At 59.9% G+C, this 112,515-nt stretch carries 107 protein-coding genes, 1 tRNA gene, 2 rRNA genes, 12 pseudogenes and 1 other annotated feature (2 of these 123 only partly in view); of the genes and pseudogenes, 46 read left to right on the top strand and 76 right to left on the bottom strand.

Features of this window, described 5'->3' with window-relative positions:
• From FGD77_RS06610 to FGD77_RS06595, 4 genes are all read left to right on the top strand, one after another.
• Nucleotides 1–986, top strand: a 23S ribosomal RNA gene (locus FGD77_RS06610); it begins 2,462 nt to the left of the window's first position.
• 112 nt (nt 987–1,098) lie between these two features.
• Nucleotides 1,099–1,213, top strand: a 5S ribosomal RNA gene (rrf, locus tag FGD77_RS06605).
• 81 nt (nt 1,214–1,294) lie between these two features.
• A tRNA-Met gene (locus FGD77_RS06600) sits at nt 1,295–1,371 on the top strand.
• Nucleotides 1,372–1,531: 160 nt separating this feature from the next.
• Nucleotides 1,532–2,254, top strand: coding sequence for a hypothetical protein (locus tag FGD77_RS06595; RefSeq protein ID WP_255007635.1), 723 nt, complete (start codon nt 1,532–1,534; stop codon nt 2,252–2,254).
• A gap of 176 nt (nt 2,255–2,430) precedes the next feature.
• Here FGD77_RS06595 and FGD77_RS06590 read toward each other — a convergent pair whose 3' ends face one another.
• The 15 genes and pseudogenes from FGD77_RS06590 to FGD77_RS06520 all read right to left on the bottom strand — a co-directional run bounded on the left by FGD77_RS06590 (nt 2,431) and on the right by FGD77_RS06520 (nt 17,923).
• On the bottom strand, nt 2,431–3,027 hold the full coding sequence (locus FGD77_RS06590; protein ID WP_255007633.1) for an SDR family oxidoreductase: 597 nt from the start codon (nt 3,025–3,027) through the stop codon (nt 2,431–2,433).
• A gap of 116 nt (nt 3,028–3,143) precedes the next feature.
• Nucleotides 3,144–3,821 carry a type 1 glutamine amidotransferase domain-containing protein gene (locus tag FGD77_RS06585; RefSeq protein WP_255007630.1) on the bottom strand — a complete coding sequence of 226 codons (678 nt, stop codon included), beginning with the start codon at nt 3,819–3,821 and terminating at the stop codon, nt 3,144–3,146.
• A gap of 11 nt (nt 3,822–3,832) precedes the next feature.
• Nucleotides 3,833–4,574, bottom strand: a pseudogene (locus tag FGD77_RS06580) (hypothetical protein).
• A gap of 14 nt (nt 4,575–4,588) precedes the next feature.
• A complete protein-coding gene (locus FGD77_RS06575; RefSeq protein WP_255007628.1) occupies nt 4,589–5,743 on the bottom strand; it encodes an iron-containing alcohol dehydrogenase in 1,155 nt (384 codons plus the stop codon).
• 3 nt (nt 5,744–5,746) lie between these two features.
• Entirely contained in the window at nt 5,747–6,163 is a 417-nt protein-coding gene (locus FGD77_RS06570) for an organic hydroperoxide resistance protein (RefSeq protein ID WP_255007626.1), read from the bottom strand.
• A gap of 48 nt (nt 6,164–6,211) precedes the next feature.
• Nucleotides 6,212–6,802, bottom strand: coding sequence for a TetR/AcrR family transcriptional regulator (locus tag FGD77_RS06565; RefSeq protein WP_255007624.1), 591 nt, complete (start codon nt 6,800–6,802; stop codon nt 6,212–6,214).
• Between the two features lie 507 nt (nt 6,803–7,309).
• Nucleotides 7,310–7,564 (bottom strand): hypothetical protein, encoded by a 255-nt coding sequence (locus FGD77_RS06560; RefSeq protein WP_255007621.1) that lies wholly within the window; start codon nt 7,562–7,564, stop codon nt 7,310–7,312.
• Nucleotides 7,561–8,235: a D-Ala-D-Ala carboxypeptidase family metallohydrolase gene (locus FGD77_RS06555; protein ID WP_255007619.1), complete on the bottom strand. Its 675-nt coding sequence runs from the start codon at nt 8,233–8,235 to the stop codon at nt 7,561–7,563. Before FGD77_RS06555 ends, FGD77_RS06560 begins: the two co-directional genes overlap by 4 nt.
• A 160-nt stretch (nt 8,236–8,395) precedes the next feature.
• Nucleotides 8,396–8,704, bottom strand: a complete 309-nt coding sequence (locus tag FGD77_RS06550) for a hypothetical protein (RefSeq protein WP_255007616.1) — start codon at nt 8,702–8,704, stop codon at nt 8,396–8,398.
• A 35-nt stretch (nt 8,705–8,739) separates the two neighbouring features.
• Nucleotides 8,740–9,816 carry a DUF2793 domain-containing protein gene (locus FGD77_RS06545; RefSeq protein WP_255007614.1) on the bottom strand — a complete coding sequence of 359 codons (1,077 nt, stop codon included), beginning with the start codon at nt 9,814–9,816 and terminating at the stop codon, nt 8,740–8,742.
• 10 nt (nt 9,817–9,826) lie between these two features.
• On the bottom strand, nt 9,827–13,792 hold the full coding sequence (locus tag FGD77_RS06540) for a glycoside hydrolase TIM-barrel-like domain-containing protein (protein WP_255007611.1): 3,966 nt from the start codon (nt 13,790–13,792) through the stop codon (nt 9,827–9,829).
• 9 nt (nt 13,793–13,801) lie between these two features.
• Complete coding sequence (locus FGD77_RS06535; protein ID WP_255007609.1) at nt 13,802–14,248, bottom strand: NlpC/P60 family protein; 447 nt, start codon at nt 14,246–14,248, stop codon at nt 13,802–13,804.
• Nucleotides 14,245–15,129: a DUF2163 domain-containing protein gene (locus FGD77_RS06530; RefSeq protein WP_255007607.1), complete on the bottom strand. Its 885-nt coding sequence runs from the start codon at nt 15,127–15,129 to the stop codon at nt 14,245–14,247. Before FGD77_RS06530 ends, FGD77_RS06535 begins: the two co-directional genes overlap by 4 nt.
• The gene (locus tag FGD77_RS06525) at nt 15,126–15,752 is read right to left on the bottom strand and encodes a DUF2460 domain-containing protein (RefSeq protein WP_255007604.1); all 627 of its coding nucleotides are present in this window, start codon (nt 15,750–15,752) and stop codon (nt 15,126–15,128) included. The genes FGD77_RS06530 and FGD77_RS06525 overlap by 4 nt, the downstream gene beginning before the upstream one ends.
• Nucleotides 15,749–17,923 carry a phage tail tape measure C-terminal domain-containing protein gene (locus tag FGD77_RS06520; RefSeq protein WP_255007602.1) on the bottom strand — a complete coding sequence of 725 codons (2,175 nt, stop codon included), beginning with the start codon at nt 17,921–17,923 and terminating at the stop codon, nt 15,749–15,751. Before FGD77_RS06520 ends, FGD77_RS06525 begins: the two co-directional genes overlap by 4 nt.
• Before the next feature lie 86 nt (nt 17,924–18,009).
• Between FGD77_RS06520 and FGD77_RS06515 the strand changes: the two genes are divergently transcribed.
• Both FGD77_RS06515 and FGD77_RS06510 read left to right on the top strand, forming a co-directional pair.
• On the top strand, nt 18,010–18,291 hold the full coding sequence (locus tag FGD77_RS06515; RefSeq protein ID WP_255007600.1) for a type II toxin-antitoxin system RelE/ParE family toxin: 282 nt from the start codon (nt 18,010–18,012) through the stop codon (nt 18,289–18,291).
• Nucleotides 18,292–18,302: 11 nt separating this feature from the next.
• Nucleotides 18,303–18,593 carry a HigA family addiction module antitoxin gene (locus FGD77_RS06510; RefSeq protein WP_255007598.1) on the top strand — a complete coding sequence of 97 codons (291 nt, stop codon included), beginning with the start codon at nt 18,303–18,305 and terminating at the stop codon, nt 18,591–18,593.
• A gap of 165 nt (nt 18,594–18,758) precedes the next feature.
• On the opposite strand, the gene FGD77_RS06505 is transcribed toward FGD77_RS06510, so the two are convergent.
• From FGD77_RS06505 to FGD77_RS06470, 8 genes are all read right to left on the bottom strand, one after another.
• Nucleotides 18,759–19,646, bottom strand: a complete 888-nt coding sequence (locus FGD77_RS06505; protein ID WP_255007596.1) for a cation diffusion facilitator family transporter — start codon at nt 19,644–19,646, stop codon at nt 18,759–18,761.
• A gap of 211 nt (nt 19,647–19,857) precedes the next feature.
• Nucleotides 19,858–20,016 carry a hypothetical protein gene (locus FGD77_RS06500; protein ID WP_255007593.1) on the bottom strand — a complete coding sequence of 53 codons (159 nt, stop codon included), beginning with the start codon at nt 20,014–20,016 and terminating at the stop codon, nt 19,858–19,860.
• Nucleotides 20,017–20,100: 84 nt separating this feature from the next.
• Nucleotides 20,101–20,538 carry a hypothetical protein gene (locus FGD77_RS06495; protein ID WP_255014118.1) on the bottom strand — a complete coding sequence of 146 codons (438 nt, stop codon included), beginning with the start codon at nt 20,536–20,538 and terminating at the stop codon, nt 20,101–20,103.
• Nucleotides 20,539–20,663: 125 nt separating this feature from the next.
• A complete protein-coding gene (locus FGD77_RS06490; protein WP_255007591.1) occupies nt 20,664–22,010 on the bottom strand; it encodes a S49 family peptidase in 1,347 nt (448 codons plus the stop codon).
• Nucleotides 22,010–23,506 (bottom strand): phage portal protein, encoded by a 1,497-nt coding sequence (locus FGD77_RS06485; protein ID WP_255007589.1) that lies wholly within the window; start codon nt 23,504–23,506, stop codon nt 22,010–22,012. The genes FGD77_RS06490 and FGD77_RS06485 overlap by 1 nt, the downstream gene beginning before the upstream one ends.
• A gap of 3 nt (nt 23,507–23,509) precedes the next feature.
• A complete protein-coding gene (locus FGD77_RS06480) occupies nt 23,510–23,725 on the bottom strand; it encodes a phage head-tail joining protein (RefSeq protein WP_255007587.1) in 216 nt (71 codons plus the stop codon).
• Nucleotide 23,726: 1 nt separating this feature from the next.
• Nucleotides 23,727–25,793: a phage terminase large subunit family protein gene (locus FGD77_RS06475; RefSeq protein ID WP_255007585.1), complete on the bottom strand. Its 2,067-nt coding sequence runs from the start codon at nt 25,791–25,793 to the stop codon at nt 23,727–23,729.
• A complete protein-coding gene (locus FGD77_RS06470) occupies nt 25,741–26,295 on the bottom strand; it encodes a hypothetical protein (RefSeq protein ID WP_255007583.1) in 555 nt (184 codons plus the stop codon). The genes FGD77_RS06475 and FGD77_RS06470 overlap by 53 nt, the downstream gene beginning before the upstream one ends.
• Nucleotides 26,296–26,412: 117 nt before the next feature.
• Here FGD77_RS06470 and FGD77_RS06465 point away from each other — a divergent pair, with 117 nt between their 5' ends.
• Both FGD77_RS06465 and FGD77_RS06460 read left to right on the top strand, forming a co-directional pair.
• Nucleotides 26,413–26,643, top strand: coding sequence for a hypothetical protein (locus FGD77_RS06465; RefSeq protein WP_255007581.1), 231 nt, complete (start codon nt 26,413–26,415; stop codon nt 26,641–26,643).
• Nucleotides 26,644–26,731: 88 nt separating this feature from the next.
• Entirely contained in the window at nt 26,732–27,265 is a 534-nt protein-coding gene (locus FGD77_RS06460; protein ID WP_255007580.1) for a DUF3489 domain-containing protein, read from the top strand.
• Between the two features lie 300 nt (nt 27,266–27,565).
• Here the strand turns inward: FGD77_RS06460 and FGD77_RS06455 are convergent.
• The 12 genes and pseudogenes from FGD77_RS06455 to FGD77_RS06400 all read right to left on the bottom strand — a co-directional run.
• Nucleotides 27,566–27,802, bottom strand: a pseudogene (locus tag FGD77_RS06455) (ParB/Srx family N-terminal domain-containing protein); the annotation flags it as partial.
• Nucleotides 27,803–27,849: 47 nt separating this feature from the next.
• Nucleotides 27,850–29,112: a site-specific DNA-methyltransferase gene (locus FGD77_RS06450; protein ID WP_255007579.1), complete on the bottom strand. Its 1,263-nt coding sequence runs from the start codon at nt 29,110–29,112 to the stop codon at nt 27,850–27,852.
• A gap of 576 nt (nt 29,113–29,688) precedes the next feature.
• Entirely contained in the window at nt 29,689–30,624 is a 936-nt protein-coding gene (locus FGD77_RS06445; RefSeq protein ID WP_255007578.1) for a hypothetical protein, read from the bottom strand.
• A gap of 40 nt (nt 30,625–30,664) precedes the next feature.
• On the bottom strand, nt 30,665–31,378 hold the full coding sequence (locus FGD77_RS06440) for a type I restriction-modification system subunit M (RefSeq protein WP_255007577.1): 714 nt from the start codon (nt 31,376–31,378) through the stop codon (nt 30,665–30,667).
• Complete coding sequence (locus FGD77_RS06435) at nt 31,375–31,569, bottom strand: helix-turn-helix domain-containing protein (RefSeq protein WP_255007576.1); 195 nt, start codon at nt 31,567–31,569, stop codon at nt 31,375–31,377. Before FGD77_RS06435 ends, FGD77_RS06440 begins: the two co-directional genes overlap by 4 nt.
• Nucleotides 31,570–31,706: 137 nt before the next feature.
• Nucleotides 31,707–32,378 carry a hypothetical protein gene (locus FGD77_RS06430; RefSeq protein WP_255007575.1) on the bottom strand — a complete coding sequence of 224 codons (672 nt, stop codon included), beginning with the start codon at nt 32,376–32,378 and terminating at the stop codon, nt 31,707–31,709.
• The gene (locus tag FGD77_RS06425; protein WP_255007573.1) at nt 32,375–33,121 is read right to left on the bottom strand and encodes a DNA methyltransferase; all 747 of its coding nucleotides are present in this window, start codon (nt 33,119–33,121) and stop codon (nt 32,375–32,377) included. Before FGD77_RS06425 ends, FGD77_RS06430 begins: the two co-directional genes overlap by 4 nt.
• Nucleotides 33,122–33,170: 49 nt before the next feature.
• Nucleotides 33,171–33,566: pseudogene (locus FGD77_RS22400) on the bottom strand (DNA cytosine methyltransferase); the annotation flags it as partial.
• 71 nt (nt 33,567–33,637) lie between these two features.
• On the bottom strand, nt 33,638–34,690 hold the full coding sequence (locus FGD77_RS06415; protein ID WP_255007568.1) for a helix-turn-helix domain-containing protein: 1,053 nt from the start codon (nt 34,688–34,690) through the stop codon (nt 33,638–33,640).
• Nucleotides 34,687–35,082: a VRR-NUC domain-containing protein gene (locus FGD77_RS06410; protein ID WP_255007565.1), complete on the bottom strand. Its 396-nt coding sequence runs from the start codon at nt 35,080–35,082 to the stop codon at nt 34,687–34,689. Before FGD77_RS06410 ends, FGD77_RS06415 begins: the two co-directional genes overlap by 4 nt.
• Entirely contained in the window at nt 35,082–35,351 is a 270-nt protein-coding gene (locus FGD77_RS06405; RefSeq protein ID WP_255007563.1) for a hypothetical protein, read from the bottom strand. Before FGD77_RS06405 ends, FGD77_RS06410 begins: the two co-directional genes overlap by 1 nt.
• The gene (locus FGD77_RS06400) at nt 35,348–35,593 is read right to left on the bottom strand and encodes an AlpA family transcriptional regulator (protein ID WP_255007560.1); all 246 of its coding nucleotides are present in this window, start codon (nt 35,591–35,593) and stop codon (nt 35,348–35,350) included. The genes FGD77_RS06405 and FGD77_RS06400 overlap by 4 nt, the downstream gene beginning before the upstream one ends.
• 442 nt (nt 35,594–36,035) lie before the next feature.
• Between FGD77_RS06400 and FGD77_RS06395 the strand changes: the two genes are divergently transcribed.
• A complete protein-coding gene (locus FGD77_RS06395) occupies nt 36,036–36,632 on the top strand; it encodes a hypothetical protein (protein ID WP_255007557.1) in 597 nt (198 codons plus the stop codon).
• A 26-nt stretch (nt 36,633–36,658) separates the two neighbouring features.
• Here FGD77_RS06395 and FGD77_RS06390 read toward each other — a convergent pair whose 3' ends face one another.
• A complete protein-coding gene (locus FGD77_RS06390) occupies nt 36,659–37,918 on the bottom strand; it encodes a site-specific integrase (RefSeq protein WP_255007555.1) in 1,260 nt (419 codons plus the stop codon).
• Between the two features lie 355 nt (nt 37,919–38,273).
• On the opposite strand from FGD77_RS06390, the gene FGD77_RS06385 reads away from it, so the two are divergent.
• From FGD77_RS06385 to FGD77_RS06365, 5 genes are all read left to right on the top strand, one after another.
• Nucleotides 38,274–39,716, top strand: a complete 1,443-nt coding sequence (locus tag FGD77_RS06385) for a cyclic GMP-AMP synthase DncV-like nucleotidyltransferase (RefSeq protein WP_255007552.1) — start codon at nt 38,274–38,276, stop codon at nt 39,714–39,716.
• Between the two features lie 18 nt (nt 39,717–39,734).
• A complete protein-coding gene (locus FGD77_RS06380; protein ID WP_255007550.1) occupies nt 39,735–40,532 on the top strand; it encodes a hypothetical protein in 798 nt (265 codons plus the stop codon).
• Between the two features lie 668 nt (nt 40,533–41,200).
• Entirely contained in the window at nt 41,201–41,878 is a 678-nt protein-coding gene (locus FGD77_RS06375; RefSeq protein ID WP_255007548.1) for an SOS response-associated peptidase, read from the top strand.
• Between the two features lie 84 nt (nt 41,879–41,962).
• Nucleotides 41,963–42,397, top strand: coding sequence for a LexA family transcriptional regulator (locus tag FGD77_RS06370; RefSeq protein WP_255007547.1), 435 nt, complete (start codon nt 41,963–41,965; stop codon nt 42,395–42,397).
• The gene (locus FGD77_RS06365; RefSeq protein ID WP_255007546.1) at nt 42,394–43,665 is read left to right on the top strand and encodes a Y-family DNA polymerase; all 1,272 of its coding nucleotides are present in this window, start codon (nt 42,394–42,396) and stop codon (nt 43,663–43,665) included. Before FGD77_RS06370 ends, FGD77_RS06365 begins: the two co-directional genes overlap by 4 nt.
• Before the next feature lie 203 nt (nt 43,666–43,868).
• Here the strand turns inward: FGD77_RS06365 and FGD77_RS06360 are convergent, their stop codons facing one another.
• The gene (locus tag FGD77_RS06360) at nt 43,869–44,657 is read right to left on the bottom strand and encodes a class II aldolase/adducin family protein (protein WP_255007545.1); all 789 of its coding nucleotides are present in this window, start codon (nt 44,655–44,657) and stop codon (nt 43,869–43,871) included.
• Nucleotides 44,658–44,730: 73 nt separating this feature from the next.
• Between FGD77_RS06360 and FGD77_RS06355 the strand changes: the two genes are divergently transcribed.
• Nucleotides 44,731–45,690: a helix-turn-helix domain-containing protein gene (locus FGD77_RS06355; protein ID WP_255014115.1), complete on the top strand. Its 960-nt coding sequence runs from the start codon at nt 44,731–44,733 to the stop codon at nt 45,688–45,690.
• Between the two features lie 438 nt (nt 45,691–46,128).
• On the opposite strand, the gene FGD77_RS06345 is transcribed toward FGD77_RS06355, so the two are convergent.
• The 8 genes and pseudogenes from FGD77_RS06345 to FGD77_RS06310 all read right to left on the bottom strand — a co-directional run.
• On the bottom strand, nt 46,129–46,380 hold the full coding sequence (locus tag FGD77_RS06345; protein WP_255007543.1) for a hypothetical protein: 252 nt from the start codon (nt 46,378–46,380) through the stop codon (nt 46,129–46,131).
• Nucleotides 46,380–47,054, bottom strand: coding sequence for a D-Ala-D-Ala carboxypeptidase family metallohydrolase (locus tag FGD77_RS06340; protein WP_255007542.1), 675 nt, complete (start codon nt 47,052–47,054; stop codon nt 46,380–46,382). The genes FGD77_RS06345 and FGD77_RS06340 overlap by 1 nt, the downstream gene beginning before the upstream one ends.
• A 70-nt stretch (nt 47,055–47,124) precedes the next feature.
• Nucleotides 47,125–47,433, bottom strand: coding sequence for a hypothetical protein (locus tag FGD77_RS06335; RefSeq protein ID WP_255007541.1), 309 nt, complete (start codon nt 47,431–47,433; stop codon nt 47,125–47,127).
• A gap of 58 nt (nt 47,434–47,491) precedes the next feature.
• The gene (locus FGD77_RS06330) at nt 47,492–48,568 is read right to left on the bottom strand and encodes a DUF2793 domain-containing protein (RefSeq protein WP_255007540.1); all 1,077 of its coding nucleotides are present in this window, start codon (nt 48,566–48,568) and stop codon (nt 47,492–47,494) included.
• Between the two features lie 10 nt (nt 48,569–48,578).
• Nucleotides 48,579–50,012 carry a phage tail protein gene (locus tag FGD77_RS06325; RefSeq protein WP_369682760.1) on the bottom strand — a complete coding sequence of 478 codons (1,434 nt, stop codon included), beginning with the start codon at nt 50,010–50,012 and terminating at the stop codon, nt 48,579–48,581.
• 173 nt (nt 50,013–50,185) lie between these two features.
• A complete protein-coding gene (locus FGD77_RS06320; protein WP_255007539.1) occupies nt 50,186–50,416 on the bottom strand; it encodes a hypothetical protein in 231 nt (76 codons plus the stop codon).
• An 8-nt stretch (nt 50,417–50,424) separates the two neighbouring features.
• Complete coding sequence (locus tag FGD77_RS06315; RefSeq protein WP_255007535.1) at nt 50,425–50,862, bottom strand: hypothetical protein; 438 nt, start codon at nt 50,860–50,862, stop codon at nt 50,425–50,427.
• Nucleotides 50,863–51,375 (bottom strand): annotated as a pseudogene (locus tag FGD77_RS06310) (phage tail tube protein); the annotation flags it as partial. It abuts the gene before it with no gap.
• A 40-nt stretch (nt 51,376–51,415) separates the two neighbouring features.
• On the opposite strand from FGD77_RS06310, the gene FGD77_RS06305 reads away from it, so the two are divergent.
• Entirely contained in the window at nt 51,416–51,736 is a 321-nt protein-coding gene (locus tag FGD77_RS06305) for a hypothetical protein (protein ID WP_255007534.1), read from the top strand.
• 788 nt (nt 51,737–52,524) lie between these two features.
• Here FGD77_RS06305 and FGD77_RS06300 read toward each other — a convergent pair.
• Nucleotides 52,525–52,899, bottom strand: coding sequence for a hypothetical protein (locus FGD77_RS06300; protein ID WP_255007533.1), 375 nt, complete (start codon nt 52,897–52,899; stop codon nt 52,525–52,527).
• A 33-nt stretch (nt 52,900–52,932) separates the two neighbouring features.
• Between FGD77_RS06300 and FGD77_RS06295 the strand changes: the two genes are divergently transcribed.
• Nucleotides 52,933–54,126 carry a S8/S53 family peptidase gene (locus FGD77_RS06295; RefSeq protein WP_255007532.1) on the top strand — a complete coding sequence of 398 codons (1,194 nt, stop codon included), beginning with the start codon at nt 52,933–52,935 and terminating at the stop codon, nt 54,124–54,126.
• An 86-nt stretch (nt 54,127–54,212) separates the two neighbouring features.
• Nucleotides 54,213–54,398: a hypothetical protein gene (locus FGD77_RS06290; protein ID WP_255007531.1), complete on the top strand. Its 186-nt coding sequence runs from the start codon at nt 54,213–54,215 to the stop codon at nt 54,396–54,398.
• A 607-nt stretch (nt 54,399–55,005) separates the two neighbouring features.
• Here the strand turns inward: FGD77_RS06290 and FGD77_RS06285 are convergent.
• From FGD77_RS06285 to FGD77_RS06275, 3 genes are read right to left on the bottom strand one after another with little or no spacing between them, the layout of a single operon-like run.
• Entirely contained in the window at nt 55,006–55,152 is a 147-nt protein-coding gene (locus FGD77_RS06285) for a hypothetical protein (protein ID WP_255007530.1), read from the bottom strand.
• Between the two features lie 7 nt (nt 55,153–55,159).
• The gene (locus FGD77_RS06280; RefSeq protein ID WP_255007529.1) at nt 55,160–55,411 is read right to left on the bottom strand and encodes a hypothetical protein; all 252 of its coding nucleotides are present in this window, start codon (nt 55,409–55,411) and stop codon (nt 55,160–55,162) included.
• The gene (locus FGD77_RS06275) at nt 55,411–56,085 is read right to left on the bottom strand and encodes a D-Ala-D-Ala carboxypeptidase family metallohydrolase (RefSeq protein WP_255007526.1); all 675 of its coding nucleotides are present in this window, start codon (nt 56,083–56,085) and stop codon (nt 55,411–55,413) included. The genes FGD77_RS06280 and FGD77_RS06275 overlap by 1 nt, the downstream gene beginning before the upstream one ends.
• Nucleotides 56,086–56,280: 195 nt before the next feature.
• On the opposite strand from FGD77_RS06275, the gene FGD77_RS06270 reads away from it, so the two are divergent.
• The 6 genes from FGD77_RS06270 to FGD77_RS06245 all read left to right on the top strand — a co-directional run bounded on the left by FGD77_RS06270 (nt 56,281) and on the right by FGD77_RS06245 (nt 61,424).
• Nucleotides 56,281–57,018 (top strand): Crp/Fnr family transcriptional regulator, encoded by a 738-nt coding sequence (locus FGD77_RS06270; RefSeq protein WP_255007515.1) that lies wholly within the window; start codon nt 56,281–56,283, stop codon nt 57,016–57,018.
• Nucleotides 57,019–57,428: 410 nt separating this feature from the next.
• Complete coding sequence (locus tag FGD77_RS06265; protein ID WP_255007513.1) at nt 57,429–57,917, top strand: ferritin-like domain-containing protein; 489 nt, start codon at nt 57,429–57,431, stop codon at nt 57,915–57,917.
• Between the two features lie 330 nt (nt 57,918–58,247).
• Nucleotides 58,248–58,811, top strand: a complete 564-nt coding sequence (locus tag FGD77_RS06260) for a hypothetical protein (RefSeq protein WP_255007511.1) — start codon at nt 58,248–58,250, stop codon at nt 58,809–58,811.
• Nucleotides 58,808–59,206 (top strand): phage holin family protein, encoded by a 399-nt coding sequence (locus tag FGD77_RS06255; RefSeq protein WP_255007509.1) that lies wholly within the window; start codon nt 58,808–58,810, stop codon nt 59,204–59,206. The genes FGD77_RS06260 and FGD77_RS06255 overlap by 4 nt, the downstream gene beginning before the upstream one ends.
• Entirely contained in the window at nt 59,196–60,404 is a 1,209-nt protein-coding gene (locus FGD77_RS06250; RefSeq protein ID WP_255007507.1) for a DUF3618 domain-containing protein, read from the top strand. Before FGD77_RS06255 ends, FGD77_RS06250 begins: the two co-directional genes overlap by 11 nt.
• 69 nt (nt 60,405–60,473) lie before the next feature.
• Entirely contained in the window at nt 60,474–61,424 is a 951-nt protein-coding gene (locus FGD77_RS06245) for a YihY/virulence factor BrkB family protein (protein ID WP_255007505.1), read from the top strand.
• A gap of 72 nt (nt 61,425–61,496) precedes the next feature.
• Here the strand turns inward: FGD77_RS06245 and pdeM are convergent, their stop codons facing one another.
• From pdeM to FGD77_RS06230, 3 genes are all read right to left on the bottom strand, one after another.
• Nucleotides 61,497–62,132 carry a ligase-associated DNA damage response endonuclease PdeM gene (pdeM, locus tag FGD77_RS06240; protein ID WP_255007503.1) on the bottom strand — a complete coding sequence of 212 codons (636 nt, stop codon included), beginning with the start codon at nt 62,130–62,132 and terminating at the stop codon, nt 61,497–61,499.
• Nucleotides 62,129–64,504, bottom strand: a complete 2,376-nt coding sequence (locus FGD77_RS06235) for a ligase-associated DNA damage response DEXH box helicase (protein WP_255014113.1) — start codon at nt 64,502–64,504, stop codon at nt 62,129–62,131. The genes pdeM and FGD77_RS06235 overlap by 4 nt, the downstream gene beginning before the upstream one ends.
• 128 nt (nt 64,505–64,632) lie before the next feature.
• Nucleotides 64,633–65,643, bottom strand: coding sequence for a ligase-associated DNA damage response exonuclease (locus FGD77_RS06230; RefSeq protein ID WP_255007501.1), 1,011 nt, complete (start codon nt 65,641–65,643; stop codon nt 64,633–64,635).
• A gap of 454 nt (nt 65,644–66,097) precedes the next feature.
• On the opposite strand from FGD77_RS06230, the gene FGD77_RS06225 reads away from it, so the two are divergent.
• From FGD77_RS06225 to FGD77_RS06210, 4 genes and pseudogenes are all read left to right on the top strand, one after another.
• Nucleotides 66,098–66,457, top strand: coding sequence for a pyridoxamine 5'-phosphate oxidase family protein (locus FGD77_RS06225; RefSeq protein ID WP_255007499.1), 360 nt, complete (start codon nt 66,098–66,100; stop codon nt 66,455–66,457).
• Nucleotides 66,458–67,098: 641 nt separating this feature from the next.
• Nucleotides 67,099–67,939, top strand: a pseudogene (locus FGD77_RS06220) (IS3 family transposase); the annotation flags it as partial.
• Nucleotides 67,940–68,192: 253 nt separating this feature from the next.
• Nucleotides 68,193–69,143 carry a class II glutamine amidotransferase gene (locus tag FGD77_RS06215; protein ID WP_255007497.1) on the top strand — a complete coding sequence of 317 codons (951 nt, stop codon included), beginning with the start codon at nt 68,193–68,195 and terminating at the stop codon, nt 69,141–69,143.
• 59 nt (nt 69,144–69,202) lie between these two features.
• Nucleotides 69,203–69,787, top strand: coding sequence for a poly-gamma-glutamate hydrolase family protein (locus FGD77_RS06210; RefSeq protein ID WP_255007496.1), 585 nt, complete (start codon nt 69,203–69,205; stop codon nt 69,785–69,787).
• Between the two features lie 125 nt (nt 69,788–69,912).
• On the opposite strand, the gene FGD77_RS06205 is transcribed toward FGD77_RS06210, so the two are convergent.
• On the bottom strand, nt 69,913–70,050 hold the full coding sequence (locus tag FGD77_RS06205) for a hypothetical protein (protein ID WP_255007494.1): 138 nt from the start codon (nt 70,048–70,050) through the stop codon (nt 69,913–69,915).
• Between the two features lie 28 nt (nt 70,051–70,078).
• Nucleotides 70,079–70,306, bottom strand: a complete 228-nt coding sequence (locus FGD77_RS06200; RefSeq protein ID WP_255007492.1) for a hypothetical protein — start codon at nt 70,304–70,306, stop codon at nt 70,079–70,081.
• Between FGD77_RS06200 and FGD77_RS06195 the strand changes: the two are divergent.
• Nucleotides 70,285–70,449, top strand: a pseudogene (locus FGD77_RS06195) (IS3 family transposase); the annotation flags it as partial. The gene FGD77_RS06200 and the pseudogene FGD77_RS06195 overlap by 22 nt on opposite strands.
• 14 nt (nt 70,450–70,463) lie before the next feature.
• Here the strand turns inward: FGD77_RS06195 and FGD77_RS22395 are convergent.
• Both FGD77_RS22395 and FGD77_RS06185 read right to left on the bottom strand, forming a co-directional pair.
• Entirely contained in the window at nt 70,464–71,951 is a 1,488-nt protein-coding gene (locus FGD77_RS22395; RefSeq protein ID WP_255007490.1) for a mechanosensitive ion channel domain-containing protein, read from the bottom strand.
• A 309-nt stretch (nt 71,952–72,260) separates the two neighbouring features.
• Nucleotides 72,261–72,392 (bottom strand): hypothetical protein, encoded by a 132-nt coding sequence (locus FGD77_RS06185; protein WP_255007489.1) that lies wholly within the window; start codon nt 72,390–72,392, stop codon nt 72,261–72,263.
• Between the two features lie 211 nt (nt 72,393–72,603).
• On the opposite strand from FGD77_RS06185, the gene FGD77_RS06180 reads away from it, so the two are divergent.
• The 3 genes and pseudogenes from FGD77_RS06180 to FGD77_RS06170 all read left to right on the top strand — a co-directional run bounded on the left by FGD77_RS06180 (nt 72,604) and on the right by FGD77_RS06170 (nt 76,261).
• Complete coding sequence (locus FGD77_RS06180) at nt 72,604–73,128, top strand: DDE-type integrase/transposase/recombinase (RefSeq protein ID WP_369682759.1); 525 nt, start codon at nt 72,604–72,606, stop codon at nt 73,126–73,128.
• A pseudogene (locus tag FGD77_RS06175) lies at nt 73,035–74,286 on the top strand (IS256 family transposase). The gene FGD77_RS06180 and the pseudogene FGD77_RS06175 overlap by 94 nt, the downstream one beginning before the upstream one ends.
• A gap of 601 nt (nt 74,287–74,887) precedes the next feature.
• Nucleotides 74,888–76,261: an APC family permease gene (locus tag FGD77_RS06170; protein ID WP_255007487.1), complete on the top strand. Its 1,374-nt coding sequence runs from the start codon at nt 74,888–74,890 to the stop codon at nt 76,259–76,261.
• A gap of 114 nt (nt 76,262–76,375) precedes the next feature.
• Here the strand turns inward: FGD77_RS06170 and FGD77_RS06165 are convergent, their stop codons facing one another.
• Complete coding sequence (locus FGD77_RS06165) at nt 76,376–76,699, bottom strand: hypothetical protein (protein ID WP_255014410.1); 324 nt, start codon at nt 76,697–76,699, stop codon at nt 76,376–76,378.
• Between FGD77_RS06165 and FGD77_RS06160 the strand changes: the two are divergent.
• Nucleotides 76,685–76,846 (top strand): annotated as a pseudogene (locus FGD77_RS06160) (DDE-type integrase/transposase/recombinase); the annotation flags it as partial. The gene FGD77_RS06165 and the pseudogene FGD77_RS06160 sit on opposite strands and share 15 nt — an antisense overlap.
• Here FGD77_RS06160 and FGD77_RS06155 read toward each other — a convergent pair.
• Complete coding sequence (locus FGD77_RS06155; RefSeq protein ID WP_255014408.1) at nt 76,807–77,004, bottom strand: hypothetical protein; 198 nt, start codon at nt 77,002–77,004, stop codon at nt 76,807–76,809. The pseudogene FGD77_RS06160 and the gene FGD77_RS06155 sit on opposite strands and share 40 nt — an antisense overlap.
• Nucleotides 77,005–77,434: 430 nt before the next feature.
• On the opposite strand from FGD77_RS06155, the gene FGD77_RS06150 reads away from it, so the two are divergent.
• The 4 genes from FGD77_RS06150 (at nt 77,435) to FGD77_RS06135 (ending at nt 83,701) form a co-directional block, all read left to right on the top strand.
• Nucleotides 77,435–78,157: an isochorismatase family protein gene (locus tag FGD77_RS06150; protein WP_255007485.1), complete on the top strand. Its 723-nt coding sequence runs from the start codon at nt 77,435–77,437 to the stop codon at nt 78,155–78,157.
• A gap of 107 nt (nt 78,158–78,264) precedes the next feature.
• Nucleotides 78,265–80,337, top strand: coding sequence for a hydantoinase/oxoprolinase family protein (locus tag FGD77_RS06145; RefSeq protein WP_255007482.1), 2,073 nt, complete (start codon nt 78,265–78,267; stop codon nt 80,335–80,337).
• A 14-nt stretch (nt 80,338–80,351) separates the two neighbouring features.
• Nucleotides 80,352–82,127: a hydantoinase B/oxoprolinase family protein gene (locus tag FGD77_RS06140; protein WP_255007479.1), complete on the top strand. Its 1,776-nt coding sequence runs from the start codon at nt 80,352–80,354 to the stop codon at nt 82,125–82,127.
• 68 nt (nt 82,128–82,195) lie between these two features.
• Nucleotides 82,196–83,701 (top strand): NCS1 family transporter, encoded by a 1,506-nt coding sequence (locus FGD77_RS06135; RefSeq protein WP_255007477.1) that lies wholly within the window; start codon nt 82,196–82,198, stop codon nt 83,699–83,701.
• A gap of 355 nt (nt 83,702–84,056) precedes the next feature.
• Here the strand turns inward: FGD77_RS06135 and FGD77_RS06130 are convergent, their stop codons facing one another.
• The 6 genes and pseudogenes from FGD77_RS06130 to FGD77_RS06105 all read right to left on the bottom strand — a co-directional run bounded on the left by FGD77_RS06130 (nt 84,057) and on the right by FGD77_RS06105 (nt 88,451).
• Nucleotides 84,057–84,317, bottom strand: coding sequence for a 2Fe-2S iron-sulfur cluster-binding protein (locus tag FGD77_RS06130; protein ID WP_255014109.1), 261 nt, complete (start codon nt 84,315–84,317; stop codon nt 84,057–84,059).
• Between the two features lie 11 nt (nt 84,318–84,328).
• A pseudogene (locus FGD77_RS06125) lies at nt 84,329–84,529 on the bottom strand (sarcosine oxidase subunit delta); the annotation flags it as partial.
• A gap of 140 nt (nt 84,530–84,669) precedes the next feature.
• Complete coding sequence (locus FGD77_RS06120) at nt 84,670–85,953, bottom strand: TRAP transporter large permease (RefSeq protein WP_255007475.1); 1,284 nt, start codon at nt 85,951–85,953, stop codon at nt 84,670–84,672.
• A gap of 1 nt (nt 85,954) precedes the next feature.
• Nucleotides 85,955–86,548: a TRAP transporter small permease subunit gene (locus tag FGD77_RS06115; protein WP_255007472.1), complete on the bottom strand. Its 594-nt coding sequence runs from the start codon at nt 86,546–86,548 to the stop codon at nt 85,955–85,957.
• A 52-nt stretch (nt 86,549–86,600) separates the two neighbouring features.
• Nucleotides 86,601–87,644, bottom strand: coding sequence for a TRAP transporter substrate-binding protein (locus tag FGD77_RS06110; RefSeq protein ID WP_255007470.1), 1,044 nt, complete (start codon nt 87,642–87,644; stop codon nt 86,601–86,603).
• An 84-nt stretch (nt 87,645–87,728) separates the two neighbouring features.
• Nucleotides 87,729–88,451: an isochorismatase family protein gene (locus FGD77_RS06105; protein WP_255007467.1), complete on the bottom strand. Its 723-nt coding sequence runs from the start codon at nt 88,449–88,451 to the stop codon at nt 87,729–87,731.
• Between the two features lie 200 nt (nt 88,452–88,651).
• Between FGD77_RS06105 and FGD77_RS06100 the strand changes: the two genes are divergently transcribed.
• Nucleotides 88,652–89,566 carry a LysR family transcriptional regulator gene (locus tag FGD77_RS06100; protein WP_255007465.1) on the top strand — a complete coding sequence of 305 codons (915 nt, stop codon included), beginning with the start codon at nt 88,652–88,654 and terminating at the stop codon, nt 89,564–89,566.
• 1,220 nt (nt 89,567–90,786) lie between these two features.
• Nucleotides 90,787–91,468: pseudogene (locus FGD77_RS06095) on the top strand (bifunctional allantoicase/(S)-ureidoglycine aminohydrolase); the annotation flags it as partial.
• 45 nt (nt 91,469–91,513) lie between these two features.
• On the opposite strand, the gene FGD77_RS06090 reads toward FGD77_RS06095, so the two are convergent.
• On the bottom strand, nt 91,514–92,533 hold the full coding sequence (locus FGD77_RS06090; protein ID WP_255007463.1) for an IS1595 family transposase: 1,020 nt from the start codon (nt 92,531–92,533) through the stop codon (nt 91,514–91,516).
• 91 nt (nt 92,534–92,624) lie between these two features.
• Here FGD77_RS06090 and FGD77_RS06085 point away from each other — a divergent pair.
• Nucleotides 92,625–92,801, top strand: a pseudogene (locus FGD77_RS06085) ((S)-ureidoglycine aminohydrolase); the annotation flags it as partial.
• 196 nt (nt 92,802–92,997) lie between these two features.
• On the opposite strand, the gene FGD77_RS06080 reads toward FGD77_RS06085, so the two are convergent.
• Genes FGD77_RS06080 through FGD77_RS06050 form a run of 7 tightly spaced genes read right to left on the bottom strand, consistent with a single transcriptional unit; the run spans nt 92,998 to nt 98,976 of the window.
• Entirely contained in the window at nt 92,998–93,345 is a 348-nt protein-coding gene (locus FGD77_RS06080; protein WP_255007460.1) for a RidA family protein, read from the bottom strand.
• The gene (locus tag FGD77_RS06075) at nt 93,342–94,739 is read right to left on the bottom strand and encodes an NAD(P)/FAD-dependent oxidoreductase (protein ID WP_255007458.1); all 1,398 of its coding nucleotides are present in this window, start codon (nt 94,737–94,739) and stop codon (nt 93,342–93,344) included. Before FGD77_RS06075 ends, FGD77_RS06080 begins: the two co-directional genes overlap by 4 nt.
• The gene (locus FGD77_RS06070) at nt 94,732–95,037 is read right to left on the bottom strand and encodes a (2Fe-2S)-binding protein (protein ID WP_255007456.1); all 306 of its coding nucleotides are present in this window, start codon (nt 95,035–95,037) and stop codon (nt 94,732–94,734) included. Before FGD77_RS06070 ends, FGD77_RS06075 begins: the two co-directional genes overlap by 8 nt.
• Nucleotides 95,012–96,112 carry an FAD-binding oxidoreductase gene (locus FGD77_RS06065; protein ID WP_255007454.1) on the bottom strand — a complete coding sequence of 367 codons (1,101 nt, stop codon included), beginning with the start codon at nt 96,110–96,112 and terminating at the stop codon, nt 95,012–95,014. Before FGD77_RS06065 ends, FGD77_RS06070 begins: the two co-directional genes overlap by 26 nt.
• Before the next feature lie 57 nt (nt 96,113–96,169).
• On the bottom strand, nt 96,170–97,165 hold the full coding sequence (gene dctP / locus FGD77_RS06060; protein ID WP_255007451.1) for a TRAP transporter substrate-binding protein DctP: 996 nt from the start codon (nt 97,163–97,165) through the stop codon (nt 96,170–96,172).
• Nucleotides 97,166–97,210: 45 nt separating this feature from the next.
• Nucleotides 97,211–98,509 (bottom strand): TRAP transporter large permease, encoded by a 1,299-nt coding sequence (locus FGD77_RS06055; RefSeq protein ID WP_255007449.1) that lies wholly within the window; start codon nt 98,507–98,509, stop codon nt 97,211–97,213.
• Nucleotides 98,506–98,976, bottom strand: a complete 471-nt coding sequence (locus tag FGD77_RS06050) for a TRAP transporter small permease (protein ID WP_255007447.1) — start codon at nt 98,974–98,976, stop codon at nt 98,506–98,508. Before FGD77_RS06050 ends, FGD77_RS06055 begins: the two co-directional genes overlap by 4 nt.
• A gap of 100 nt (nt 98,977–99,076) precedes the next feature.
• Here FGD77_RS06050 and FGD77_RS06045 point away from each other — a divergent pair, with 100 nt between their 5' ends.
• On the top strand, nt 99,077–99,994 hold the full coding sequence (locus FGD77_RS06045; RefSeq protein ID WP_255007445.1) for a LysR family transcriptional regulator: 918 nt from the start codon (nt 99,077–99,079) through the stop codon (nt 99,992–99,994).
• A 238-nt stretch (nt 99,995–100,232) separates the two neighbouring features.
• Here the strand turns inward: FGD77_RS06045 and FGD77_RS06040 are convergent, their stop codons facing one another.
• On the bottom strand, nt 100,233–100,940 hold the full coding sequence (locus FGD77_RS06040; RefSeq protein WP_255007443.1) for an outer membrane protein: 708 nt from the start codon (nt 100,938–100,940) through the stop codon (nt 100,233–100,235).
• A 552-nt stretch (nt 100,941–101,492) separates the two neighbouring features.
• Between FGD77_RS06040 and FGD77_RS06035 the strand changes: the two are divergent.
• The 3 genes and pseudogenes from FGD77_RS06035 to FGD77_RS06025 form a co-directional block, all read left to right on the top strand.
• Nucleotides 101,493–101,842: pseudogene (locus FGD77_RS06035) on the top strand (IS3 family transposase); the annotation flags it as partial.
• Nucleotides 101,720–101,836 (top strand) — a sequence feature (AL1L pseudoknot). Its footprint overlaps the pseudogene before it by 117 nt.
• A 228-nt stretch (nt 101,843–102,070) precedes the next feature.
• The gene (locus tag FGD77_RS06030) at nt 102,071–102,961 is read left to right on the top strand and encodes an alkaline phosphatase (protein ID WP_255007441.1); all 891 of its coding nucleotides are present in this window, start codon (nt 102,071–102,073) and stop codon (nt 102,959–102,961) included.
• Between the two features lie 303 nt (nt 102,962–103,264).
• Nucleotides 103,265–105,145 (top strand): PhoX family phosphatase, encoded by a 1,881-nt coding sequence (locus FGD77_RS06025; protein WP_255007440.1) that lies wholly within the window; start codon nt 103,265–103,267, stop codon nt 105,143–105,145.
• Nucleotides 105,146–105,516: 371 nt separating this feature from the next.
• Here FGD77_RS06025 and FGD77_RS06020 read toward each other — a convergent pair whose 3' ends face one another.
• The 3 genes from FGD77_RS06020 to FGD77_RS06010 are packed head-to-tail and all read right to left on the bottom strand — an operon-like array spanning nt 105,517 to nt 110,102.
• Complete coding sequence (locus tag FGD77_RS06020) at nt 105,517–106,536, bottom strand: GlxA family transcriptional regulator (RefSeq protein WP_369682758.1); 1,020 nt, start codon at nt 106,534–106,536, stop codon at nt 105,517–105,519.
• Nucleotides 106,508–108,541, bottom strand: a complete 2,034-nt coding sequence (locus tag FGD77_RS06015) for an FAD-dependent oxidoreductase (protein WP_255007434.1) — start codon at nt 108,539–108,541, stop codon at nt 106,508–106,510. Before FGD77_RS06015 ends, FGD77_RS06020 begins: the two co-directional genes overlap by 29 nt.
• Nucleotides 108,542–108,548: 7 nt before the next feature.
• Entirely contained in the window at nt 108,549–110,102 is a 1,554-nt protein-coding gene (locus FGD77_RS06010) for a trimethylamine methyltransferase family protein (RefSeq protein ID WP_255007432.1), read from the bottom strand.
• A 282-nt stretch (nt 110,103–110,384) separates the two neighbouring features.
• Between FGD77_RS06010 and FGD77_RS06005 the strand changes: the two genes are divergently transcribed.
• Together FGD77_RS06005 and FGD77_RS06000 are read left to right on the top strand one after the other, a co-directional pair.
• Nucleotides 110,385–111,998 carry a DUF1254 domain-containing protein gene (locus FGD77_RS06005; RefSeq protein WP_255007430.1) on the top strand — a complete coding sequence of 538 codons (1,614 nt, stop codon included), beginning with the start codon at nt 110,385–110,387 and terminating at the stop codon, nt 111,996–111,998.
• Between the two features lie 206 nt (nt 111,999–112,204).
• Nucleotides 112,205–112,515: the 5' portion of a hypothetical protein gene (locus FGD77_RS06000; protein ID WP_255007428.1), read on the top strand. It continues 241 nt past the right edge of the window; 311 of the gene's 552 nt are visible here — the first part of the coding sequence; the start codon lies at nt 112,205–112,207; the stop codon falls past the right edge of the window.

The raw sequence follows: 112,515 nt of genomic DNA, 5'->3' as shown, positions 1-112,515 counted from the left end.
AACGGCGGCCGTAACTATAACGGTCCTAAGGTAGCGAAATTCCTTGTCGGGTAAGTTCCGACCTGCACGAATGGCGTAACGACTTCCCCGCTGTCTCAAATGTGGACTCAGCGAAATTGAATTACCTGTCAAGATGCAGGTTTCCCGCGGTTAGACGGAAAGACCCCGTGCACCTTTACTACAGCTTCGCACTGGCATCAGGATTGTGATGTGCAGGATAGGTGGTAGACTTTGAAGCAGGATCGCCAGATTCTGTGGAGTCATCCTTGAGATACCACTCTTCGCACTCTTGATGTCTAACCGCGGTCCGTTATCCGGATCCGGGACCCTGCGTGGCGGGTAGTTTGACTGGGGCGGTCGCCTCCTAAATCGTAACGGAGGCGCGCGAAGGTTGGCTCAGACCGGTCGGAAATCGGTCGTTGAGTGCAATGGCAGAAGCCAGCCTGACTGCGAGACTGACAAGTCGAGCAGAGACGAAAGTCGGTCATAGTGATCCGGTGGTCCCAAGTGGGAGGGCCATCGCTCAACGGATAAAAGGTACGCCGGGGATAACAGGCTGATACTGCCCAAGAGTCCATATCGACGGCAGTGTTTGGCACCTCGATGTCGGCTCATCTCATCCTGGGGCTGGAGCAGGTCCCAAGGGTACGGCTGTTCGCCGTTTAAAGAGGTACGTGAGCTGGGTTTAGAACGTCGTGAGACAGTTCGGTCCCTATCTGCCGTGGGTGTAGGATACTTGAGAGGAGTTGCCCCTAGTACGAGAGGACCGGGGTGAACGTTCCACTGGTGGACCTGTTGTTGCGCCAGCAGCAGTGCAGGGTAGCTATGAACGGACAGGATAACCGCTGAAGGCATCTAAGCGGGAAGCCCCCTCAAAACAAGGTATCCCTGAGAGCCGTGGTAGACCACCACGTCGATAGGCCAGAGATGTAAGCGCTGTAAGGCGTTCAGTTGACTGGTACTAATTGCTCGATAGGCTTGATTTGATCCAGTAGAAGTCAGACTTCGCAGGAAACTGTGAACAAACCTCCGAAAACATCAGTCATACACACCAACTACACAGTATTCTTGACTTGGAACTCCGAGGGTTTTTCTCGGTTTGGTGATCATAGCGCGAGCAAAACACCCGGTCCCATCCCGAACCCGGCAGTTAAGTGCCGTAGCGCCCATGGTACTGCGTCTTAAGACGTGGGAGAGTAGGTCGTCGCCAAACCTAGTAAAACCCCCAGAGTTATGTATCTCTCTTCGATGTAGCCTCACCTGAACAACACCGGTCCTCGTGAGGCACAATTGGCGCGGGATGGAGCAGCCCGGTAGCTCGTCAGGCTCATAACCTGAAGGTCGTAGGTTCAAATCCTACTCCCGCAACCAAAATCCTACACAATATCAAATGCTTAAAGCCCGACCTAATCAGTCGGGCTTTTGCTTGTGCGGTTTACATCAACGCCACATCAACGTTTGACGAGGCCTCCAGAGAATCGAGAACGATCTGCTTCTGGAGTCGGCAGGAGCCTCGTGGCAAGGTCATGCCATGATCGAATTCAACATCATTTCCGATGACCATCCCGACCTTACGCATTCGCCGTTGCTACGCGCGGCGCTGCTGACACTTCAGTACACGCAGGACCATGGGGCGATCGGTTTGACCAAGACAAAGGCGTTCAAGCGCGTCTTTGTCCATTGGGCAGTGGAGAACTTTGACTGGCCCGGGAGAAGCGCGGAAGAAATGTTCCGCTACAGTAAGGTCATCAACGAATACGAATTTCCACCGCTCGAGCTTTTGCATTACCTCTTGATCAGCTCGCGCCTGGGGCGGCACTTCAAAGGTGAATTCCGGCTGACCAAGCGTGGCGTGGAGCTGGCGCAGACTCCGGGGAAGCTGTTTGCTGAACTCATCCCCTTCTTCGTTCTCGAGATTGACCACGCATCCTACGTGCGCCTCAACGAGCGTCCGTTCGGCAAGTGGGATGTCTGGATGAACGTGATCAACGTCGAGGCCGACCACGGCACAACTGAACGGGAGCTGTTCGCATCGTTCTATGGCGAGAACCATGACTGGGACACCGCCGGATGGCGAGAGATGGCTGCGTTCTCATCCTGCGTGTTGCGTCCGCTTGAGTGGGCGGGATTGCTTGTCCAGACCCGTGAAGAGCGCGGGGGGAAGCATGTACACCATGTCTTCAAGACGCCGCTGTGGCGCAGCGCCTTGACGTTGGACACCGACGACGTGCTGCAGCCGTTTTCAGTTCAGTGAGGAAACCGCGTGTACTGCTGAAAGCTGACCTCCGAGACCGATGCAGCGAAGGCCTTTGTCGAAGTCAGATTGTCGAATGCTGCACAGCAATTTTGCTGCGCACATTCGAGGTAGTCGCGCGATAGACACACTTCACGAAGTCCGGCGTTTGCTCCGCCGCCACTTGGGCGCGACTTTCAGAGCGACTGCATGAGCATCGCCTTGCCTGACCATTGGTCACTATCCAATGCTTCGGCCAGGACCGCGGCAACATCTCCCCTTGCGGCTTTGCCCCCGACATCGACGTCGTCGCCCAACACGATGTCACGCGTTCCGTCTTCGTCAGTCAGCCTGACGGGCCGCACGATGGCGTAGTCCAGACCGGAGGCCTTGAGGTGTTCATCGGCGTGATGTTTGGCCAGCAGATAATGAGCCAGCTCGCCTTCGGGGTCCGGATCGTCAGCGCCAACGCTGCTGAGCATGACGAAACGGGCGACCTTCGCCTTCGCGGCCAGATCGACAAGCCGCTTGGCGCCGTCCCGGTCGACCTTGTCGGTCATTTCGGGTCCGGTGTGGCCACCCGAACCTGCGGCAAAAACGACCGCATCGCAGCCATCGCATACCCCATCTTGCAGATTTGTCAGATCACCGTGACGCAGCTCAACATCAGACGGCAGAGCGCCCGTGTCGGAGCTTTCGCGCACCAGTGCTACGGGTTCGTGACCGCGGGATTTAAGCTCGCCCATCAGACGAAGGCCAGTTTTGCCAGTGGCTCCAGCGACTAGAATTTTCATTTTCTTCTCCTGCGTTTAGGCTTAAAATGTACGTCTGGCCGGATTTGGTGGTTCACTTGGGCGCGGCCTTGTGGCCGCGACCCAAGATCTCCATCAATCTCATCCGGCAGATGGCTTCACGCCAAGAGCGCGAGCATTTCGCGCGCAGCGTCAGCGGAGGAAGCCGGGTTTTGACCGGTGACCAGTTTGCCATCGCGCAGCACGAAGCTGGCCCAGTCGTCGCCCTTCTCGTAATTGCCGCCGTTGGCCTTGAGCATGTCCTCGACGAGGAAGGGCACGATGTCGGTCAGGCCAACGCCGTCTTCTTCGGTGTTGGCAAAGCCGGTCACGCGGCGGCCTGACACCAAGGGCTGGCCGTCCAGGCCTTGCGTGTGCCGAAACACCGCAGGCGCGTGGCAGACGGCCCCGACCGGGCGATCGGAGATAGCGAATGTCTCGATCAGGCGCTTGCTGTCCGCGTCCTCGGCCAGATCCCACAAGGGACCGTGGCCGCCCGGATAGAAGATCGCATCGAACCCATCCGCGGTAATGTCCGACAGCGTCTGCGTGTTCGCCAGCTCGGCCTGCGCGTCTGCATCGTCCTTGAAGCGGCGGGTGTCATCGGTCTGCGCGTCCTCGCTGTCGCTCGTGGGATCGATCGGCGGCTGGCCGCCCTTGGGCGACGCCAACGTGATCTCCGCACCCGCATCCTTGAAAACGTAATAGGGCGCGGCAAACTCTTCGAGCCAAAAGCCGGTCTTGTTGCCGGTATCGCCCATTTCATCGTGCGATGTCAGTACCATCAGGATTCTCATGTGCGTTCCTTTCATTGCTGGCCGACGCGGATGACGCGCTTGCCGAAATTCTCGCCTTTGAGAAGACCGATGAACGCGTCCGGTGCGTTCTCCAGACCATCGATGATCTCTTCGCGATATTTGATTTCACCACTTTCGACCCAGCCGCTCATCTCCTTGGCAAATTCGGGATAGAGATGGCCGAACGTGTCAAAGATGATGAAACCCTGCATCGTAAGTCTTTTGCTGAGGATCTGGCCCATCAGCCAGTTCATCCGGTCCGGTCGCCGCCGCCACGGCGATGGTCTCGCCTTTTTGGGGCGCGCCGATCTGCGTCAGGCCTGCCCAGGCGGTAAATCCGGGCATTCCCAGAATGCCAAGCGCCCAAGACAGATGGTCCGGCGACTGGTCGAGTTTGGTCACGCCTGAGCCATCCGACAGGGCGTAATCCTGCCAGCCATTGAAGCTGAGAACCCAATCGCCCTGCTTAAAGCCATCTACATTTGACTCGACGACCTGCGCTACTGTGCCGCCCACCATCACATCGCCGATCTCGACCGATGCGGCATATGACTTGGCATCGCTCATCCGGCCCCGCATATAGGGGTCGAGCGACAGATATTCGGTCCGCAGCAACATCTGATCGTTACCAGCAACTGGGATCTCGCTCTCGACCAAGTTCAGCGTGTCCTTGGTTGGCGCGCCTTTCGGGCGTTCCGCCAGCACATGCTGCCGATTGATTTTGTCCGTCTGTGTTTTAATTGGCTGTGTCATGTCAGTTTCTCCTTTTATGCTGCTTCAAGAATGCGGCGCGCGTCGTCCGGCGTTATGTCGCCATGTTCGCCAAGGGCGGTCATGCCGTGATCCTTCAGGGCGCCTACGATATGGTCGATACCGGACGCATCAACATCGTAATCGTTAAGGCGGGTTTTGATGCCCAATTCCTCAAAGAACCTGCGCGTCGCAGCGATCGCGGCATCGATCCGTTCGTCATCAGACCCATCACGAATATCCCAGACATTCGCTGCATATTGCAGCAGCTTTACACGCTTGGGCCCGCGCTGGTCATTCATCAACGATGGCAGGACAACTGCCAGCGTGCGCGCATGGTCGGTATCGTTGAGCGCCGTGATCTCATGGCCGATCATATGACTCGACCAATCTTGCGGCACACCGGCCCCGATAAGGCCATTTAGGGCAAGGGTTGCCGTCCACATCAGGTTAGCACGGATGTCGTAGTCTTTCGGTGATGCGAGTGCCTTGGGGCCCAGATCGATCAGCGTGCGCATGAGGGTTTCGGCGAAACCGTCCTGAATTGGCGCGTTGACCGGATAGGTCAGATATTGTTCGATAACGTGAACAAAGGGATCAGCTACACCATTGGCGATCTGGCGATCCGGCAGCGTGTAGGTGACCTCCGGGTCCAGCATCGAGAAAGCCGGGAAGCAATGCGGGCTGCCGAACGGAAGCTTGGCACCCTTCTCGGAGTTGGTGATGACCGCGCCAGAGTTCATCTCCGACGCGGTCGCAGGCAGGGTCAGCACGGTGCCGAACGGCAGCGCGTTGGTAACAACTGACCCTCGCGACGTCAGGATATCCCACGCGTCGCCATCATATTTCGAGGCTGCCGCGATGAATTTTGTGGCGTCGATGACCGACCCTCCGCCGACGGCCAGCAGGAAGGTGATACTCTTCTCGGCAACGAGGTCCACGGCTTTCAATGCTGTGGCAAAACGCGGGTTTGGCTCGATTCCACCGAACTCGATCAACGTGCGGCCCGCAAGTGCCTCGCGCACCTGTGCCAGAACACCAGTCCGTTCCGCGCTGCCGCCGCCGTATAGAACCAGAACCTTTGCGTCGGTCGGAATCTGATCGTTCAGGTCCGCAATACGGCCCTTGCCGAACAGGATTTTGGTCGGATTGTAAAAGTCGAAGTTGTTCATGTCTTAGTTTCCTTCAGTTTCGATATGCAGGCGCACATCGATGTTTCCGCGCGTGGCGTTCGAATAAGGGCAGAGCTGATGCGTGGCTTCGACCAGACGTTGAGCATCGTCACGGGCGATTCCGGGCAGATGCGCCGTAATGTCCAGATCGAGCCCGTATCCACCTTCGGCGCGCTGGCCGATTCCCACTTCGACGGAGGTTTTTGATCCAGCACTGTCAATTTTGAGCTGGTTGGCGGCTAGATCCATCGCGCTGTCAAAACAGGCGGCATAGCCGAGTGCGAATAGTTGTTCAGGGTTCACACCCTTCTCATCACTATCCGGGCGGACCATTTGCACCGAGAAACTGCCGTCGTTCAGTGACGACGTTCCTGACCGTCCACCGGTCGCGGTGGCGGCAGTTTTGTAGAAGATTTTCATGGGTTACCTTTCTGTCGTAGACCGGTCGACTAGTGATCGGTCAAATTGTTATGACGCAGGGACAAGTTTCTCAGTCGCCCGCATGGCAGATATCAGGGGCGCATCACTATGGGACAGGCTTGCGACAAGGCTGGCTCCCAACCATTGGTGATAGATCGCCTCTGCCATGACGTCGGGCTCATCAATCCGACCGATCGAACCTTCTGCGATGCCCTCCTCCAATGTACGCGCCAGGTGAGCGACAATGGCGTCAACGCCTTGCTGCAGGATGTTACTCATGTCTGCGGACAGGTCAGCGACTTCCGCTGACAACTTGACCACCAGACAACGGTCTTCCGGATTGGGGCTGACTTGTTTTTGCCCCCAGTCCTCGAAGTAAGCCAGAAACCGAGCGCGTGCATCCATCGTGGGGCTGTCAAGCGAAGTCCCGAGCCGATCTTTGTATTCCTCAACGAAGTCTTCCAGAAGGGCGCAGCCATAAGCCTCCTTCGACGGAAAATAGTGATAGAATGATCCTTTCGGTACGCCTGCCGTTTTAAGCAGTTCGCTGAGGCCCACTCCGGAATACCCCTGCCGCGCGGTGAGGCGCCGACCGATCGTCAGAATATGGCCTCGTGTATCATGCTCTCGCTTATTCATGACTGAGATATAGGAGCCACTAGACCGGTCGTCTAGTAGTCACAGATCATTTTTTTAGAATGGTCAGCTCAGCAGCATCGATCGGCTATAACCAGAGACATCCATATTCAGGCCTCAACCGACGACCACCTGCGCTGTCCGGAGCCGCCGTTCGTGCTTTGCGCAGCGAAGGTCGGGAGAGTCCCGCCCTGCAGTTGCTGATCGTAGCGATGAATGCCAGCTTCGTCTTGCCCGGTGCGACCGGTCGTACACGAGGCTGACCTGCCTTTTCTTGAACCGTGTGAAATAGGCCGTACGCGGGCTTTTGATCGATAGGTACCTCATGCCCGCAGGGCACTTGCCCGGCCCCTTTTTCACCCGCACGCTCGCGCCTGATCGCGCAGGACGGCATAGTCGCTGAGCATCCGCACAACGACCGCACCCTCCGGCAGCGCGGCCACCTCGGCTGCAGCGCGCGCCTGGTCATCGGCGCTGTAGGGAACCACGGGCGGACATGGCGCGCGCGCGTCAGAACTGACCGTCGCGCAGGCGCTGAGTGAGAGCATTGCGATCAGGGGGACGACGGCTGGCAGCGTCCAGCATCTGGCGTTGGATTTCACGGGCTTTCTCCGATGCTTGTAAACGTTCCGCCAGCCGCCCGGCACGCTCCCCCGCGCGGCGGAGGTTCAAAAGGAACAGGGCGATAGTGGTGGCGGCCAAAAGCAGGCCCAGCGCCTTGCGCGCCGCGCCGCTGGCGAGGATCGCGGCGATCCAGCCCTTCACCTCTTGCCTCGCTTCCAGTCATTGATCCGGGTGTGGATGGTGACGGCAATGCCAATTAGCGCGACGGTGATGAACACCCAGCGCAGGGTGTCGAGGTAGGGTACCAGCGGCAGGATGGCGGATTGGGTTTCAGCCAGGACGTCCTGTGCCACCTCGACCCCTGCTGCGCCGATGGTCGCTACCCCGGCCGCGCCGCCGCCTTTCAGGGTGCGGCTTTCGGCCAAAACCTCACGCGCGGGCGGTACTTCCGCTACGAAGGGCGTGGCGCGTGCGGGGAACGGTTCGCCCCAGGACCGCGCCGGGCCGAGATCGATGTGCATGAAGCCCGATCGGGGATAGGTGCCAAATCCAAGAAAGCCCACGGCGCGGGCTGCCTCGGCAAACGTGGCGGGATCATGGTTCGACATGGCGATATCAAACGCGGTGCCCAGCATGTGTCTGGAGGCTGGAGCCCCGCCCACGGCGCGATTGTGGGCGGGGCTGCGATAGGCCGAGCGCACGATCAGCGGTTTGCCGAGCCGGTTGCGCAGGGTCTGCAGCATCTCCATGGCTTCGGTGTTGATCTTAATCGCACCGGTGCCGCGGCAGGCGATCTCGGCGGGCGAAAAACTGGGCCAGCGCCAGGCGCTGTCGGGCACGTCGCGGAAATGGGCGTAGGTCGTGGTTGGCATGTCGGTCTCCAGAAATGAGTTTCCGGCCCCTCGCGGCGGCTCGGTGCGTTCGTCGCTCGGAAAGGTCCACTGGACCTTCCCGTCTGCCTGTCAGGCAGAGCACGGCTCACCCCGCCTCTGGGGCGGGTCGGTTGGGTTGGCGTCGTGGCGGGAATATCGGTCAGTCGCTGCGGCCGCGCTGAAACGCTTCGAACATCAGATCACGCATGGCACGGATGTCGGTCTCGATCCGCTCCAGTCGGTCGGCGTCGCCCTTACGGTCCTCGGCGCGCTGGCGATCGACACGGGTGCGCTCGGCCAGAAGCTCGCGGTCCAACCGGGACAGCATGGCGTCATTGGTGAACGCCCTGCGCGAGACGGCGGCCAGCAGGGCGATGGTCCCGCCGATCAGCGCGGTGATGGCGGCCGTGATGCCGTGGTCGCGCAAGGCCGCGCCAACCTCCTGCACGAGGGAGCTACGTTCTGTCATGGTGATGTCCTCGATGATCGATCCTCGTGCGTCCCTCAGCCGATCTTCGCGCCCCAGAAGGATGTGTGCTCGGCCGCGAAATACCCATCCTGCGCGCGGAAATATCCCTGCAGCTCGACGGTATCGCCTGCGCTCAGCGGCACCATGGTCTGGAGCCAGATGGCGGTGGCCAGTGAAACATGGGTGGCGGAACTCTCGCCTAAGGAGCCCCGGATTTCGGTCGCACCGCTCAGCACGAGTCGCCCGCGCATCCGGGCCGAGGTGCTGGAATTGACCTTGAAGAGCAGCGTTGCGCCGAACAGGTAAGTCCCATCGACGGGCGCGGTGAACAGGTTGGTCCCGGCGTCGAAACAGCCCTGATCGTTGTAATCGGTATTGTTGAGGCCGATCTTCGTCCAGGTCCCGACGCCGACATAGTTGTCATAGTCGGTATAGGCCTTGAAACGGGGTAGTCGCGGCTGCTCGATAATGCCGCTCGTATTGTCGACGATGAGCCCGTCGAAGAAGGTGCTGCCATCGGGCGAGACTGCGAGGCGGAATTTGTCAGACCCGAACAGCCCCAGCAGCGCCTTGGTCACGAAGCCGGTCTGCAGGGTCAGCCCGAGATCGTCGCCTGCCGCCTCCTTGTTCATGGTGTAGAACAGATCACCGGAGCCACCCTCTGCTGCGGTTTTTGCCGTCCAGAGCGCAGCGTTCAGCTTGGCGGAAAACGGGTTGGCGGCGTCAGCGGTGGTGCCCACGCCCAGCAGCGCGAGGTTCTGCAGGGACGCGGGCGTGGTGCCTACCCAGCCCGCGGCGCCGAAGACAAGCAGCACGCCCTCGTCTTCGACCCACGCCCGCCAGCCGGTGCGTGGCGGCAGGCGCAGCCAAGCCCCATCCGTGAACAGCGCGACGTTCTGATCCCAACCCGCCCAGTCGCCGGTGGCACCCGAGGCGACGATGTGGCGGTCACCATCGGCGGGAGAACCGGGCGGCGCGGTCAGATCCCGGTCGAGAACGGAAAGCTGGACGAGCCCGTCGAGCAGCCGCAGGGCCTCGTTGTGGGTAACGTGCTTCTGGGCCTGCGCCGCCAGGATGTAGGGCAGAGCCAGGTTGGTCGTAGCGTCGGACATGGTGGTCCTTTCAGAATGTCAGTGTGACGGTCTTGGCCGCGCCCCGCCCGATCAGGGCGGAGAGCTGAACGATGCGGATGGTCAGGGTGTCGCCCGGGCCCAGAAGCGCGCCCCAATCAGCCGTTTGGTCGGCGCCGGTATAGATGACGCTGGGTGTCGAGGTGGTCAGCGTGCGTTTGACAGCCGCCCCATCGGCGATCTCGACCTCATAGGCCTCGATCTCCTCGACGAGCGGCACTTCCACCGCGCCCCAGCTGTCGGCCGAAAGCGCGCGGGACCGCCGTGTCCAGTGGATCGTCAGATCACCGGACGTGCGCGGCCTGCGCCACGGCTGCTCGACATGAACGACAGAGAATGGTCGGAGCCCAGCGCCTTCGGGCGTGAATGGAATGGCGACATAGGTCTCGTCACTGACCGGGCGCGCCGCCGCGCCGATGCGCCAGTTCCACGGCAGCCCGAGATCGGCTTCGGCGATCGGCAGCGAGGCAAGGCTTGCGTCCAGCACCACGACCCGCGCGCCTGCGGGCACCGGATTGGCCATGGCCGATTCCGTGCCCCGCTGGCCACGCAGCAGGCGCGTCAGGCGATAGCGGCCCGGCGCAATCAGGTCTGCCGTGCCTGTTTGCACAATTTCCCACGTGCCAGGCGAACTCTCGATTGCCAGCGCATTTGCCCCACCGAACAAGGTGAGATCTGTGACGCTTTCGAGCGTGCCGGAAAGCAGATCGACCACCAATTCATTGCCGAGATCAAACCGTGATGTGGGACCGGAATAGAAGTCCGAAACCAACGCGCCGATCCGGGCGCGGCTGCCAAACGTGGTCAGCAGCTCGAACCCGTCCGTCGACGGGCTGCGGAACACCGCCATCTCCCCTGGCCAGGGAACCGCATGGGCCGCAATGAGCGGGCGGTGCGCAGGCTGGTCCTCGGTCAGCTGCGGCAAGTCCATCAATACCGCCTCGGGCGCGCCGAACACGACGGGGCTCAGGAGCGACGACGGGCGTGGCGATCCGGGCGGCATATCGTAGGCTGCCCGGTCCTGATGCACCGCCTCGATGCCTCGCGCCTCTGCGTCGGCAATGGAAACGAGCCGCAGGTCCATCTGCCGCCCGTCATGTTCCAGCGTCACGACATCCGCTGGATCAAGGCCCAGCCACGAGGGGGGCAGACGAAACGCCGCCGTCTCCCGCCCGGTCCAGGCTTCCATCAGTGCGCGGCGACAGCGGCGCTCGGCCTCCTCTGGCGGCACCGCCATGGGAAAACTCTCCGAGGCGATCCGGGTGGTGTCCACGGTGATGCGGCGCGCCTCGACAAGGGCGGCGTCATAATCCTCATCCGCACGCGCCACCTGCCATTTCAGGGCCTGTGGCAATTCCGTCTCCTGACCACGCGTCAGTTCCAGCACATCGCCTTCACCGGCGGCCACGAGATCATCGAGCGCGAGGGTGGCGACGGAGGCGCGGCCGCGCATGACAAACCGGATCATGCCCTCGGTCTCGACCGCGTCGCACCCGAAATGGCGCGACAGCGTGGTTATCGAAGCGCGCGGGCTTTCCAGCGCACCGATGGCATAGCCTTCGATCGCACCCCAGAGGCCGGAAACATCCACCCGGGCCTCGGGCATGCCTGCTCGCAGGCAGAGATGACGGACAAGTGCTGCCAGCGAGACCGCCCCTAGACGCCCTGTCATCCAATGTCCGAGCCGCCAGTTCGGCCCATCGGTCCAGACATCGGTGAGTTCAGGAAAGAATGGATAGGGCCGCGCATCCCAGGTCCAGGCAGCGCATTCCGGGACGTGCACCATCCGACCGCCATAGACGCCGGAGATCGGGTTGTTCGCGGCGTCGCCCCACCAGAGGTAGGTTGCCTCAAGATAAGCCCGCTGGATCGCGTCATCCCGCCAGCCCCGTGAGAAATACGGCGTGACACTCTCGGACGACTTCGGGTCGAAGAACACGTTCGGCTGGTTTGTGCCCCGGTCGATGGCGGGGCAGCCGAGTTCAGTGAACCAGATGGGCTTCGACTGTGGCACCCAAGCCGTCGGCGTGCTGCTTTCCACCCCACCCGGGCGGTTGTAATGTGCGTTCGACCACCAAGCGCGCAGATCCTTGGCGCGGAAGACCCACGGCTTTCCTGCCGCGCCATCGGTGATCGGCGTGCGGACCTGTGCCGCGCGGTCGGCTGTGCTGGCATAGAACCAGTCGAAACCCTCGCCGCCTGTGATGTTTGATTGCAGATAGGTCCGGTCGTAGATCGCCGGGGCCAGCGCCGCATCCGCGTGCTCGAACCCGTCGCGCCAATCTGACAGCGGCATGTAATTGTCGATGCCGATGAAATCGATTTCCGGATCGGCCCAGAGCGGATCGAGGTGAAAATACACGTCGCCGCTGCCATCGCCCGGCTGGTGGCCGAAGTATTCCGACCAGTCGGCCGCATAGCCGATCTTCGTCGAAGGCCCGAGAATCGCCCGCACATCCGCCGCCAGGTCGCGCAACGCCTGCACCGCGGGATAGGTGCTCGCCCCGGAACGGATCGTCGTGAGCCCGCGCATTTCCGAGCCGATCAGGAAGGCATCGACCCCGCCCGCGACCGCACAGAGATGGGCGTAGTGCAGCACCATACGGCGCAGGCCCCAGTCACTGGGCGATCCGGTCCAACTGACGCTTTCGTCCGAGATTGCAAAATCTGACGGGCTGGCGCTGCCAAAAAGCGCCGCGACCTGCGCGGCCGCCGTGGCGGTCTTGTCCACCGATCCGACATAGCCCGCCGCCGGAGAACAGGTGATCCGCCCTCGCCATGGGAAAGCAGGCTGGCCCGTCCCGGCCGCGTTGTCGGAATACGGGTTCGGCAGGGTATTGTCCTGCGGCACATCCATCATCAGGAACGGATAGAAGGTGACGCGCAGCCCTCGGGCTTTCATTTCCCGGATCGCCTGCACCACCGTGAAGTCCGCAGGCGTGCCACCAAAGTTTGGTCGATCCTGATCGTCGCGACTGACCAGAGATGCCGAGGCCCGGGTCACACCGTTGACCGACCAGACCAGCGGCGTTGTGTTTTTGGCAGCGAGTTCGACTTTGGGGCGGATCCGGCAATGCCCGGCGCGCAGATCATCGCCAAACCAGGACACCACCAGACTGACGCTTTCGACCTTTGGAACCATGGCTTGCAGCCGGTCCAGCGCCACCACCACGTCTGCGGTGTCAGTCAGTGCGTTCAGATTATCGGCGGTCTGCGACCCGCTGCTGCCTTTCCGGATGCCCTGCGTGGCATAGGCGAACTCGCCCGACGCCGGAATCATGGTGATCGCGCGGGTCAGCCCTTCCGCCGTGTCGGGATCGGCCAGCGGGCGGAACACCTCAAAACTCATCTGCGGGATGCGATTGCCATAGTTCCCCAGCGGCAAATTCTCGAAGACGACATAGGCGGTGCCACGATAGGCAGGTGTGTTTGCCGCCCCCATCTTCGCGGAAATGAACGGATCTGGGGACTGAGTTTCATCACCGGGGTACCAGCGCCAGGTCACACCGGACAAGTCCATCGGCTTGCCATCGGCCCAGACACGGCCGATGCCGGTGATCGGCCCCTCGCAGAGCGCGACTGCGAAGCTCGCATAGTACAGATACTCGGTCGTCTTGACCTTGCCACCACCCCCGCCTCCCTTGCCGCCGCCCTGCGTGGTGGTCTTGGTCTCTTCGCGGAAATCCGTCGCCCAGATGATGTTGCCGCCGATCCGCATCCGTCCGTAAAGGCGGGGTATCACGGCTCCTTCGGTGGCCGAGGTGATGCGCAGATTGTCCATCCGCGCACCTTCGATCCGCTGGGTCGGCGCGAGCGAGGAGATGATCCAGCTGTCGACAACCGAGCCGATGGTGGAGCCAATGAAGCCGCCGATGGTCGCGGCGCTGACGCCGAGGATCGCGCCGCCGATGCTGCCGCCAATGGCAGCGCCAGCAGCACCAAGAACAAGTGTGGCCATGTCGGGGTCTCAGCGTTGGGGAAACAGAAAGGCGAAGGCGATACGTCGCCGCCACGATGGCGTGAGCAGTTCCTCAATCACGCCGAGGCGCTCATAGGCGTGGATGAAGGTATCGGGCCCGGTCAGGATCCCGACATGCTTGGCGATGGCGCGCGGCGTCATGCGAAACAAGACCAGAACACCGGGAGCAACTGCCGCCGGGTCCACTTCGATCATCATCCGGCGTGCGCCATCCGCAAGAACCTCGCGCGGCCCGGTCTCGCCCCAATCTCGACTATAAGGCGGGATCGGGAACGGCTCTGAGCCTACTGTTGCGCGCCAGACGCCCCGCGCAAGCCCGAGGCAATCGCAGCCGACGCCACGAAGGCTGGCCTGATCGTGATACGGCGTCCCGAGCCAGGATCGCGCGATGGCGATGACACGCGTGGGGTTGGCGCTGGAAACGACGTTGGTCACAGCACACCACCCTCGTGCCCACCATCCTTGGTGGCATAGCGAAGCACGGCATCCTGGCCGGGGATGTGGGGAAAGCCCCGGAAGTTGGCGGCATTGGCGAACTTCGTTCCGCAGGTCTCCATGCGCTTGTCGCAGCCTGCGCGGATGCTGAACGTATCAGTCTCGGCGAAGGGCCGCACCGGCGCTTCGAGCAGTGTCAGCACCGCGATGCCGTCTGTGACGTCATGCGCGATGATTTCAGCCAGTCGCCCGGCATTCGCACCGCTGGTCCATTCGACCGTGCCGAATGTGAACCAGCCGGAGGCAAAGTCGCCGAGCCCTGAGGCGGTGAAGGCGCGGTCGCGCAGGAGATCGATGACGGCCCCGGTTCCCTTGAAGGCCGGTGCCTCCAGATCGACGCCGCAGCGCGCATCGCCCAGCGCGGCGTCGCAGGTCGCCTGAAACGTCCGCCCGACCGTCTGGCCCAGCACGTGGGCGAGCGAGCGCACCTCGGCCACGAAGGCCAGCCGTCCGCGCCGGATCTGGCCGATGGCCCCGCGCCGCATCAGCACGCGCTGACCCGTGTTGGCCCAGTTGACCCGCCAGACCTCGACCTCCGCATTGTCCCAGCGGCCGTCGAGGATGTCGGTCTCGGTGATCCGGTCGGACGTGAGCACGCCTTCTGCGTCCTGCGCATCCACCGACAGGTCGGAGCCCGAACGGACCTCGGAGGCCGTGAGCCCGCTCTCCGGCTCGAAAACGGTACCGTCGAAGCTCAGCGTCACGTCATGATCGGTAAAACCGAAGCTCACGCCGTCGGCGCGCGAAATCCGCCAGCACCAGGACAGCGTCGTTGTGCCCTCGTCGAGATGGGCCTGCAGATCAGGGGTCATATTTTTCATCGGCGCAGTTCCAGCAATGGGATTGAGGTGATCGAGCCCAGTCGCTCAATGTCGTGCGTCACATCGAGGGCGTCGCTGTCGAAGCGGACCGGCACGTCGAATTCGAACCCTGCGGTCATGACGACACCGGAGACCGGCGCTGTGTTGAAGGTGAGGAGGCCAGTGGTCGTATCGACCGACCAGCCGGAGGGCTGCTCCACCCCGCCAAGCGCAATCCGCACAGTTCCCACCACTGGCTTGGCGATGTCGCGCGTCCAGGATTGCGCGCCTGAGGCGTAGCGTTTCACAAGCTGGAACGCGGTCGTCGTTCCGTCGCCGGTCCCGATCCCCTGATCAGTCGGCGATGGCGTGCCCGAGGGCAGGCAGGACTTGTGGTCGCCCCAGTCCTTGAAGCGAAAGCCATGCAGCCGTCCGTTGCGCGCCTCGAAAAAGGCAACGACCGCCGCAAGATCATCAGCGCGGCGGATGCCATAGGCGACGTCATAGCGCCGCCGGGAGTTGGCCCAGCTGGCGTTTCGTTCCTCGTCGCCGGAGGCCAGTTCGACGATCTGCGTGCGGCGTTCCGGTCCGCCCCGCGCACCGCGGCTGATATTGTCGGGAAACCGGACCTCGTGGAACATCACATGCCCCTCCGCCCGAGCGATACGGCGCGGGCAATGTCCGCTGCGACTTGCGTGCGCGATTGTCGGAAGCTTTCGGCATCGCGCGCCATGATGGTGACGTTGACATTGCCGCCAGCGCCATAGTTTTGTGCCTCGCGACGTGAGAGTACGCGCTCGCCACGTTGCAGGATTGCAGGCACTTCGTCATGCCGCAGCCCTGCGACACCACCGGAATGCATCCGGGGTGCGGCCGCAAATGCCATTGCAGACACCAGCCGCGAGGGTCCAGTCGCTCCGACCATGCCGCCCGCATGCAGGACGTTGGCGAAGATTCCGCCAGCGCCGCCCACACCACCAAGCACTCCACCCAGCGCGTTGGCGATCGGCCCGAGGATGAACTTGCGCGCGCCGAGTTTGGCAAGATCGGCAATCAGCGAGGTCACCAGATCGCCAAACTTCAGCTTGCCGGTCTTCACGAACTCGCCGACGGCATTCTCCGCCGACTGGAAGGCGCTGACGAGGCTCTGGCCAATGTCCCCGCCGATATCGCGGGCCTTGCTGGCATAGTCGCTGAGCGCCGTGGTCACCGCCTGCCAGCTCGAAACAGCGGCTTCGGTATCGGGTTCGGCCGCAGCGGCCGCAGCCCCGGCTGCAGTTCCCGCATCCGTCGCCACCCGCCCGGCATCTCCAAGCGTCGCCTCAAACCGCTCTGCCGCCGCAGTGGCTTCATCCAGCGCATCACTGCCGGTATCGTCGCCGCCCGACATGGCATCACCTAATGCCTGCAAAGCTGGGCCGACCCCGTCAAACGCCCCGGCGCGCGTTGCGGCAGCGCGTTCGCGGTAGCGGTCAGCCTGGTGACCGGCGTTGCTGGCGGCATGTTCCAGCATCGAGGCATAGGACATGGCCCCGAACCAGTCGATCCGGCTATCAACCCCGATCTCCTCGGCCACGGCATTGAAGGTGGGGCCGATCTTCCCGAGAAACTCCGCCCATTTGGTCGACAGGAACGCCATCAGCCGGGTCCAGATGCGCTCGATATCCGCGCCCATTGCCCGGAAATCATCCGCGAAGGATCCGGCGGTGGCCTTGATGCCGTCCCAGACGGCCTTGGCAACATCGCCCATCAGCCCCATGGCCGCGCCAAATCCACCGGCGCCCGCAACGAGTTTCGTGAACTGATAGACCAACTCGCCCGCGCCAACGATCAGCGCCCCGATGCCGGTGCGGATCAGAGCACCCCGCAGCAGGACAAGCGCGGTGGCCAGACCACGCACCGACAGTGCAGCGACCGCCATCCCCGCCACCCAGCGCCCGGCGAGGAAACCCGCAAAGGTGACGGCATAGGTGGTGAGGCGGCCGATGTTATCGAACAGCCCTCGGATGGCGATGCCCAGCGGCCCGGTGCGGCTCGCGATTGCCGCCATGGCATTCGCGACGGCTTCCAGCGCAGGGGCCGCAGCGACCGCCAGCTGGTTTGAAAGCCCGCGCCAGATCAGGCCGAGGCGTGAGATTGCGTCGTTGGTGCGTTCGATCTGGTCGGCGTCCTGCTCGGACACGACGACACCGAAAGCCAGAACATCCTCGGTCGCCTGGCGCAGCGTCGCGGTGTCGATCCGGCTCATCGCGATGGAGCCTTCTTCGCCAAAAAGCTGGCCCGCAACCGCCGCGCGCTCAGCGGCAGGCACGAAATTCTCGATGGCGGCGTTGATCGCGCCAACACGCTGGTCCAGCGGCAGGGTGATCAGCTCGGTGGCAGAAAGCCCGAGTCGGTCAAGTGCATCGGCGGCGGGACCAGTCCCGGCGGCCGCCTGGCTGAGACGGCGGGTCAGATCCTTGGTCGCCTGTTCGATGCCGGAGATGGAGACCCCCGCCAGCTCGCCCGCCCGCTCCAGCGTCTGGATCGAGGCGACGGTCGTGTTCAGCGATTGCGCCAGCTTCGCCTGCGCGTCCACCGTTTGCAGCCCGGATCGAACCATCGCCACGCCAGCAGCAGCAGCGGCGACAACGGCGGCCGCAGCAGCGACCTTCACCCGGCGCGAGAACGCCGCCATCCGGGCATTCGCCGCCTCCATCTCCCGGCTGAGGCGGCCGAAGCCGCGCGATCCGGCCTCGCCAACGCCTTCCAGCTCGGCGCGCACCTGCCTTCCGCCGACCGCGGCAAGGCGGACGCTGACACGTTTCTCGGCCATGGTCACATATCCTGATTGTTGATTGGCGGTGCGAGCAAGGTCGTTCCACCCTTGCAAAACGTATCACGACCTGATACACATGCCCCATGATCGTCAACACGAAGGGCAAGCGCGCGGCGAATGCGGTCGAGGACCGGTTTGGCAAGGGCTTCCCGGCCGATCTGGTCAAGCGGACGCGGGTGATGTTGTCTGCGCTCGATGCGGCCATAGTCCTCGAGGATCTTCGGTTTCCGCCGGGAAACCACCTCGAGGGGCTCAAGGGCGACCGTGCCGGGCAGCATTCGGTGCGCATAAACGGCCAATGGCGCATCTGCTTCGTGTGGACCGAACAGGGACCGGCCGACGTCGAGATCACCGATTACCATTGAAAGGGCGCGACATGACATTGATGACAAATCCCTCGCATCCGGGCGAGGTCCTGAAGGAGCTTTACCTCGGGCCGCTCGATCTGAGCGCGATCGGGTTGGCCAGGCGCCTGCACGTGCCGCGCACCCGGATAGAACGGCTGGTGAAGGGCGAAACGGCACTGACCGCGGACACGGCCATGCGGCTCGCGACCTTCTTTGGTACGACACCGGAATACTGGATGAACCTGCAGCGGGCCTGGGACCTCGCGCGGGCGCGGGACACCGTCGATGTCTCAGACATCACGCCCCTCGCGGCCGCCTGACGCCATTTCCGCGTTCAGCAGAAAGTATGTGCGTGTCAGAAACCAAGTTACTTACAAGATGTGTTGATGATCGCATCCCGATGTGAGGGGCGATCATCAACAGAGCGTTTGGCCGTTCTGAGCCCTGAAGAGCCTCGCGTGGCACCGCCGTGAAGAGCGTCGTTTTCAGTCAAGAACTATGACGCCAGCCTGTTTTGATTTGTGTTCTGGTTCGACATGGATCGTGATCCGGGCATCCGCTAACTCGTTCTTCAAGGCCTTCTCGATATGGTCACAAATTTCATGCGCGTGGAACACCGTTGTCCCTCCCGGCACGACAAGATGAAAATCGATAAAGATTGCCGATCCTGCATGGCGTGTCCGAAGGTCGTGGGCCTCCATTGCACCGTCAGCTTCCGCAGCAATAATCTCCCGGATGTTGGTCAACGTTCTGTCAGACACAGCCTCATCCATGAGACCGCTCAAGGATTCTTTTATGATCTTTGAGCCTGACCAAAGGATGTTACCAGCCACGAGTACCGCCAGCGCCGGATCAAGGATCCACCATCCGGTCGCAACGGCGAGAATAACGCCAATGGCCACACCGACAGAGGTCAGAACATCCGTAAACAGGTGTTTTCCATCGGCCACCAACGCCGGAGATTTTTGTTTCCGTCCACGAGAGATCAGAACCCAGGCCCAAACACCATTGATTACGGTAGCCCCGAGATTCACAAGAAGGCCCTCAATAGGCGCATCAAGCGCGACTGGCTCCATGAAGCCTTGATAGGCTTCTCGCAAGATCAGAAGCGCGGCCACGATAATCATCACACCTTCAAGGACCGCACTGAAAAATTCTGCCTTATGATGGCCATACGGATGATTGGCATCGGCAGGTTTGGCCGCGATATGAATGGCAATGAGGGCAGCAAACGCAGTTGCGACATTGACCGTACTTTCAAGCGCGTCTGATAACAGCGCGACCGAACCTGTCATCCAGTATGCGAGGCATTTCAGGCCCAAGACAGCGAAGCCTACGAAAATATTGCCAATCGCGAGCTTTATGGTGGTCATCGTGGCAGTCCCTCTTTGGCGCTTCTCACATTAGATAGCCAAGTCGGCATAAAGGCACAAATAGTCGATTTTGAGATTGAAAATTATACACAAAACCAAGCGGGGGCTTCTTATTCGGGGCGATCTCAATCCGCTGGGTGGACTGGCAGCTTTGCCCACACAGTCGACATCCCAGAAGACAATGCCCCCGCAAGTTTTTGCATCGAGAAGATCAATGGCTGACACCCGGACCGCCATTTGCGACCATTTCCTCGTTCAGCTTGCGCACCATCACCGCCTCGATGAGGGGCAGCAGTTCGGCCATTGCGACGGGCGGGATGCCCAGCGCGTCGCCGAGCGCGAGCGCCGCGTTCAGATCCCAGCCGATCACCGCGCCGGGGGAGCACGCGCAGCTGACCGCCGAGGCGGCCAACCAAATCCCAGACCTGCCAGCCTTCAAAGGTGGTGGGCTGGTTCAGCCGCGCCGGGCAGGTTTCGCAGGTCGCTTCGCACGCTTGGCAGTAGCGCTCGCCCCCGCCGAAGGACCACTCGGCGAGGACGCGGAGACGTTTTTTTCCTGTTCCAGCAGCAGGCCCTTCGAGACGTAGGTCAATTGGAAGGCTTCGAAGATCGGCCAGATGTCGAGCAGCGCGTCGATGGCGTCCGGGCTGGGTTCGATGGGATTGTCGTCGGCGTCCCCAATGCCTTCCCAAGAGAGCACGGCCCGCCGCGCCAGCGCCTTGGCGAAGGCGACGGCGCGTTCTTCGTCGGACGCGTCCTCGGGGATCGCCTCTACGGCCGCATCGCTACGGGTCGCCACCATCAACGCGGTGGTCAGGGGGTGCAGCTGCACACGCACCCCGGGTGCGAGATCATGCCAGCGCGGCTGGTTCGTAAGGTCAAGCGTCAGCATCAATAGGTCTCCACATCGTTCAAAAGGGTTGACCTCATATTTGAGGACATCGCCCATGCTGGGCGGTTCCGTCAGGACGGGCATTGGTCAGTCTCCATGTTTGGGGGGGGGGCTTGGCAGGTAGTTCAGCGCGAGGCTGTGGCGGCCTTCTTTGCGGCGGCGATGATCGGGCTGTCTTTGGCGGCAGCGGCAGCCGGGGCAGTGGCAATGATGCCCGCCGCATCGCCGCGCGAGGCAAGATCGGCCAGCACGCGGGCGCGCAGGACTTCGGGTTTCAGCCCGCGCGCAACAGCGTCGGCGGCGTCTATGTCCACACCCAGTCGGGCGGCCTGCGCGCAGACCTGCGCCACCTCGGCTGCCTCGGCGCGGATGGCGTCGGCACTCATCACGGGGGCGTCGGGTGCAAGTGCCTCAGACGTGGGCGTGGGCAACGCGACGGGCGGTTCGGGCGTGCCCGGTGCGACGAATTCGGTGGACGGCGTGGCATCGGCAATCTGATCTGAATTCGGGGTGTCGGTGGAGTCGGTGTTCATCTGTGGACCCTTTCTGCTGGTGGGATTGATGCCGCCTGGAGCGGCGGCGAAGGCGCGGAAGGCGGTGACAGGATCAGCGAGCTCGTCGGCCAGACCGGCGGCAATGGCATTAGCGCCGCGGAACACGGCAGCCTCTGTTGCCAGCGCCGCGGCATGGCCGAGACGATCCCCGCGACCAGCGGCAACGGTTTCGGCAAAGAGGAAGCGCACGACCTCCAGCTCGCGCTGCATCTGGTCGTGCACCGTCTCGGGCAGCGGCTGGTAGGGATTGGCGTCGATCTTGTGGACCCCGGCATGGATCAGCGTGACCGCAATGCCTTTCTGGTCCAGCGCGCCGCTCATGTCGGTGTGCAGGGCCACCACCCCGATGCTGCCGACCGCCCCGGTGCGCGGCAGGATAATCCGGTCGGCCTGGGAGGCCAGAACGTAGCCAGCCGAGAGCGCATGTTCAGCGACAAAGGCCTGCACCGGCTTACGTGCTCGTGCCGCCCGAATGCGGTCGGCCAGATCGAAGGCCCCGGCCACTTCGCCACCAAAGCTATCGATATCCAGCGCAATGCCATGCACCGCAGGATTGGCCGATGCCGCGTCGATCTGGGCAGCAATGCCTTCATAAGAAGTGAGGCCCGAGGATTGCCCGATCCACGCCCCGCGATGCACCAGCGTTCCGGCAATTTCGATCACCGCGATGCCGTCCACCACTGCGTAGGGCTGGGCTCCGTTGCGTTCTTGGCGCTGGGCGAGATCATTGCCGAACAGCGAGGCGCGGGCAGGCAAGGCGGCGGTCGTCTGATCAGCGGCATTCGCCTCCACGCCCTGAAAGGTGATGTCCTGCCCGGTGATGCGCGGACCCAGCCCTGACAAGAAGGCCAGTGCCTTGGCAGGGTCCACCATCAGTGGCGTGTTGAAGGCCCGCTGGGCGATCTGGGCGTGGTGCATCACGTGTCATCCTTCGGGTCGGGTTTGCCGTCGGCGCTATCGTCCATCTCGTCGGCATCATTCGAAGCAGGATCGTCATCCTTCGTGACCCCATGGCCCGGCCCCTGCGCCGGAGATCCCGGGCGGCGAAAATCGAGGCCCAGCGCCAGTTCGCGTTTGCGCTCGGCGGCAATCTCGCGGTCGACTTGTTCGGCGTCATAGCCCCGCTCGGAAATTGCCTGCGTGCGGGATTTCAGCCCGGCTTCGATCTGCAGGATTTCCGCCGAGGCGTCCTTCATCGGATCGATCCAGTCCCATTTGGTCGGCAGCCAGGCGCAGGCTTGGTACTGGCGGCGCTGGCCGCCATAACCGGGCAGATCGATGGCTCCCGACAGAACGGCCACATCCATCCAGCGGGTCCAGACCGCGCGGCCCATCTGATAGACCATCACACTGTGCTGGAAGGCCGAGATGCGGCGCCGAAAGTCCACCAGCGATATTCGGGTGTTGGAGAAGTTGCCCTTCGCCGTGTCGCCGGTCAGATAGCCATAGGGGATGCCCAGCGCCGCCGCGATTTGCAGCAGGGTCCGGTACTGGAACGGCTCGTAGGTGCCGCCCGAGTCCGGTGTGGCAGGCGTCGAGACATCTTCACCGGGATCCAGCCGCACCACCTGGCCGGGCTCGACCTCCAGATCCTCGTCCGTCGGTTCCAGCGGTGTTTCCGGCGCGGGCGAGGTGATGAACATCGCGAACATCGCCGCGATCTTTTTGCGCTCCAACTCGGCGTCATCGTAGAGATCCAGCGTAAACAGCTTGACGACCGCAGCGGAAAATCGGGACACGCCGCGCAACTGGCCCGCCTCGACCGGGTCCAATACATGGATCACTTCGGATGCGGGCACCCGTGTCGTCTCGCCAGCAAGCCCCGGGTCTGTCATGTCACCTGGATGGCGGCGCAGGAAGTGATAGGCCACGCGGCGGCCGATGCCATCGAACTCGATGCCCTGACGGATCAGGCCAACGCCGGGCAACTCGCGGCTCATGTCCAGCGGCAGCATTTCCGCAGGCAGCATCTGCAATTGCAGTGGCACGGTCAGGCCATCCTCGGCCCGGCGCGGCCGGATCCGGATGAATACCTCACCGGATAGGAACACCTCGCGCGCGGCGCGGCGCTGCAGCCCGTAGAAATCGGTCAGCCCTTCGGCGTCGGCATCATCGGTCCAGGCCAGCCACAGCGCCTGCAACTCTTCCTTCTTTGCGGCATCGGCGATGGTGGATGAGGGTTTAATGCCATCGCCGACCACATTGCTGGCGAAGGATTCCACCGCATTTGCTGCGTAGCCATTGTTGCGCACCAGCCAGCGGGCGCGGGCGGTGATCGTGTCACCAGATGCTGCGATCAGCGTGTTTACGTGGGCGCGGGAGGCACGGAAGCCCCGCAACCGCCGGTGGGCCTGCGCCGCGTCAAACCCGCCGATGATGCTGCCGATGCGCTGGCGGAACGCTTCAAACGCCATGGGTCACAGGCCTTTTGAGGCGACGGTGCCCCAGCGCCGACGACGCGGGGTGCCCGAGGTGGCCGTGGCAATGCGGGTTTCGAGATCGGCAATGGCATTCGCCAGTTCAGCGTCCGAGCCATAGGCGATAGTCTTGCCATCATAGCTGACCGAGCGGACGCCTGCGTAGCGTGCCTCCTGCAGCGCGGCCAGAAGCGCGCGCATCCGTTCCAGATCCATCTCAGTCCCTCATGAAGTTCGGTGTGTAGACCCGGCGCTTGCGGCGCGGGGTGGTCGGTGTTCCGGCCTTGGCGGGTTGGGGTGCGTCTGGTTCCGGGGCCGCACTGTCGACGGCAGCCGGGGCGATATGGGGTCGCGTTTCCACACCGGCCTGCTTTTCAAGCCGCCGCCACGTCGCTTCGTCCCAACGATCCGCACCGAGGATCCACGCGGCCGCCCTTGCATAGACCCGGCAATCCAGCGCCTCGTTTCGCTCGCGCATCTTCTGCCATTCGGGGTGGGCATAGCCGCGCTTGTTGCGCACCGTGACCAGCTGTTCGGCCACCAGCTGCTTCAGCCATTCCGTGTCGATCCAATCTGGCAGATGCACGGTGCCGGGCGCATCGCAAACGCCCAAGGTCCGGTCTTCATCCGAAGGCCGCTCCAGGCGCAGGAAACGATAGGTCTCGGTCTTGAAGGTGGCGGTGGCGATTGACCACAGCCGTGCGCCGCGGCGCAGACGTTTGCCGCCGATGGTGGCATCGACAAAGGTTGGTCCCGATACTGGTGTCGCGCGGTTGAACCCTTCCAGGCCCTTGATGGGCGAGACCTGCTCAAAGCCCTGCGCCCGGGCCCAGGCATAGACCGCCGCTGCCTCATAGCCGGTGTCGATCGCCAGTTTGGCGATCACCATCACAGCGCCGTTGGCATGGGTCCAGGTGCGCCCCAAGAGCGCCGTCAGCTTGTCCCAGCAGGCCGGATCGTCAGGACCGCCCGCAATGACGATGTGATCGATCAGCCAGCTTTCCAGCCCGCGTCCCCAGGCCCAAACATCGACCTCGATCCGGTCCTTCTGCACATCGACGCCGGCGGTCAGGAACAGACCACCCTCGGGGATCTGCGCTTCGCTATAAGCTTCGCGACGTTCCGCCAGCCGCTGCCATTCCGGCGCATCGCCAGACTCGACCCATGTCTCGCCGAGCAGCGTGTTGCGCGCCGCGCGCAGCATCTCTTCCGAGCTCTGCGCCGCCAGCCAGTCCCGCGCGATCTGCGCCCAGCTTTTCCAGCCCAGCGGCGAATAGAGTGCCGAGAGGTGGAAGCCGATCGAATGCGGGTCGGCCGCCACGGCAGTGGCCCGCCATTCGCCCCGCTCCAGCATCTGCGTCTTGTGATGCTCGGCAATCGGCTGCTCACAGCCCTCGCAGTGATAGGCGGCCGTCTCAGGTTGCCCTTTGTCCCAGCGCAGGCGCTCGAACTGCAACCACTGCATCGCACCGCAATGCGGACAGGGCACAAAATACCGGCGCTGATCGCTGCACTCATATTCGCGTTCAATCCGCGATAACCCGCGAATGGTCGGGGTGGAGACCATGAACACCTTGCGCCGGTGCGAAAAGGTGGTGGTGCGCGCTTCGGCGAGCGTGATCGGATCACCTTCCTCGTCGGCGGAAGCCGGATAGGCGTCGACCTCATCGAGAAAGATATAGCGCGCGGGCATCGAGCGCAGCCCAGTGGCGGAGTTCGCACCGGTCAGCACCAGAATGCCGCCGGGAAATTCCTTGGACAGCATCGAGTTGCCCGCATCCCGCGACCGCGCCGGGTTCACCCGTTCCCGAAGGGCGGGACTCTCGGCGATCAGCGGGTCCAGTCGCCCGCGCGACGAGCGTTTCGCCATCTCCACCGTCGGCAGCACCGCCAGCATCGGTCCGGGCGCATGGTGGATCACGAAGCCGATCCAGTTATTGCCCGCCTCCGTCGCGCCCACCTGCGCTGCCTTCATGAAGCTGATCCGCTGCGCCGGATGGCGCGGCGATAGGGCATCCATGATCTCGCGCAAGTAAGGCGTGCGCGCGGTGCGGTACTGGCCCGGTTCCGCACTGGCGCGCGACGACAGCTTGCGGTGCTGGTCCGCCCATTCCGATACCGTCAGATCCGGATCGGGCCGTATCCCGCTGCGCCAGGACCGCAGGATGTCCTCAGCCCCGTCAAAGCCGAGATCGAGGTCTGCGGTCAGATCGTCGGTGGCCGTGTCGTCGTTATCCGAGGCTGACCCGGAGATCGGCAAGGGCGTCGAGTTGCGCTCTGACATGGGTTTCCAGCACCCTCTGCAGGATCGCGGCCTCGATAATCACCGGGCGCCCCGGTCGCTCCGGCTCGCCTGATTGTTTCTCCACCTCCGATGCCAGGTCCGCTGCCATCAGCGCCGCGACTCTGCTGGGCCAGGTTACCCAGACGTCGCGTTCCTGCCGCGCGAGGCGAAACACCAGCGTTTCCGCCCGCGCCCGATCCACCAGCGCGCCCTTCTTCTTCTGGATCGCCAGTTGGCGTTCCTGCGCCTGATAGACGGTCAGCGCCGTGCGGGCCTTCAGATAGGACGAGCTGTCGGCCGGGCCGGAAAACCCGGTATCGCTGCCGGTGCTGCGGCGCTGCTGGTCTGGATCGGTCATCTCGGCGCGGCGCACATCGGACGCGGCGGCGTTGATCGATCCGTCGCTGTAGACCGCCAGACGCCCGGCCTTGCGCGCCTTCTGGATCGCCCCGCGCGACAGACCGGAATGGGCCGAGTACTCCCGCTCGCTCATCCCCTCCATGGTGCCGTATGCCCCCGATTAAAGCAATGATGTTGCTTGGTATTCAGTTGATTAGACTTCGGGGAAGAGCGATTCTGATTGCACGAAAACGATGCAACTCACCCCGGAGACCACCCCATGACCACACGCCGCGCCACCGCCCAGACGGACAAGGCTTTGAACGCCTTCATCGCTGCCAAGGCCGAGATCGATACGATGCTGGAGCGCCTGAAAGCCCTCAGCGACGACCACTTCGAAACCAACCCGGACGAGATCAACTGGGGCGACGTCGGCACACTGACCCATTACGCAGGCCTGCTGCGCCAGATCACCGACAGCGCCTTCCACGAGGGCGAACACGCCGAGTGATATTGGCTCGTTCGAACCAGCCCCGCGATTGCGGGGCTTGGCCTCGTAGGAGGCGTCGCATTTCGCGCGCCCGCATCCGGAGCCTGAAATGACCAAACTCAGCGAAACTCAGACCATCATCCTCAGCGCCGGGGCCCAGCGCCCCGACAATATCGCCATGCCGTTGCCGAAAGGGCTGCATGGTGCCGCCGCAAAAAAGGTCGTCACCATGATGATCGGGCGCGGCTGGCTCGAGGAGGTCGACGCCAACCTGCGAAAGGGCGAACCGCTCTGGCGCGAAACCGGCGATGGTCACGGCACCACGCTGGTGGTCGCTGATGCTGGCTTGCTGGCCATCGGGATCGAGCCGGTCGTGGTGCGAACGATGGTGGCCGTCCGCAAGCGAGTTGCCGAAATCCCCGCGCCCAAGCTGCCGACTCCGCGCGCGGGGACCAAACAGGCGATGCTGATTGCCATGCTTCAAGCCCCCGAAGGGGCCACGATGGAGGAGATCATGGTCGCCACCGGCTGGCAGGCCCATACCGCGAGAGGTGCCATGTCGGGGGCCTTGGGCAAGAAACTGGGGCTGGTTGTGACCTCGGCGAAGGAAGATGATCGCGGGCGGGTGTATCGTATCAGCTGAACGTCGTACGCGGTGGAAGATGTCGGTGAGGACCGATCGAAGGCCTCACCGGCGCGATGTGTCATGATCCTGCAGTTCAGCAGACATCCTGAATGCTGCCCGCGCTGCGTCCGTCAACCCGAACCTCGCCACATAATCTGCCAGTGCACCTTCGAGTTGCGCGATGCAGGCCTGCAATCTGGCTCGGTCGTCGTCAGGGGAATTCCCGTCTGCGCCAGTCTTCATCTGCACCTCCCGACACGAGTGGACCCTCACCCTACCTTGCATGCCGTTCGTGGTAAACGGTCATGACAGGCTGGCGTTGGAGCTGATCCGATACGCCCGACGCTGGGCCTCGGTCAGATGATCCAGCACGATCACCGAAGCCTCGGACAACTCAAGATGGGCTGCGGCAAGCACCCGGCCATGGCCTGCGATCAACTCACCGCTCGCCGCCACCAGAGCCGGCACCGTCCATTCGAACTCGGCCATTCTGGCGGCGATCTTCGCCACCTGATTGGCGTCGTGGGTCTTGGCGTTGCGGGCGTAGTGTTTCAGCCTTGCGAGGAGTCAGTGTTCGATCCGCTTCGGTGTGAGAGGCGCGTTCATTCCGCCAGCCTCTCGGCCTTCAGGTCGGCAAAAGTCTCGCCCGTCTCGGCCAACATGGCATTTGCGCCGGTGAATTGTTGCCAGCGCTCTATGGCCACATCGACGTAGGCCGGGTTCAATTCAATCCCCAAGCAGACGCGGCGAGTGGTTTCGGCCGCGATCAACGTGGTGCCGGATCCCATGAAGGGTTCAAACACCGCCTGACCGGGGCTCGAATTGTTCAGGATCGGGCGGCGCATGCATTCGACCGGCTTCTGGGTGCCGTGCACGGTAGTGGTATCCTGATCCTTGCCGGAAATGTGCCAGAGCGTCGTTTGTTTCCGGTCGCCCGCCCAATGTCCCTTGCCGGTCTTCTTTACAGCATACCAGCAGGGTTCGTGCTGCCAGTGATAGTCGCCGCGGCTCAGCACCAGCCGGTCCTTGGCCCAAATGATCTGTGAACGCACGTTGAAGCCAGCCGCGACCAGGCTCTCGGCCACGGTCGCAGCGTGCAGCGCGCCGTGCCAGACATAGGCGACATCGCCGGGAAACAGCTCCCACGCATCGCGCCAGTCGGCCCGGTCGTCATTCAGCACCTTGCCGGTGCGTTTGGTCTTGGCCGCACCGACCTGGTTGCGCCAGCTTGGATCGTACTCCACGCCATAAGGCGGATCGGTCACCATCAGCAGCGGCGTCACGTCGCCGAGCAGCCGCCCGACCACATCGGCCGAGGTGCTGTCACCGCAGATCAGCCGGTGCGATCCAAGCTGCCACAGATCGCCCGGCACCGACACTGGCGTGACAGGCGGTTCGGGAATGTCATCCTCGCCCTCGATGGGCCCGTCGTCGCCCAGCGCGTCCGGATCCCGCAGCAGGGCATCCAGATCCTCGTCGGTGATCCCGAGAAGCGACAGGTCGAAATCCTCAGCCAGCAGCCCCGCGATCTCGTCGCGCAGCATTGCCTCGTCCCATTCGCCCAGTTCGGTCAATTTATTGTCCGCGATGCGGTAAGCCCGGCGTTCTGCCTCGTCGAGATGGCGAAGCCGGATCACCGGCACGTCGGTCACGCCGAGTATCGTGGCCGCCAGCACCCTGCCATGCCCGGCAATCAGTTCACCATCGTCGGCCACCATGCAGGGCACGGTCCAGCCGAACTTCGCCATGCTGGCGGCGATCTTCGCCACCTGGTCGTCGCTGTGCATCTTGGCATTGCGAGCGTAGGGCCGCAGCCGATCAATCGGCCACGTCTCGATCTCGCCTGGCGCGAAGACAAGGTCCATGGGGTGGTTCTCATTTTGGGCAGGGCGGACATGCCGGTGCGCGCGGCCAAGAGTGGCAGCGGCAGAATCGGGATCCGCGAAGTGGAGAATAACGAAAACGCCCAAGAGGAGTTTCCTCCGGGCGCTATTCTTCGATGATCAATAGGTAGGTCAAGGGGGGCAGCTTTGTCAAACGAAAAAGGGACGTGGATTCAACGGCTTCTCAATGGGTGGCTTCCGAAGCCTCGCTTTTGGTTCAGTTGGCTTCCCTGGATTCCACGGGGTGGATTTTACTATTTTTGTCAAGAATCCACCTTGAGAGGATGGTCTATCTCCGTAACTAGCTGTTATATATGCATTTAATCTCAAGCGTATTTCGGGGTGGCTTCCACGTGGATTCCCCGGTGAAGAAGCCAGGCGCTAGCGAAATGCCGCGCTGCGCCCCCCCGTATACGGATCGCGCCCGGGAGGAACCATTGGGAGGGGGACTGCAAGGAATGTGTCCGAGGGTGCAATTCGTTTCATGCAACTAATTTCAGGACTGCAGCAGCTGAATCGCCGGTGAAGACAGCCTTCGTGTTCTCATCGCTGTATTCGCTAAACTTGACCCCCAACTCCTTTGAATTTCTCAACGAAGGATGATATTTTCTCAAATACGGTCGCCTTCTTGGTCTGGAACTTTGGATTAAGGGGGCTCATTTTCGGAAGTATGGCATTTAAATCGGCACCGTTCTCACTCGCAAACTCACGTTTGATCGAAGCTGAAATATAACGTTTTGCAGCGGCAGAATTTAGTTCTTCTGACCTGATAAGCTCCTCCACTTCTTTGCGTTGCTCTGCCTGGGCAAATGAAAAAAATGCGTCGATCACACCGGCCTTGTCATCAATCTGATCGAGGTCAGTCCGGTTGATGAAGTCCACTATCAGACTCTCTTTTGCCCGATTACCGAGACTACCGCGAATGACACGGCGAGCATCTTCAATCAAATCCCCTTTGCTATTCATCTTCTTGTTCTTGTCGAAGATCAGCTCAAGAATGTAGTCGAGGTTGATCTCTTGCGATTTAAGAAGGTCGACCTCAAAAACGACGTCATCCCACTCGATAGTGTTCTGTTCTTGCTCAGCCGACGACCTTTCTCGACGTAGCCAATCGCGAATATCATTGTACGACGATCTATAATCTTGAACCGCTCTCTCTGAGGGTAAGTCTATTGCCTCCAAGCCACAAAGGTCATCATCGTGTAAGTAGTGCTTTTGCTTGAACTCCTGGACTGCATCCGCGTCTTTTTGATCTAGGCCTTGATAGTCCTTCAATGCTGAAAATTCATCGTAGTTACGAAGCACATTTTCTACCCTCAGATACTCACCAAAGAGCTTTGCAAACTCCTTCTTGTCTTCTTCTTTGACGATCTCGTCCGGATTGGGAAAGCGTTCGGTTAGCTCTTTCACAACATCAATGAACCCGCGTCGCGCCGCACCGGTTTCCTGATCAACGAAACCATTCATGTACTCGTCGTAGCTCTTTTCCAGCACAACGTTCTTTGTATTCTTGTCCCCGAACAACGTGATCGCATCAACTGTCGCTTGCCTGCAAAAGCAGGGACCCAGACCCTGCCGCCGGATCATAGATCTTGTTGACGCTGGTTTGGTTGTGCATGGCCAGTTTGGCGATGAGTTTTGATACATGGGTCGGTGTGAAGAACTCGCCGCCTGATTTGCCCGCGTTGGCGGCGTAGTTTGAGATCAGGAACTCATAGGCATCGCCGAAGAGGTCGCCCTCGTTTTTGTCGAATTTCAACGGCAGGCCTGCGACGCCTTTGAGGACTTCCGTCAGACGTTCGTTCTTTTGCTTAACCGTGTTGCCAAGGCGGTTGCTGGTGGTGTCGAAATCAGCAAAGAGGCCAATGATATCCTCTTCGGACGGGTAGCCGCTGGCCGAAGCCTCGATGGCCGAAAAGATCTCCGCTAGGTCGGTGTTCAGGCTGTCGTTCTTACTCGCGGTTTTCACCACGTTTTGAAAGAGTTGGCTGGGATAGATGAAGTACCCTTTGGTCTTGATCGCATCGACTTTGGCTTCATCGGGGATGTCTGCGTCGGCCATGCCTGCATAGTTGATGCTATCGTCACCACCTTCGATGTAGTTGGTGAAGTTCTCGCTGATGAAGCGATAGAATAACGCGCCCAGAACGAACTGCTTGAAGTCCCAGCCATCAACCGCGCCCCGAACTCTGTTGGCAATTTGCCAGATTTCTCTGCGCAGTGCCTCCGCCTGTTGCTGACCCGTCATTTCTGCTCCCCTTCTTGTTTTTGTTCCTGCTCAGCAATCCAGCGGTCGATCTCGCTTTTGCGAAATCGCCATGCGCTTCCCACTTTGAAGCCGGGAACCTTGCCCTCAGATGCAAACCGATATGCCGTCTTCTCAGCTATCTTGAGATATTCCGCGAGCTCTTTCACAGTCAGAATGTCTTGGTTGGGCATTCAGGAATGTCCTCTCTGAAGGATTTGGGTTGAAACTAGAGGACGCCAATTGAACGAGCAAGGGCGGATTTTGCTTCCCGTTCTACATGCGTGTAGCCTGTTGGTGGTAGCCGGAGCATTCACGGCGGTTCGACTGTTCATCTCGCCGTAGGCCGGGCCTGCCACGGCTTTTGCTTAGGCATTGCCGCCGTCACCTCGACCTCCCGCAACATCCCGCCCGCCACTAGCCCATCGCGCACCCAATCCAACGCCTGCCACCAATCCTCATAGCCGCGTCGGGCCGAGGCGATCTGTTCCGGATGCGGCCGCCAGGTCACCGGACAGGCCAGAACTTCGACCGTGCGCCATTTGCCTCGGGTCAGCACCCGTTCGGTGCACACAACCTCCGTCACGGCCCGAATGCCATGCTGATTTTGCCGCGTTTCCACTGGCACACAGCGTGGTACCACGCCAGGCATCCAGTCGGGGGTCAGCCCGGCGCGGGCCAGTTCCGCCATGCGGATGGCCATGCGGATGCCACCGAGGCTGTCGGGCAGCCCGGCAACTGTGGCAGCGATCACCTCGGCGTCGGCGTGGGTGTAGCTGCCCATCTTGTGCTGGCCGCCGTCCACCTTGCAGCCCAGCGCAGCACGCTGCATCAGGACGTATTCGAGCCCAAACCCAAGGCCTTCCTCGACCACATCCTTCGGCGGCGGAAGTTCCAACTGCGCCTTTTCCACCCGGAACGCCCATTCCAGTGCTGCCTGCACGCCCAGCGCGCGTTTCACCTTTGTCCCGCCAGCCCGGTCAATCCGTCCCTGCATGCTCATGGCTGCCATCTTTCAAAGAGAGTCATTTGCGCTGGGCCCTCGGGTCCCTCGCTCGGCCGCCAGATCCACGGGCCTGAGGCCATGGGCAGCTGCGAGAGAGCGCCACGCATGTGCCGCTGCCAGTGGGTGAACTCCGTTGCCGAGCAGGCGCAGAGCGCGTGCCCGATGGGCCAGCCCAACAGCCATCCGACGAAGAGCGGGTTCAGCCGCCGCCGTCCCCGGGCCTTCAGGATCCGCCGCGAGACGGCCCGCCCATGCGAGGCAATCAGAGAAGCCCAGAGCGGGCGCGAGATCGGGGCGTGTGGCGATAATTTCTGCCCATGCGCCGTGATCCCCGGGTCCGGGCGGGTGAAGCCCTGTTCGGCCCGGTAGTGCAGGATATCCATCCGGGATTTGCCATCCGCCCGCGTCACGCTGGTCGGGCTGCTGCCCTTCCAGTTCTGCGCGGCCGGGGTCGGCCATAGGAGTGCTTGGGCCGACAGCTTCGGCTCGCCCCGGCTGTTGATCTTGCCGCGCAGCCGGTCCACCTGATCGTCCGCCACCGGGGTCTGCCATTGCGCCGCCTGCGCTGGCAGGGGCGGGATCCCACCCGCACCGTAGCTCTGACCCGGCCCGCCCTTCGCACCGTCCGTCGCCTTCGGCGTCGACCAGTTGGTGATGCCCCGCGCCAACGCTTCCGCCTTGCGGGTGAAATCGCTGTTCCCCGCCGGATTGTAGCGGTTGGTGCCGGGATGCAGGCTCATCGGTGTGGGCCAGGATGAAGACGCGCAGCCGCTGGTGCGGCGCGCCAACTTCTGCCGCAGAGAACAGACCCGTCGCAGGCGAATAGCCCATGTCCCAAAGCTCTCGCAGTACGGTTTCAAGGCCGAGGGTGACGTGACCGGGGACGTTCTCGAGAAAGACCCATTCGGGACGGCATTCCCCGACAACCCGGGCGACGTCGGGCCAGAGGTGTCGGGGATCGTCGGCACCTCCGCGCTTTCCGGCGGCGCTGAAGGGCTGGCAGGGATATCCGGCGAGGACGGTGTCGAAGGCACCGCGGAAGAGCCGGGCGTCGAAGCTGCGCAGGTCGTCCCAGATCGGTGCCGGGGCGAAATACCCCGCGCGCTGGGCGGCGATGAGCACAGCTCGTGGCCAGTCTTCCCATTCGACAAAGGCGCGGGTGTGATATCCGGGCTCGGCGAGCATGAGGCCCAGATCGAGGCCTCCGCCGCCTGCGCAGAGGGACAATCCGTGCCGGGGACGTGACACCAAGCCATTCACCGCACTCCCCGCTGACGCAGCCTGTCCGCTGTCACCAATCTGCGGGCCAGCATCGCGTCGCACATGGCGTTGCTGATCATGCCGTTGGGGAGGTATTCGTCGGAGTTCACCCTGGCGGCGTAAAACCTCGCCAGTTGCTCTTCGCTGGGTGGAGGGCCCACGTCGCGCTTGCGCTGCCGCCTGGCTTTCCGGCCGCTGGCATGTGCCGCAGCCGCCTGCGCATCGCGCTGGGCGGCGCGCTCCATGAAACGATCCAGCGCCTTGGGCCCATCGGGCGGGTTGGGGTGATCGCAACGGGACTCGGTCGCGACCTCGATGATCCGGTCCTCGGAGAGCCCGAGGTCATCGATCCAGCGGCGAACGTGTATCTGCGCTGGCCAACCCTGCCACCAGCTCGGCAGGGGCCCATTTGCGGCAAAGCCCAGCGCGCCGAGCAGCTCTGCAAAGAACCGATCAAAATCGGCATCGCGCGCAGCCGCGTCCTCCTCCTCCTTTACTGGTTCCCTTAGTGGTTCTCTTACAAGGTTAGTGTCGCAATTTGAGACACGGGAATCGTCATTTTTGAGACATGGGTTTGCGCCAAACTGAGACACGGACCCGTGTTCTGAAACGAGACACCGGTTCGGATCTGTCTCGGATGACAAGCCCTTGTCGATATGAGATTTTTCGGCAAGCGACCCGTGTCTCAAATCCGGGCACGGGGTTCCAACTCCGCCCGCCTCGAAGGGATTGGCTGGATCACGCTCGATTTGACCCGGCCCGCGGGGCGTGAACCCCGACTCAAAGCCCAGAAGATAGCGGGTGGGGCGCTGCTGGCCGGTCTTGGGATCGATGACCCGGATCCGGCGAATGAGTTTGCGCGCTTCCAGCCCATCGAGGTGACGGTTCAGCGTCGCCCGGCTGATCTCGCAATCATGCGCCAGTCGAGCTTGCGAGGGAAAGCAGCCAAAATCCGGGTTGAACCGGTCGCAGAGATGCCAGAGCACGATCTTGGTGGTGGGTTTCAGCCCGCGCTGCTTGATCGCCCAGTTGGTGGCCTCGTGGCTCATGGCGCCGTCCTCCGCGCTGGAAGCTGCACGCGGCTGGTGAACCCGTGATCGGCCAGCGCACCCAGCGCGTCGTCGAGCGAACGCACGAGCGCCCAACCGAAGCCCTGCGCCAGCACGGCATCGCGAAACGCCTCCTGCGAGGGGCGCAATTTGCCCTTGGGCGCCTTCAATTCCAGAAACAGAACGCGACCGTCGCAGAGCACGATCAGGTCGGCAAAACCCGCATGCACGCCCATGCCGACGAGGATCGCCTGGCGTTTCGCGCCGCGGGGGCCAGCTACGGTCACCTCATTGGCGCAGTGATGGATGATGGCCGTGCGCGGCAGGGCAACGCGCAACGCCTGCACGACCGCGCGCTGCAGATCGGCCTCGGGGGTGCCACGCCGCGTCATTACGCGCCCCTCCCATCTTGATCCCGCCGCTGGGCTGATCGGGCTGGCTGCCGTGCGTCGATGACCACCAGCAGAATGCGGGCGTCCTCGCGTTCCAGTTCCGTCTCGCCATGCTGAACGAGCACATTGCAGGCGAGCCGGATCAGGTGGTCGGAATGGTGGACCACATCGGCCAGGACAGCGCGGGCCTCGCGCCGCCGCTCGTCGATCCAGTCCGCGCGGGACGCGTCCCGCGCGTGGCGCACGCGGAAAGAGATGGGCGCGTTCATCGCCGACCTCCTGCCGTTTTGGCACGCGGCATCTCCTGCGCGGCCAGCCAGTCCTCCACCGCGCGGCGCCGATAGAGCACCATGCGCCCCGCCCGCACGCAGGGCGGCCCGACCCGCCGGGCTTCCCATCGCCCGAGGGTGTCGACCGTCACGCCCAGCGCATCGGCCAGACCCTTGCGGCTGATCCAGCCCGACAGCAGGGCTGCGGCGGTCGTCTCCGGTTCAGTCTGTGATTGAATCATCTCTGCCTCCTGTTCGCCGCCCGGGGTGGGCGGACGTCGTCAGACAGCGAGAACAGATCGGCAGGGGTGGCGGGGTGGCGCAGGGTGGCGCTCATTTGCCAGCACCAATGCCACCCCTTGTTTTATTGATAATTTGCGAGGCGGCGATCTGGATCGGAACGAATCAATCAGCAAGTTCAACTGTCAAGAACGGAGTTCGGTTGTGTTCTTGATTTGTTCTGGCGTTCATCCGTAGGGAGAGTCGTTTGGAGAATCACAGCGAAAGGGGGCAGCAGATATGGGTGAGGTTATTTTTGATCCGAGCCTGGTCTTTCCCCGCCCTCTGCCATCGCGGGCTTTGCGCGCGGCTGATGTCCATTCGCTGTCTGCCAGGCCTCAGGCCGCCTCCGTCACGAGCGCGCTGTGTTGGCCAACGCCAAATAGTTAGGAAGGGAGGTGAGGCATGGCATTGCCACCGCGCGTTTATTTTACATTGCACGAAGCCTCGGTCCGCTGGGAATGCTCGCTCGCCGATATTGCTGGCTGGGCGTCGGTCGGTCGGTTTGACATCGTCACGGCCATCGGTGGCTTTCCCAACGGCTTGCAGCCCCTGTCAGGATTCGGGGCTGTATTGGTCACTGACATCCTGCAGATGTTCCGCCGCTGCGGCACGGGTCCAACGACCAGTCGTCTGTGGCGGGTACGGCCGCTCGACCAAGCAGAATGGGTATTGCTGACCAATCATTCCACCGGGATCGAGGTCACGCTGGCGGACCTGCTCATCATGGCCGAGGAGGTTCGCCGTTTCGAGAGGGACTGCGATCTGCTCCGCCGCCCGGCATCGCACATCGGATCGACCGCGCGCTATGACTGGGACGGCATGTATATCTCGCTCATCCGCCGCGTTCATGAATTCGGTGTTCCTGAAACACAGGCCGAGTGGGTCGGGGAAGTGCAGGAATGGTTCGTGCAAAAGTCTGAAAGCGGCGAGGTGCCGGACGAGCGGACGATCCGGCGCAGGCTCACCCCGATCTGGAAATCGCTGCGCGAGACCTGCTGATCATCACCACGCCGACGTGCGGAAGATCATGCCGTCTTCTGCGTCTCGCTGGAATCATGGACCAGTTTCGGCTTGGGCCGGAATGCGACGGCCACCGCATCGACGCCCGCCCGCAGCGGCGAGTCCATCAGATGGGCATACCGCTGTGTCGTCTGCATCTGGCTGTGCCCCAGCAGCTTGCCGATCATTTCCAGCGATGCGCCGCCGCTGACCAGCAGCGAAGCGAAGGTGTGTCGCAGGTCGTGGATCCGGACGTCGGGGATCCCGACCTGCTTCTGGATATTCGCCCAGAAGCGGCGGATTTCCTTCACGGGCTGGCCCGGCACATCGCCCGGAAACAGCAAGGCGCAGCCGCGCGGCACCAGCAGCTGGCGCTGGCGAACGATCGCCGCCGCCTCGTCCGAGATCGGCAGGCGGTGAACCTTGCGCTGCTTGGTCATGCTGGCAGGCTTCGACCAGCTGAGGTGCTCCAGATTGAAATGCTCGAACCGCGCCTGGCGCACCTCTCCCACCCGCGCGCCGGTCAGCATGCACAGCCGGATGATGTCGGCCGCCCGGCGATCCTCAGCCGTCTCCAGCGCCTCGGCCAGCTTGCGAATTTCCTCATGGCTCAAAAAGCGTTCGCGCGGGTTTTCGATCCGGCGGCGAAAGCCGGAAGCTGGATTGTCCTCGCGCCAGCCCCAGCTCACAGCATAGGTAAACATCTTGCGCAGCACTTCGCCCGTGCGGTTTGCGCGCACGGGGGTCGGCTTTGCCCCCTGCAGTTTCCGCGCCCGGTTGTTCGGCTTGGCTTTCGACGGTCGGGCGCGACCGGACGCCACCTTGTTCAGCAGCTTTTCGACATCATAGGGCGTGATTTCCGTTACCAGCCGATTGCCCCAGTCGGGCACCACCAGCTTGGCCAGCATCGATTTCTGATCCGAGGCGTTGGTCGGCGAGAGATGCGGCAGGTGCACCTCGGTATACCGCTCGATCATGTCCTTGATGCGCGGCGCCTCGCGGCCGGTTTCCTTCTGCCCCAGTGGGTCGGCCCCGGCGTCGATCTCGCGCCGCAGTTCCTTCGCCCGTTCCCGTGCTGCTGTTGTCGACCATTCCGGCCAGCGCCCGATGGTCATCCGACGCTGACGCCCGGCATGGCGATAATCGATGGTGAAGGCCCGGTTCCCCGAGCGGTAGATGCAGACCGCGAACCCGCGCACATCGGTATCGAAAATCTGATAATCCCGCCCTGCCGCGGGTTCTGCGTCACGGACGGACTTCTCGTTCAATCGTAAACGGCTGACCATGCAACTCACCCTCCAGTCGTCACCCCATGACGCGTAGATTCGCGCCGCGATCAAGCGAAGCATGCAGACAGGGGTGGCGGGGTGGCGCAGGGTGGCGGTCATGTGATGGCGGCACGCCACCGTGGGGATAAATGCGAAGGGAATAGGTGCGGTGTTACGCAGTAAGAAGGCTATGCCAACCGCTTCGTCCGCGTCGATGTCGGCCCAGCTGTACAACTTGCACGCTCCGCGCATCCATTTTTTTCAATAATCGCTACGGACCGGGTTCCATTCAATGTGATACGGCTGCAGAGAAGGCGGCCGCCGAAAAACACGGTCGGCATTCCTGTCTACGTTATGTGATCCGGGAGACGAGATGAAGCTGGTCGACGAATTAAAGAAATTCATGAATGAAACGGTCAATCTCAACCAGACCCGAATCGTGCTCTTGGAGTCACGGGTTGAGACGATGAAAACCTACCTGTCCGGCTCGGACTGGGGTCCTTCCATCTCCATGTTCCTCGAGCAGGGGTCCTGGGCGCATGATACGATCATCCGTCCTGTCGATGGAGGGGAATTCGACGCAGACCTGCTGGTGAAGGTGAGGCCGGTCGATGGATGGAGCGCTGCCCAATATGTGAAGGAGCTCGGGCGCGTCTTCAGGGAAAGCAGCCGCTATAAGCACAAGGTGCAGGTCTACGACTTCTGCGTCACCATCACCTACGCTGATGAGTGCAAAATTGACATCGCGCCTTTGGTGATGAACCGCGAGGAGCAGGGCAAGCTCGAGGTCTGCGACAAGCGAGAAGATGTGTTTAGAGAGTCTCGGCCCGTAGAATACACAGATTGGATACGGAATAAAAACCGTTACTCTGGCAACAATTCATTCCGAAAGGCGACCCGGCTCATTAAGTATATTCGGGACATCAAGAAGCGATTCAGTTGTCAATCTGTCCTGCTGACCACGCTGATCGGGCACCAAATAGAATGGTGGGACAAAGACACCGGCGCGTTTTCGGACACACCGACGGCGCTGCAGACCGTCATGGCCCGGCTGGACGATTGGTTGCAGGAGCGTCCAGAAAAACCGGAGGTTCCGAACCCGGCACTGAACACTGAGAATTTCGCCGAACTTTGGAATGACACCCAGTACGCTAACTTTCGGAACTTCGTACATAAGTACCGTGGCTGGATTGATGAGGCCATGGCGGCCGTGACCCGTGAAGACAGCATTGCGAAGTGGCGCCGAGTTTTTGGAGACGAGTTCGCCAAGGCGGAATTGGCAAGGAAATCCGAAGCCATGGAGGTTGCGACGGCAAGAACATTCCTTCGCGCCGGTGCGGCGCATCTGGATGGGTTGGTCAAAATAGTGGTCGACTACGGGATCTCCGTTATTCCGGCGGCATTCCGGAATATTCCACATCAGCAGCAACCACGTTGGATCCCAGCAGAACGAATATTCTCAAATGTGGTTATCTCTGCGAGGTATGGCCGGGCGCGCTCAGGCGTGCGGCTGCACCCGGTTCAGAACGGAGAGGCCCTGCCACCGCGCGGCGGTCTCTGGTTCGATGTGCGTATCGAGAAGGTCGCATCGGTGCCGGCCGCCGACTGCTACGTGCGTTGGCGCATCACCAATACCGGAGGGGTTGCAATCGCGCTCAAGAAGGGGAGAGGCGGGTTCTACAGCCCCACCGAAGGGATCCGTCGTTGGGAGCCTCTCGAGTTCAGGGGCGTGCACATGGCGGAGGCGTTCGTCGTCCGGAGATCCGACGACCGTCTCGTCGGCATCAGCCAACCGTTCCATGTTGTCATTCAGTAGGTCGGGAGAATAACGGTCATGGCAGAGAAAGATACAGTGGGCGAGAAGTTCTACGCCCCCGTACGAATTTCCGAGACTGTTGGAGGCGTTCTCTTCTGGTTAGGAATTCCGCTGTCAATCGCAATGTTCTTCATCAGCGAGCCTTGGGTTGCGGTATTCATTGGAAAGAGATTCGCGGAGCTATTAAGCGATGGGCTACAATCGTTATTCCTAACCCTGTCGGTCACATTGTTTGTGCAAGGCGTCATGCACAGGCTGTATTTCTTGCCACGCGCAGAAGACGCGCGTCGAACGAACATACTGTCAAATGCATTCGGTGTGCCACTCTCACACGAAGTAACAATCGGCTACTACAATAACGATCTATCTGACCCTGTCCCGTGCTTAGCTGCGAACTGCATGGAAAGCGCGTTCTTTACGAAGGAATTGGCACGTCGGATGCTCGCGAAGACGAGGACCGTTTCTGCCGTCTACCTTGCGATCTACCTATTTCTACTTCTGACGCGGCGCGTGGATCTTGGAATGATCGAGCTGGCGGCGGGGGTGGTATTCAGCGAAGAAGTTGTCGCACGGTGGCTGCGCCTAGAGTTTCTGCGTCGGCGTAGCGAGGAAGCGTTCGAAAGGTTCCGAGACATCTTCGCCTGGAACAAGAGTTTCTGGGATGATTCCAGACGTGCCCAAGTGATAAAGCAGTTTGCGTTCTACGAGACCACCAAGGCGGTGGCGGCAATCCCCATATCAAGCAAGGTTTTCAAGTCGTTCAATCCAAAACTCTCCTCCGAATGGGACGAGATTCGAGAAAATTGCGGATTCTGATACGGGGAGCAGGAAGGTGCGGCCGATGGCTGTCCGCTGATGTAGCCACCGCTCGGAACTGTGTCGCAACTTTTCTTTCCGCCCTGACCTGTATGAACCACCCAGCCAGCCTGCTGCTGTGATAGCGATGATAGCGATCTATTTTGGGGCTGGTTCCGGATCTTTGCCGAATTTCCTGTGAGACTCTGGAAAAGGCCGTTCGCGATTGTGATCCAGCGAGCACGGGATCGGCCACCTCAACGCCACCTCAACCCGCCTACGTCGTTTTGACGCGGTCGGTGACGATGAAACCCGGTCAATGTCGGTGGTCGTCGGAGTAGAAAATGCGCGGAATCAAAGGCTTGGCGCGTAAGTTGCTGAAATATATAAGCTATTGGAATCGTTTCATTATCGGCTCATAACCTGAAGGTCGTAGGTTCAAATCCTACTCCCGCAACCAAAAAACAGCACTAAATCAAAAGCTTAAAGCCCGACTTAATCAGTCGGGCTTTTGCTTGTGCGGTTTACATCAACGCCACATCAACACCGGACCAGAAAAACCGCACCAGCGTGCATAAGCGGGCAGCGACAGGCCACCGCGTGCAAAGAAACGCGACTAGCTGATAATCAAGCAAGGCGGGTGCACGTTGTCTCGTGACGATCCCCCAATAATCGAGTTACGATCTGCCATGTGCAATCTTTACTCAAACACCATGCCGGTTGCCGCCATGCGCCAGCTGTTCGCAGTTGATGCGAGCAACGATCAGCTCGGCAATGCGGAGCCGTTGCCTGCGATCTTCCCGAAGGGAAACGCTCCTGTCGTTGCTCTGACTGATGATGGTCAGCGCGCCCTACGAAATACGCATTGGGGTTTTGTGCTGCCCCAGGTCTCAAAAAAGACCGGCAAGCCGATTCAGCCGAAGGCCGTGAACAACGCGCGAGACGACAAGCTGCGAACGTCGCCCTTCTGGAAGACGAGCTTTGTCGAGCGCCGGTGCCTGATCCCAGCGACGAGCTTCTGCGAGGCCAAGGGTCGCAACCCGGCCACCTATGTCTGGTTTGGCGTGACAGGCGAGGGCAACCGGCCGCCCTTCGCCTTTGCGGGTGTCTGGCGCGCATTCAACGGCAATTACGGCGGTGAGCACCGCGAGATGGTCACCTCATCAATGGTGACGACAACGCCGAATGAGCTGGTGCGGGATACCCACCCGGACCGGATGCCTGTGATCCTGCATCCGGAAGACTACGAGGAGTGGCTGACAGGTCGGCCGGAACCAGCCTTTGCTCTGTTACGGCCATTTCCGGCTGAATCCATGGTCATTCATCAAAGCGGCGAAGGCCTGAAATCCGACAAGGGCGGTCTGTAATTTCGGTCGAGAAATCCGATCGGTCTTGACACGCGGGGGCTCTATCGCAGATGGAGAACAAAAGAAGAACTCGCAAGGATTCTCATGCCACTGCACCGCGTCCGCCAGCCTGTCATTGCCAACGGTTTCCCAATGCGCCTCGTCAGCATGCCCGCCAGTGCGGGGTTCCCGTCGCCTGCGGGAGATGATCTGGAAGATGAGATCGACCCGATGGCCTGGGTGGTGCGGCATCCGGCCTCGACCTTCTGGTGGCGCGTTGAAGGCGATTGCCTGTGGGACGTGGGCATCCGGGACGGCGACATCATTGCGGTGGACCGCGCTGGGAAACGGCGCGTCGGGCGCGCGGTCCTGGCCGTGGTGGAAGGGGCGGTGACGGCGAAGATCCTGCGTAAGCGTGAGGGCAGATATTACCTCGCTCCGGCCAACAGCCGCGAACACTTTCCGGACATTGAGTTGACGGAAGACAGCGAGATATGGGGCGTGATCGCAGGAGTCGTGCGCCGCTATGATCTGGCATGAAGCGGCCTATCGCGATCAGCGACAGCGCAAACTTCTATGTGAGCGCCGAGCGAATCTTTGATCCGACTCTGAAAAACGTGCCGGTCATCGTCCTGTCGAACAATGATGGTTGCGCCGTGGCGCGCAGTGATGAGGCAAAGGCGCTCGGGATCAGGATGGGCGAGCCGCTGCATTTGATCCGAGATAAGGTTGAGGCGCATGGCGTGCGCGTGTTCAGTTCCAACTACACGCTCTACGGGGATATTTCCCGGCGGGTGGTCGAGGTCTATGAAGACTTCACACCGAATGTGGAAATCTACTCGATAGATGAGTGCTTTCTCGACTTTTACGGCTTTAAGGACCGCACGGCCCACGCCCGCGCTATGCGCGCGGCGGTGCTACGGCGCATTGGCGTGCCGGTCCGTGTCGGGATCGCGCCAACCAAGACACTGGCGAAATGTGCGAACGACATTGCCAAGAGGAACCCGATCTTCGCAGGCGTGCTGGACATGATGGATGACACTCTGGCTGACTGGTTGTTGCCCATGGTGCCGGTGGGCGACCTCTGGGGTGTCGGGCGTCAGACAGAGAAAAAGTTGCACGGCCTCGGCATCCGCACCGCAGCTGAGTTGCGAGACATGCCTCTCAGGCAAGCCCGCAGCCTCGGCACGGTTGTTCTCGAACGCACCGTGCTGGAACTGCAGGGGGAGCCATGCCTATCCTTTGATGAGGTGGAGCCACAGCGCAAAGGCATGGCCGTCACCCGCTCGGCCGGAACGCCAATGACAGACTTCGACACGCTGTTTCAGGCGCTCACCGCTCATGCGACCCGCGCGGCTGAAAAGCTGCGCCAGCATGGCCTGGTTGCTGGAACGCTGACCGTGTTTTTTCACACCAACCGGCACCGCATGGATCGACCACAATATGCGGGGTCCCGCACCACCCGCATGACGCCGATGTCGTCGGACACCTTCGATCTTGTCGATGCAGCTCGGCGATGCGCGCAGGCAGCATGGCCGAAAGACCAAAGCAGAGCCTTCGGCTTCACCAAGGCGGGGATTTTGCTGGACGATCTCCTGCGGTTTGAGGATCGGCCGTTGACGCTGTTCGATGCGCAGAACCCAAAGTCGCAGGCGCTAATGACCGCGCTCGATCAAGTGAATGATCGCTTCGGGAAGAAGACGATGGTACTGGCAAGTGAGGGGATGAAACGTTCATGGAAGCTGCGTTCTGACCATAGAAGCCCTCGCTATACCACGCGGCTTTCCGATCTGCCGGTGGTTCGGTAAATAGCGGTCAGCGCATCACTGCATGCTCCCTTCCCGATGCGTTGATAGTCGCGTTCTGCAGCTGATGCAAAAACCTTCGCGAGGATCGCTTTGAGCCTAAATTTACCTTAGCCGCGCAGAGCTTGAGCGTTCGCCATCATTCAGCAAACCAACGAGACGAAGGCACGCCAAAGCGCCCCCTGTTCAATTGGGCCGCCCCGCCGTTAGATTGTATAATGAGGAGCTTCGACATCCAGCCTGCGCCGAATGGCAAGCCACTCCAACTCACCTTCGTACCCGTACCAGTCGCTGACGGCCATGTCGGACAGGTGGCGCTGAATTTCCCTTTCAGGGATGGCGCGGATGGTAGCACCCCCAGCAGCTGACATTTGCACTTCAAGCTGCACAGCACAGGCCTGATCAAGGTAGAAGGATCGGAAGAAGGCTTCGCCCGCCGTCGCTCCAAACACAAAGGCCCCATGCCAGGCTTCGATGATGGCTTTCTTGCCCATTCCGGCGTTAAGAAGCCCTGACAGAAAGTCATCCGTGCATTCGAACTCGTAATCAGTATACCCGATCACGTCACCGCCGCCGATCATGAGGTACGCTTGGCTGAGCGGCTGGAGCCCCTCTTTCTGGGCCGAAACTCCCATGATCGCCTTTGTGTGAATATGCATGATGCAATTCATCTCGGGGTTGGCTTCGAAGAAAAGCTTCCCGATTTCAGTTGCCGATGGATTGGGCGCACCGTTCTCGGGGTTATGATTGGTGCGATCAAAGCCCACCTTGATCAGATTTGAAGCCGTGACCTCCTCATGCATCCAGCCATAGTGGTGCGTCAGAAGCGCTTCTTCGCCTGGCACGCGCAGGGCGTGCCATTGGTTGGTCGTATCCGTCAAACGGTACTTCACAAGAGCGTTGTAAATCGCCGCAAGCTCGCAGCGCGCTTGCCACTCGGCGTCACTGCAATTGGCTGGTCGCTGCCCATTGGGCTGTGGGGTCTGAATGTTCATGGTCGCACTCCTTGTGTTCTTGCACAGGATAGCATCCCGCGCGCGGTAGATTTGACTTGAAACGCCCTTGATTGTGCCGAAAACTCCCCTTGTGCCGCATGTGTCTTTTGTCCTTTTCCCCGAATTCCAAATGCTGGCCTATGTGCTCGCAACGGAAACCCTGCGCGTTGCCAACAAATGCCTGGGGCAAAGGCGGTTTACCTGGCAAACCCGCACAGCCACTAACGCCTCCATTCACGCATCGAACGGAGCCTTGATCACCCCCGATAGCCTTGAGTGGACCGATACGCCCAAAGCCGACTTGATCTTGTTCTGTGCTGGCTATCGGCCACTGGATCACCTCACCGCGCGCGTCCGTGCCTATTCGTCCCGTGCAGCAACAAAAACATGCGTCATCGGCGGTGTGGACACCGGAACTGTGATTCTTGCCGAACTGGGGTTGCTGAATGGCCATCGAGCTGTTTTGCATTACGAGGCGGAAGCCGCTTTCCGCGAGCGATGGCCAGAAATTGCGGTTACAAATCAGATATACTGCCTCGACAATCAGCGACTGACCGCAGCCGGAGGCACGGCCACCGGAGACGCGATCTTGGCATGGATTGCGCGGGATGTGGACGCACCCCTCGCCGAAGCGGCATCGACAAGCATAATCCATGGCCGACCGAGAAGCGGCGACACGCCACAACGCAGTTTCATTGGCAATGACCCGCTGCTGATGAGAATGCACCACCTTATGATGGAGAACATGTCACAGCCGATTTCAATACGGGAGATATGTCGTGAATTGGGTCAGTCTGCAAAGCAGTTGCGGCGACGTTGCATGGTGGCCTACGACCAGACACCTTCGTCATACTACCGCAAAATTCGGCTGGACGTTGCCCATAACATGTTGGCCAATTCATTGATGCGCGTGAGCGAGATTGCGATCAAATGCGGATTTGAATCCGTGTCCAGTTTCTCGCGCGCCTGTCGCACCCAGTTTGGTTGCCCACCCAGCCAGATTAGAGCGCAGAACTCAAGGACGCGACAATGAGCGTCCGATTTGTCCGCTCAGCAGGCCTTAGTATTTGGCGCAGCGAAGGTCAAAAAAGCCCGAATGAAAGGTCGATCGCAGGATAGGCAAGCACCACTCCCGATTCGCCAGGGGTGCACAATTGTGCCCATTTCGGCGCGCGACAGTGGACGAGGTCGCATGCCATCATGTCCGCGCAGCGACTCGCTGCCGTTCTTTGAAACTGTGAATCCTTGAAACAGGCCGGGCGTGACGTTGCGGTCGAGGCGTCAGGCGCTTCCCGCAAGCAATTGCCCGGCCCCTTTTCACCTGCACGCCCGCGCCTGATCGCGCATCACGGCGTAGTCGCTGAGCATCCGGATCACGACCGCGCCCTCCGGCAGGGTAGCCAACTCGGCAGCGGCGCGCGCCTGGTCGGTTGCGCTGTAGGGCACTACGGGCGGACATGGCGCGCGCGCGTCAGAACTGACCGTCGCGCAGCCGCTCAACCAGAGCATCGCGATCAGCGGGACGACGGCTGGCGGCATCGAGCATCTGGCGCTGAATTTCATCGGTCTTCTCCGAGTTTGAAAGACGCTCCGCCAGCCGCCCTGTGCGCTCACCCGCGCGGCGGAGGTTCAGCAGGAACAGGGCGATGGTGGTGACGGCCAAAAGCAAACCCAGCGCCCTGCGCGCCGGGCCGCTGACGAGGGTCGCGGTGATCCAGCCCATCACCGCTGCCCCCGTTTCCAGTCGTCGATCCGGGCGTGGATGGCGACGGCGATACCGATCAGGGCCACGATGATGAACACCCAGCGCAGGGTGTCGAGGTAGGGCACCAGCGGCAGGATGGCGGATTGGGTTTCTGCTAGGACCTCTTGAGCGACCTCGACACCGGCAGCACCAACGGTCGCCACCCCTGCCGCGCCGCCGCCTTTCAGGGTGCGGCTCTCGGCCAGCACCTCACGCGCGGGCGGCACTTCTGGCACGAAGGGCGTGGCGCGTGCGGGGAACGGTTCGCCCCAGGACCGCGCGGGCCCGAGATCGATATGCATGAAGCCTGAACGAGGATAGGTGCCGAAGCCCAGAAACCCCACAGCACGAGCGGCCTCGGCGAATGCAGCCGGATCATGGTTCGACATGGCGATATCGAACGCGGTGCCCAGCATGTGCTTGGAGCGCGGCGCTCCGCCCACGGCGCGGTTGTGAGCCGGGCTGCGGTAGGCCGAGCGCACGATCAGCGGCTTGCCAAGCCGGTTGCGCAGGGTCTGCAGCTTGTCCATGGCCTCGGTGTTGATCTTGATCGCGCCTTCGCGGCGACTGGCGATCTCGGCGGGAGAGAAGTTCGGCCAGCGCCAGGCGCTCTCAGGTACGTCGCGGAAATGGGCATATGTCGTGGTTGGCATATCGGTCTCCAGAAATGCGTAACCCGCCTTCTGGGCGGGTCGGTGGCAGGTTTGTCGGTGTGATCGTTGGTCAGTCGCTGCGGCCGCGCTGAAACGCTTCGAACATTAGATCACGCATGGCCCGGATGTCGGTCTCGATCCGCTCCAGCCGGTCGGCGTCGCCCTTGCGGTCCTCGGCGCGCTGGCGATCGACGCGGTCGCGTTCGGCCAGAAGCTCGCGGTCCAACCGGGACAGCATTGCGTCATTGGTGAACGCCCTGCGCGAAACGGCGGCCAGCAGCGCGATGGTGCCACCGATCAGCGCTGTGATGGCGGCAGTGATGCCGTGGTCGCGCAAGGTCGCGGCGACTTCCTGCACGAGGGAGTTACGTTCTGTCATGGTGATTTCCTTTGAACGATCGTGATGCGCCTGCAAAACGGCGGCTGGTCACATCCGGTCAGCCGACCTTGAAGCCCCAGAAGGACGTGTGCTCGGCCGCGAAGTAGCCGTCCTGCGCGCGGAAATAGCCCTGCAATTCGACGGTATCGCCTGCGCTCAGTGGCACCATGGTCTGGAGCCAGATGGCAGTCGCCAGCGAAACATGGGTGGCCGAGCTCTCGCCGAACGAGCCCCGGATTTCCGTGATGCCGTTCAGCACCAGCCGTCCGCGCATCCGGGCCGAGGTGCTGGAATTGACCTTGAAGAGCAACGTCGCGCCGAGGAGGTATGTCCCGTCGACGGGCGCGGTGAAGAGGCTTGTCCCGGCATCGAACCCACCCTGATCATTGTAGTCGGTGTTGTTCAGGCCGATCTTTGTCCAGGTGCCGACGCCGACATAGTTGTCGTAATCGGTATAGGCCTTGAAACGGGGTAGTCGCGGCTGGTCGGCAATGCCGCTCGTATTGTCGACGATGATACCGTCGAAGAACGTACTGCCGTCGGGCGAGACTGCGAGGCGGAACTTGTCGGAGCCGAACAGCCCCAGCAGCGCCTTAGTCACGAAGCCAGTCTGCAGAGTCAGGCCGAGATCGTCGCCCGCCGCCTCCTTGTTCATGGTGTAGAAAAGATCGCCGGTGCCGCCCTCGGCCAAGGTCTTCGCCGTCCAGAGCGCGGCGTTCAGCTTGGCCGAGAACGGGTTGGCGGCGTCAGCGGTGGTGCCGACGCCCAGCAGTGCGAGATTCTGTAGCGCCTCGGGTGTCGTCCCGACCCATGTCGCCCCGTCGTAGACGAGCAGCAAGCCCTCGTCCTCGACCCACGCCCGCCAGCCGGTGCGCGGTGGCAGACGCAGCCAGGCTCCGTCAGTGAACAGCGCAACATTCTGATCCCATCCTGCCCAGTCGCTGGTGGCACCCGAGGCGACGATGTAACGCTCACCGTCATCCGGAGAACCGGGCGGCGCGGTCAGATCGCGGTCGAGAACCGAGAGTTGCACAAGCCCATCGAGCAACCGCAGCGCCTCGTTGTGGGTGACGTGCTTCTGGGCCTGCGCCGCCAGGATGTAGGGCAGAGCCAGGTTGGTCGTAGCGTCGGACATGGTGGTCCTTTCAGAATGCCAGTGTGACGGTCTTGGCCGCGCCTCGCCCGATCAGGGCGGAGAGCTGGTAGATGCGAATGTCGAGCCCGTCGCCCGGGCCCAGAAGCGCGCCCCAATCAGCCGTTTGGTCGGCGCCGGTATAGATGACGTTGGGTGTCGAGGTGGTCAGCGTGCGTTTGTTGGTCGCCCCATCGACGATCTCGACCTCATAGGCTTCGACTTCCTCGATCAGCGGCACTTCCACCGCGCCCCAGCTGGCAGCCGAAAGCGCGCGGGACCGCCGTGCCCAGCGGATCGTCAGATCGCCTGGCGTACGCGGTCGTCGCCACGGCTGCTCGACATGAACGACGGAGAATGGCCGGAGCCCAGCGCCAATCGGCGTGAAGCTGGCAGCGACATAGGTTTCATCACTGAAAGACCGGCTCGCGGGACCGATGCGCCAGTTCCACGGAAGCCCGAGATCAGCCTCGGCGATCGGCAGCGAGGCAAGGCTTGCGTCCAGCACCACAATTCGCGTGCCTGCCGGAGCCGGGTTGGCCATGGCCGCCTCCGTGCCCCGCTGGCCACGCAGCAGACGCGTCAGGCGATAGCGGCCCGGCGCGATCAACTCGGCAGCGCCCGCTTGCACGATTTCCCAGATGCCGGGGGCACTCTCGACGGCGATGGCATTGGCCCCGCCGAACAGCGTCAGGTCCGTGACACTTTCCAGCGTACCAGAGAGCAGGTCAACGACGAGCGTATTGCCGAGATCGAACCGTGATGTGGGCCCGGAATGGAAATCAGAGACCAGATTCCCGATCCGCGCCCGGCCGCCAAAACTGGTCAGCAGCTCAAAACTGTCGGTCGAGGGGCTGCGGAACACCGCCATCTCTCCCGGCCAAGGAACCGCGTGCGCTGCGACCATTGGGCGATGGGCCGATTGGTCCTCGGTCAGCTGCGGCAGGTCCAGCAGAACTGCTTCGGGCGCGCCGAACACGACAGGGCTCAAGAGCGACGACGGACGTGGCGATCCGGGCGGCATATCGTAGGCTGCCCGGTCCTGATGCACCGCCTCGATGCCTCGCGCCTCTGCGTCGGCAATGGAAACGAGCCGCAGGCCACTCTGCCGCCCGTCGTGTTGCAGCGTCACGACATCCGCTGGATCAAGGCCCAGCCGCGAGGGAGGCAGGCGGAATGCAGCTGTTTCCCGCCCGGTCCATGCTTCCATGAGCGCGCGGCGGCACCGCCGTTCAGCCTCCTCGGGCGGGACCGCCATGGGAAAACTCTCCGAGGCAATCCGGGTCGTGTCCACGGTGATGCGGCGCGCCTCGACAAGGGCGGCGTCGTAGTCCTCGTCGGCCCGCGCCACCTGCCATTTCAGGGCCTGCGGCAGTTCGGTCTCCTGGCCGCGCGTCAGTTCCAGCACATCGCCGTCGCGAGCGGAAACAAGATCGTCGTGGGTCACGCTGGCCAACGGCGGCGGCCGCAGCGACTTTGACCCGGCGCGAGAAGGCCGCCATCCGGGCGTTCGCCGCTTCCATCTCACGGCTGAGACGGCCGAAGCCACGCGATCCGGCCTCGCCGACACCTTCAAGTTCGGCGCGCACCTGCCTTCCGCCGACCGCCGCAAGGCGGACGCTAACCCGTTTTTCCGCCATGGGATTGCTCCATCTGTTCGTTGAGTTTTGCCACCATCACCGCCTCGATCACGGGCAGCAGTTCGGCCATGGCCGGAGGCGGGATGCCTAGGGCGCCCCCGAGAGCCAGCGCAGCCGTCATGTCCCAGCCGATCACCGCGCCGGGCAGCACGCGGAGCTGGCCACCAAGACGGCCGACAAGGTCCCAGACCTGCCAGCCCTCAAATGTCAAAGGCTGGTTCAGCCGCGCCGGGCAGTCTTCGCAGGTCGCTTCGCACGCTTGGCAGTAGCGCTCGCCCCCGCCGAAGGACCACTCGGCAAGGACGCGGAGACGTTTTTTTCATTTTCCAGCAGCAGGCCTTTTGAAACGTAGGTCAGCTGGAAGGCTTCAAAGATCGGCCAGATGTCGAGAAGCGCGTCGATGGCGTCGGGACTCGGGTCGATCGCGTTGCCGTCAGCATCACCGATGCCCTCCCAGGAGAGGACCGCCCGCCGCGCCAGCGCCTTGGCGAAGGCAACCGCGCGTTCCTCGTCCGATGCCTTTCCGGGCACCTCCTCCACGGCAGGATCGCTGCGGGTCGCCACCATCAGCGCCGTGGTCAGCGGGCGCAGTTGTACCCGCACACCGGGCACAAGGTCATGCCAGCGTGGTTCATTCGTCAGATCGAGCGTCAGCATCTAATATTCCTCGATGTCGTTGATCAGGGTTGCGGTGCACATCCGGTCGACCGTGCTGTCGCGCGCGGCTTGCCAGTCGAAAGTGGCCTGCACGCCCTGAGGCCCGGAAATCTCGATCCGGGGGCGTGGCAGGTAGACGGCGTGCACGGTAAAGGTGAAACTCTCACCAGACGGCAAGACGTAGGCAAACTTGAGCTCGCAAGGATCGCCATTGATCGCCTGTGTCACCAGCGTCTGATCGGCGAACCGGACCTCGATGGAGCCGGTCAGAGCCGCAATGGACGGGTCCGCGCCGTCGATGCGGCCGTCCGAGCGGATGGTTTCGATCCGGTCGAGGTTGTTGGCATAGGTGATGTCGGCCGAGACCACATTGCCGAGGGCCGAGCCATTCCGCGTGATCGCCCCGTTGAAATGCCCGAAGCGCTTCAGTTCCAACGCAGCGGCGGTTCCCGCGCTGGTCGTCGTGCCCGCGGCCTCGCCCTGCGCCACCAGCCGCGCCGTCGCGGTCAGCAAGGAACACTTCGGCGATGATGTCATCCATGCCCGCGCCGATTTGGATGAGCAAGCCTATCACATTCACGCGGTCATCATGCCGCGTGCTACGGTTCAAAAATACGGCGTGGAATGCAGCGTGTTGCAGCCCTCGATCCATCCGTTGATCAAGGACTACGAGGCGGCGCAGGATAGCGTAGGTGTCTGGTTCGCGCCTTTGAACCTTGTGCGAGGCGAACGCCGCAAACAAGCAATCCGAGATGCATTGAACAACGGCAAGACACCACCCATCAGCCCACGCCACGTTCGGCCTCCAGAAAAGTTCGCCAAAGTCCAATTCGCCCTCCCGCAACCAAATAACAGCGCTAAATCAAAAGCTTAAAGCCCGACCTAATCAGTCGGGCTTTTGCTTGTCCGGTTTACATCAACGCCACATCAACACCGGAACAGAAAAACCGCACCAGCGTGCATAAGCGGGCAGTGACAGGCCGCCGCGTGCAAAGAAACGCGACTCGCAGTTAATCAAGCAAGGCAGGCGCGCCTTGTCTCGTGACGATCCCCAAAAATCGCGTTAAGATCTGCCATGTGCAACCTTTACTCAAACACCATGCCGGTTGCCGCCATGCGCCAGCTCTTCGCAGTAGATGCGAACAACGATCAGCTCGGCAATGCGGAGCCATTATTGATGTCGAATGCTGATTGTTCATGGGAAAGCCCTCTGTCAACCGAGGCAAAATCACCTCGATCAACAGCACACACCCAACATCTCAAATCGCGAAACACATCTCTACTCCGCGCAACGCCAGAAACAAGCGCCCTATCGCGGAGCGATTTAGTGCCGGAGCCCAATCTGCCCCGTCGACGAGGCGCGGCGAATGGCGGCTAAGGTGGACCGCTGCAATTACAGCCCAGTGCTACGTATGATACAAGATCCGCCAGTTGAGGCATTCTTAGACCTGCCAATAAGGCCTACCGTAATGCTTGATCGGTTCCACTCGACGGCACAGGCGTCGGCCAATGGTATTTTAGTTCGCGCCACGAGCGCTTCGGTCCGGCTCCTCGGGTTGCCTTCAGGCGAGGCACAAAAGCGGCGTGGCTCTACGATAGCGTCCGTCGTCCTGAAGGGACGCGCAGCCTCGGCGCCCCCGGTCCGGAGCCATCCTGCCCAACCTAACCCGCTTCTGACTTTGCCTTGGGCGGCATCCTGCAGAACTTCGTCAGGCCCAGGATCACCAGAGCGTTGGCGATCATCGCGACCGGAATTGGGAAGCCGCCCGTCGTCGACAACCATTGCGCCACCAAGGCCACGGTCGTTCCCCCGGCGATGATCTCGGGTTTCACCGTCGTTCCATCGCAGATCGCCGCGCGGATCTTCGGATCGTATTCCTTCAGAAAGCTCATCGCTCGCCAGCGCGACTGAGCGGGCTCGGCGGAATCGCGCTTATCGAAAGGTTCCGCATACGGGGGCGCCGGGGACCACCCGGCATCCGCCAACGCTTGGCCGAGCTGCTCTAAAGCTTCCATTTCGGAAATATTTTGTGTCATATGTTCAGACTCCATGGGAGAGGACGAATAGCAGTGATCGAGATAGATTGCCGGAACGAGCACGGCTTACCCATATCTGGCATCGTGGATTATACGGACCCTGATGGTCAGGAACACTGTTTTGTTTTCAAAGATGGCCGCTTCATGGTTCATCTCGGAACCCGCCTTATCCACTTGATGCCGTCTGACGGGCACTGGTCAACTTATTGCCACCTGCCACCACACACCGCGCGGGCGTCACCCATCTGCCCGTCGATGCAGATCGACCTGTCTACCTCATGGTGGCGCGCCATGATGACAGCTGGGACGATCAAAGGCTGCTCCGCGGCAGGCCGCCTAAAGGTCGGGGTCATCGACATCCCGTTCCGCCCCGAGGGGAGCCTGTCGCATGTGCGGATAATTGACACCGATGGTAATGATGTCGGGATGGAGGATTTGCCTCCTACGTCGCACGGGCAGAGGGTCTGCCGCCTTCTCGGTGCGCGGGCCGATGGGCCGGACCGGGGTCTCCTTCCCGACGCGGACATGTATCTCGTCGATGTCTCATTGGCCGGTGCAGGTTGGGACTTTACAAAAATCGCACCAGCGATAGAGACTTTGGCCAAAGTGGTTGGCGTCGATTTTATCAATATCTCCGGCGGCTCCTTCTGCGTGGACCCGGAGGCGCGTCCCGACTTCGAGGATAACTTTGTCGATGCCGTTGAAGCCGTGGAGGCGAACGGCACACGGATCTTTGCAGCCGTTGGCAACGACCAGAGCAAAGACGTGGCCTTTCCCGCCGCCTTGGCCTCCGTCGTCGGCGTCGGCGCGATTGGGCCGTCCGGACTGGCCCCCGAGGGCACGATTCTCGCAGCCTATGACACGACCAGCAGGGACATCGATGGGGCGTTTGGGCATCTTCCGGAAGGGCAGCCCATATTCCACTATTACGACACGGCAAGCGGTCCAGGACTGAATGTTGTGGGGCCGGGAATGGCCATCGTCATGCGGGTCGAAGATAATCAGTTTATGGAGTATTATGGCACGTCCTACGCCTGCCCCATCGTTCTGGGCGCGATCGCCCCTTTCCTTGACAGGACCACCATCAGCCCCGATTCGGATAGGCACGACGGCGAGGAAGATTGGATGGAGCGGCTACGGAAACTCTGCACCAACTTGGGAATGTCAGAAGATCGGCAAGGTTGGGGTTTGCCTCGACCGCCAAACCCGCTATCATCAAAGGAATAAGCAGATGGATGAGACAATTGATGCGTGTAACGGTTAGATTGCGGCGAAGTGATTCGCGTCGACCGCTGAATGCGGAACCCGTAACGATGCAGGCCATCGAACGGCATCCTCACGTCAAGATTCTCAACATTTATGGACGCGGCCGCTACGCGTCGGTTGAGACGACTGAAGAAGGGCTGGCCAGCCTCAAGCGGGATCTCGGCGATGCCTTCGCCTTCATGCAAACGCCGAAGGCCAAGGCGTTTTCAGGAGTCACCGCTTCGGGAGCGTGATCTCGGCGCGCCTCTCGCATCTTTCGCTTGGGTGATGCCCGCATCTCTTCGAAGACCCATTACTTCAGATTGTTAGACGTCTACTCGTCTCTCGCAGCCCCGTGACCCAAGCTTCGGTTGCGTCTTTCCATTGACGTCTCCGGACAAGCCTCCGGCAAGTAGTCATGTCGAACGATCACGCCAGCCGGGCGTGCATGGAGGTCTGCGGCACTGCATTCATCCGCGAACTGGACCCGGCATTCATATCCCGGGAGAATGAAGGACATCGTCGTCCACAGTGATGCGATACGAGAACCGATCTTGGTGTCAACCGCAGCGAAAACGCACATTGTCCGCTCAGCAAACCTTGGTTTTTGGCGCAGCGAGTGTCGGTAATTTGCCCCGATCGAAGGTCGATCGCAGAATAGCCAAGCACGACTCTCGATCCGCCAGAGGTTCACAATTGTGCCCATTTCGGCGCGCGACAGAGGACGAGATCGCATGCCATCATGGCCGCACAGCGATTCGCTGTCGTTCTTTGAAACCGTGAATCCGTGAAACGGGCCGGGCGTGACGTTGCGGTCGAGGCGTCAGGCGCTTCCCGCTGGGCACTTGCCCGGCCCATTCTTCACCCGCACGCCCGCGCCTGATCGCGCAGGACGGCGTAATCGCTCAGCATCCGGATCACTACCGCACCCTCCGGCAGGGTAGCCACCTCGGCAGCGGTGCGCGCCTGGTCGGCGGCGCTGTAGGACACTACGGGCGGACATAACATGTCTGCGTTAGAACCGTCCGTCGCGCAGCCGCTCAACCAAAGCACCGCGATCAGGGGGGCGACGGCTGGCAGCCTCAAGCATCCGGCGTTGGACGTCATGGGTTGTCTCCGATGTTTGCAAACGTTCCGCCAACCGCCCAGTACGCTCACCCGCGCGGCGGAGATTGAGCAGGAACAGGGCGATGGTGGTGGCGGCCAGAAACAGGCCCAGCGCATTGCGTGCCGGGCCGCTGGCGAGGATCGCGGTGATCCAGCCCATCACCGCTGCCCCCGTTTCCAGTCATCCATCCGGGCGTGGATAGCGACGGCGATACCAATCAGCGCCACGGTGATGAACACCCAGCGCAGGGTATCGAGGTAAGGCACCAGCGGCAGGATGGCGGATTGGGTCTCTGCCAGGACATCCTGTGCGACCTCCACACCGGCGGCACCGATTGTCGCTACCCCGGCCGCGCCGCCGCCTTTCAGAGTGCGGCTTTCGGCCAGAACCTCACGCGCGGGCGGTACTTCCGCTACGAAGGGCGTGGCGCGTGCGGGGAACGGTTCGCCCCAGGACCGCGCCGGGCCGAGATCGATGTGCATGAAGCCCGATCGGGGATAGGTGCCAAATCCAAGAAAGCCCACGGCGCGGGCTGCCTCGGCAAACGTGGCGGGATCATGGTTCGACATCGCGATGTCGAACGCGGTGCCCAGCATGTGCTTGGAGGCCGGGGCCCCGCCAACCGCGCGGTTGTGGGCGGGGCTGCGATAGCCTGAACGTACGATCAGCGGCTTGCCGAGCCGGTTGCGCAGGGTCTGCAGCATGTCCATGGCTTCGGTGTTGATCTTGATCGCACCGGTGCCGTGGCAGGCGATCTCGGCGGGCGAAAAACTGGGCCAGCGCCAAGCGCTCTCGGGCACGTCGCGGAAATGGGCATAGGTCGTGGTTGGCATGTCGGTCTCCAGAAATGCAAAACCCGCCTCTTGGGCGGGGTGGATGGCAGATTCGTTGGTGTTTTCGCCGGTCAGTCGCTCCGGCCGCGCTGAAACGCTTCCTGAAAGAGGCGGCGTTCATCTCGGCGCTGATCTTCGTAGTTCTCAACATCTTTGACTGGCTTCATATCCGAGGCAACAAATAGAAAGGTCGACATGTCCAGCACATCCAGTTGCCTCGTCACGAAACTGTCGCATTACGTATCCATGTCCGAGGCGGATCGCGCAAGGCTGGCCACGCTCGAAAAGGCAGAGCGGAATTTCGATGCCGGACAAGAGGTGTATCAGGGGGGCGACGAGAACAAGGACCTCTATGTCGTGAAGCATGGCTGGGCCTTCAGCTATACCGATCTGCCCGATGGCCGCCGCCAGATCGTCAAGATCCATCACCCCGGCGACATCGTCGGCTTTCCCGATGTCGCTCTCAAGCACGCCACGACCACATTGCGCACCGTCGAAGAGGTGTGCCTGTGTCCGTTTCCAAAATCGTCGCTCGACGAAATTCTCAGGAAATCTCCGAAGCTCTCGGCGCTTTTGCTGTCGATTGCACTGCGAGACCAGGTTGTTCTCATTGATGTGTTGCGGGCAATGGGCCGGATGAGCGCGCAGGAACGGGTCAGCTACATGCTGCTGGACCTGATCGCGCGGCTGCGGATCACCAATCAGGATATGACCGATACGATCCGCCTGCCGATGACCCAGAGCCAGATTGCCGATTATCTTGGGCTGACCAATGTATACATCAGCAAGACATTCATCCGCATGGAAGAGGACGGCTACATTCATCGCGATCAGAATCGCCTCCGGATCCTTAGGGAGGATGCGATGATCGCACTCACGGATTTTCACGATCGATATGCCGACATGGATACCTCATGGTTTCCGCAGGACTAGGGGCACCGGACTGATTCAATCCAGTTGCAAGCCCGGTTCGGTCATATCGCGCATTCTAAGAGTATCAGCGGATGCGCCGCTTGCATGGCTGCATGTGCGCGGGAACTAAACGGCAAGTGAAGTGGGTGCTCCTTTGATGATGTAATAACTCTGCAAGCTGCTGATTATAAGTACTACTATCGCATTTAACGCCTGGGGGTGAACAATGAAACTTTGGCCTTTCGTAGTCTGTATCATGCTGATTCTGGCAGCTATCGTTCCGGATGTCGGCATAGTCATTTGCGCGATGATCCCTGTCATTCAGATCGCCCTGACCCCGACTTTCAAGCCTGTCAGGGCCGTGAGGGGCGGCATGCCTGCAACCACTCAAACCAATGCGTCGGAAATGCCGACTGCGAAAGGAGCCTAAAATGACTACCTTGAAAGACCTCTATATCGAAGAGCTTCAGGATCTCTGGTCCGCGAATGACCAGATGTCGGACGTGGTGTCGGCCATGGCTGACAAGGCGTCCGACAGCAAGCTGGCCGACCGGCTGAGCTCAGCCAAGAACGGGATTGATCAGCACACCCGTCTTCTGAAATCCCTTCTCGAAAACACCGATGCAGAAGTGAAGAAGGAGCATTGCAAGGGCATGGAAGGGCTCGTGAAAGAGGCCCGCAAACACGCGCTCGATAGCGACATGAGCGGCGCCGCGCTCGATGTTGCGATTATCGCGCAATATCAGCGCCTGTGTCACTACGGGATTGCCGGTTTTGGCACGACCAAGGCCTTCGCGGAGGCGCTCGGATTGGATGGTGCTGTGCAGAAGCTCGATGGCGCGCTCGACAGGATCTATGGGTCTGACGAATTCATGACTGAACTTGCCGAACGGTCCAGGAACGTCGACGCCAAGGAGTGAGCGCAGCGGCCTGATGGTGAGGCTGAATTTTTGCCTCGCCATTTTACAGAAAATTCCAATTGGAGGGCGGGAAATATGGCTGCCTCCAACGACCACTTAACAAAGTCGACCACCCGCTCTCGCAACCAAGCGAGATATACGAAGCATTGGAAAAAAGGGGGGCAGGACAGGCACCTCGGGAACTTGAGAGCAATTACGCGGTTAAATCTTCCGTAACAGAAAGTTGAACAATCAGGAGAAATCACAATGCACGGCATCATCTATCTCATCGGCCTGATCGTGGTCGTTCTCGCGGTTCTCAATCTGGTCTTCTAACCTAAGGAGTTTATCATGACAAATACGGACAACGCCAAATCTGGCAATCAAAAACCTATTGGTGAGAAGGCCGAAGAAGTGGCCACCACTGTAACGGAAGAAGCGAAAGCGCGGGCGCAGGGCGTCGCTGATACGGTCGCGACCGAAGCCGGAAATTACGCGGGTCAGGCTAAGGACGCTGCAGCCGATGAGGTAAAAGGCGTCGCCTCAGCCTTGCGAACTGCGGCGGAAGAAATGCGCAGCGGTTCTCCACAGGAGCGGACGTTCAGCCAAATAGCCGAAGGTCTGGCCGATGCGTCTGATGCCATGCGCGACAAGGATCTGGGCGAGATGGTGGGAGCCGTCACCGACTTTGCCAAGCGCAATCCGATGGTCTTTCTCGGCTCTGCCGCCTTGATCGGTTTTGCGGCGACACGGTTTGCAAAGGCGTCCAGCGGCAGCTCTTCCAGCAGGACAGGCTACGGTCAGCAAGCGCGCCGAATGGATCGTCCTGCTGCCCCTGGCCGCTCTGACATCGCAAGTGCAGGCAGCGTGCAAAGCCCTGCAGTCACAACTTCTCATGAAGGGAATAAAGTATGACCACCGATCCAAACAAATCCACCGGAGGTCTGCTCGGTGATGCACTCACGCATGTCAGCTCTCTTGTGCGTAGTGAGGTCGATCTGGCCCGTGCCGAGGTAAACGAAAACCTCAAGAGCGCGGGGGCCGCCATCGGACTTATCCTTGGCGCTGTCGTCTTGGCCCTGACCGCCCTCAACGTCCTGTCCGCAGCGCTGGTCGCGGCGCTGACCGAAGCGGGTGTCCCTGCGGGCTGGTCGGCGCTGATCGTAGGAGTGATCTTTGCGATCATTGCTTACGTGATGCTCAACAAGGGAACGAACGATCTGAAACTCAGCAGTCTTGCGCCTTCGCGGACGGCTAAGAACGTAAAGCGCGATGCGCAGGCCGTAAAGGAGGTTTACGATGACAAATGATACACGCAGCCCCGAAGAGATCGAACGCGATATCGAACGTGAACGCGCCGGTTTGACGGATACGCTGGACGATCTCCAGGACAGGTTCTCGGTTGAGCATGTTGCGCGGCAAGTTTCGGACCAATTCCGCGAACATGGCGGCGACATCGGACGGTCCGTGTCAGAGGCGGTCAAACGTAACCCGGTTGCGCTGGCCTTGACCGGGGTCGGCCTTGCCTGGCTGATGATGGGCGACAAGTCCGGCGGACGCGACCGCTATGATCGTGATCGCCGTTTTGGCGGGTCCGGTTATGATGATGATCGTCATGATCATGATCATGTTGGCCGCACCGATCAGCGCAGCCCTGCAGCATCCGCCCCACAAGGTCGGACGATGGGTTCACAACCGGCGGATATTTCAAAATCATATTATTCCGGTCGTTATGGAAGTCATGAGTATACCCCGTCGTGGGCGCGGACGACTGGTGATGATGATCGGCAAGGTGTGGGAAGCAAGGTCCGTGACGCGGCGTCCGGTGCCGGTGACAGCGTTTCCGGTGCAGCATCAAGCGCTGCTGAAACCGCACGTAATGCGGGATCGACAGTTGCTGACACCGCAAAAGGTGCGGCAGATGCAGTAGCAGATGCCGGAAAATCCGTAGCTGACAGCGCCCAGAATATTGCCTCGTCCGCATCTGAACGGGCTGCAGCCTTGCGCGAACGCTTGGCCGAAGGCACTGAAAACCTGACGGAAGAGGCGCGCAACCGCGTGATTGCCGCGCGCGAGAGCGCCATAGAGGCGCGTGATGCTGCGGCATCTTACGCCCGTCAGGGACGCGACCGCGCTACCGATATCTTTGAAGAACAGCCGCTCATTGCCGGTGCGCTTGCTGTCGCTCTTGGCGCGGCTTTGGGTGCGGCGTTGCCACGCAGTCGGGTGGAAGATCAGTACCTGGGAGAGACGAGCGATCAGCTGATGGACGAGGCGGAACGGATCTTCGAGGAAGAAAAACAAAAACTCGGCAAGGTCGCAAAGGCTGCCACGGATGAAGCCAAAAACATTGTCAGCGAAGCCAAAGACGACGTTGATGATGCCGCCCCGGCAAACACGGCGGCTCAAGCGGTCGCTGACAAAGCGAAATCTGCAGGTCAACGCATTGTCGACGCTGCGGAATCCGAAGCCAAGAAACAGAACGTGGGTGATGTGAAGAAGTCGTAGGCGTGAACTGAACCGAACCTGTCAGCCCGCGCGCAAAGTGCGGGCTGACCGATTTGCAGGAGAGAACAAATGGCCCGTGGCAGAAACGCCGAAACACCGACGGAAATTCCGGCAAGGGGATGGAAAGACATCATTCTGCGTGTGAAGGACGAGTTGGCCTCGGATCACGTGGGGCTGATCGCTGCGGGAGTGGCATTTTATGCGTTGCTGGCAATCTTTCCAGCTATCACGGCGCTTATGGCGCTTGGTGGGCTAGTTCTGGAGCCTGCGGAGGTGACGACGCAGCTGGAGTCGCTGACAGAGATGATCCCGAAAGAAGCGGCACAGATCATCCTTGATCAGGCAGTCGCTGTCGCAGGCTCTGAACAGGCGGGTCTCGGTGTCGCGTTTATCATTGGTTTGCTGTTGGCAATCTACTCTGCATCCAAGGGAATGGGCAGTCTGATGGAGGGTCTGAACGTTGCATACGACGAAGAGGAAACACGCGGATTTATCAAAAAGACCCTTTGGACACTTGGGCTGACCGTATTTCTGATCATCGGTTTGGTTCTGGGCCTTCTTGCGGCACTTGCGGTGCCGACAGTGCTGGGCGTCATCGCGCTTCCCGATTGGCTGGAGACGATTCTGGCTCTATCCCGGTGGGTAATATTGGCACTGATGACCGTAATCGGCCTAGCCGTGTTGTATCGCTATGGTCCATCCCGGGATGATGCCGAATGGAAATGGTTGTCACCCGGCGCGATTGCGGCCTGCGTCATCTGGATAGCCGCCTCTGTAGGGTTCTCTATCTACGTCAGCAATTTCGGCAGCTACAACGAGTCCTTCGGGAGTATGGCCGGGGTCATAATTCTACTCATGTGGCTATGGATTTCTGCTTTTATCGTGCTGCTGGGTGCAGAGCTCAACGCCGAAATGGAAGCGCAGACAGCCGCCGACACGACCGTTGGACCGGATGAGCCGATGGGAACGCGGGGCGCAGAGAAGGCAGACAATCTAGGTGCTGCCAAGGGCGCTTCCTGACCGGGAAAACTGCCCGATCAGGGACCGGTTTATGCCACGTGCTGCCAGCCGCTTGGGACGAGGGTGCGTTAACTACCTTTGCCGTATGGGCTGACCATAGGGAACCGCAAATGGCCTTGCGCCGGTCAGGATAGCAACACCCGGCCCGACAATGGTGGTCAGGGTTGGGTGCTTGGCGGTAAGACCACCAGTGTATGTGCCAAAAGCAGGAAGGATCAAGTGATCCTGTCCGACAAGAAAGGCCTGGCGGGTGGCGCTCTTCAACCGCACCTTAGGATGGTAGTGGCCGGAAATGTCCGGTCCTTCACCCGCGATATGACGCAGGGTTATCTCGCCAAACAAAGCTTCGGCCTGAGCGCTTGGGTCATGATTGCCAGCAAGAATGGTGCAGGTGGTGGCATCCGTGATGCTTTTCCAAAAGGCTTGATCGTCTTGTGTAAGTGCATCGCGGGAGCGATCGTCGTCGAATACGTCGCCTAGCAAGAAGAGTTGCTCCGGTCTGGTTTCCTGGATCACGCGGTGCAGGCGGGTCAGGGTATCGCGCGTTTCGAACGGGGGCAGCAATGCGCCGCCGCGCCGGGCCAAACGTTCGGATTTTCCCAAATGCAGATCGGCAAGGATCAGCGCAGATTCGCCCGGACAAAATAACGCGCCGCTTCCCAGCGCGATGAATTCGGTTGCGGCAAAAATAAGGGGATAGCCGGTCATGCCAGCCCTGCTTCGGCCATCATGCGCTCGGCCTCTGCCTCAAGCAGACGTTCGGCGCCAAGGCCGCGGATCGGTACTTTTCCAGCTTCCAGAAGCAGCGGAGCGGCAAGCGGGGTGACGTGTGGCGGGGTAGAATGGACGATCTCCGGGCGGGTGGAAAGCATGTCTTCGACGCGCTCAAAATCCACAAGCCCGTGGCGCGCGGCGTCGCGGGTGATGCGCAACAGCAAATGGTCGGGGTCATATTTCAGCAAGGTATCATAGAGAATATCAGACGAGAAAGTCGCCTGCTTGCCTGATTTGCGCGCGCCCGGCAAGTTGCGATGCATAAGGCCCGCGATGGTGGCAATGCTGCGGAAGGTGCGTTTCATCAAGGCATTGGAGGCCAGCCATTGCTCCATCCCCTCGGTCAGGTTTTCAAGACGCAACAGCGGTTCTGGGTCAAGCACCGGATCAACCGACCAGATTAGCAACGCATAATCGGTGGCAACAAAACCAAGGGGTCCAAGCCCCTCTTGTTCCATCCGGCGGGTCAGCAACAGGCCAAGGGTTTGGTGCGCATTGCGCCCGCAAAATCCGTAAAGACAGAAATAGTCCCGTCCGGCGCGCTCAAACGTCTCGCAAGTCAGGGTGCCGGGCGTGGGGAGCGCCGAGATTTTCTGTTGCAGCGCCAACCAGTCGCGCGTGTGCGGCGGAAGGGCGGCCCAGCGGGCAGGATCGCCGATCAGCGCCAGAACGCGGGCTGAAAGCTCGGTTGAGGTGGCCATTTTCAATCCGCTGAACACAGCGATTTTGGGCTGGCGCGTGGGCTGTGGCGTCACCTCCAGGATCATGTCACGCAGACGGTCATAGCGCACAGTCTGGCCGCCGATCAGGAAGGTGTCACCCGGCGACAGGCTGGCGGCAAAGCTCTCTTCAACTTCTCCGAGCCGCGCAAGGTTGCCACGCCGGCGCACCTGTAACAGTTCCGGGTTGACGATTGTGCCGATATTCATCCGCAGCAACCGCGCCGCCCGTGGATCACGCAACTGCCACAACCCATCGCGCAGGATCAAACGCTGCCAGCGGTCATAGGCGCGCAAGGCATAGCCTCCGGTGGCGCAAAATTCGAGACAAGCCTCAAAATCGGCGCGGGTCAGATGAAGGTAAGGCCCGGCGCGGCGCGTCTCGTGATAAAGCGACGTGGCGTCGAAGGGGGCGGCACAGGCGGTCAGCAAGATGTGTTGGCAAAGCACGTCGAGAGGGGCAAGCGGGTGCGGCGTGCCGTCAAGATCGTGCGCGGCCACTGCTTCAAGTGCGGCGACGCATTCGATCACCTCAAAGCGGTTGGCGGGAACAATGCGTGCGCGGCTGGGCGTGTCATAGCGGTGGTTGGCGCGGCCGATCCGCTGCACCAGCCGCTTGATGTTTTTCGGCGCTCCGACCTGAATCACCAGATCGACATCGCCCCAGTCGATGCCAAGATCAAGGCTGCCGGTGCAGACCATCGCGCGCAATTTCCCGCCTGCCATGGCCACCTCGGCCTTTTGACGGACCTCGCGCGACAGGCTGCCGTGGTGCAGGCCGATGGGCAGGTTTTCGCTGTTTAGGCCCCAAAGCGCCTGAAAGAACAGCTCGGCCTGCGCGCGGGTGTTGATGAACACAAGCGTGAGGCGCGCCGCACGGATCGCCGTCATCACATCGGCAGCGGCGTATTGGCCGCCGCCGCCCGCCCACGGTGGCGGAGTCTGTGTGGCAAGCGTGGCGATGTCCGGCGCGGGGCCGGGATCCGCCAGGATCACGTCTGCGCCGCCCATGAACTGCGCCAGTTGGGCGGGGTTGTCGACCGTCGCCGAAAGCCCTGTCACGATAAGTGAGGGCGCAAAGCTGCGCAAACGGGCCAGCCCAAGCATCAGCTGATCGCCGCGTTTGCTTTCGGCAAGGGCGTGGATTTCGTCGATCACCACGCGGCGCAGGGTGCCAAAGATCCGCGACGCCTCAGAGTAGGACAGCATAAGCGCAAGACTTTCCGGCGTGGTCAGCAGAATATGGGGCGGATCTACCCGCTGGCGGGTGCGCTGGCCGGGACGCGTGTCGCCGGTGCGGTCTTCCACCCTTATATCAAGGCCAAGCGATGCTATGGGCTGTGCCAGATTGCGTGCAATATCATTTGTGAGCGCTTTGAGCGGTGAGATATAAAGCGTGTGCAACCCGGCATGGGGTGCCTGCAATTCCTTCAGAGTTGGCAGAAAACCTGCCAGTGTTTTACCCCCACCGGTGGGGGCGATCAGCAATGTATCGCGGGACGTGTTCATTAACGCAAGCTGGTGGGCATGGGGTGTCCAGCCTTGGCGCGAAAACCAATCGGCAATGTCAGGGGGCAGCGACATCAGGGCAGCATGTCGCGCAGGGTTTGCAACTGGTCGGCCTCTGCTGCGGGCTTGTCGTCGCGGATGGGCGATCTTGCCGTTTCGCTGGTGGGTGAAGGCGAGGCGTTCCAGAAGGGCGGCGAAGGCGCGCATCAGTCTTGCTCCTCTTCATATCCGAGCAGGCGAAGCGGTCGGGCGACGCGTCCCTCCATCTCGCACCAGCGGATCAGAGCGTCTTCGCGGCCATGGGTGACCCATGTTTCCGCCGGGTCCAGTTCAGTGATCGTGCGGGTCAGATCAGGCCAGTCAACGTGGTCCGAAATGATCAGCGGAAGTTCCACACCGCGTTGGCGGGCGCGGGCGCGCACCTGCATCCAGCCGCTGGCAAAGCAAATCACCGGATCGGGAAAGCGCTGCGCCCATGTTGCGGCAAAGGCGGAGGGCGGGGCGAGGATGATCTGTCCGGCGAAATCCCCTTTCTGGCCGCGCGCAATCGTGGCAGGCCGCAGATCGCCCAAAGGGATACCCTGACTGATGTGATAGTCACACAGCCGTTGCAATGCGCCGTGAATATAAATCGGTCCGTCCCAGCCCGCCACGCGCAGCAACATGATGATCCGCTGCGCCTTGCCAAGTGCATAGGCTCCGATCAGATGTGCCCGGTCGGGAAATGCGGCGACCGAGGCCAGCAGCCTGACAATCTCTGCCCCTGCGTCGGGGTGGCGAAACACCGGCAAGGCAAAGGTCGCCTCGGTTACCAGAATGTCACAGGGCACCGGCTCAAACGGGGTGCAGGCGGGATTGGGGCTGCGGGAATAATCGCCGGTGATCACGGCCGTGCCGACCATTTTATGGGTCAGTGCGATTTGGGCGGAACCGAGCACATGGCCCGCCGGGTGAAAAGACACCCTCACATCCCCTACCTGCTGCGGCTCATTGGCCACTTGGCAGCTGGCGGCGAAATCTTCGCCATAGCGGATCGCCATGATGTCCAAAGTTTGTGCCGTCGCCATTACCGCCCCATGCCCGGCCCGTGCGTGGTCCGCGTGACCGTGGGTGACCAGCGCCTTTTCGACGGCTCTGACCGGATCAATATAAAATCCCCCGGCAGGGCAATAAAGACCTTCAGGACGGATCTGCAAAAGCGTCGCGGTATTAATCATAGGGAGTTTGGTTCTTGATTGCTGCGCAGATCGCACATAACGCGGAAGCCGTTTTCTGCATTCAAACGTTCAAGACGCCGAATTGTTCGGCTCTGACCTTCCATGTCCTAGCATCAACCTCCCAACCTGTGCAGTGTGCTGCCTCGGCGCAATCTATGTGACAAATCACCAACCAAGTATCATCAATGAGAATCATGCTCCAGCCACAAGCGTGCATCCGCGGTTCAAGTCGTCCGAGGGGGAGTTATCTCGGAAGACCCGGCACATTCATGGGAGCTCGATCCTGCCACCGATTGTTTTGCTTGAAAGAATGAGAACACCATGACCAACTACACTCCCCACGAACTGGAACAGAAATTCTGGAAGCATCTGGCCAGCGACATGACTGTCATGCTCGGACTGCCAGGAAAAGCCGCGTGCCGCCCGATGACCGCCCAGTTCAGGGGTGACAAGGATGTCGGACCTATCTGGTTTTACTGCCAAAGACACCGAACTGGGAGATGACCTGATCAAACCGGCAAAGGCAGGATGGTTTTCATTTCTAAAGGCTTCGACATCTTTGCGACTCTCCACGGCACGATCAGGGTCGATAATGATCGTGCTGTCATCGACGATCCGTGGAGCACAGTTTGTCGCCGCATGGTTCGAGGGCGGGAAGGATGATCCAAAGCTGCAATTGCTTCGGCTCGATCCTTATCAGGCGCAAATTTGGCTGGACGGATCTTCCCTGCTTGCCGGCGCCAAAGTCATGCTGGGCTTTGGTGATCCGAAAGAGGACTACAAGGGTAGTACGGCAAATGTGAAGCTGGACTGATGGAATTTCTCTGGCGAAGTGTGGTGATACCTCGCTGTGGCCTTGGGGAACAACTGTGAGTGTCAAGGGTATCTTCCTTGCACCACGGAAGACCCTATTGTTCCGTTTGACCTGATCCGCAGGTTTTGGTGCCGATCCGGCGCTGATTTATTTTAAAATCATCTTTAGGATCTGCGTGGTTTATACTTACGCGCCGCTGCTGATCCGGTAGATCGGTGGACGCGGCATCGCACAGATGTAGGCGATCAGGTCAACGGTTGGGAATACGTGCCCAAACGTGCGCTGTTTAGAGCGCGTGCGACAATGCTGCGCTGCGCTCTTGATCTTGCTAATGCGATACGCGGGGCCCTGCGCACATTAGGTATTTCACTTGCCGCGGGCACTGTAAACGGAGGGGCCAAGACCTTCGAGCGCCGGGTGGTTGAACATCTTGCCTAGCGTGCCGATCTCAAAAACACCTGTTTGTCGTGGGCTGGCCTTGGTTCAGTCAGGGGCGCTGTAGATTGCGGAGCTAATTGGCAGGATTTTGTCTGCGCTATTTGTCAGTCTCCCTGTCCAATCGCGAGCCGATCGCGTGCAGCTTCTACGATCTCCAAGGTGATCGTTTCCAGACCATAGATGTCCATGATCCTTCGTGTTTGCGCGAGGATCCGTCCAAAGCTTCGGCACGCCGTCAGCGGGATGCGGAGCTACGCCCTGAAATCAAACGGGTCTGGGAGGAAAACTACCAAGTCTACGGGGTCCGTAAGGCATGGCATCAACTAAAGCGCGAGGGCGTTCGTCGGCGCGATGCACGGTGGGCCGCCTGATGAAACAGATTGGTGTCCGGGGTGCCGTGCGCGGAAAAGTGGTCAAAACAACGATCCCTGACACGTCAGCGCCGTGTCCGCGCGACAAGGTGAACCGCGTGTTCCGGGCGTCTGCACCGAACCTGCTATGGCCCTCTCATCGATACTGCGTATCGACTGCCGGGTAATAGTCAGCGACTTTACTTACGTGTCGACATGGCAGGGCTTTGTCTATGTGACCTTCGTCATCGACACATTCTCTGATCGCATCGTGGGATGGCGCGTTTCGCGGTCTGCCAAAACTGACTTTCTCCTCGATGCTCGGGAGCAAGCCCTGCATGATCGACGCCCCGTTCAGAAGGGCGGATTGGCCCACCACTCGGATCGCGGCGGGCAATATTTTTCCATTCGTTACACCCAGGGTTTGGCCGAAGCCGGAATCGAGCCGTCGGTCGGCAGCGTCGGGGACTCGTATGATAACGCCCTCGCTGAGACGATAAACGGTCTCTACAAGACCGAGCTGATCCATCGTCAAGGCACGTGGCGCAACAGGCAGGATCTGGAAATGGCCACGCTCGGATGGCTCGATTGGTTCAACAACAGGCGCCTGCTTGGCCCCATCGGGAACATCCCGCCAGCAGAGGCGGAAGAGAACTTCTATGCACAGCGCAACGTGCTCGATATGGTCGCGTGACTTGAAGCTATCGGTCTCCGACAAACCCGGGGCGATTCAACTTTCATTAGATTGGTACGGTGATAATATCATTGAAGGAGCATCATACCTCACAGTTCGTGCCGTCAAAGCCAACGCCTGATTCAAGCCCTCCTTGTTCATCGCCGCACCAAGCAACAAAGCCTGTTTTGCGCGGAAGGCGACTACGCAAAGTCCGGGTCCTATGCGCAGCGAACCTGTCCGGCCTACGTTCAACTGAGTAGTTAGGAAAACTATGTGCCGTGTCTTTGCCTATATCGGGCCGGAAATACCGCTTGAGAGTCTGCTCCTGGAGCCGGGGAACAGCCTGATCAATCAGAGCCTGGACCCGGAGCTTCATCCGCATCTTCAGTTGGCAGGCTGGGGATTTGGAGCCTGGAGCGAACATCTTCTGAAACCGGAGGAGCCATTGCTCTATCATCGTCCCAAGGCGGCTTTTTATGATGACAATGCCAAGGGGATCATTCCGAGCCTTCAGGGCAGCACTCTGCTGGCCCACGTGAGGGCGTCGGGCTACGATGCCGGCGTTGTCCAGACCGATGAAAACTGTCATCCTTTTTCCTTCGACGGAACGCCCTGGATCATTGCCCAGAACGGTGCCTTGCCGAACTGGCGGATATTGCAAAGGGAATTGCTGGCGCATTGCGAGGATCGGTATCTCAAGCAGATGCGGGGCACCACTGACACGGAATTCCTGTACGTCCTGCTCCTGTCGCTGTTCAAGGGAGATAGTGACGAGGACGTTCAGCAAGGATTCGAAAGACTGTTGGAAGTCATTCTTCAGGCCATGAAAAAGCTCGATCTGGCTGCGCTGACCAAACTGAAGATCGCCTTGGTCGCACCAAACCGGATCATTGGCGTCAATTATGGCTGCGGGCACGAGGGAGAGACGAACGTTTCCGGCGACTGGAAAGAACTGCGCCCATCCGCGCCCGGAAAGGACGACATGGCGCTCTCCATGCTCTTGGAGCCGATGTATCTGCTCATGGGGAAAAACTTTCAGGATCATAAGAAATCATACAAGGTCGATGCCTGCCCGGAGGGCGAAGCCACGTCCGCCCTTTTCGCGTCCGAGCCGCTGACCGAGGATGGAGATGAATGGCTGAACATCGAATTCGGTGAAATTGTGGCTCTCGAGAGAAAGGGCGAAAACATCTCGAAAAAAGTGAATAAGCTGAACGTTTGACGATGCAAACCGGCGGATATATGCGCGCACTGGCACTCCCATAAACGGGAAAATGATCAATGTCTGACCGCTACGTCAAATTCGAAGATCTCGCCGCCGATATGCAGCGGGGCGTCGACTACCGCATCCGGAGCAAGGATCGCGGCACATCCGTGGTGATCCTTGCCCCACACGGAGGGTCCATAGAACCTGAAACAGCGGAAATTGCAGAAGCAATTGCAGGGACCGACTTTTCTTTCTACGCCTTCGAGGCCCTGAAGGCCGGGGCGCACGGAGACTTCCACATTACCTCTCATCGCTTCGATGAACCCGACGCCCTCAATCTTGTCGGCAAGTCTAATATCGCAGTCGCGATCCACGGTCGGAAAGACGACGGTAGTGACACCGTATGGCTGGGTGGCCGCGCGACCGATCTGCGCGATGCCATCGGTGCCGCGCTGCGCGACGCCGGTTTCGGAGCGATCCCGAATGAATCGTTGCCTGGCGTTCACGCGTTCAACATCTGCAACCGGACGCGCTCTGGCGAGGGGGTACAGCTCGAGCTTCCACGATCACTGCGTCGCAGGCTGGCGACCGAGCGGAAGGTCTTAAAAGACTTCTGCGTGGCCATCCGAAACGCCATCCAGTCGACGCACGCTGATTGAAAGAAACAATCGCCCTGATCCGCAATAGGTGCGGTATCAGAGCGCAGAAATACTTCTGGAAAGGGCCACGACGCATACATGAGTTGTGAGGGCTTCAGCTTTGTCTCGCACAGCGACCGTTCTGTTCACTCTGCCAATATCCGCTCCGACACGGGGATTTCCAAGGCTCGATAAACCGTCATGCGGAACACGCCAAGATCACGGTCAATCTGTGCCTTTGAAACGCCTTTCGATGCCAGCGTACGAATTTCCACATCGTCCACCCGCTTCTCCCACCCCTTGTAGACGCCTTTAATTTGCGCTGCGTCGATACTGGAGCTCCGCGACCATCGACGCGGTCATGCGACTCGCATCGGTCAATCGGATAGCATCCACGGCGAATGGCCACACGCCGTAACGGTTTACTTCCAGCTTTTCCCGGACGGCGTAGCCCGCCTCAATGAGCTGGGCTCCGGACCGGAACGAAACCATGATGGACCAGATGCAGGAGACTTGTCCTGAACAAGAAATCAGGAACATCAAAGGACGCCGCTGACAAGCTGGTCAAAGGAATCCGGCGCAAGACACGCAAACAGTACTCGGCCGAAGAGAAGATCAGGATCGTGTTGGCGGGCCTGCGCGGGGAGGAGAGTATCGCCGCACTGTGCCGCCGTGAAGGGATCCTAGCAGGGTAGTGTTACACGCTCCGCTGTTGTTGCCTTTTTAGTTCCAGCCGGTCCTGCGGCCACCAATCGGGGTGTTCCTGGCGTATATGCTTGAGCAGGTTCTCTCTCAGGCGCATGGCAGTGGCCCAGGCGGTAGACGGATCGGGGCTCATGGCGTAAAACGACATTTCCTGACCGGCCTCGCTATGCGCCGTCACCGCAGCGAAGAGCTCGTCGTACTCAATCACGCCATCATCGCTTTTGGCCAGATCAAAAAATATATCCCGCAGTATCAGGATATCGGCGCGGTGATCCAGGAAGATGGTGATCGTATTGAGGATGCGGGCGTCTTTTACCGACCAGTTCTCGAACGGTTGGGAGACGAAATACTTGACCGGCACAATGATGCGTCGTTCGTCCCAAGTGCGCAGGCGCAAAAAGGTATAGAAGATGCTTTCGACATAGGCCCAGTCACCCTCGAACAGGATACTGTCGCCGATCCGGATCGGTTTGGCCAGCGCGATCTGAAGCGACGCCATGATGTTGCCCAGCACGGCCTGCCCGGCGATGCCCAGCAGCACAGTCAGAACACCTGCCGAGGCCAGCAGCGACATGCCGAGCGAGTCGAACAGGTTCAGCCGTGCCAGTACCACTATCACGGCGATACTGACCATGAGCAGTACGATAATCCGACGGATCGCATAGATTGAGGTGTAAAGCTCGCGCTGGTCCAGACTGCGGGTGTCGTCGATATCTCCGATCACGCCCCGCGTGATGCGGTCCAGTACCGCATCCACGATCTTCAGCGCGGTGATGCCCAGACCTGCGACCATCACGATCAACAGGAAGGGCCGCAGAATGGTCGTCGCTGGCCCTGAGAACGACACGCCCAGCTTCAGCATGAACTGCGCCGTCAAGGCGACGACGACGAAGCCCAGCGGGATGCGCGAGCGATCCAACGCCTGCCGGATCAGCGGGCGGTTTACCTTGCGCCCCGCCCAGCCGACGATCCGGCTTACGACCCAGCCCAGCCCGGACAGCGCCGCCAGCATCACTGGCAGCAATAACCATTCCCACAGACGCAGGCCGCCCATCTGCGTTTTCAGGCTCTCCGGTATGTATGTCTCAAAATGGCGTGGCCCGAAGGCCGCATAGAGCACCGGAATGTTCTGGACGGTCTGCGGCGTGAAGAGCCAGACGGGATCGGCATCGGGTACCTTGTAGCGGCCCAGTCGGATCTCATAGGCTTGGCCGTCGACCTCGATCAGTTTCAGCCCGATGTCGCGGCGCGGTTTTCCCGCCAGCGCATTTTTTGCCGTGCCCGCTTCAAGCATGGCATCTGGCCGCGCCGAAAGGCCTGCCCAGTCGATCCAGAGCTGACGCTCGATCACGAGGGCCAACTGGCGGGCCAAATCCTTGCCATCCTCTGCTCGGCTACCTTCGGGCAAGTCGGCGAGGTTCAGATAATGTGCGGCGTCGGTAAACTTTCCGTTCTCGGTAAATGCAATGAAATTGCGCACCGTTTCCCGCGGGGTGCGTCGCTGAATTGCGCCGTCTGTTTTGGGTAAGGTCAACGCGGACCCGTTAACCTCATACCAAGACGCATCCTGTTCCTGCGCCGACAGACCTGTCATCGCGCCGCAAGAGAAAAGTAGTAGAGGAAGCACGCGCAGCAGCGTCAAGATGGGACAGCGAGGCATGATCAAGGCCTTTTGTGATGGGAGCACTATTATACCCATGCCTCGGCAATCGCCAAGCAGAAGGCGGATATCAAAAAAAGGCCCATCCAGTAACGAATGGGCCTTAATGGTCATGACATACGATCAGATTTAGTTGTCGAATTCCGGCTGCGCCTTCAGCGCCTCTTCGGTGCGGTCGATATAGATAAGCAGATCGTCACCGCCCTGCTCCAGCAGGATTTGCAGCTCGTCAAAGGTGACTGCGACAGATTTTTCATCCATTCCGAGGAAACCACCGACATTCACGACGACTTCGTTGATCGTGCCGTCGTCACCGACGACAGTGCATCAATCTCGCCGACGTTCTCATCGTTCGCGCCATAGGCTGTGGTGAAGTGGTCCGGCTTTTTCGGACAGGTTTGCTCCTTCGAAGGGCTGAGCAAACGCTACATCAAAGTGAGGGAAGTTTCGGGGGGCAGGTCAGCTCGCCGAAATCTGCGATCTGTTCACACCGCAGGAATGCTGGAACTACTTCTGTGAGGCCGGATACCGACCGGTCACCATCTGCACCGACGAGGCACCTGGACATCGCAAGGTCATCCAAGATTTGAACCACTGCTACGATCCGCATTTCGACAGCATCACGCCTATCGATCACAAGTGGCGAAACAACAGGATCGAGAGCGATCACGTCGCCTGGAAGCGGCTGCTCGGAACGCGCCAGTCATTTCGTTACCTGCGCTCAGCGAAGGTGACGCTTATGGCGGTCGAGACCATCCGGACGATCAAGAATGGCCATATCGAAAACAGGCTGTCGGGCATCCGCGGCGAGAACCGCGCGAAAGTTGGTGATGCCCTGAGGGGCGGCATATCATGGCGGTGTCGAGTCGCCGTCAATTCTCAACCGAGAAAGGGATATGCCACGTGCCAGAGAATACCATCACCCAACTGCCCGATCCATTGGGTTTTTCATCCGATCCGTTCACCGACGTCCTCCGTGATGGCGCACGCAAGCTGATCGAACAGGCGATACACGCGGAACTGGCGACGCTCTTGAACGCCTTTTCCGAGGAAAGGCTCACGGACGGACGGGCCCGCTTGGTGCGCCATGGTCACTTACCCGAACGCGAGGTGATGACCGGCATTGGTCCAGTGCCGGTGAAAGTGCCGCGCGTGCGGGATCGGGGCGCTGGCGAAGACAAGATCACCTTCACGCCCAGCATCCTGCCGCGGTATCTGCGCAAAGCGAAATCGGTCGAAGATCTGCTGCCGTGGCTCTACCTCAAGGGGGGTGTCCACGGGCGATTTCACTGAGGCGCTGGAGGCGCTGCTGGGTCCGAATGCCAAGGGTCTGTCCGCCAAGACTATCACGCGGCTGAAGGCCGACTGGTGGAAAAACTACGAGGCTTGGCAGAAACGCGATCTCGGCAACCGCCGCTTTCTCTATATTTGGGCGGATGGCGTCTATTTCAAACCGCGCATGGCTGAGGAAAAGCAATGCGTTCTGGTGATCGTCGGGGCGGATGAATATGGCCGCAAGGAACTGCTGGCCATGACCGACGGCTTTCGCGAAAGCACCCAAAGCTGGCGCGAAGTGCTGCTCGATCTCAAGCGGCGCGGCCTGAAACAGGATCCCAAGCTTGCCATTGGCGACGGTGCCCTGGGGTTCTGGACCGCGCTGCGCGAGGTATTTGCCACGACCAGAGAACAGCGTTGCTGGGTCCATAAAACCATGAATGTGCTGAATGCGATGCCGAAATCCATCCAAGCCAAGGCAAAAGGCCATCTCCATGACATCTGGCAGGCCGAGACAAAAGCCAAGGCCAACCTCGCCTTCGATTTCTTCGTCGAAAACTACGGTGTGAAATGGGACAAGGCGGTGGCCAAACTGGTCAAAGACAGGGACGCGCTGCTGACCTTCTACGATTATCCGGCGGAACACTGGAAACACATCCGGACATCAAACCCGATCGAGAGCACCTTCGCCACCGTCAGGCATCGCACAAAGCGCACCAAGGGGTGCCTCAGCCGCAAGACCGGTCTGGCCATGGCCTTCAAGCTGATGATGTCGGCGCAGAAGAAATGGCGCAAGCTCGACGGTCAAAACCGCCTGCCCGAGATCATCCAGGGGATTGAGTTCCGCGATGGGATCCGCCAACTTCAAACTGCCGCCTGATCAAGCGTCACCAACTTTCGCCCATATCTCATCCGCGGCGAGATCCCCTTTGTCCGGAATCTGTTGGACGTAGCAGCCTGATAAACCAACGGCGCAGTTGAACTTGGCCTACGCGAAACAATGCAACAGTCCCGCTTTGCACTATGTCGCGTAATGCAGGCGCGACCTTTAAGGTTCTTGGTCGCCCCATTCATACCTTGCGGCTGTGCGCCGCCATTTCGGTTGCTTGGCGTAGTATGGGTCCAAGCGACGAATGGTCGATAAGCTGACCAAGCGCGGATCGCCGCCGTGCCCCACATCTCGTCGTGAGGCTTCATATCGCCAGTCGAACTCACGGGCTCTCACAACCATCGATCCAACACCGTCGGTCAGCGAAGGGCAGTCTGGGACTGCTTTTGACGATGACAACAATAAAGGTGCGTTCGCAGAGTTTATCGATCAGGTGATGCAGAGGCCAGTTCCTGCGTTGATGAAAAAAGTCACGACAAGACAACTACTAGTGGCATAGTCTTCCAAAGAGGGGCGTCCGTTTTCCTAATTGATGCCGCCTCAAATGACAGGAGGGACTATGTCAGAAGGTAAGTTGACAAGGGTATTGGGTATGCCCGATGTGATAGCCTTGGCTTTTGGGGCCATGGTTGGTTGGGGCTGGGTCGTGCTGGCCGGAGGGTGGGTCAACTCGGCCGGAGCCCTTGGTGCAATGCTGGCATTTGCCATCGGCGGACTGGCGGTGATCCTCATAGGGTTGACCTATGCCGAATTAGCGGCCGCAATGCCTTTGACGGGCGGCGAACATGTCTACAGTCACAGGGCGCTCGGGATGGGCGGATCGTTCTTTTGCACTTGGGCGATTATCCTGGGATATGTATCCGTGGTCGCATTCGAGGCTGTGGCTTTGCCGACCGTGGTTGAGCAACTTTTCCCGAATTATAAGGTCGGACTGCTCTGGTCCGTTGCCGGCTCGGATGTGTATCTCAGCTGGGCTCTGGTCGGCTCGGTCGGCGCAATCGTCATGACCTGGATCAACATTCGCGGCATCAAAACCTGCGCATTGTTGCAGAAGGTGGTTACGTTGTTGATCATCCTTGTGGGAATCATGCTGATCACAGGCTCTCTGTTCAACGGTGAGACGGCCAACATGGAGCCGCTGTTCGTGGGCGGCGCGGGTGGCTTGCTCGCAGTTTTGATCATGACACCTTTCATGTTCGTCGGCTTTGACGTGATCCCGCAGGCTGCCGAAGAGATTAACCTGCCCCACAAATCAATCGGCAAGGTCCTGATCATGTCGGTCATCATGGCGGTCGCCTGGTATATTCTGATCATCCTTGGTGTCTCTCTTGCGATGCCAGCCGAACAGTCGGCGGCATCCGGTTTAGCCACTGCCGATGCGATGACGGCGGTGTACGGAGGCGGCTGGGCCGGCAAACTGCTGGTCATCGCCGGTATCGGCGGCATCATAACCAGCTGGAACGCTTTCCTGATCGGAGGTAGCCGCGCTGTCTACGCCATGGCACATGCCAAAATGCTGCCGGCCGCCTTGGGCAAATTGCACCCCGTCTACAATACGCCGGTGAACGCCATCCTGCTGGTCGGTGCGCTATCGATAATTGCCCCCTTCTTTGGGCGCAAAACGCTGGTCTGGCTGGTTGATGCAGGCGGCTTGGGGATCGTCGTGGCCTATGCCACGGTGGCGCTGTCCTTCCTGATCCTGCGCAAACGGGAGCCGGACATGCCGCGACCGTTCCGCGTGGCGTATGGCCAGACAGTCGGTTATGCTGCTCTGGCTCTATCTGGCGGAATAATCATTCTCTACATGCCATTCAGTCCCGCGGCACTGGTCTGGCCGTATGAGTGGGTGATCATGGGCGGTTGGGTGCTGCTTGGGCTTGCTTTCTACGTGTGGTCGCGCGTGACCCATGCGGGAGTACCGGATCGAATCCTTGCCAGCCAGTTGGCCGAGATGAAAGCCTCCTGAGGCCTGAACCTATGGCAGAAAGTGATGTGGCAAGCGCTTCGCACTTATGTCCTTTCATGCGCTGAATCGGGTGCAGGCGTGGGGTCGACCGTTAGGCGCCCGCTCCTGCGAAGTTCAGCGCATGTTCCGGCGCGCGATAGGCCGGGACAAAACGCCGACACTCCCGGCCCGGCCGGACGACCAGCGCGAGCGCATCAGGATCGGCCGCCAGCCGCCATTGTTCGACCGAAACTCCAGCATCGATCGCAATCGGGGCAGCATCCGCCCGTAATGGTCGGCATAGGATCCGTGTTTGACCGTCTGAACGCGGCGGTCCGGCGTTCCCTTGGTCCGATGTTCCTCGATCACGGCCTTCAGCTTCGCGGCCCTTGCGACCGGATATATCACATCCATCACCCGGCCATCGGGATTGTCGGTCGCCGCAACGGCGAGCGGCACTATCCTTGGCGTGCAGTTGATCATGAAGGGGACGTGCCCGAACGTTTCATCACGAAGGCACCGGATCGCAAGGCAGCATTGAAATTCCTAAAGAAAACGATGAAGCGTCATGGCAATGTTGAGGTGCTTGTCATTGACGAACAGCGCCCTTCCGCTGCCTGCGCCCGGCGAAAGCGACGCTCAGGGCGATCGAAAGAATCCGCACAATCAAGAACGGCCACATCAAAATCGAGCGTCCCGGCGCCCGAGGCGAGATCGATTTTGTTCGGAAATTCTTCACTGCGGCGGCCTGATGGAAGGCTCACGAAACCAACCTCGACCATGCCTCAACAACGCAACAGTCCCATTGATCGACGCACTGCCTCGCCTGAATTGTTCCCGACAGTTGTGTCGCTGATCAGGATGCGGCGACTCAAAGCGTTTGATCAACGGCCATGTGCTCGGTCGCGCGGCGGAATCAAGTTCTAATGCCACCATTTTGCATGCTTCGATGTCGCGAGTCTGCGGAGTGGGACTTTTTCTTGGCTGTCTTACACGCCCTCAAGACAGCCGTTTTAAAGACATAATTCTATTGATGCAGGCGGCGCAATAATAATGGCTGACACAGCAATTGTTTGTCCACCTACCGAGTGGAAGACTAGTCAGCATGAGAGAAATCCACCGAAACTAATATCGCCAATATCATCATGCGGCGCATAGCCGGAAGACGCAAACAGGCAAGAGGACCATAAAAACATGGGCGAAGTTGACCACGCCGAACTTGACCGGATGCTTAGCCACGCATTTGAGGTGGCATCCGATCTATACAAGGAGCGCGGCTTTCAACGTCGTGTCGGTTTTGGCAAGAAACCGGCGCTAGTCAGTGTCGATCTCGCCAATGCCTGGACGCGCCCGGGCAACCCCTTCACCTGCGATCAGGAAAAGATGGACAACGAGATCATCCCCGGCATGCAGCGCCTGTTGGAGGCTTGCCGCGCCAATGGCCATCCGGTGATCCACGTCACCACCGCCTATGAAATCACCGACCGAAACGCGCCCTTCACCGATATGGGCCTGTGGCACAACAAGATCCCGGTCGACGTGGTCGATATCGCGGACAAGGATCTGTGGGCCATCGACAGCCGTATCGCGCCAGTCAAGGGCGAATACACGTTGCTGAAGAAACGCGCGAGTTCATTCCACGGCACCGAACTGGGCGGCATCCTGCGCGCCAATGGAGTGGACACGATTCTGGTGACCGGCGTGACCGCCTGCGCCTGCGTGCGCCAGACCATCTGTGACGGCATCGCCGACGGCTTTCGCACCATTGCGGTGAAAGAGGCGATTGGCGACCGGGTGCCGGGAGCGGTGGCTTGGAATCTTTTTGATATCGACGCCAAGTTTGGCGATGTCGAGACGGTCGATACATGTGTCGACTACCTCAACGCGGTGGCCGAAGAACGCGCTGCGGCAGAGTAACAGCACCAAGGGTACCCTAAACGGGTGCCCTTTTACATTTCGCTGCGGGTCAGCACCGACCGAACCGGATCTCGTGGTCACCCAATGCAATTACAGGGAGAATCAAGATGGCAAGAATTGGCGTAGACGTCGGTGGAACCAACACCGACCTCGTGCTGGAATGTTCGAAAGGAACCTTTTTCCACAAGGTTCCCAGCACGATCAAGGACCAGTCTATCGCGGTGGTCGATGGTATTCACCAGATTTGCGACATCGCGGGGATTGCCAAGGAGGATATCGACGTGATCAACCACGGCACCACCGTGGCGACCAACATCACCATAGAGCATAACGGTGCCGAGGTCGGTATGCTGACCTCGCGCGGTTTCCGTGACATCCTGCATATCGGCCGCCACAAACGGCCGCATAACTTTTCGCTGCATTTCGATGTACCCTGGCAGAGCCATCCGCTGGTCAAGCGCCGCAACCGCATTCCAATCACCGAACGCATCCTGCCCCCCACCGGAGAGGTCGAGACGGCGCTGGACGAGGATGAGATCCGCGAGGCCTGCGCGCTGTTTCGTAAGCGTGGCATCAAGTCGGTTTGCGTGGGATTCATGTTCTCGTTCCTGAATGACGCGCATGAAAAACGCGCCGGTGAGATCGTGCTGGAGGAGATGCCGGGCGTCTATCTGTCGTTGTCCTCCCAGGTGGCGAACGTGATCCGCGAGTATGAACGATTTTCGACAGTCGCAATGAATGCTTTTGTCGGCCCGCAATCGGCCATGTATCTGCGCAACCTCGAACAGAAGGTGCGCGATGGCGGCATTCCCGCGAAGCTGCGGGTGATCCAGTCGAACGGAGGTATCTCAACCATCGACGGTTGCGCCAAGAAGCCCGTGGGCATCCTGATGAGCGGCCCCGCTGGCGGCGTTCTGGGTGCGCTGTCCGAAGCCCGGCTTGCCGGGACCGAAAACATCCTGACCGTCGATATCGGCGGCACCTCGGCCGACATTTCGACCATCGCGGGCGGCGATCTGCGGATCAAGAACCCGCGCGACACGCTGGTCTCGGGCCACGCGGTGATGGCGCCGATGATCGATTTGGAAACCATTGGGGCCGGGGGCGGATCGATCGCCTATCTCGACGAGGCGGGCGGCTTCAATGTCGGACCGCGATCGGCCGGGTCCGAACCGGGGCCGGCCTGCTACAACCGTGGCGGCACCGAACCCACCGTGACCGATGCCCAAGTGGTTCTGGGCCGGATGGATGCCGACAAGTTTCTGGGCGGCGACCTGCCGCTGGATTCCGCGCGGTCCCACAAGGCGATCAAGGAGCATATCGCCGATCCTCTGGGGATCAGCGTGACCGATGCCGCGCTTGGCATCATCAAGATCGTCAACAACAACATGGCGCTGACAATCCGATCCAACTCGGTCGCGCGTGGCTATGACCCTCGGGAATTCTCGCTGATGCCCTTTGGCGGGGCGGGCCCGTTCCACGGTGTGGCATTGGCGGAACTGGTCTCGGCGCGTGATATCCTGGTGCCGATCGCGCCCGGCATTACGGCGGCGATGGGGCTGCTCGGCTCTGATCTGCAATACGAACACACGCGGTCTGTCATCACCAACCTCTTCACCGCCGATCAGGCGGCGCTGGACAAGGTGAATGCCGTCGTCGCGGACCTGACCGGCGACGGCCGGTCGGATCTGGAAGGCGACGAGATCTCTGAGGATTTGCAGGTTTTCGAGGTCATCGCCGAAATGCGCTATCACGGACAGGGCTTCGAGCTGCGTGTGCCGATGCCTGAGGGCGGGCTGACCATGGACAACAAGGCCGAAGTCATCACAGCCTTTCATGCGGCGCACAAGCAGGATTACGGCTATTCCTTCGATGATGCGCTGGTCGAGCTGTACAACGTCCGCGTCATCGCCAGGGCCAGTGTCCGGCATCTGGAGCTGGCTCAGCTGGCAAAAGGCAGTCCCGAGGATGTGACGAGCGCCTTCATGTATGAACGCGAGACGGTGTTCGACGACGGGCAGTCCCATGTCACCCCGCGGCTGGACCGCGGCAAACTGGGCGCAGGCGCGCGCGTCGAAGGCCCGGCCATCATCATCCAGCACAACTCCACAACCCTTGTACCGCCCCGCTATAGCGCTGTGGTGCAGGACTACGGCAGCCTTCGGCTGACCAAGATTTAAGGGAGGAAATTCAAATGGCAAAAGACGCATCGACCATTGACCCGATCACGCTTCAGGTGATCCGCGGGTCCATCGAAACCATCGCCGAGGAAATGGCCCATGTGCTATTCCGCATGTCTTTTTCCTCGATCATCCGCGAATCCGAAGATCTGGGTGCGGGCCTGTTCGACACCGAGTTCAACACGCTCTGCGAGTCGGAATCCACGCCGATGCATATCGGCTCGATCCCCGGATACCTGCACGGAATCCAGGACACGCTGGATGACGGAGAGTGGTACGAGGGCGACGTCGTCGTCCACAACCACCCCTATCACGGGTCGTCGCATACGCCTGATCTGGCAATTGTCATCCCGATCTTTCACAAGGGGGAACTGGTCGGTTATTCGGCCAACACCGCACACCATATCGACATCGGCGCGGCCACACCCGGCCTGATTATCGACGTGCCGGATGTCTATGCCGAGGGCATGCTGTTTGCCGGCACCAAGCTCTACCGAAAGGGCAAGCGCAACGAAACGATGTGGCGTTTCATCCGCAATAACAGCCGCGCCGCGCGCCAGCTGGTAGATGATATCGAGGCGCAGATCTCCTCGGCCCGGCTCGGGGTCAAGCGGTTCAACGAGTTGCTGGACCAGTACGGCAAGGAACTGGTATTCGGTGCCTGCAACCAGCTGATGGATTATTCCGAAAAGATGCTGCGCCAGCGCATCGCGGATATTCCCGACGGTGAATACCGTGCAGAGGGCTGGCTGGACGATGACGGGCGCAACCGCGGCCAGCATCTGCCGGTCAAGGTTTGCGTTCGGGTCAGCGGTGACACTATCACGGTCGATCTGACCGGGTCCGCCCCGCAGACGCCCACGGCCTATAACGTGCCCTTCGAGGGTTCGACCAAGGTCGCCGCTTTTGCCGCCTTCCGCAAGCTGCTACTGGATACGGCGACGTCGGACACACGGGTGCCATCCAATCAGGGATCGTTCCGCCCCATCGAGGTGATCGCGCCCAAAGGGTCGATCTTTAACCCGATCGCGCCGGCTTCGGCCGAGGCGCGCTTTACCCAGTGCAACTACATGATCGACCTGATCATGAAGGCGATGGCGCCGGTTCTGCCGGAAGAAATCATCGCCGGGTCGTCGGCGTCGATCTCCTTTGCCTCTTATGCCGGGGTGCGCGAAAGCGGCGATTACTGGGTGTTCCTTGAGGTCAACGAGGGCGCCTATGGCGGACGTCCGAAATCTGACGGACCCGATGCCATCGACAATCTGATGGCCAACACGCGCAACAACCCGCTGGAAGATCTGGCGATGCATATCCCGATGATCTGCGAGCGCTACGAGCTGCGCGACGACGTGATGCCGGGCGCGGGTAAGTACCGGGGCGGCATCGGCGTAGTCAAGGCGCAGCGGATGCTGACCGATGGCATCATCACCCATGAAAGCGAGCGCCACTCCAATGTGCCGTGGGGCATTTTCGGCGGCACCGAAGGCGCGGCGGGCAAATGCGATATCTACAATGCGGTGAGCAATGAACCCGCACAGGAGATGCACTCGAAGTTTCACGGCAAGGAAGTCCGCAAGGATGACGTGATGGCCTATTACAGCCCGTGCGGCGGCGGCTATGGCAGCCCGTTAGAAAGGGCACCCCAAAAGGTGTTGGATGATGTGCTCGACGGCTTTTGTTCAGCCGAACATGCCCGCGACGTCTATGGCGTGATTTTGAACCTTGAGGCCGAGACTGTCGATCTGGCGGCAACTCAAACGCGCCGCAAAGAGCTTGAAGCAGTAGCCTGAAGCAAGCCGCATTGGCCGGTCCGCATTGCGGACCGGCTGCATTCCACCGACAGCAGGGAAAATAAAAAATGTCAAAAAAAGAAAAAGTCCACCGTGTGCCGCACGAACGCACCGGCCTGATAGAGGAATCGATCCTGCCGACATTATTGGGCCAACGCCCGATCGGCCTGATGGGCTATGCATGGATCTGGGTCGGGATCGCTGTCATCATCGCGACCTATTCGCTAGGCGCGGCGGGCGTCGGCGGCGGCGTGCCATTGTCCACTGTGATCCTGATCATCTTCTTGGCAAATGTCGGCATCGGCGCCTTGATGGTGCTGACCGCTGACATCGGCACCGAACACGGTCTACCTTTTGCCGTATATCTGCGTGCGCCCTTCGGCGTCCACGGAACGCACTTGCCTGCAATGTCGCGGGGGTTGATCGCGGCAATGTGGTTCGGCATCCAGACCTATCTGGGCGCGTTGGCCCTTAACGGGATTGGCGAATATTTTCTGGGCTTCAACAACTGGTTCGTCTGGTATGTGCTCTTCGGCATCCTGCAGGTGGCCAATACCGCCATGGGCATGAAATCGGTGGAACGGCTGGCGTCCTTGGCGGCGCCCGCAATAATTGCAATTTCGATCTGGATGTATTTCACGTTGGAAGGCGTGGCCAAGACAAAAGGCATCAACCTCTGGACCTATCAGGGCGCGGGCGAAATGTCGTTGCTGGTGCTGTTCATCGCCAATCTCAGCTTCTGGTCGACGATGGCCATCGACGTACCCAATCTGACTCGCTTCGTCGAGACGCGAGCCGGCGCGCGGAGCTTTGTTGCGCGCAATCGCACGGTCTTCCTTGCGCAGTTGATCGCGTTGCCGGTCACGCAGGCGCTTATTGCAGGAATTGGCGGCGTCTCGCTTATCGCGACGGGCAACTGGAATCCGATCGAGGTGATCCAGGGCGAAGGGCAGGGGTTCTCTCTGGTGATCCTTTTAACGCTGGTGGTGCTGGCGCAGTGGTCCACGAACAACTCTGCAAACCTCATTCCGTCGGCTCTGACTTTCATCAACCTGGCGCCACGGGTCATCAACTACAAGATGGCAGTCGCCTTGGCAGGTATCGTCGGAACGCTTTGCTTTCCTTGGGCTATCTTGGACAACCTGTTCGTCTTCCTTGGGTATTACGGTGCATTCCTTTCGGCTATCGGTGGCATCATGATCGCGGATTACTACGTGCTGCGCAAACGGCGCGTGAACGTCCCGGATCTTTACAATCCCAACGGTCAGTACCGCTACACCAACGGCTTCAATATTGCGGGGCTTCTGGCATGGTTGGTCGCGGGCGCGGTAGCGGCATGGTACTCGCAATATGCCTTCGTCATCGGGTTCCCGCTGGGCTTTGTACTCTACATCATCCTGATGAAGCTTCTGGTGCTGCCCAGCAATCCGCAGGCCGAGATCACGTCGGGTTACTCAAACGAATATTTGGCCACCAGCGAAGGCTTGAGCTGGGCTTATCTCGGCGATGGCCAGTTTCGCCGCATGACCCAAGAGGAGGCGGATGGTGAAGTGATCGGTCGAGAGGATCTTTGAACTAACACTTACTCCCTAGACTTGCCTGCATCCCTCCTGGGGGTGCAGGCCTTTTGAGTCGCTTGACATTCTTTCCTGCACAATCCGGATTCTTTTCTAGAATTAAGCGGCTTGGCCTAACCAATACCACTTCGACGCCCATTGGCAGGAAGGGGATCAGAGGCAGGGGAATATCGGGCATCGCTTTGCGGCCAATGCAAGTTGATCCCTGATGCAGGACAGAAATTGTGCCCACGGCGCGTATGGGGCACCCAACCCGTACATCATAGCTTAGTCGCCGACGTTTTCAGATGACGGTCCCAGCAATAGACCCCTTAACGAAAGCGATCCCTGCCAGCGGGATACGCTGCTGCCGCTATCCCGGCAGGTCCGCTTCCCACGACCAGTACGTCACAATGCAGATCGCGCGGGGCAGAGCGATCAGGGACATGGGTTCTTTCGTTTCGGTCGGGACCGGGCCGCGCTGCCGATGATATTTGGACGAGTCGCCCACCAGGTGAATCCCGTTTTCAAGCAGGGCCGAGGCGACGCTATCGCCTTGTAAACCCTGAAACTCGCGTCCGTCAAATCTGAAAGCAAACGGTGCGGAATGTTTGACGCGGCCTTTTCCAGCGATGCGAACGCGGCTTATCTAAGGGCTCCTTCAGGTTTGGATCTGGCTGACGGGTGTTGGAGCGGCTCGCCTCCTTGTACGTCATGCACAGCGTTGAAAAACCGTGCGCTGCCGTGGTTATGAAGCCAGCCTGCGGAATGCGGATTTCGGATATTGGTGCGAATGAACAGGATATCGCACCATTCCTCATTGCTTTCCGATACCAGAGATCGCGGAGTTCGATGCTGAGTACCGAGTACCTAATGTTCGTTGCCCCGAGAATTTTCATTTAGATCGAGGCACCGGTAGAGTGTCATCGGCGGGGTGCGGTCTGGCCGCAGCGGGGCAACCGCGCCGCATGGGCGCGGTTCAAGGACTAGCCGAAGGTTTGCGGGAGCCAGAGCGCGATCTGCGGAAAGTAGAGCAGGGCGACGATCATCAGCAACATGGCAATGACAAAGGGCAGAGATCCGATGATCACATCGTTCATCGGCCCCCGTCCGCGCACGCCTTGGATCACATAGAGGTTCACGCCAATGGGCGGGGTGATCAACGCGGTTTCCAAAAGCAGCATCATCAGGATGCCGAACCAGATCAGATCGAACCCAAGGCTGGCCACGATGGGTGCAACCAGCGGCGTTGCGATCAGCAAGAGCGAGAACGCCTCCATGAAACAGCCCAGGACCAGAAAGCCCATTACGATGACGGCCATCGTATGCATCGGGGACAGCCCAAGCCCAAGGATGAACCCGGTCAACACCTGCGTCAGCCCGATGACCGACAGCACAAAGTTCAGGAACATGGCCGCCAGCACGATCAGCATGACCATCGCCGTCGTCCGCATCGTGCCCTCAAGCGCCAATATCAGCATCTTCATGTTCAACTGACGGTTCCAGGCCGCCAGCGCCAGAGAGGCGACGACCCCGAGCGAGGCGGCTTCGCTAGGGGTTGCAAGACCCGCGTAGATCGACCCGACGACAGTCGCGAATATCAGCAGCGGCGGGATCAGGTCTGGCAGGCATCTGAGCCGGGCGGCCCAGGAGCTGTGCTGGCGCGTGCCGCCCCATTTGGGGCGAAACAGGCAGGCGATGATCACCGTGGCCATGAACAGCATTGCCAGCAAAAAGCCGGGCAGAAACCCCGCCAGATACAGCTTCGGCACCGATGTATTGGTCAGCAGCCCATAGACGATCATGTTGATCGACGGCGGGATCAGGATTCCAAGCGTGCCGCCGGCGGCAAGCGTGCCCATGAACAGCCGTTGATTATAGCCGCCCTTCTGCGCCTCTGGCAGGGCTACGGTGCCGACCGTTGCCGCCGTGGCGATGGACGACCCGGACGTGGCCGCAAACAGGGTAGATGCCCCGATGTTGGAGTGCATCAACCCGCCCGGCAGCCATGAAAGCCAATGCGACAGCGCCGCATACATCTTTTCCGCGATGCCCGACCTAAGCAGGATTTCCCCCATCATGATGAAAAGCGGAATGGCGACAAGGATGAAGTCGATGCTGTTTGACCAATAGACATCGCCCAAGGCGCGAAACAGCGGCATGGGCGAGTAGATCTCGGCCAGTGTGATGGCAAGTATCCCAAGCACGGCCGCAACCGGCACCGACAGGGCAATCAGCACGAACAGAATTGTAACTGTCGAACCCAGCATATCAGGCTTCCTTTACTTTGCCGGGCAGAACGCCCGCGGTTTCACCGGCAACTTCCTCCTCGACCGACCGCACACCTGACAATCGGCTGGCAGCCGCCAGATCGCCGCGCCATCCGGCGCGCAAGGTGCCTGCCAGCACCAGAACAAGGCAGATGCAAAACAGCACCCAGCCCGCCAGCCAGATGGACTGCGGCACGATCAGCGGCGTGTGCAAAGGCGTGATTGCGTGTGCGTCGTTCTCCCATGTCACCTGCACCGTAAGTGCGACCCGCCACGTGACCATGAGGGTGAAGATGGTGAACAGGATCAGACCGAACAGATCCATCCCATAGCGCACGCGCCGGGACAGCAGGTTATAGGCCGCGTCGATCCGAACATTGGCGCGCATCAGCAGCGCGTATGGCATCGCAAGCGCGGTCGCGATGGCAAAGAGGTAGCCCGACACTTCGTCCGACCCGCTCATTGTTATGCCCAGGATGCGGCGCGACAACACATCGAACGTGACCATGAAAGCGGCAAACAGGATCATCGCGCCGCCCGCCCTGGCGGAATAACGCGACAGTCGGTGGGCTAAGGCAAGCAGAGTATCAAGCATGGAAGCCTCCCAAATTAGAACGGCACCGGAGGGGTCCGGTGCCGTGTGTCGCTCAGTTGGTGGGAACCACAAGGCCGGCGGCAACGCCTGCCGTTTCGTTCCATGTGGCGGCGCATTCGGCACCGCAGCGATCGCCCCACCTCTTGAGTACGAAATCATCCAGGATGGTCTGGCGGGCGGCAAGATCAGCTTCGCCCACGGTTGCCAGGGTGGCGGTTCCGGCTTCGCCCAGCGGGCACTCGCCCCCGGTCAGGCAGGCGACGCCCACCGCCTCCTTGCGTTCAGCACTTTCCCAACCCTCGTTTTCCATTTCGGTAAAGGCCGTCTGCATTACGGCGCGCGTTTCCTCGTCGAGGCTCTCCCACAGCTTCAGGTTGATGGCCGAATAGGTGATGGAATAGCCTACACGCAGCGGAAACACATGCGTGATGACTTCTTGCCATTTGGCGTTGTAGGCGCTCATCGGATCGGTGATCGCACAGTCGGCCACACCTCTTTCCAGCGCAGGAACCACTTCGGCAAAGGGCAGTGTCACAGCCACCCCGCCAGCCCCTTCGACAAAATCGCCAAGCGTCGCGGAATGGACGCGGACCTTGCGGCCCTTGAGGTCGGCGATCGAGGAAATCGGCTTGTTGCAATAGATCATTGATGCGGGCCAGGGATGGAGCGCCACGATCGTCGCGCCGTAGGTCTCGCGGAAGGTCTTGTCCATCGTGTCGCGGTAGGCGTCACTGATGGCGCGCATCATGGTGAAATCCGGCGCAATGGATGACAGATCCACCCCTTCGATCGCCGGGTTTTCCGAGGCAACGTAGCTGCCCAGACCATGTGCCACCTCAAAAACCCCAAGATTCAGCAGGCGCATGACCTCGCCACCCTTCAGGCCCGCTTCGGTGATCGGGATGGCGGATGCGGTGATCTTGCCGTCAGTCGCGGCGGGCATCTTTTCGGCCCAGAAAGGCTGTTCCAGATCGGTCCACGAGGCAAGGTTGCCCCAGGTTCCAACGACCTTGAACTCGCGCTGTTGGATTTCGGCGACCAAAGGCGTTGCCGCCAGGCCAAGCGCGACGACAGAGAAAAGCAGATTGCGTTTCATGTGATACTCTCCCGGGTTTGTTATATTTTTTGGGATATGCCGCCGACATCCACGCGTGATCCGGCGGCATCCTTGTCAGGCTTCTTATTCGGCGGCGACTTTGCTGGCGCCGATACGGTCGATCACGTCCACGCATTCGTCGACCGTGTGGACGTCACCGAACTTGGCGTCGATGTCGAACAGGTTCCAGGCCACGGCGCCGGGCACGCGGTCGCCGATGCATTCCTTGACCGCGATGGTGCGGAAGCCGTCAGCGATACCGTCACAGATGGTCTGGCGGACGCAGGCGCAGGCCGTGACGCCGGTTACCATGATCGTGTCCACGTTTGCCGCGCGCAGGATGCCGGCCAGCTCGGTGCCGTGGAACGACGAGGCGCGCTTTTTGAGCAGTGTATACTCGCCTTCAATCGGCGCTATGCGGCTGTCGATGGCCCAAAGCTCCTTGTCGTTGATATCGACGACATCAACCGGGATCTTGTTGTGCCACAGGCCCATGTCGGTGAAATCAGCGTTGCGGTCGGTGATTTCATAGGCTGTCGTCACATGGATGACCGGCAGCTTGGCGGCGCGGAACGCCTTCAGCAGCTTTTGCATGCCGGGGATGATTTCGTTGTCCATCTTCTCCTGATCGCAGGTGAAGGGATTGCCGGGACGGGTCCAGGCATTGGCCAGGTCAACCGACACAAGGGCCGGGCGCTTGCCAAAGCCTACGCGGCGCTGAAACCCGCGATCCTTGTAAAGTTTGCTGGCGGTGTCAAAGGCCTGCTGCAACAGACGGTCCAGTTCCTTGGCGTCTACATCGCTCATGTTTTCGTCTCCTAAAAAGCGGCACCCTCTGGATCTATTAGAAGGCGCTCTGGTGCGCGGTCATTGGCATCAATGTTCGGGTCTGCAGGAGCATTGAACATCGTCCATAGTCTTTATTGCAAACGCGCCTGATCAAAGGGAATTGACATATGAACGGATATTGATGCACAAACCGCATCACAGAGATCGGAGGTTCCGTCATGGCCACCCCGCCGACAGGTATCGAGCTGGTGCAGTCGTTTCTGGTTGTGGCTGAACACCTCAACTTTCGGCGTGGGGCCGAACGTCTGAACCTTGATCAATCGGCGCTGACACGCCGCATCCAGAAGCTTGAGCATTTCCTGGGGTTTCGTCTTTTGGACCGCACGACGCGCGAGGTGTTGCTGACTGCGGCAGGCCAGTCCTTTTACCGGGAAAACGCTCATCTGCTGGACCAGTACCAAGCATCAATCGAAAATGCTCGCCGCATTGCCGAAGGTAAGACCGGGGTTCTCAGGGTGGCCTATATGGCCTTTGCCGCGACCGATCTTATGCCGGGCGCAGTATCGCGGTTCCGAGTACAGCGCCCTCATGTCGAGGTGAAGTTGACATATATGCGTACGCAGGGGCAAAAGCTGGCGCTTGCCAATGGTGAAATCGACCTTGGGTTTATGATCGGCCCGTTCGATCACCCTGAATTCGATAGCACGCTGCTGACATCGGAACTGCTTTATGTTGTCACACCATTGGAACACCCCTTGTTGAAGAAACCATCGCTAAGCCCGTCCGATATTGCCGGGCAGCCTTTGATATTGGGGGACGTGCGCGAATGGGCCGAGTTCAGGTGGCGGCTGAGCGATATGCTCAATGCAGAAGGTGTGGCCCTTAACCCCACCCTGGAGGCGTCGAACACCCTTGCGCTGATCGGTCTTGTCGCGGCTGGGCTTGGGGTAACCGTTTACCCCGAAAGCCTGATCGGCTATCTTGGGCAAAATGTTGCAGTGCGCCCGATCGACCATCCCTCATTCCGCAGCCAAACGATCCTGACAGCCCGGCGTGGCAATCGCTCGACTTTGGTCAAAAGTTTCATCAAGGCAGCGAAAGCACCGGTGGGCGCAGAAGAGGGGCGCGACTGATCCTGTCCAATTGGAGGAAGATTGCCTCGGCTACTTCTTCCAATGCGGACGCAGTGATTTGCGGTGGCCGTGGTCAAACGAGCCATGGTAGAGGCCCGTTATATCCATGAGGTGGAGTCCGTCGTCCTTTCCCCGCTGGCTGTGTCCAAAGCATGAAGAGATCCCAGACCTTCCACCACCTCGCGCTTCGTAGCCTCGGTACCGGGGGCGAGCCTTCTCTGTTCCCTCTCGGATGACGCACAGCACGTAATCGGGGTGATGGGCCAGGTCCGCTCGTCGCGCCGGGATCGGCGCGATCAGCGCCTGCCGGATATCTCAAGGCGGCGCTTGATCGCGGCGTTGCCAAGGCCACCGCGCCGGTAACCGCATTGATCCGGCGCAGGATCTCGTTCGTTTGCTCGATCAGCGGTGCCTGATCCGCGCCGACAGGCACGATTGTCGTCTTGAACGCCGTGAAATCCGCGCGCCTGCGCCGTCGGCTAAGCCCGTCTGGGGAAAGGGGAACTCTGTCCATCAACCGATTTGTGCATGTATGGATGTATATGGATCCCGCGCTATTGCGGCAGGCTGTTTGGTTCTGGATCGTCGATCACGATCGCTGACGTATATCGAAAGGTGATTGGCGACCTAAACCGCCGCTACAATCCGCATTTTGACAAAATCACCCATACATCACCCATATTGACTGGACGTGACGGAACAACCGTATCGAAAGTGATCACGCCGCTCTCAAACGTATCCTCGGAACAATGCGGTCATCCTGGCCTTTGCGGGCGGCAAAGGCGCCGCTGATGGCGATCGAGACAATCGGGACCATCAAGAACGGCCACATCGCAAACAGACCGCCGGCGTCTGCTGAGAGCCCCCCATTGTCCTAAGTCTGCTTCCAGATGCCAGTTGGTATCGGAGCAACAACAAGACGCTCAGACGTAAATGATTAATGCATCAGCCCCTTTCAATCGGTGTCAATAAACGTAACTAGCCACCCTAGAGCGTGCTGTAAGTAGTACGAATATTTCACGGGCGGCATCAAGGTTGGCAGCTTTGGTTAAGGTTTCAAACTGGTTGAAGCGTTCACGGGCTTTGGAAGGGCCGGCTTGGCCGGGCAGTTTGGCTGGCTTATATTCCCATCGGAAAGCTATTGCCTGATCCTGTTCCGCCGAGCGGATGGATGCCAAAAGGATGTGATGAGCAATACGGCAATGGTCGAAGGTTTAAGTATGACGCAAAACAACTACTATGTACCTAAAGGTGGTTTGTCAGCGCAAACCCAGCTTTTAACGGATCGCGCTGTCTTTTCCGAAGCCTATGCAGTGATTCCCAAAGGTACGTTAAGGGGTATTGTCGTCAGCTTCCTTCCCTTCTGGAGAGACGCGCGTTTCTGGGTTTTGGCGCGCCCGCTATCGGGGTTTGTAGAAACATTTTCGCAATACATTGCTGAGTTGCAGCCGGGTGGCGGCAGTGACCGCCCCGAGACGGAAGCTGGTGTCGAGGCGGTGCTATTCGTCGTCGAAGGGGCGGGTGACGCTTAAGATCAAGGGCGAAACCCACGAGTTAACTTGCGGCGGATATGCGTATGTTCCTCCCGGCGTTTCTTGGGCACTGCACAACAGGGGGCTGCAAACGGCCACGTTTCACTGGCTGCGCAAAGCTTATCAGGCGATCGAGGGGCTGGATGTTCCCGATCCGTTGATACTGGACGAAAACGACATTGTTTCCATTGCGGTGCCCAACACGAATGGAGTCTGGACCGCGACGCGGTTTGTCGATCCGAGCGACCTGCGCCACGATATGCATGTGAACATCGTGACCTTGCAACCCGGCGGTGTGATCCCTTTTGCAGCAACGCATGTCATGGAGCACGGTATTTATGTGCTCGAGGGCAAGGCCGTCTATTATTTAAAGGATGTGTCGCTATATCGTGTTGGGAATGTTCAGATCTCCTGATCAGGTTGCTGCGAGGATGCTCTGAAAGGCGGCTTCGGGCTTGATTTTGGCGCGAAGGAGGAACCAGCGCAGATAGCGGTAGAGATATTTCGTCGCTGGTCCGCAGAACGGTCGAATGAAAGCATCGTATCGCGCGTGCAACGCATTGACGTTCTGGATGTGGAACGCGCCGGCGACAACCCGTTTCCCAAGTTTGTTCGAGACCTCGTAGTGTGTGAGGCTGTGCTTTTTGCAGAAAGAGCGATATGGTCTCAAGCCATCGCTACATAGCACCGCATCATCTGGAATGATCGGTGCCAGGGCGATTTCGATTGTCCGGTTTCGGCGGTTTGCGATCGGTGCGAAGAGACGCCTGCCGCCCCGATCCATCACAGTCAGAAAGGGGATCTGCCACTGCGAGAGGCCGCGCGCCATCTTGATCCGTCCGCTGCGATAAACATACCACTGCGTCCGAGGTGGAGCGGGATACTGGTTGGAGTTAGCCGCGTGATTTGCCCACTCACGAGAGCCTTTCCGGCTTTCTCGCTGATAGGTCTCATCGACCTCCACAACGCCGCTAAAATCCTTGTCGCAAGCCTCTGCAAGTGATTCCAGAATAATCATCCGCCACCGCCATATCGTATCTTTTGTAAGTCCGAGACGCGCGGCGAGTTTGCGACACGAGAGAGGCGTGTCCGACAGCATATTCCGGATAACCTCCAAGAAAAGATCGTGCCGGTGCAGTCCGCAAATCTCGGTTCCGGTGAGACCAGAGTAAGTTCGCAGACAGCAGTCGCAGCGATAACGCTGCACACCGGTTCGCGTTTGTCCCCATTTCTGGCGCCTCTCTTCGTTGCAATGTGGGCACTTGCGTTCTTGTTCTGTTCGTGTTTCTATTTCTGCCAATGCAGCCCGCCTCTGGCGGACATCGTGCGCCCGCGAAAGCAGATCCTCAATCTGTCGCGGGGTAAGCTGGATGATCCGATCGAGGAACTGACGGAACGCGTGCTGGCTGATATTCGTGGCTTGCTTCAATGACACGGAGGCCTCCGGTTTATTGCGACCAGAGTGGAATATTGGCCATTTCTGGCAAAACGAACGCCGACCAACACGATATCAAGACACAGCCTATTTAAATGGGAACTGGGTCGAGGTTGAAGCGGGGGGCTTCATGTGGCTGCGAGCCTTCTGTCCGCAAGCTTGCTATGCGGGAGGGCCGAGCCGATTTCGGTACTTGCTCTACAAGGATGTCAATCGGCACATGACGCTAACCACCAAATCCTTGGCTGGACTTGCAGCGCGCGGGTAGCCCCCCGGTAAGCTTCGGTGGAGCACCGGCGCATCGCCCGACTACAGCGGAGGGCTGGAAGTGACTGTCTTGTGCGTCAGCAGATAATCGTTGGCAATTGACGGCGCTTGTATGGTTCCACAACCATCGTAATTGATCCAGCCCGTGCAAATTGCGCGGGCCGGATCGTATCAGCTTTTGATAAGATTGCTGACCGTTATGTTTTGTTACATGCGGCCGTCACAATAATTTCTACTTTAAGGGTCTCGCGCGCCAGCCGCGCTTCACCGCAAGCGCGTGCGGGGGCTTGGCCATTTGGCACCCACGCATCCCACACGGCATTCATTTCGGTGAAATCGTCCATGTCAGACAGCCAGATTATCGCTTGCAGCATGCGGTCGGGTGATGAACCGGCCTTGGTCAATAGGGCTTCGATCCGCGACAGACAGTCCCTGGTCTGGTCTGCGACCGTTTCGCCATCGCCGACTTGCCCGCACAGATAGGCCACGCCGTTGTGCTTGACGATTTTGCTCATGCGTTGTCCGGTCTCAATCCGTTCGATCATTTTCTTACCTCAATTGTTTCGCTTTTCACCATGGTGGCAATTTCGCCCAAGGTGATGGGCTTTAGTGGCGGACGTATTCTGTAATACCCTGTCTCGCTTGGCGAGATATTGTTCGCATCGGACAAGATTTGTGTCACCGAGAGACCGCAATATCGGCCTTGGCACGGGCCCATTCCCGACCGTCCAAACGACTTTGTCTGGTTTGGACCAAGACAGCCCAGGCCCGCCATACGCCTGATGTCGCCAGCACTGACCTCTTCGCAGCGACAGATGATTGTGTCATCCGCCGGTTTGAGAGCGCCTGCATAGGGGGGGTAGGCGCTGTCAATGAAAGGCCGCGCTGCGCGCTCGGATGCAAGGTTCCTTCTCAAATTCCGAGCAGTTGAATCACGGGCCATTTCCGTCATCTTGTTTAGATCACGCGCAATTTCCAAGGCAGAGATTTCTCCGGCATAGGCCGCAGCCTTTGCCCCGCCGATCCCGGCACCGTCGCCTGCGATGAACACCGTCGCCACGGCTGTGCGCCCCCATTCGTCGCATTCCGGTGCAAAGCAGCTTTGAACGTCATCCCAACGATGCGGGACGTCGATTGATCGCGCAGCTTGCGTGTTGGGGATCACACCGTGATGCAGCAGCACGGTGTCACACGCAATCCGGTGTTTCGTATTTCCAATCCGGAAGGCGACGCCTTGCGCGTATTGATCGCCTTCGATGGCGATATGCGTGGCACCAACATAGCGCGGAATACTGGCACGGCGCAGCGCCACCAGCATTCTTAGCCCCTTGAGAAGATAGGGCCATCCGCGCAACGCTCCGCCGAAATGCCGCAGTGATCTTGTCAGATCACTTTTTGTTTGGGTCTCAATAAGTGCAAGTGGCGGAACGCCGGCGCGTACCATCTGTGCTGCCACAAGATACAAAAGCGGGCCGGATCCGACCAGCGCAGCACGCGCACAGGTGATGCCGGATTGTTTGAGCAGGATTTGTGCAGATCCGGCCGTCATAACTCCCGGCAGGGTCCAGCCGGGAACTGGCATAGGCCGTTCCAGCGCGCCCGTCGCCAAGAGGATGCGTTGACCTGTGGCAAGTGCTGCTTTGCCGTCTTGTGTGAAGGCCACGCGGTTTCCGTCCTCAATCTGCCAGACCACGGCGCCCTTGACGTGCGTGATGCGTTCGTGCCCCAAAGCCTTGGTGAGGGTTTTGCCAACTGTAAAGTCCTTGCCAAGAATGTCGCCCCGCGCAGCACTGGCACGGTCGACATCGCGGTAAATCTGCCCACCGGGGGCGGGCTGCTCGTCAAGGAGGAGGACCGAAAGCTCCGCTTCGGCGGCACGACGGGCGGCGGACATGCCTGCGGGCCCCGCCCCGATGATGATCAGATCAGCGTCAAGCATCGTCGGTCCCTCTGGCAGCAGGCATGGTGATTTCCATGCCATCGGTGACTTGCAGCATGCATGCCTGACGGGTCACACCGTCAATTTCGACCAGACAGTCAAAGCAGGCCCCCATCATGCAAAACGGGCCACGCGGTGCGCCGGATACCGGCGTGTGCCGAAACGGCATGACCCCGGCCACAAGCAGGGCACCAGCAAGGTTCTCGCCGCGCGGCAGCATCAGGTCCGCCGCTTCAAAACGAACGGCAACGTGGTTCCCTTTCGGGGTGATTTCACGAAACGGAGAAACGGGTTTCACTGAACACCTCCAAGTTTGGCGCGGTATCCGCTTCCTCAAGCCAGTCTGGCAGAAACCGGGCATGTGCGGCGGCAAGGGTGATCCCGCTGTGACAGGTCACAAGATAGGCCCCCGGCATTTCGGGGCTTTCCTGATAGATCGGCAATCCATCTGGCGACAGGATGCGCAGCGCACCCCAACTGCGCACAAGCTGTGCCTTAGCAAGTGCCGGAAAAGTTGCGATCGCTTCCGCCGCAAGCCCTGAAAGACCGGGCTGTGTGACGTGATCATCAAGGCCGACCTCTTCGTTTGTCGCCCCGATCTGGATACCGCCTTCGTCGACCTGCCGCGCAATCAGGGATGGACGGTTGATGAGCTTGGGTAGCTTTTCGGTGATCATAACCTGCCCGCGTTGGGGCCTGATCGGGGCTTTGAAACCCAGCATCGGCCCAAGTGACATTGCACCAAGTCCGGCGGACAGGATCGTTTTGCGCGCGCGAACCTCGGTCCCGTCAGCGCATTTGATGCAGAAGAGATCGGCCTTCTCGACGGCGATAACCTGCTTGCCGTTCAGGACAACACCCCCCAGACGGCGCACATCATCGGCCAACGCCCGCAACAGCTTTAGCGGATTTGCGTGACCATCCTGATGATGCAGGATTGCGCCCACGACCTTGGGGCCGATGGCTGGTTCTTCGCCGCGCAGGGCGTTGTGGCCAAGCACTTCGTAAGGGTAATTTCCGCCAAGTTTTTCTTTCAGGATCTCATATTTTGCAACGGTAGCTTCCAAGCTTTCTTCGGAAAAGTGGAAGTCGTAACCACCCTTTTGCTCCAGTCCCAAGTCATGTCCTGTTGCATCGCCCAGTTCGGCAGCAAAACCGGCCCAGGCGGCAGAGGATTCCTGAGACCACTCGGCGTAGCGAGGCTGATTCATGCCTTTGGATTGCACCCAGACAAGACCGAAGTTGCCCCGGCTGGCGCGAAACGACCCATCCTCTCCGTCCAGAACGGTGACCCGCAGCCCGCGTTTGAGCAGCCCCCAAGCGGTAGAGAGGCCAACAATTCCGCCGCCGATTATGGCATAATCCGAAGTCATTATCATTCTCTCAAAGGTTCGGCAGGGTGGCGCAGCACGCCACCCCGATTGATATTTTTACTTGGTAGCGGCGGCCACCTGGTCAAGGATCGCCTGACCCCATTCGACACCAACGTCCTCCAGCACAGTCGGCCAGACTTCAGCCCGGACTTTCGCGGACATCGCAGCAAGGTCTTCATCTGACAGCTCGGCCACGGTGGTGCCTAGATCGTCAGCCAGACGCTGTTCATTCCGGGTCTGATCGGCTTCAGCCACCGTCCAGCGGGTTTCCTCAAACGCCGTCGCCTGTTCTTTCAACGCTGCCTGATCTTCGTCGGAAAGCGCCGCGAGGCTTTCGTTGGAGATGATCATATACCAGACTTCAAAATGCGTATTGGCGGGGATGTAGGTTTTGGTCACGTCGCGGAACGACGCATAGTAGCCTTCGGCCCCGGATCCGATCACACCATCAACGACGCCGGTCTGTACCGCCGTAAACGCTTCGGAAAACGGAATGGGCGACGGGATATAACCCAAAGTTTCGCCCTCCAACTGAAACGATTTAACGCCGGGCACGCGGATCTTGATGCCGTTCGGTTCAGTGCTGGCTGGATTGGCATTTTCGACATTGAGGGAAATGCCGCCGAAATAGACCGGATAGGCTGCAAGCATGGTTATGTCCTGCTCGGCATAAAGCCCGGTCATTGCGTCACGCACGGCCCCGCCCGGTCCAAAAATCGTGCGGGCTCGTGCCCATGTCTCTGCCAGAAACGGGAACGACGAAATCTGCATCCGACGGTCTACGGCTGCGGCGGCAGGTTGTGTCGCCATATCCAGCGCACCCACGCTGATCCGCTCTTGCACGGCTGTGTAATCGCCAAGAGCAGAGGCCGGGAACAATTTTATTTCGACCTCGCCGCCTGTCGCTTCCGATACGGCGGCGGCGAAGGTGCGAAGCTCGACGTCAATGGTCGCGTCTTGCGGGCGTACGTGGCTCATCTTGAGCGTTTCAGCAATGGCTGGCGAGACCGCCATAAGGGTTGTCAATGCGGTTGCTAGGAATCGGGTCTTCATAGTTTTCCTCCTTGTTTTCGTCTGGTTGTTTAGGGAATGCCGACCTTAGTAGCCGAAAAGGCGGGGCAAAAAGAGTGACAGGTCGGGCCAGAATGAGGTCAGGAACACAACAGGCAGATACCCTGTCACGATCAAGAACATTGCTGGCGGGATCACTTTGGTGACTTTGACCTTCCCGATCCGGGCCCCCAGGTAAAGGATCGAAGCATAAGGGGGGGTGACGCCGCCCATCGCAGTGTTGACGCCCATAATCGCGGCGAACTGGACGGGGGTGATCCCGATGGCGGTCATCAAAGGCAGCAACAGTGGAGCAATCAGGATAATCGCGGTAATGTCGTTGACGACCATGCCGACCAGAAACAACAGAATGTTGATGAAGATCAGAAGCACGATCTTGTTTTCCGTGATTGCGAAAATGCTAGATACAATCTGCTGCGGGACGCTTTCGTAGACGAACATCTGGCTCAGGATCATCGAAAAGAGGATCATGAACATGATCGCGCCTACGGCTGTGGCAGCCTCTTTGCCTGCATCAAGAAAGTTCGAAAGACGTAGACCTTTGTAGATCAGAAACCCCACCGGCACCGAGTAGATGACCGCAACGGCAGCAGCTTCGGTCGGTGTCATGATGCCACCATAGATGCCGCCGAGGATAATGATTGGCATCAGAAGCGCGGGAAACGCATGGATGCCGCGTTTTGTCACTTCGGTCGTCAACTCGCTGAACGTCGGCTTGTCATCAAGGACCAGGTTGAACTTACGGCTCATCCACAGGTTCACGACCGAGAAGCTGAACATGATCAGCAGGCCCGGCCCCAACGTAGCAAGGAAGCAGGCCAAAATTGAGGTATCTGTTACCCAGCCATAGACAATCATTGTCACGGATGGCGGGATCAGCAGGCCCAGGATCGAGGAATTCGCAATCAAGGCCGTTGCATATTCGCGCGGATAGCCGCGTTTTTCCATTTCGGGGATCAGGATGGGACCAATGGCGGCAATGCCGGTCAGACCCGATCCGGATATTGCGCCAATTACAGCACAGCTGACGGCGGCGACCACGCCCAGACCGCCCCGGATGTGGCCAACGAACGCATTCACAAATCGCAGAAGCGATGCCGCGATTCCGCTTTCGGCCATGATCGTGCCGGCCAGAACAAAAAGCGGGATGGCAAGCAGGATCGGGTTGCCAAGCTGCTGCACCCCCCACAACATCATACCCTTCATTGTGACATCACCGATGAAGTACATGATCATCAGCGCGGCCCCGAAACAATACGGCAATGGCACGCCAAGGGTCAGTGTGATGACCAGAATTGCGATGGCAAGGAGCGCGATCTCGATCATGCGACTGTTCCATTTTTCAAAGTGAGGATATGCTTGATGAGGTGCCAAGCGGTGTAAGCCATCATCAACGTGACACCCACAAGCAGTGCGACGTCAGAGTAGAAAGTCGGGATGTAGAGTGTGGGACTTTCACGCCAGACGCGCCACGCATATTGGGTGTAATCCCATGCCCAGCTCAAAATCCACAGACCCACAATCAGACTGATAACCTCGCCAATGATGGCCAGAATAATGTGAGCGCGCTCGGACGAGATGAAAATCTCGAGAACGTTGGCGCGGATATGCGTATTCTCTCGCGATGCATTGATCGCGCCGAATATGTAAAGCCAGATGGTGGGATAGAGCATTGTTTCCTCAAGCCCCATCACAGGGATCTGAAGCACATAGCGTGTGATAACCTGAAAAAACTGGCCCAATGCGACAAAGCAGATCAGCCCAGTCAGCAAGATGGCTGCGAAACGGTCCATAGTGCCTCCCCACTTAGAATTACGTCGGGTCAGCATCATCTATCGCTGGATATAAATTCAAATCTAAAATATTACTAGTTCCATAAAGGGGGTTTATGCCATGCTGCCCAACTTAACCATTCGGCAACTTCAAACCTTCCGAGAAGTGATGCGCAGCGGGTCAATTTCCGAGGCCAGTCGTACCCTCCTGCGCACACAACCTGCCGTCAGCACGATGATTTCCAACATTGAGAAGGAACTCGGGTTCAGCCTGTTTGTCCGCGAACACGGCAGGCTTACCCCGTCGCCCGAGGCGCATTACTTCCTGGAAGAGGCCGAAGAGGTTCTGGACAGAATGGGCCGTACACTCCGGACAATGGCAGAGTTTGAAACACTCGAGCGTGGCAGCCTGCGCATCGCATGTCATCCTGCGTCGTCCGGCTTTTTCCTGCCAAAGGTTCTGGCAGAGTTTCTCAGGGGCAGGCCAGAAGTCAAAGCAGATCTCATGATGCGCGCGTCGCATGTCGTGGAAGACCTGATCGCCTCGCAGCAATTCGACATCGGGCTGGCCGAAACGCCTCCCCTTCGCGGTTCAATCAAGATCGAGTCCTTTGATCCTGAATGTGTCATCGCCCTTCCTGAACAGGATCCACTTGCGGACAATGAAATGCTGACACCGGTCGAGTTAACCGATTATCCCATGGCCATGCTTTTCGATGATCATCCTGTTACAATTGCGACTCAAAGCGCTTTTGCCCAATGCAGTGCGACCTTGAACAAGCGGTTTGTCCTCAGAACATTTCTGCCCTCTCTTCAACTTGTCGGGGCCGGCTTGTGCGGGGCGGTAGTTGACCGTATCACGGCAGCCACCAGTCCAGCACCGGGGGTCGTGTTTCGTGCATTTACGCCCACCATCACCAGCAGTGTTTCACTACTGATCCCAGCGCATCGGCCAGCTTCGGTTCTGACAATTGCGTTCAGAGATCACCTGCGCGAAAATCTTATTCGGATCGACGAAAACCTTGTCCTAGAAAGATGATCGCCAGGCATGTTTTTCGTTGGCCCCACATCTGCGGCCATCTGTTGGGGGAACTACATGCCTTTGTTGCGGATGGTGCTGTATGCGAAGGGCGTCGAATTAAGGTGGGAGCGCGTGAACCGAAACGCGTTGGCGATTCTACGATGGGCGTCAATTCGATCGATGCTGCGAAGGCTTTACCAAAAAAGGATACGATCTCGGATGGGCTCTGAGAACGCTACCAATGGGAAGGGGCATGTCAGAGCTTTAAGCCAATGCGGGCGCCGATACGGTGCTCATCGTCGCGCATGAGGTAGTCATAGGACGTGCCGATGAACCAGCGGTCGGTGAGGGCGTAATCCATGCCAACTCCAGCAAGGGCGGATTCCTCACGGAAGTCGTAGCCGCCTGCACCGTAAGCAAGAGCGCGGCCAAATGCGAAACCTGCTTGGGCTTTGGCTGTGACGCCGAAATCGTCGTCGTAGTGGTGAGCGGAGACTTCGCCCCCGAGGACGAGGCCCGAGTTGAACTGATGGCGATAGCCCGCAAATGCGCCATATGTGGCGTGATCTTCTGTCTTGACCTTGGTTCCGACTTGATAGACTTCTGACCCCGTGACCTCGGTGTAGCCTTCTTTGACCACGATAGGCTCAGCGCCTTTGACAGTCTTGCCAGCCCAACCTGTGTCGGGTGTGAAATTCAGCAAGCCGGGGCAAGTCGCTGTGTACGAGACTTCGTTGAATTCGTAGATCGTGGTCTCGCGTCCGGCGCAGCCGTTGGTCTTGAAATCGTCGTAGAGGTCAATCTTGGTCAGCGGCCGGGTGATCGCGTCGTGGTCAACGGTTTCCTCGCGGGTGCCCCAGACCGGGCGGTCTTCCTTGGTGCGTGTGACGCCTGCGCTGATGCCCGCGTAGGGGCCGGTCCAGCTGAACGCGGCGGCTGCCGGCGCAATGAGGGGCGGTTCCATGTAGGGCGGCGCCAGGTTTCCCGCATGTGATGACGCGCCGAAACACGTCGCAAGGACACTTACGGAGATCATATGCCTGATCTTGAACGTGTAGGATGGTTTTCTAACCATCCCAGAAAACTTGGGACACTGGTTACTCATTACATCTCTCGCTCTTTAACTCTTTCTATACACATGCCCGATACGAAGCGTACGGAGATCACTGCGTCTGAAAGAACCCGACCGGGTATAGAAAAGCTGGATACGGTTACTGGTTAACTAAACATGCATGAACATATGCACTGTGCCGATCTTAACTCTGTTCGAATTGGATCGGCTACCTGACTTTTTGTACAGTTCATCAACTGTTGCGTGTGTCTGACTGGCGGAAATGATCGATATCGGCCTTTTTGGCCAGCCTTGCTCGCATACATTCCCATCAGTCGGGACAGCAACAACACCGTATCCACACACGCCCCGGGTGTGCCGGAGGCTCCAATACCTGAGTAGGATGGAGCATCGTGAGAAAAACAAAACAAATATTCCCCAGAAGTACGCGAGCGTGCCTTGCGTATGATTCTGAACAAAGAACGTCAGTATGAGAGCCGCTGGTCTGCGATCCTGTCGATTTTGTCGAAGATCGGCTGTGCGGCGCAAACGCTGAACGAATGGGTCAAGAAGGTCGAGATTGATGCCGGTCGGCGCGGTGGTGTCCCGACCGAGATGGTCGAGAGGATGAAGGCTTTGGAACGTGAAGTGCGCGAACTGAAATAGGCCAGCAAGATTCTGCGCAAGGCGTCCGCATATTTTGCCCAGGCGGAGCTCGACCGCCCATTGAAACGATGATCCGCTTCATCGATGATCGCCGCGCCATCCACGGGATCGAGTCAATCTGCCGTGTGTTGCCGATTGCCCCATCCACTGTAACCACTCCATTGGCACTGGCCCGGGGGTCGCACCATTTCTGTTCACTGGGGTCGCTCGATTTTCTGAGAGAACGATTTTCTCAACATGACGTTTTCCAGGGCTCAGCGCCGCCACAGTCGGAGCGATGGGGAGAATTCGCAAAATTGTCGCAGAAGGGTAAACGGCCTGTTACCTGATGATGGCTAAAGCGCGGGGGATTGCAGTTGTTCCTCGGAGTTTCCTACATGCCACAAATTACGTTTTCGCGCCGTCAGGCTCTGCTGAGCGGTGCCGCACTGGGTGCCTCTTTGACCATGCCGTCTTTGTCTCGGGCCCAGTCGCGCCCGCTGATTACGCACGGGGTTATGTCGGGCGATGTCGCCCATGACGGGGCGATCATTTGGGGGCGCGCCGACCGCGAGGCGAAAATGTTGGTTGAATGGGCCACGACCGAAAACATGTCGGACGCGCGGGCTGTGCCGCCCTTGGCTGTCGGCACGCCCACGGATTATTCCGGCAAGCTGGCGCTGACCGGACTGCCCAGCGATCAGGATATTTTCTATCGTGTGACGATGACCGATTTGGGTGACGGTACCCCGTCAGAGCCGACCATAGGCCAGTTTCGCACGGCCCCTATGGCGAATCGCGACGTTTGTTTCGTGTGGTCGGGCGATACCGCAGGGCAGGGCTGGGGCATCGACGAGGATCGCGGTGGGATGACGACCTATGCCACGATGCTGGGCCACGCCCCAGACTTCTTCCTCCATTCTGGCGATACCGTCTATGCCGACGGCCCGCTGCAAGAGGAGGTTGAGCTGGCAGACGGTACCATCTGGAAGAACATCGTCACATCGGCGAAATCGAAGGTGGCTGAAACGCTGGACGAATTCCGGGGCCAACATCTTTACAACTACATGGACCACAACGTGCGGGCCCTCAATGCGACCGTCCCGATCATCGCCCAATGGGACGATCACGAGGTCACGAACAACTGGTATCCCGACGAGGTGCTGTCTGGCGACGATCGCTATACTGTCAAATCCATGCAACTTCTGTCATCGCGCGCAGCGCGGGCATTTCACGATATGATGCCGACCCGGCAGAACCTCAGCTACCTTCGGTCCGTCAGACTATGACAACACCTTCGGGCCAGAAGTTCGTTTTGCCAAGCATCCCGAGGCGGGGCAGTCGAATCTGCCACCCAGCGATGGCCTCCAGTTCTTTGGTAAGGTCAATATTGCGGCCGACACGGGCGTGATGACAGTCCGCCTGATGGACAGCGCAGATGTGGAACTGTGGTCGGTGGAACTGGAACCGAAAATAGCATGAATACGTCGCGCCCCTCGTGCCGAAACGGAAAAGTTCAAGTTTTACACGGCCTGAAGTCACCTGGTGACAAAGGCCGATTCAATACAGAGTCACGTCAGGAAGCCACTGCCATGAAACATCAAGATATCGCAAATCTCTCTTGGGACGAATACGACGAACTGCGCGACCCGCGCCCGGATAACAACGGCTTTGACGCTATTGTCGAACGCTCGCTCTCGCGTCGTGGGTTCTTGGGCGGGGCCCTGGTATTTGGATCGGGAGCCGCCGTAATGGGGGCGGGCCTGTTCAGTTCAGCCACGTCTGCGCGGGCGCAGGCATCTGCATTTGCGTTCCAGCCCATTGGCATTGCCACCGATTTCGAATTGCATGTACCGCAAGGCTATCAGTGGAAAGTTCTGGTGCGCTGGGGCGACGCGCTCTTTTCGGACGCCGAGGGGGCCTATTCGCCCGAAAGCGGCGTCCCGGCTGGCTTGTCGGACAGGGTCTTTGGCGAAAACACAGACGGGATGGAAACGTTTGTCGATGGCGACAAGATCATCCTGACGATCAACTCAGAATACGCGAACCCCGAGATCAACCTGCCAGCCGACACCGGCGGTGTGCCGCAATCTGCCGATCAGGTGCAGATGCTAAAGAATATACAGGGCGTGACTGTTCTAGAAATCTCGGATCAGGGCGACGGATACCAGGTTGTTGTGGATAGCCCTTATAACCGGCGCATTACGCATGAAACGCTAATGACCATGGATGGGCCAGCCGATGGTTCGGACCTTGTTCGCACCAACGCGGATCCCGAAGGTAAATCCCCCAGAGGCACGATGAACAATTGCGGTTCTGGCAAGACGCTGTGGGGCACCTATCTAACCTGCGAAGAAAACTTCAATGGTTACTTTGGCGTCACGGGTGAGCGTCAGCCGACCGAGGGCGAAACCCGCTACGGTATCGGGGGTGAAGGTCGCTATGCCTACGAAAAATTCGATGAGCGGTTCGATCTTTCCAAGGAGCCGAACGAGCCAAACCGCCATGGATGGGTAACCGAAATCGATCCGTTGGACCCACAATCCACCCCTGTCAAACACACTGCTTTGGGGCGTTTCAAGCACGAGAATGCCGAGATGGTGCAAGCCAGCGATGGCCGGATTGTCGTATACATGGGCGATGATGAGCGCGGTGAGTTTATCTATAAATACGTTTCCAACAGGACGTGGACGGAAGGTCAGCCAACCGACGGCCTGCTAAACGACGGCACGCTGTACGTAGCAAAGTTTAACGACGATATGTCCGGCGAGTGGCTCCCGCTGACGCCCGAAACGACCGGTATGGACATGGCCGAGATGCTGGTGTTCGCCCGCATGGCTGGCTCCAAGGTCGGGGCGACGACGATGGACCGCCCCGAATGGATCGCAGTCAATCCGCTGCGCGTCGAGGCGTATTGCGCACTGACCAACAACAAGAATCGTGGCGTCAAGCCGAACGCAGGCGGTGACGAAACGCCGGTCGACGGTCCCAACCCTCGCGAGACCAATAATTTTGGTCAGATTGTTCGCTGGCGTCCCACCGGCGAAGATCATGGTGCGGTTGATTTCACGTGGGATCTGTATGTCATGGCAGGCAATCCCGCCATTTACGATAACAAGTATGCCGGCTCTGACAACGTGAACGAAGGTAACATGTTCAATTCGCCCGACGGCATGGCATTTTCCTCTGACGGCATGCTGTGGATCCAGACAGATGGCGACGACAGCAACGAGGGCGAGTTCGAAGGTCAGGGGAACAATCAGATGCTGGTTGGTGACCCCGAAACCGGAGAGATCGCACGCTTTCTTACCGCGCCCAATGGCGCCGAGGTGACTGGCTTGACATGGTCACCCGACCGCAAGACAGCCATTGTAGGCATCCAGCATCCGGGCGGTTCGTGGCCCGACAATGTCGGCAAGCCGCGTTCGTCGGTCATTGCCGTCTGGCGCGACGATGGCGCAGCAATTGGCTGATCCATATTGGCTTTGGAAACCTGAGACGGGCAGCGTTACAAAAATGGTGTGACCTGCCCTGCCAAAACCGCTGAATGCAGGGCGAACACACTCGGCAAACACGCCCATTCCCAGAGGTTGGGTGCTTTGCTACGGCTTTCATCCCGCCAGCCCTGTCGCGGGCCGTTTGTGCGAGGAGAAAGAGTTCGACGTGACGGCCTTCGATGCATTTCAGGCGCTTTTGGCCGCGTGAGGTCCAGAGTCCTATGTCCGCGCAAAAGAATGATGTCCGCGCGGGACTGAAGGGCATCATCGCACCTTGCTCAGGGTTCAGTCAGTCCCGCAGTGGTGTGATTTCAACACTGCTTGGACGGGCGCGGTACGCCCTTGCTCTATTCGATCTTGGTTCTTTGATCTTTTGGCGAGACGCCAAATTGAACGCGGTACGTCTTGGAGAAATGCGTTGGTGAATTGAAGCCCGTGGCAAAGGCAACCTCTGTGACCGACATATCGGTCTGAACCAAAAGCCTTTGCGCCTTTTGCAGGCGTAAATCGACATAGTATTTTTTGGGAGAGCAATTCAGGTAGCGCCCGAACAGGCGCTCCATCTGCCGCCCTGATATTCCAAGTTCGCGCGCAATCACCGACGGTGGACGCGGATCATCGATGCTGTCGTTCATCAATTGAATGGCGCGTGTCAGGTGTTCGTTTCTGATACCATGACGCGATTGGAGCGAAACGCGTTGCGCCGCGTCCGCATCGCGCACGGCATTGTAAACCATCTGATCGGCCACCTCTATCGCGAGGTCATCACCGTGGCTTTGCGCAATCAGGAACAGCATCAAATCGGCGGTCGCCGTCCCGCCAGAGGCGGTAATGACGGGGGCGTCAGAAACAAAAACGTTCCGGCTGAGTCCCACCTCGGGGAATTCTTCCATGAAACTGTCATGGTAATCCCAATGGATGGCGGCCTTTTGCTGGTCCAGCAATCCTGCTTCTGCCAGAATATACGCACCCGAACACAGCGCACCTATGCGCGCACCATGCGCGCGGCCACGCCTGAGGGCTGCCAGGAGACTGGTCGTTGTCGCGCTTTGCACACCCAGACCAGACAACGCGAACACATAATCAGCCCTGCCCGCATCCTTGAAGCTGAGTGAAACGCGGGTTTCTGATCCATTCGAGGCGCGGGCGAATTCGCCATCCTGTGACGCGAAAGACCAACGATACAGTTCTGCTTTGGCGACATGATTGGCGATCCGCAAAGGCTCGACCGCGCAGGAGAACGCAAGATGCGAGAAATTCTCGACCAGGAGGAACTGGAAGTGCTGGGGGGATTCAGGGCCGGTTTCGGTCACGTGAGGCCTCGCGGAGCAAAGGGGCTTAGATATCCTTGCAAATCCGCAGGGCATCATAAAGGGCGGCGTGGATATTACGCCCGGCCACCGCATCGCCGATCCGCGCGAGAAGGTATTGCCCTGTCTCCTGCGTTGGCTTGAGCGGAGGCAGCCCTTTGACCATCGCGGTTTGATCTATCTGGCCAAGGTTGCGCGATCCGGCCTTGAGCTCGTGATAGAGGGCGTTCATTGGTGTCACCCCGTGTTCGACCACCACATGATCGACCACGTACACGGACGTTTCACCGGTCAGCACATGGCGCAATGTCACCTCTTTTCGGTTGCCCGCCTGCGCCACACCGATCAGGTCCTGAAAGCAGGTGAAGCTCACACCTTGTTTGGCAAGGTCGCGCAACACCACGGCCGAGTTGGTCGGCCCCAGATCATGCGCAGTTGCCCGGTCGGGTGACACATGCTGCACCGCACAGCCCATGCGCGCCATGACGTCGGCGCAGACCAATGCAGGGTGATCACCCACGTCATCGAACAACAGAACGTCACCGTGCAGACGCGCCTCACCCGACAGGACGTCCCAAGAAGAGGCGGTCAACGCGGCGCCGTCAATTGCGGGCGCGTCAGGCCAGCCGCCTGTCGCGATGAGGGCCACGTCAGGGCGCTCGGCCTCTACCTCTTCTGCTTCGACGTAGGCATTCATGCGGATATCGACGCCAAGCTGCGCAACTTCGGCGATTAGCCAATCCGCGACACCCCAGATCTGGCGGCGGGTCATGCCGGTGCTTGCAAGCTTCAACTGCCCGCCCAAACGGGCGCTGGCTTCGAACAATACAACGTCGTGACCGCGCACTGCACAGATGCGCGCCGCCTCCAGCCCTGCGGGTCCACCGCCCACGACGACGACCTTTTTCGTGGCCTCCGCATTTGTGATCAGATGCGGCATTACAGCTTCGCGCCCTGTCGCCGCGTTGTGCCCGCACACAGCCGCCTTGCCTTGGTTCACGCGGTCGACGCAATAGCCAAGGCCGACGCAGGGGCGGATGCGATCCTCGTCGCCGCGCGCCAGCTTTGCCACCAGATAGGGATCGGCCATGTGCGCGCGGGTCATACCGATCAGATCGACATGGCCGTCCGCGACGGCATGCCGCGCCGTGGCGATGTCAGCCACGCCGCCGGCATGGAAAATCGGCAGATCGACAGCGCGGCGAATACGGCCAGCCACCGTCAGGTGCGGCGCCGAAGGCATGCCCATCGGCGGCACCCATCCCGCCAGCCCAAGGTCGTCATATGGCGCGCCCGCGAGGATATTTAGGAAATCGACAGCGCCGGTCGCGGCGATCTTTTCGGCGATCTGCACGCAGTCATCTGCATCCAGTCCACCTTTGGCCAGTTCGTCCCCCGTGACGCGCATACCCAGAATGAGGTCCGGCCCCACGGCCTCGCGCACAGCCTCCAGAACCTGCATTGTCAACCGCAACCGATTGTCCAGCGTGCCGCCGTAATCGTCGTCACGTTTGTTGATCAGCGGCGACAGAAACTGTCCCAGAAGATGCGAGTGGGACAGCAGTTCAATCCCGTCAAAACCGCCTTGCTGGCAGCGTTTCGCCGCATCAGCGAACTGGGCAATGATGCGATTGATGTCCTCGGTTTCCATTACCTTGGGAAAGGAGCGATGCGCCCGTTCGCGTGTGACCGAAGGCCCCGCGACCGGTAACCAATGGCCATCATCCCATGCGGTCCTGCGCCCCATATGGGTGATCTGGCACATCACAGCCGCGCCATGCGAGCGTACCCCATCCGTCAGCTTTTGGAACCACGGGATGATGCTGTCGTCGCCTGCGTAAAGCTGGCCAAACACCGACGGGCTGTCGGGTGCGATATTGGTGGAGCCGCCGATGATCGTCAGGCCGACGCCACCCTTTGCCTTTTCCTCATGATACAACCGATACCGATCCCGCGGATGCCCGCCTTCCTCATAGGACGGGGCATGCGCCGTGCTCATGATGCGGTTGCGCAGGGTAAGATGACGCAACTGGAAGGGTTCAAGAAGAGGATCGTTTTTCATGAGGTTCTCAGTAATCCTGGTTCAACGCGTCCGCCTCCGGTATCTCACGTTCGCGTCTCGCAATATACGCAAGCAAGGCCTCATCGGTCGCTTCATCCAGCTTTGGCTCTTGGTATTCGCTGAGCAGCTTGCGGGCACGGGTCAGCGCGCGTTGGGTGATTTCGACACTGCCTTCGGCCTGCCATTGCTCGATTGAATTGTTGTCCAGCATGTCCGGCATAAAGAATGCACGCTGGAAATTCTCCAGCGTATGCGGGTGGCCAAGGTAATGGCCGCCGGGGCCAACATCGGAAATGGCAGCGATGCCTTCGTCAAAGTCATCCCAGCGCACACCTTCGGCCATACGATAGGCCATGGCACATTGCTCGGCATCCACAATGAACTTGGCGGTGGAGCAGTGCATCCCGGCCTCGTTCCAACCTGCGGCATGCCACATGTAGTTGGCCCCGGAATGGACAACTGCCGACAAGGTCGACGCGCTTTCATAGCCCGCTTGTGCGTCCAGCACCTTTGAGCCGCCCAAGGTCGTCGAACTGCGCCATGGGACGCCATAGAACCGGGCCATCTGCCCGATCATATAGTTCATCAGGCTGATCTCGGGCGTGCCCGCCATCGGTGCGCCGGACTTCATCGAAACCGTCGCCAGATAGTGCCCATAGATCGCGGGGCAGCCCTTGCGGATAAGCTGGGTATAGGCCAGCGCGCTCAGGGCTTCGGCGTTCAATTGCGCCACGGTGGGGGCCACGGATGCAGGCGTATTTGCACCACCCAAGACGAATGGTGAGCACAAGACAGGCTGGTTGCGACGGTTGAACGCACGCATGGCGCCCAGCATCGTCTCGTCCCAGACCAACGGTGAATTGGCGTTGCAGTTGCCCGTCACCACCGGATGGCTGTCGATGAAATCGGCGCCAAACAGGATCGCGCACATATCCAGCACGTCCTCGGCATTCTTTGGGCTGGTGGTCATCCCCATGAAGGTTTTGTCGGAGTGTTTCATCGACGAATAGGTGATCCGCAGGTGCCGCTGACTGATCGCATGATCATAGGGTTCGACAATGTGGTGCGCCGAGGAATGCAGCGCGGGCATCATATGCGCCAGCTTGTGGAACATCGCCAGATCGTCCATCGTCGGGTTGCGGCGCACATCGTCGAGATCGCGCAGATAGGGTGCGCCGGTCATCGGGATGAACATCGCGTGTTTGCCACCCAACCGAACGCTCCGTTCGGGATTGCGGGCGTGATAGGTGAAATTGCTCGGGATCGTCTTGATCAACTCGCGGATCAATCCGCGATCAGGGCGCACCAGCTCGCCCTCGACATCGGCGCCCGCTTTGCGCCAATCCTCCAGTGCGATCGGGTCGCGGAACACGATACCGACGTTTTCAAGGATCGACATTGAGGCTTCGTCAATGCGGCGGACCTGCGCCTCGTCCATGACTTCACAATTGGGCAGTTGGTTCACCAACCCCGGCAACATGCTGAAATCAGACGCCTCACGCGTCGCGCGTCGCGCTGAACGTCCGCCGGACCGGATGGCTCGTGGTGTGTGGCCTTGCATAAATGATCCCTCCATTTGCCCAAGGCAGACCACTTTGCGAGGCGTCGGCGCCTATACTTCAGCGACCCGGACGGCAATTTTTGCGACGTTACGGCGGGCGCCATAGGGGTATGTGGCGCAATTCTGAGCGCCGGATGGCGACTTTTCTTTACAGCGAAGTATTTTTGCGAATACCCTACCGATAGGCTTCTATAGTTGCGCCGCCGGGAACATTCCGGCGTGAAAATGGCTAATTCCAAAGGCTTTTTGTCGCAATTTCTTTTTTTGAAATGGAGACGTCATTTGAAAACCCTAAAGCTCCCCCTTGCAGCGATGATCGCTGCAACCGTTCCTTTCGCCAGCTTTGCTGACGTCAGCAAAGAGACCGTGCAGTCGCTGTCCGCACCAGACAGCATTGAGACCCGCCTCGGGACACTTGAGTTCAAGGGCGGGGTGCCCAGCGCCGAGACGGCACAGACTGTCTTTGACGCGATGGATTTCTCCAACGCGCTCGCGGTCTACAACAACAGCTTTCGCGGGGCCTCGGCCCTCGCCATCGCCAAGGGGTTCGAAAGCACCGGCGCGGCTGACAATGAGGTCAGTATTTTCTCGACCTTGATGAACTCAGACTCGTTGTTCCTGACCGCCAATGCCGACACGATCTATTACTTCTCGGTCATCGATCTTACCGACGGGCCGATGGTGCTTGAACAGCCTAAAGACGGACTCGGGACCATCAACGACATGTGGTTCTCATGGGTGATTGATATCGGCAAGCCCGGCCCCGATCGTGGCATGGGCGGCAAGTACCTGCTTGTCGGTCCCGGCTATGACGGGCCGCTGCCCGAAGGCGGCTATTTCGTCGCCCACTCCAAGACCAACAAGGTCCTCTACGCCGCGCGTTCCTTTTTGGTGGACAACGATCCCGAGCCCGCCGTGAAAAATATCAAGGACAACACCAAGATTTATCCCTACGCCCCCGGCGGCTATGGCAGCAGCATCGCCGAAGCGCTCGAGGGCAAGGTCCGCCTCGGCGCCGTCGCGAAGGCCCCGGACATGAAATTCCACGAGGTCTCCGGGGTGTCGTTCAACACCATCCCCCCCAGCGACTACGGCTTCTTCGAGATGATCAACGAAAATGTCCAGAATGAACCGGCCACCAGCTATGACATCGAGCTTGCCGGCCAACTCGCTGCCATCGGCATCGTCAATGGCAAGGAGTTCGCACCCGACGAGCGGATGAAGAAGATCCTGACCGACGCTGCCGCGGTTGGCCAGGCCGCCGGACGATCGCTGAACTGGCGCTGGGCCGAACAGCATCCCGGCTGGGCCTATTACGAGGGTGCAAACTGGGGGAACATGCTGTTCGAGGGCGGCGCGTTTTTTGAAACCCCGCCGCCCGCGTTTGAAGACGGCATGTTCAAACCCTTCCCGCCGACGGGCGCCCGTACGCTGGATTCGCGCACGGCCTTCTACTACGCCTACACGCTGGACAGCCCCGGCATGATCATGCGAATCCCTGAAGTGGGCTCGCAGTACCTGATGGGCTTTCTCGACGGCGCTGGCGCGCCTTTCGACGGCGCCAAGACCTACAAGGTCACGCTGCCCAAGGATATCCCGGCGCGTGCTTTCTGGTCCTTTACCCTCTATGACAACCAGACCCGGTCGATGCTGCAAACGCCGCAGAAATACCCGCGTGCCGGCAGTCAGACCTACCCATCTCCGGCGGCGGTCGCGGCCGAGGATGGATCGACGACAATCTACTTCTCGCCTGAACAGCCCGAGGGCGTCGAGCGCGGCAACTGGATCCAGACAGATTCGGAAAAGGGCTGGTTTACCCTGCTGCGCCTCTACAGCCCGCTGCCCAGTTTCTTTGACAAATCCTGGCAGCCGACCGAGATCGAGGTCGTGAACTGAGCCACGGACACCCCGAGGGTCCGGATAGCTGCCGGTCCCTCGCCGCGGAACTCTGGCAATAGGCATACTCGTGTCCGACGAGCCGCTCCTGACCGAAGCCGACAAGGCCGCAACGGACGATAATCGCGAGGAACCTGGTGCCAGCCTGCGCCGACACTTCGATTGGCGGGGTGTCGAGTTCTCCCCCTTTTACAAGGAAGACCATCATGACCTCCATCGACAGCCGGCCTGAAACAAGCCGCCGACAGGTTCTGACCGGCACTGTCGGCCTGGCGGGTGCGATGCTGATACCGGGCGCGGCCGTGGCTCAGAGCGCTGACGCCGCCAATGCTGATTTCCTGTTCGTGCAATCCGCCGACGCCATGGCCTTTGACGCCGACCAGAACCGTCTGACCCTGCGTGACGTCAGCCCGGTCACGCTGTTTTTCACGGACCGCCCCGAGCGCATCGCCGGTAATATGAGCACGGAAAAATTCGTGCCGTTCTGGAGCGAGGGCAAGGACAGTTTCCTTTCTGA

Origin of the sequence: Roseovarius sp. M141, assembly GCF_024355225.1 — a bacterium.
In the GTDB taxonomy this organism is placed as follows: Bacteria; Pseudomonadota; Alphaproteobacteria; order Rhodobacterales; family Rhodobacteraceae; genus Roseovarius.
The sequence above is the reverse complement of the archived record's forward strand: the minus strand, read 5'-3'. Positions and strand labels throughout refer to the sequence as shown.

What these genes read in the sequence shown, in the direction of transcription:
- FGD77_RS06275 (WP_255007526.1), bottom strand. Translation starts at nt 56,085, where the DNA reads ATGCCAACCACGACCTATGCCCATTTCCGCGACGTGCCCGAGAGCGCT.
- FGD77_RS06565 (WP_255007624.1), bottom strand. Translation starts at nt 6,802, where the DNA reads ATGAATAAGCGAGAGCATGATACACGAGGCCATATTCTGACGATCGGT.
- FGD77_RS06405 (WP_255007563.1), bottom strand. Translation starts at nt 35,351, where the DNA reads ATGAACGCGCCCATCTCTTTCCGCGTGCGCCACGCGCGGGACGCGTCC.
- FGD77_RS06515 (WP_255007600.1), top strand. Translation starts at nt 18,010, where the DNA reads ATGATCGTCAACACGAAGGGCAAGCGCGCGGCGAATGCGGTCGAGGAC.
- FGD77_RS06585 (WP_255007630.1), bottom strand. Translation starts at nt 3,821, where the DNA reads ATGAGAATCCTGATGGTACTGACATCGCACGATGAAATGGGCGATACC.
- FGD77_RS06045 (WP_255007445.1), top strand. Translation starts at nt 99,077, where the DNA reads ATGCTGCCCAACTTAACCATTCGGCAACTTCAAACCTTCCGAGAAGTG.
- FGD77_RS06135 (WP_255007477.1), top strand. Translation starts at nt 82,196, where the DNA reads ATGTCAAAAAAAGAAAAAGTCCACCGTGTGCCGCACGAACGCACCGGC.
- FGD77_RS06170 (WP_255007487.1), top strand. Translation starts at nt 74,888, where the DNA reads ATGCCCGATGTGATAGCCTTGGCTTTTGGGGCCATGGTTGGTTGGGGC.
- FGD77_RS06575 (WP_255007628.1), bottom strand. Translation starts at nt 5,743, where the DNA reads ATGAACAACTTCGACTTTTACAATCCGACCAAAATCCTGTTCGGCAAG.
- FGD77_RS06365 (WP_255007546.1), top strand. Translation starts at nt 42,394, where the DNA reads ATGAAGCGGCCTATCGCGATCAGCGACAGCGCAAACTTCTATGTGAGC.
- FGD77_RS06265 (WP_255007513.1), top strand. Translation starts at nt 57,429, where the DNA reads ATGACTACCTTGAAAGACCTCTATATCGAAGAGCTTCAGGATCTCTGG.
- FGD77_RS06300 (WP_255007533.1), bottom strand. Translation starts at nt 52,899, where the DNA reads ATGACACAAAATATTTCCGAAATGGAAGCTTTAGAGCAGCTCGGCCAA.
- FGD77_RS06375 (WP_255007548.1), top strand. Translation starts at nt 41,201, where the DNA reads ATGTGCAATCTTTACTCAAACACCATGCCGGTTGCCGCCATGCGCCAG.
- FGD77_RS06440 (WP_255007577.1), bottom strand. Translation starts at nt 31,378, where the DNA reads ATGACGGGTCAGCAACAGGCGGAGGCACTGCGCAGAGAAATCTGGCAA.
- FGD77_RS06145 (WP_255007482.1), top strand. Translation starts at nt 78,265, where the DNA reads ATGGCAAGAATTGGCGTAGACGTCGGTGGAACCAACACCGACCTCGTG.
- FGD77_RS06250 (WP_255007507.1), top strand. Translation starts at nt 59,196, where the DNA reads ATGACAAATGATACACGCAGCCCCGAAGAGATCGAACGCGATATCGAA.
- FGD77_RS06150 (WP_255007485.1), top strand. Translation starts at nt 77,435, where the DNA reads ATGGGCGAAGTTGACCACGCCGAACTTGACCGGATGCTTAGCCACGCA.
- FGD77_RS06255 (WP_255007509.1), top strand. Translation starts at nt 58,808, where the DNA reads ATGACCACCGATCCAAACAAATCCACCGGAGGTCTGCTCGGTGATGCA.
- FGD77_RS06505 (WP_255007596.1), bottom strand. Translation starts at nt 19,646, where the DNA reads ATGACCACCATAAAGCTCGCGATTGGCAATATTTTCGTAGGCTTCGCT.
- FGD77_RS06570 (WP_255007626.1), bottom strand. Translation starts at nt 6,163, where the DNA reads ATGAAAATCTTCTACAAAACTGCCGCCACCGCGACCGGTGGACGGTCA.
- FGD77_RS06080 (WP_255007460.1), bottom strand. Translation starts at nt 93,345, where the DNA reads ATGATCGAACGGATTGAGACCGGACAACGCATGAGCAAAATCGTCAAG.
- FGD77_RS06510 (WP_255007598.1), top strand. Translation starts at nt 18,303, where the DNA reads ATGACATTGATGACAAATCCCTCGCATCCGGGCGAGGTCCTGAAGGAG.
- FGD77_RS06400 (WP_255007560.1), bottom strand. Translation starts at nt 35,593, where the DNA reads ATGATTCAATCACAGACTGAACCGGAGACGACCGCCGCAGCCCTGCTG.
- FGD77_RS06290 (WP_255007531.1), top strand. Translation starts at nt 54,213, where the DNA reads ATGCAGGCCATCGAACGGCATCCTCACGTCAAGATTCTCAACATTTAT.
- FGD77_RS06380 (WP_255007550.1), top strand. Translation starts at nt 39,735, where the DNA reads ATGGCAGAGAAAGATACAGTGGGCGAGAAGTTCTACGCCCCCGTACGA.
- FGD77_RS06330 (WP_255007540.1), bottom strand. Translation starts at nt 48,568, where the DNA reads ATGTCCGACGCTACGACCAACCTGGCTCTGCCCTACATCCTGGCGGCG.
- FGD77_RS06280 (WP_255007529.1), bottom strand. Translation starts at nt 55,411, where the DNA reads ATGGGCTGGATCACCGCGATCCTCGCCAGCGGCCCGGCACGCAATGCG.
- FGD77_RS06230 (WP_255007501.1), bottom strand. Translation starts at nt 65,643, where the DNA reads ATGATTAATACCGCGACGCTTTTGCAGATCCGTCCTGAAGGTCTTTAT.
- FGD77_RS06395 (WP_255007557.1), top strand. Translation starts at nt 36,036, where the DNA reads ATGGCATTGCCACCGCGCGTTTATTTTACATTGCACGAAGCCTCGGTC.
- FGD77_RS06590 (WP_255007633.1), bottom strand. Translation starts at nt 3,027, where the DNA reads ATGAAAATTCTAGTCGCTGGAGCCACTGGCAAAACTGGCCTTCGTCTG.
- FGD77_RS06215 (WP_255007497.1), top strand. Translation starts at nt 68,193, where the DNA reads ATGTGCCGTGTCTTTGCCTATATCGGGCCGGAAATACCGCTTGAGAGT.
- FGD77_RS06050 (WP_255007447.1), bottom strand. Translation starts at nt 98,976, where the DNA reads ATGGACCGTTTCGCAGCCATCTTGCTGACTGGGCTGATCTGCTTTGTC.
- FGD77_RS06210 (WP_255007496.1), top strand. Translation starts at nt 69,203, where the DNA reads ATGTCTGACCGCTACGTCAAATTCGAAGATCTCGCCGCCGATATGCAG.
- FGD77_RS06410 (WP_255007565.1), bottom strand. Translation starts at nt 35,082, where the DNA reads ATGACGCGGCGTGGCACCCCCGAGGCCGATCTGCAGCGCGCGGTCGTG.
- FGD77_RS06335 (WP_255007541.1), bottom strand. Translation starts at nt 47,433, where the DNA reads ATGACAGAACGTAACTCCCTCGTGCAGGAAGTCGCCGCGACCTTGCGC.
- FGD77_RS06075 (WP_255007458.1), bottom strand. Translation starts at nt 94,739, where the DNA reads ATGCTTGACGCTGATCTGATCATCATCGGGGCGGGGCCCGCAGGCATG.
- FGD77_RS06010 (WP_255007432.1), bottom strand. Translation starts at nt 110,102, where the DNA reads ATGCAAGGCCACACACCACGAGCCATCCGGTCCGGCGGACGTTCAGCG.
- FGD77_RS06385 (WP_255007552.1), top strand. Translation starts at nt 38,274, where the DNA reads ATGAAGCTGGTCGACGAATTAAAGAAATTCATGAATGAAACGGTCAAT.
- FGD77_RS06520 (WP_255007602.1), bottom strand. Translation starts at nt 17,923, where the DNA reads ATGGCCGAGAAACGTGTCAGCGTCCGCCTTGCCGCGGTCGGCGGAAGG.
- FGD77_RS06390 (WP_255007555.1), bottom strand. Translation starts at nt 37,918, where the DNA reads ATGGTCAGCCGTTTACGATTGAACGAGAAGTCCGTCCGTGACGCAGAA.
- FGD77_RS06485 (WP_255007589.1), bottom strand. Translation starts at nt 23,506, where the DNA reads ATGGCGTTTGAAGCGTTCCGCCAGCGCATCGGCAGCATCATCGGCGGG.
- FGD77_RS06530 (WP_255007607.1), bottom strand. Translation starts at nt 15,129, where the DNA reads ATGAAAAATATGACCCCTGATCTGCAGGCCCATCTCGACGAGGGCACA.
- FGD77_RS06140 (WP_255007479.1), top strand. Translation starts at nt 80,352, where the DNA reads ATGGCAAAAGACGCATCGACCATTGACCCGATCACGCTTCAGGTGATC.
- pdeM (WP_255007503.1), bottom strand. Translation starts at nt 62,132, where the DNA reads ATGACCGGCTATCCCCTTATTTTTGCCGCAACCGAATTCATCGCGCTG.
- FGD77_RS06370 (WP_255007547.1), top strand. Translation starts at nt 41,963, where the DNA reads ATGCCACTGCACCGCGTCCGCCAGCCTGTCATTGCCAACGGTTTCCCA.
- FGD77_RS06345 (WP_255007543.1), bottom strand. Translation starts at nt 46,380, where the DNA reads ATGGGCTGGATCACCGCGACCCTCGTCAGCGGCCCGGCGCGCAGGGCG.
- FGD77_RS06555 (WP_255007619.1), bottom strand. Translation starts at nt 8,235, where the DNA reads ATGCCAACCACGACCTACGCCCATTTCCGCGACGTGCCCGACAGCGCC.
- FGD77_RS06495 (WP_255014118.1), bottom strand. Translation starts at nt 20,538, where the DNA reads ATGCTGACGCTTGACCTTACGAACCAGCCGCGCTGGCATGATCTCGCA.
- FGD77_RS06460 (WP_255007580.1), top strand. Translation starts at nt 26,732, where the DNA reads ATGACCAAACTCAGCGAAACTCAGACCATCATCCTCAGCGCCGGGGCC.
- FGD77_RS06425 (WP_255007573.1), bottom strand. Translation starts at nt 33,121, where the DNA reads ATGAGCCTGCATCCCGGCACCAACCGCTACAATCCGGCGGGGAACAGC.
- FGD77_RS06185 (WP_255007489.1), bottom strand. Translation starts at nt 72,392, where the DNA reads ATGGATGAAAAATCTGTCGCAGTCACCTTTGACGAGCTGCAAATCCTG.
- FGD77_RS06360 (WP_255007545.1), bottom strand. Translation starts at nt 44,657, where the DNA reads ATGAACATTCAGACCCCACAGCCCAATGGGCAGCGACCAGCCAATTGC.
- FGD77_RS06065 (WP_255007454.1), bottom strand. Translation starts at nt 96,112, where the DNA reads ATGACTTCGGATTATGCCATAATCGGCGGCGGAATTGTTGGCCTCTCT.
- FGD77_RS06030 (WP_255007441.1), top strand. Translation starts at nt 102,071, where the DNA reads ATGCCACAAATTACGTTTTCGCGCCGTCAGGCTCTGCTGAGCGGTGCC.
- FGD77_RS06540 (WP_255007611.1), bottom strand. Translation starts at nt 13,792, where the DNA reads ATGGCCACACTTGTTCTTGGTGCTGCTGGCGCTGCCATTGGCGGCAGC.
- FGD77_RS06490 (WP_255007591.1), bottom strand. Translation starts at nt 22,010, where the DNA reads ATGCACCACGCCCAGATCGCCCAGCGGGCCTTCAACACGCCACTGATG.
- FGD77_RS06595 (WP_255007635.1), top strand. Translation starts at nt 1,532, where the DNA reads ATGATCGAATTCAACATCATTTCCGATGACCATCCCGACCTTACGCAT.
- FGD77_RS06020 (WP_369682758.1), bottom strand. Translation starts at nt 106,536, where the DNA reads ATGCCCTGCGGATTTGCAAGGATATCTAAGCCCCTTTGCTCCGCGAGG.
- FGD77_RS06245 (WP_255007505.1), top strand. Translation starts at nt 60,474, where the DNA reads ATGGCCCGTGGCAGAAACGCCGAAACACCGACGGAAATTCCGGCAAGG.
- dctP (WP_255007451.1), bottom strand. Translation starts at nt 97,165, where the DNA reads ATGAAGACCCGATTCCTAGCAACCGCATTGACAACCCTTATGGCGGTC.
- FGD77_RS06015 (WP_255007434.1), bottom strand. Translation starts at nt 108,541, where the DNA reads ATGAAAAACGATCCTCTTCTTGAACCCTTCCAGTTGCGTCATCTTACC.
- FGD77_RS06415 (WP_255007568.1), bottom strand. Translation starts at nt 34,690, where the DNA reads ATGAGCCACGAGGCCACCAACTGGGCGATCAAGCAGCGCGGGCTGAAA.
- FGD77_RS06550 (WP_255007616.1), bottom strand. Translation starts at nt 8,704, where the DNA reads ATGACAGAACGTAGCTCCCTCGTGCAGGAGGTTGGCGCGGCCTTGCGC.
- FGD77_RS06315 (WP_255007535.1), bottom strand. Translation starts at nt 50,862, where the DNA reads ATGCTGACGCTCGATCTGACGAATGAACCACGCTGGCATGACCTTGTG.
- FGD77_RS06260 (WP_255007511.1), top strand. Translation starts at nt 58,248, where the DNA reads ATGACAAATACGGACAACGCCAAATCTGGCAATCAAAAACCTATTGGT.
- FGD77_RS06340 (WP_255007542.1), bottom strand. Translation starts at nt 47,054, where the DNA reads ATGCCAACCACGACATATGCCCATTTCCGCGACGTACCTGAGAGCGCC.
- FGD77_RS06475 (WP_255007585.1), bottom strand. Translation starts at nt 25,793, where the DNA reads ATGTCAGAGCGCAACTCGACGCCCTTGCCGATCTCCGGGTCAGCCTCG.
- FGD77_RS06285 (WP_255007530.1), bottom strand. Translation starts at nt 55,152, where the DNA reads ATGTTATGTCCGCCCGTAGTGTCCTACAGCGCCGCCGACCAGGCGCGC.
- FGD77_RS06470 (WP_255007583.1), bottom strand. Translation starts at nt 26,295, where the DNA reads ATGGAGGGGATGAGCGAGCGGGAGTACTCGGCCCATTCCGGTCTGTCG.
- FGD77_RS06545 (WP_255007614.1), bottom strand. Translation starts at nt 9,816, where the DNA reads ATGTCCGACGCTACGACCAACCTGGCTCTGCCCTACATCCTGGCGGCG.
- FGD77_RS06435 (WP_255007576.1), bottom strand. Translation starts at nt 31,569, where the DNA reads ATGCCCAACCAAGACATTCTGACTGTGAAAGAGCTCGCGGAATATCTC.
- FGD77_RS06120 (WP_255007475.1), bottom strand. Translation starts at nt 85,953, where the DNA reads ATGCTGGGTTCGACAGTTACAATTCTGTTCGTGCTGATTGCCCTGTCG.
- FGD77_RS06115 (WP_255007472.1), bottom strand. Translation starts at nt 86,548, where the DNA reads ATGCTTGATACTCTGCTTGCCTTAGCCCACCGACTGTCGCGTTATTCC.
- FGD77_RS06430 (WP_255007575.1), bottom strand. Translation starts at nt 32,378, where the DNA reads ATGAGCATGCAGGGACGGATTGACCGGGCTGGCGGGACAAAGGTGAAA.
- FGD77_RS06100 (WP_255007465.1), top strand. Translation starts at nt 88,652, where the DNA reads ATGGCCACCCCGCCGACAGGTATCGAGCTGGTGCAGTCGTTTCTGGTT.
- FGD77_RS06055 (WP_255007449.1), bottom strand. Translation starts at nt 98,509, where the DNA reads ATGATCGAGATCGCGCTCCTTGCCATCGCAATTCTGGTCATCACACTG.
- FGD77_RS06450 (WP_255007579.1), bottom strand. Translation starts at nt 29,112, where the DNA reads ATGGACCTTGTCTTCGCGCCAGGCGAGATCGAGACGTGGCCGATTGAT.
- FGD77_RS06200 (WP_255007492.1), bottom strand. Translation starts at nt 70,306, where the DNA reads ATGTTCCTGATTTCTTGTTCAGGACAAGTCTCCTGCATCTGGTCCATC.
- FGD77_RS06105 (WP_255007467.1), bottom strand. Translation starts at nt 88,451, where the DNA reads ATGAGCGATGTAGACGCCAAGGAACTGGACCGTCTGTTGCAGCAGGCC.
- FGD77_RS06040 (WP_255007443.1), bottom strand. Translation starts at nt 100,940, where the DNA reads ATGGAACCGCCCCTCATTGCGCCGGCAGCCGCCGCGTTCAGCTGGACC.
- FGD77_RS06480 (WP_255007587.1), bottom strand. Translation starts at nt 23,725, where the DNA reads ATGGATCTGGAACGGATGCGCGCGCTTCTGGCCGCGCTGCAGGAGGCA.
- FGD77_RS06025 (WP_255007440.1), top strand. Translation starts at nt 103,265, where the DNA reads ATGAAACATCAAGATATCGCAAATCTCTCTTGGGACGAATACGACGAA.
- FGD77_RS06465 (WP_255007581.1), top strand. Translation starts at nt 26,413, where the DNA reads ATGACCACACGCCGCGCCACCGCCCAGACGGACAAGGCTTTGAACGCC.
- FGD77_RS06110 (WP_255007470.1), bottom strand. Translation starts at nt 87,644, where the DNA reads ATGAAACGCAATCTGCTTTTCTCTGTCGTCGCGCTTGGCCTGGCGGCA.
- FGD77_RS06225 (WP_255007499.1), top strand. Translation starts at nt 66,098, where the DNA reads ATGTCGGACCTATCTGGTTTTACTGCCAAAGACACCGAACTGGGAGAT.
- FGD77_RS06270 (WP_255007515.1), top strand. Translation starts at nt 56,281, where the DNA reads ATGTCCAGCACATCCAGTTGCCTCGTCACGAAACTGTCGCATTACGTA.